The organism is Streptomyces sp. NRRL F-5126 (assembly GCF_000721265.1).
In the GTDB taxonomy this organism is placed as follows: Bacteria; Actinomycetota; Actinomycetes; order Streptomycetales; family Streptomycetaceae; genus Streptomyces.
Genome location: NZ_JOFZ01000006.1, coordinates 394297 through 509639, shown reverse-complemented (window position 1 = coordinate 509639; position 115343 = coordinate 394297). Strand labels below are relative to the sequence as shown.

Genomic DNA, 115343 nt, shown 5'->3' with positions numbered 1-115343 from the left:
GCCGGTATGCGCGTGACGCAGGGCGTTCGTCAGGGCGTTCGTTGTGGCACAAGGGACCTGGGCGTCGTTCGTGCCGCACGTCAGGAGCACCTTGGTGCCCGGCCGGAGCGCGGCGGCGGTGTCCGGCGGGTACACGGCGTCGTCGCTTTCCACGAACCTGGCGTTGGGGCCTTGGAACGCCTCGAAGAGCTGGGCGATCGCGGCGGGCAGGTCGGTGGTGTCGACCGGTCGGTGTTCGCGCAGGGAGGTGACGGCGGCATCGATGGCCGCGTCGATGGTGTGTTGCTGCTCCGGGGTGAACCGGCCCTGCCGGGTTGCTTCGTCGACTTGGGCCTGGAGTTGGAGTGTGACCAGGTCGAGCAAGCGGATCGCCTGGGGTTGCAGCAGCGCGAGACCGGCGGGGCGCGGTCGCACCGTGCCGCCGAGCACCAGGCCCGTCATCGCGCCCTCGCTGTGTCCGACGAGCAGCAACTCGTGCGGGTCGGTCTCCGGTTGGTCGCGCAACGACTCGTAGGCGGCCCGTGCCTGGCGGAGGAACGCCGGGTAGTCGAGTTCTTCCGGGTGGTCCCGGTATGCGCCGAGTCCGGTGCGGCCGGTGCCGTACTTGTCGAACCGCAGCGTGACGATCCCCTCCCCGTCGAGCGCGCCGGCCAGTTGCGCAAGGGTGTCAGGTGAGGAGGCGGGCGGTTGGTTGCCGTCGCGGTCGGTGGGTCCGCTGCCCGGCAGCAGCAGTGCCGCCCGCAGCCGTTGACCGGCGCGGTGTCGGGGAACGTGCAGGGTTCCGTACGCGGTCGTACCGTCGGCGGTGAAGGCGACCTCGCGGTCGGCGGCGGGCACGAGCCGGGTTGTCGCCTCGGCCGGGGAGGCCGGGGCGGCGGTGGCGGTGGTGACGGCGGCCAGCGCCATCACGGCCACTGCCAAGTGGCGAAACATCGGCTTACCTCTCCTTATGCGAGGGCGTTTTCGACCAGGGCGACAGCCGCACGGGGGTCGTCGACCTGGAGCACCAGGCGTGCGTACCGCTCGTCGGCGAGCTCGACCACGACGGCCTTTGATGGGTCCCTGACATCCCAGAAGACCTTCTCGCCGTCCTGATGGAATGTGCCGGCGGCGATCACGCCGGGTACGTGGGAGCCCGGCGCGCGGATTCCCTTGGGGTCCTTGGCGATACCGGGGTCGGCGGTCGCGCCGCGGACGTTGGCCAGCGGGATGGTCAGGCGGCCTTTGAACGACCAGAGCTTGTCGAGGCCCTCGATCACGACGACGAGATCGTCGCCGTCGATACGTATCAGTGCCATTTCGGTCTCCGTTTCAGGCGGAAGGGTCGAGGTGCCGGGCCAGCGCGACGGCGGCGTTGCCGGGGTTGCCGCGCAGGAGGATGCCCAGCGCGGAGGCGGTGAGAGCGGCGGCCAGGTCGGCGGGAACGCCGAGAGCGTCGGCGATGGCCTGGTCGACGGCGGCCAGTGCGGCCGCCACCTCGGAGGCGACCTCCTCGTCGACCGGTGCGCGTTCGATCGTCGCGAGCAGGAGCAGGCGGAGGTCGGCCGTGGTGACGAGCCGCAGCGCGGCCGCGGCATCCGATGCACCGCCGAGGGCGTCGACCAGAGGACGGACATCCTCGGCGAGGTGGCGGCGCAGCGCGATCAGGTAGAGGCCGCGCTTGCTGCCGAATGTCTTGTACAAGCTGTTGCGGTGCACGCCGAGGCTGCTGACGAGATCGTCGACGGACACGCCGTCATAGGCGCGTCCGCCGAACAGCTCCACGGCGGATCGCACCGCCTCGTCCTCGTCGAATGCCCTTGGCCTGCCCATGGGCATCAGGGTAGACAGTTAAGGAACGATCAGTCAAGAACGACCGTTCCTTAATTCCCCGCCCTCTTCGAGGCACGGTGGTACATCGCAGAACCGCTCGCAGCCCGGAGCCGAGCAACCGCGGCTCGCCCGCGCCGAGGATCCGCAGTGCCTCAGGTCGCCGTGGCGACGGTGGTTCGTGCGCCCGCTGCCGCGTGCCGGGCGAGTACTCCGCCCGACGGCGGGTCGCGCTTGAGCGGGTCGCGGTTCTCCGCGTGGCCCGTGCGCCTCGTCCACTGTGCGTACGTCTCCGTGCCCGGTCCGGGGATCGGGGCGGCGCGTCGCCCGTTGATTCCCTTGCCGCGCCCGCCCGACGAACCGTCGTACTCCTCGGCTGCCAGGCCGTCCTGCGGCGTCGTCCATTGCCGGAAGTGCGGCGGCAGCCACAGCTCGAAGGAGGGATGGGAGAGCGCGACCTCCCCACCGTGCCGGGCGGCCGCGCGCATCGCCTTCGGGATGTCGCGCTCCCGGTTGTCCGCCGCGCCACGGCCCGAGACCGGGCTGCCCTCGGACCGGACGCCGGTCTCGCGCGCCGTGCCGGTGTTGAGCTCCGTCGCCACGAGTGAGAGTTCGGTCTCCTCGTGGATCGACCTGTGGTTGGCCACCCGGAAACTGAGCAGCACGGCGGCCCTCCGGCATAAGCCTTTTTGTGCGGCAGGCCGGCGTTCCGGTGCGGCGGCGGAGGCGCGCGAGCGCGGGGGAGCTCGGCCGCGCAGGACCCGCGGGGCGTGCCCGGGCCGGGGCCGGGCAGAGGCGTTTTGACCCGTGCGGCTCAGCCCGAGTATCCTGCTGGTTCGTTGTGCGTATTGGCTTGTTCATTCTCACGTGATGGGCCCTTACGCCGGTCCACCGGGCCGATGACCAGCGGAGCACGAGCGGGTTGCGTCACCTGCTGTCTCCAGGCTGTCGTGATCGTCCGGGTGGCCTAGTCAGGACCCCATTCACGAAGAAGCGAAGGCTACGACCGTGCGTACGTACAGCCCCAAGCCCGGCGATGTCACGCGCCAGTGGCACATCATCGACGCGCAGGACATCGTCCTGGGCCGTCTGGCGACCACCGCCGCCACCCTTCTGCGGGGTAAGCACAAGCCCATCTACGCGCCCCACGTCGACACCGGTGACTTCGTCATCATCATCAACGCCGACAAGGTGCACCTGTCCGGCAACAAGGCCACCCAGAAGATGGCGTACCGCCACTCCGGGTACCCGGGTGGTCTGCGTTCCGTGCGGTACGACGAGCTGCTTGCCAAGAGCCCCGAGAAGGCCGTCGAGAAGGCCGTCAAGGGCATGCTCCCGAAGAACACCCTGGGCCGCCAGATGCTCAGCAAGCTCAAGGTCTACGCGGGTGACCACCACCCGCACGGGGCGCAGCAGCCCGTCCCGTACGAGATCAGCCAGGTCGCGCAGTAGTTCCGGCCACCACCTAAGACGAAAAGAAATCTGAGGAGAATCGTGGCCGAGACCACCGTTGAGCAGACCCCTGTCGAAGGTGAAGAGACCTTCGCCGAGGTGACGACCTTCGAGTCCGAGGTGCCCGTCGAGGGCGAGTACACCTCCGAGTCGATGGCGTCCCGTTTCGGGGACCCGCAGCCCGCCGCCGGCCTGGGCCGTCGCAAGAACGCGATCGCCCGCGTCCGGATCATCCCGGGCTCCGGCAAGTGGAAGATCAACGGTCGCACCCTTGAGGACTACTTCCCCAACAAGGTGCACCAGCAGGAAGTCAACGAGCCCTTCAAGGTGCTCGAGCTCGACAACCGCTACGACGTCGTCGCCCGCATCGCGGGTGGCGGTGTCTCCGGGCAGGCCGGCGCGCTGCGCCTCGGCGTCGCCCGTGCGCTGAACGAGGCGGACGTGGACAACAACCGCGGCCCGCTGAAGAAGGCCGGCTTCCTGAGCCGCGACGACCGCGCCGTCGAGCGCAAGAAGGCCGGTCTGAAGAAGGCCCGCAAGGCGCCGCAGTACAGCAAGCGCTAAAGCGTCCGCCGGGGGAGCCGGTCCGGGTATCGGGAGATATCGGGAAGATACCGGGACCGGCGGACCCCCGTACGACGTACTTCGTTCGCCCCGGTGGCAGTCAGTGCCGCCGGGGCGTTCGTTTTTATCCAGAGGTCCGGGCGTATAACAGCATCAAGCGCTCAGAGGACAAATTCGGAGGAGAGCTGTGGGACGACTCTTCGGTACGGACGGCGTGCGCGGCGTCGCCAACGCGGACCTGACGGCCGAGCTGGCGCTCGGCCTGTCGGTCGCGGCGGCGCACGTGCTGGCCGAGGTGGGGACGTTCGAGGGGCATCGGCCCACGGCCGTCGTCGGGCGCGATCCGCGCGCCTCGGGCGAGTTCCTTGAGGCCGCGGTCGTCGCGGGCCTCGCGAGCGCGGGCGTGGACGTCCTGCGCGTCGGTGTGCTGCCCACCCCCGCGGTGGCGTACCTCACCGGGGCGCTGGGCGCCGACTTCGGCGTGATGCTCTCCGCGAGCCACAACGCGATGCCGGACAACGGCGTCAAGTTCTTCGCGCGCGGCGGCCACAAGCTCGCCGACGATCTTGAGGACCGCATCGAGGCGCTGTACGACAAGCACCGCACGGGCGCGCCGTGGGACCGGCCGACCGGCGGCGGCGTGGGCCGCGTCCGCGTGTACGACGAGGGCTTCGACCGCTACGTCGCGCACCTGATCGGCGTGCTGCCCAACCGGCTCGACGGGCTGAAGGTCGTACTCGACGAGGCGCACGGCGCGGCCGCCCGGGTGTCTCCCGAGGCGTTCACGCGCGCGGGCGCCGAGGTGGTCACGATCGGCGCCGAGCCCGACGGGCTCAACATCAACGAGGACTGCGGCTCCACCCACCTCGACCAGCTCAAGGCCGCCGTCGTCGAGCACGGCGCCGACCTCGGCATCGCGCACGACGGCGACGCCGACCGCTGCCTCGCGGTGGACGGTTCCGGCGCGGAGGTCGACGGCGACCAGATCCTCGCGGTGCTCGCGCTCGCGCTGCGCGAGCAGGGCGGGCTGCGGCACAACACCGTCGTCGGGACGGTGATGTCCAACCTCGGCTTCAAGCAGGCGATGGAGCGCGAGGGGGTGGCGGTGGTGCAGACGGCGGTCGGCGACCGTTACATCCTGGGTTCCATGAGGGAGCACGGCTACGCGCTCGGCGGCGAGCAGTCGGGCCACGTGATCATCCTCGACCACGCGACGACGGGCGACGGCACGCTGACCGGCCTGATGCTCGCGGCGCGCGTCGCCGCGACGGGCCGCTCGCTGGCCGATCTGGCGGGCGTCATGCTGCGGCTGCCGCAGGTGCTGGTGAACGTGCCGGACGTCGACAAGTCCCGGGTCGCCACCTCGGCGGATGTCGCGTCCGCGGTCGCCGAGGCAGAGGCGGAGCTCGGCACCACGGGACGCGTCCTGCTGCGCCCCTCCGGCACGGAGCCGCTGGTACGGGTCATGGTCGAGGCGGCCGACATCGACCAGGCACGCTCGGTGGCGGCACGCCTCGCGGACGCGGTGAAGTCCGCGCTCGGCTGAGCCGGCGCGACGTACCCATGGGCAGGGGGCGTGGACCGTTCGGTCCGCGCCCCCTGCCGCGTATCAGAGCTTGCGCAGGGACAGGCGCTGGACCTTGTGGTCTGCCGCCTTGCGCAGGATCAGGGTGGCCCGGCCCCGCGTCGGGGCGACGTTCTGCTGCAGGTTGGGCTCGTTCACCGTGCGCCACGTCTCGCGCGCGTAGTCCAGCGCCTCGTCCTCCGAGACCTTCGTGTACTTCGTGAAGTACGAGGACGGGTCCTGGAAGGCGGTCTCGCGCAGCTTGCGGAAGCGGTTCAGGTACCAGGACTCGATGTCCTCGGCGCGCGCGTCCACGTACACGCTGAAGTCGAAGTAGTCGGCGAGCGCGACGCGCGTCCTGCCGTCCTGGCCGGGCAGGGCCGGCTGGAGGACGTTGATGCCCTCCACGATCAGGATGTCGGGGCGCCGCACGACGAGCCGCTCGCCCGGCACGATGTCGTAGATCAGGTGCGAGTAGACCGGCGCCGTCACCTCGTCCCTGCCGGCCTTGATGTCCGCGACGAAGCGGGTGAGCGCACGGCGGTCGTACGACTCGGGGAAGCCCTTCCTGTGCACGAGGCCGCGCGCCTTGAGCTCCCTCAGGGGGAGCAGGAAGCCGTCCGTGGTGACCCGCTCGACCCGCGGGTGCTGCGGCCAGCGCGCCAGCAGGGCCTGGAGGAGGCGGGCGACCGTCGACTTGCCCACGGCGACGGAACCGGCGACGCCTATCACGAAGGGCGTGCCGCGCTGGGCGCCCTGGCCGCCGCCCGCGTCGCCGAGGAACGTGTTGAGCGCGCCGCGCAGCTCGGCCGTGGCCTGCACGTACAGGTTGAGCAGGCGGGACAGCGGCAGGTAGACGTCGCGCACCTCGTCCAGGTCGATCACGTCGCCGAGGCCGCGCAGCCGCTCCACCTCGTCCGCGGTCAGCGGCAGCGGGGTCTTCTCGCGCAGCGCGCTCCACTGCGAGCGGGTCAGGTCGACGTACGGGGTCGGCCCGTGCTCCGTCCTGCGCCTGGGCTCATAGCGGGGGGCGGGCGACGACGGGGACGAGTGGGAGCTGATCACGGGATCCATTCTGGCGGCAGGCGCGCGGGGGCGGCGGGTCGCGTTCGTCACGTCCCGGAGACCTCCGGCACGGACCCGGCCCCGTGGCTCCCGGCATCAGCACTGCCGGGAGCCACTCGTGTCCGAGCGTTTCGGAGCGTGGTGGTGGTGTCAGTCGTCGTCCGGCCGCGACAGGTAGAGCTGTGCGTGCAGCCAGCCCTCGTCCTCAAGGCCGCCGGTACTCACCCCGGCCTCGGACATCGTGTGCAGCACCTGGGTCTGCTCCTCGGCCGAGGCGAACCGCCGCTGCCGGAACATCCCCTCGACCCGCCGGGTGCGGTAGCCGAGGGCGGCGAGCGCCCGCTTCATCGGGTCGAACGGGAACATGCGCAGGACGAAGTGGGCCATCCACGGGCGGCGGCCGTTCTGCGCGGCGATCACGCGGACGAGGGTCCGCTCGGTCACGTACCCGATACAGCCGCTGGAGATGATCAGGTCGGTGCCGGCCAGCCGGGCCCGCTGGTCGGGGGTGGGGTCGTTCGCCTCCAGGTCGGCGTGCACGGCGTCGTCGAGGTAGCCGGCCTCCACCGCGTACGACAGGGCGGGCAGCGAGGCGTCGAGGCCCACGAAGCGGGCGCGCGGTGCGGGGGGCCGCCTCTCGACGACGAACTTTCGGTCCTGGGCGAGCAGTTCGGCGCGGTCGAGGACATCGACCGGGGAGCCGGTCGAGTCGTACCGCTCGTACAGCTCCTCCATGCTTGCCCCGCACCTGAGCAGGGCGGAGTTGATGCCGTAGGAGCAGCCGACGTCCAGGATCTGCGGCGTGGCGGTGCGGCGTACCGTGCGGTACTCCTCGATCACCTTGGCGAAGTGGGGGGTGGCCTGCTGCGGGATGCAGTAGTCCAGTGAGCGCAGAGCGGTGAAGTACGGGCGTGGATCGAGTCCGCTGTATATGTGGCCGAGGGAGACTTTGCCGGTCGAGTCAAAACGCACGGGGCAGCTCCTGCGTCGATCGCGAACGGATCGCTCTCGATAGTCGGGCGTCGGCCATCCGGGTGGAGTGGCCAGGCTGTGCCTACCCGAGCGCGCGCGTGTCAGTCGGATCAAATCCTGTGAAAGGAGGGCGAGTTGGCGCCGACGGACCCTCGGATCTGAGCGCTCAGCGTCGGAACTGGTCCGGGAGGTTCCACCACCGCGTGATGTGCGTGCGGTCCTTCGGCGGGTTGCGCAGGTCGCGCGCCACGACGACGAGGCCCGCCGTCAGGACCCAGAACATCGCGGCGACCGTGTAGTGCGGGTGCGGGGCGCCGAGCTGCGCGAACGTCGTCCTGATGGCGAGCAGGGCAGCCCCCGCGACCGCCACGCACGCCGCGTACAGGCCGACGGTGCGCGCCCGGGAGCGTGCGGGCGGGGGAGCGGGCGTGCGGGTGCGGCTGCTGAGGCCGGGCCCGCCGTCGGCGCCCGCCTCGAGCGGCCTGGGAATCGCACCGGGGTCGCGGGGCCGCGTCGCCACGACGGCGGCGGGCGGGACCGCGGCGTCGATCGCCGCGACGCGCTCGGGCGAGAGCATGGCGTACAGGGTGGGCTCGACGGCGACACGCACCCCGTCGGGTCCGGTCAGGATCCGGCCGCCGTCGGGGTGTGCCAGGACCTCGGCCGCGTCCGCGAACCGCACGGTGGCGTAGCCCTCGGGCGCGGCGAGGGTGACGGCGTCGGCGGAGAGGAACAGCCGCTGGTCGACGTCGCGCAGCGACCGGTGGCGCGTGGCGCCCGGGGCGGCGGCTGCCCCGGGCTCGCCCGAGAAGGGCCCGTCCGGGAACGGCCCGTCCGGGAAGGGCCCGTCCACGGGCAGGCCGGTGGCCGGGCCGGTGCCCGCGCGCGGGGCGGCGTCGTGCTGCGACGGCATGGGTCACGCCTTCCGTGGTCCGGGGAAGCGGTGGCTGGGGCTCGGCGACGGCGGCCGCGTCCACGTGCCAGTCTCCCCCAACCGGGTCACGAACGGGTCGCGCGGCCGCTCGCAAGGGCGCCGGACGTGCGTCACGCGTCCGTCAGGTGGCGCGGGCGGTGGCGCCAGGCGCGGGTGAGGCGGGTGGTGAGGTACAGCGTGGCGAACGTGGCCAGGCAGGCACGGGCGCGGCCGACACCGGGGGCCCACCACGCGTACAGCGTCGTCGGGGCGCACACCAGGATCGCGGCGAGGCGGGTCGCCCACCAGCGGCCCGGGCGTCGCGTGCGGCGGGTGACGAGTTCGGCGCCCGGATCGTGGGCGAGCGTGAAGTCCGCGGGCACCGGGGGCAGCCCCAGCGCCGCCACGAGCGCCGCCAGGCGGGCCGCCGGGGCGTCGCAGGCGCGCAGCAGCGCGGTCAGCGGGCGGCTGTCCTCGATGCCGTACGCGGCGGCGAGGGCGCCGGCCGTCGCGGTGGCGCTCTCGTGGTCGGGGATCGGCGCCGTCGCGTCCCACTCGTGCTCGGCGAGGCGGCGGCCGCGGCGCAGCAGCGTGAAGCCGTAGCGGTCGCCCGTCCTGCGCAGCACCAGCGCCGGGCGGCGCACCGAGCGTGTCAGGCCCGCGGTGACCGCCGTGAGGGCGTCCTCGCCCATCAGCGTCGCCCGCCGCGCCGGAGCGCCGCGGCCCGGTGTGCCGGCGGGGACCTCCGCGTACGTCGCGTCGTCGCGTGCGGATATCCGCAGCTCCGCGCCCGTCTGCCTGGCGGCCTCCGCGACCCGGCCGGTGGACGCGCGCACCACGGCGACGCCCGCCTCGTCCGGGGGGCGCGTGCGCTGCGCGGGGATCGTCCGCCCGGTGAAGAACGGCACCTGCGCGGCCACATGCAGCCGTACACCCGCCCTGAACTCGAGGAACTGCTCACGCGCGGGACCGAAGTACGCCCACGGGTACTCCGTCGCGTGCGTGCCGATCGCGGCGAACTGCGCGAGCGCGGCCTCGGGACGCCGCCCGAGCAGCAGCATCAGCGCCAGGTGGTTGCGGACGTCGGCGACCTCCGGGTCGCCGTCCTCGTACGTCGCGACGAGGGCGAGCGCGCGCTCCACCGCCGCGCCCACGCGCACCCGGGAGATCCGCGAGCGGCGGACGCCGTCGCCGCGCGTCGCGTCGGCGAGCACGTCGTGCTCGAACGCCGCGAGCAGCGGCAGGGCGTGCAGCTTGGAGCCGGGCAGTGCGGCGCCCGCCGAGCGCTCCGCGAAGTCGAACATCTCCTCGTGCGAGCCGTGCCACTTCTCGCACAGGTACTGCAGGGCCGCGGTGTGGCAGCCGTAGTGGTGCGGGGCGCGCAGCGTGGCCTCGGCCCAGTACGCGTCGAACACCTCGCGCGGCGACTGGCTGCCCGTCGCGTGCTCAAGCGCGAACTGCCAGGGCACCGGGTCGTCGGAGCACGCCTCCGCGGCGTCGCTGATCAGCGGCGCGGCGTCGTCGAGCAGCGCGAAGAACGCCTCGAACTGGTCGGGCGGCACGTCCTTGGCGCGCGCCCCCGTGCGCACCGCCCACGCCTGCTTCAGGGACACGCCCGCACGCACCAGCGCCGCGTCCGGGTCGTCGGGCGACCCGGCGAGCCAGTCGTCGAGCCACCCGGGGCTCTGCAGCGCGCATGCCGCGAGCCGCGGGGTCCACGCCGCGCGGTTCTCCCACTCGCCGCCAAGGCGCGTCGCGGCGAGCAGGTCGCGGGCGGGTCGGTGGTCGCCGGCCGCCGCCGCGACCAGCGCGGGGCGCAGCCGCGCGGCGGGCGGGTCGAGCACGACGGCCGTGTCCGGCGGCAGGTCGGTTCCTGTCGTCGAGCCGTGGCGGAGCATGCGGGGGAGGCCGAGCAGGGCGTGAAGCGTCACGTACCCATTGAACGGTGTGGTGGGCGCTCGCGGCCAGAGTCATCCTGTGACGTCCTTCGCACTCCGGGCCCCGGGATACCCGGCGCGCGGCCGGCAGAGCACAACGCGTGGCCGTCGCGGGCCCCGACGCCGCGTCCGCGCGTTGTGCTGTGACCGCGCCGGACCCACCGTAGGCTGCACTTTATGTGCGGAATCGTGGGATATGCCGGTCCTCAGTCGGCGCTCGACGTGGTCATCGCCGGGCTGAGACGCCTCGAATACCGCGGCTACGACTCCGCGGGCGTCGCCGTGCTCGACGGCGGCGGCCTCCTCGCGGCGAAACGCGCCGGCAAGCTCGTCAACCTCGACAAGGCGCTCGCCGAGGCGCCGCTGCCCGCCGGGCCCGTCGGCATCGGGCACACCCGCTGGGCCACGCACGGCGCCCCCAACGACACCAACGCCCACCCGCACCTCGACAGCGCGGGCCGCGTCGCCGTCGTCCACAACGGGATCATCGAGAACTTCGCCGCGCTCCGTGCCGAGCTGGCGGGGCGCGGCCACGTCCTGGCCTCGGAAACCGACACCGAGGTCGTCTCGCACCTGCTCGCGGAGGCCTTCGCCGGATGCGGCGACCTCGCCGAGGCGATGCGCCGGGTGTGCCGGCGGCTGGAGGGCGCGTTCACGCTGGTGGCCGTGCACGCGGACGCGCCCGACGTGGTCGTCGGCGCACGCCGCAACTCGCCCCTCGTCGTCGGCGTCGGCGAGGGCGAGACGTTCCTCGCCTCCGACGTCGCCGCGTTCATCGCGCACACGCGCGACGCGATCGAGCTGGGCCAGGACCAGGTCGTCGAGGCGCGCCGCGACGGCGTCACCGTCACCGGCTTCGACGGCTCGCCCGCCGAGGTGCGCTCGTACCACGTCGACTGGGACGCGTCGGCCGCCGAGAAGGGCGGCTACGCGTCCTTCATGCTCAAGGAGATCGCCGAGCAGCCGAAGGCCGTCGCCGACACGCTGCTCGGCCGCGTCGACGGCGAGGGCACGCTCTCGCTCGACGAGGTGCGCATCCCGGCGGCCGTGCTGCGCGAGGTGGAGAAGGTCGTGGTCGTCGCGTGCGGCACCGCGTTCCACGCCGGGCTCATCGCCAAGTACGCCGTCGAGCACTGGACGCGCGTGCCGTGCGAGGTCGAGCTCGCCAGCGAGTTCCGCTACCGCGACCCGATCCTCGACGCCCGCACGCTCGTGATCGCCATCTCCCAGTCGGGCGAGACGATGGACACGCTGATGGCGCTGCGGCACGCGCGCGAGCAGGGCGCCAAGGTCCTCGCCATCTGCAACACCAACGGCTCCACGATCCCCCGCGAGTCGGACGCCGTGCTGTACACGCACGCGGGCCCCGAGGTCGCCGTCGCCTCCACGAAGGCGTTCCTGACGCAACTCGTCGCGTGCAACCTCGTCGCGCTCTACCTGGGGCAGGTGCGCGGCACCAAGCGGAGCGACGAGATCCGCGCCGTCGTGCGCGAACTGTCGCACGTCCCCGAGCAGGTGGCGCGCGTCCTGGAGACGATGGAGCCGGTACGTGAGCTGGCCAGGTCGCTCAGCGACAAGCCGACCGTGCTCTTCCTCGGCCGCCACGTCGGCCACCCGGTGGCGCTGGAAGGTGCGCTCAAGCTGAAGGAACTCGCGTACATGCACGCCGAAGGGTTCGCCGCGGGCGAGCTCAAGCACGGCCCGATCGCGCTGATCGAGCGGGACCTGCCGGTCGTCGTGGTCGTACCCTCGCCGCGTGGCCGCTCCGTGCTGCACGGCAAAATCGTCTCGAACATCCAGGAGATCAGGGCGCGCGGGGCCAGGACCGTGGTCATCGCCGAGGAGGGGGACGAGAGCGTGCTGCCGTACGCCGACCACCTCGTCCGGGTGCCCGCCACGCCCGCGCTGCTCCAGCCGCTGGTCGCCACGGTGCCGCTGCAGGTCTTCGCCTGCGAACTGGCGACGGCGCGCGGCAACGAGGTGGACCAGCCGCGCAACCTGGCGAAGTCCGTGACGGTGGAATGAGACGAGGGGAGTTGGCGTGGCGTGATCATCGGGGTGGGGATCGACGTGGCGGAGATCGACCGGTTCGGGCATTCGCTGATGCGCACCCCGCAGATGCGCGAACGCCTCTTCGTCGCGGCGGAGTTGCTCCTGCCCGACGGGGAGCGCAGGGGCATCGCGTCGCTCGCGGCCCGGTTCGCGGCCAAGGAGGCGCTGGCGAAGGCGCTCGGCGCGCCGGGCGGCCTGCGCTGGACCGACGCGGAGGTGTACGTGGAGGACAGCGGCAGGCCGCGGCTGCGCGTGAGCGGCACGGTCGCCGCGCGCGCGGCCGAACTCGGCGTGAGCGCCTGGCACGTCTCGCTCAGCCACGACGCGGGAGTGGCGTCCGCCGTCGTCATCGCGGAGGGTTGAGGACATGCGGACTGCTTACGACGTGGAGACGGTCAGGACAGCCGAGCGCGAGCTCATGGCGCGGCTGCCCGACGGCACGCTGATGGCGCGCGCGGCGGCCGGCCTCGCCGCCGTGTGCGCGGGGCTGCTCGGGCGGGTGTACGGGGCGCGCGCGGTGCTGCTCGTCGGCAGCGGCGACAACGGCGGCGACGCGCTGTACGCGGGCGCGCGCCTCGCACGGCGCGGCGCCCGCGTCAGCGCCGTGCTCCTCGCGCCAGGCCGCGCCCACGAGGGCGGCCTCGCGGCGCTGCGCCGCGCGGGCGGGCACGTGCTCGGCGCGCAGGACGACCCGTACGCGGCGATCGCCGGCGCCGACGTCGTACTCGACGGCATCACCGGCATCGGCGGGCACGGCGGGCTGCGCCCCGACGCGATCCCCCTGGCGCGCGCGGCGCGCGCGTCCGACGCGGTCGTGGTCGCGGTCGACCTGCCCAGCGGGGTGTCCGCGGACACCGGCGAGGTGGCGGGCGAGGCAATGTCCGCGGACGTGACGGTCACCTTCGGCGCCCACAAACCGGGCCAGTTGATCGACCCGGCGGCGGAACGCGCGGGCGTGGTACGGCTCGTGGACATCGGGCTCGCCCCGCACCTCCCCTCGTCGCCCGCCGTGGAGGCGCTGCAGCACGCGGACGTGGCACGGCTGCTGCCGGTCCCAGGCGCTGAGAGCGACAAGTACAGGCGCGGCGTCGTCGGCGTCGTGGCCGGGTCGGCGAAGTACCCGGGCGCGGCGGTGCTCGCGGTGGCGGGCGCGCTGCGCGGCGGCGCGGGCGCCGTGCGCTACGTGGGACCGGGCGGCGACGCGGTGCTCGCCCGCCACCCCGAGACGCTGGTCAGCGACGGGCCGCCCGCGAAGGCCGGCCGCGTGCAGGCGTGGGCGGTGGGCCCGGGCCTGAGCGGGGGACCAGGGCTCGACGACGCGCTCGCCTCGGACGTACCGGTCGTGATCGACGCGGACGCGCTGCACGCCCTGGACGCGGCCACCGTACGGGCGCGCACGGCGCCCACCCTGCTCACCCCGCACGCGGGCGAGGCGGCCGCGCTGCTCGGCGTGGAGCGCGCCGAGGTCGAGTCGGGCAGGCTGGCCGCCGTACGCGAACTCGCCGCGCGCTACGGCGCGACGGTGCTGCTGAAAGGCTCGACAACGCTGGTCGCCGACCCCGACCCGGCCACCCCGGTACGGGTCAACGCGACCGGCACCGGCCTGCTCGCGACCGCGGGCAGCGGCGACGTCCTGACCGGCCTGACGGGCTCGCTGCTCGCGGCCGGACTCGCACCGAGGGACGCCGGCTCGGTCGGCGCGTACCTGCACGGCCTGGCGGCCCGCCTCGCGGCGCGCGGCGCGCCCATCGCCGCGCACGACGTGGCCGACCACCTGCCGGCCGCGTGGCGCGACGTGTGCGACGTCAGCGCTTGAACGCGTAGTCCATGAGCCTCTTCGCGTCCGCCGAACGGTGCGCCACGGACGAGGAGGCCAGGACCGCGCCGACGACGGTCCTGCCGTGGCGCGTCGCCGCGAAGACGAGGCAGTACTTCGCCTCGGGGCCGGAGCCCGTCTTGACGCCGATGGCGCCCGGGTAACTGCCGAGCAGCTTGTTGGTGTTGGTCCACGCCATGTAGCGGTAGCCGCCGTTCCTCGTGGTGACCTTCTGCTTGGTCGACCTCGTCCGCACGACCGTGCGGAAGGTGCGGTACTCCAGGGTGCTGCTCGCGAGTTTCGCCAGGTCGCGCGGCGTCGAGTAGTTGTGCCCGTTGCCGATGCCGTCGAACGAGTCGAAGTGCGTGTTCTTCAACCCGAGGCTCTTGGCCGTCGCGTTCATCTGCCCGACGAACGACCTGACGCGCGCGGCGCGGGTGGAGCCCTTGCCGAACCTGTCCGCGAGCGCGTAGGCGGCGTCGCAGCCCGAGGGCAGCATGAGCCCGTACAGCAACTGCCCGACGGTCACCTTGTCGCCGACGATGAGATGGGCGGACGAGGCGTTCTTCGCGACGATGTAGTCGCTGTACGCCTTCTGGATCGTCACCTTGGACTTCAGGTTCAGGCCCTTGTGCGCGAGCACCACACGGGCGGTCATGATCTTGGTGGTTGAGCCGGTGGACCTGCGGGTGTCGGCCGCCTTGCCGAAGTAGCCCGCGTGCGTCGCGTCGTTCATCACGTACCCGCCCTTGGCGACGATCGACGGGGGCTTCGGCGCCGCCTGGGCCGGGGTCGCGATCGCGCCTGTGGCGAGGACCGTGCCGGCGGCGGCCGTCAGCGCGGACGCGCGGTGGACGGTACGGTTCCTGGTTTTCACGTCGGTTGCTCCCCAAAGCACTCGATGTGCCGTACGGCCGGCACCACTTGCCCGCGCGACGGCCGGGACACGGCCGGGGTCGCCTCGGCGGCCCGGACTCCTGCCGGGCCCGCCCGGCGCGCGTGCGCGTTGTGTCCCGGTCTCGAACGCCTCACCGTAGCCGCTTGGTCCGGGCCGGACGCGGCTCATGGGCGAGCGCCGGCGTGCGGGAGCGGGGTGCTGGGGCGTGCGCAGTGGCTTCGGCCACGAACGGGTGCTGATGCACGGGGCCTTGACCTCTCGATCGCACGGCCCTACGGTCGCGAATTGTTTGGAAAGTTTCCTTTCAATCATCCGGACTTCCCTCGCTTCCCTCGTCGTGGAGGATCCATGTCCGCTTCCCAACCCGCCGATCGCGACCGCGACCACGACTCCGACCTGCCCGACCACGACCGCACGCGGCGGCGGCTGCTGCTCGGCGGCACGGCGGCGCTCGGCGCCGGAGTCGCGGGCGGCCTGGTGCCCGCCGCCGCTCAAGCCGCCCCCGCGCACGCGCCCGCCTCCGGCTCGGCCACCGCCGAAACCGTCTCCAAGGGCGGCCCCGGCCGCGGCGCCCGCGTCCATGCGAACAACGTCGGCTACGAGGCCGCGGGCCCGAAGCGCGCCGTCATCGTGGCCCGCACCGACTCCCGCCGCCCCGTCAGGTACCGCGTCGTGGACGCCGGCACGGGCCGCACGGCGTACCGCGGCACCGCCCGTCGCGCGGGTGCGGTGCCCGACTGGCGCGACGACCACTGGCCCGCCACCCCGCAGTACCACTGGGTCGCCGACTTCTCCGCGCTCACGGCGCCGGGCCGGTACGTGCTCGTCCTGGACGGCGGCGCCGCGAGCGACGGGCCCGCGGCCGATTCCGCACCCTTCCGTGTCGAGGCGGGAGTGCTGGAGCGCAGGACGCTCTCCCACGTCGCGCACTACTTCAAGGACTCGCGTTCCAGCGGGCAGTACGACAAGACCGATCGCTCGCTGGTGCCGTCCGGCGGTACGCGCCCTGTCGATGTGCACGGCGGCTGGTACGACGCCGCCGCCGACTGGGGCAAGCACTTCACGCAACTCTCGGACACGACGTACTTCAACACCCTCTCCATCCCGCTGACCGCCTGGGCGATGCTCGCCACCCACGACGCCCTGGTCGCGCGGAAGAACTCCGACTTCACCGCTCTGGTGGGCTGGTTCCTCGAAGAGGGTCTGTTCGGCGCCGACTATCTGGTGCGTGTCCACAAGCCGGGGGCCACGTTCTACAGTTCCATCTCCCAGGACGAGGCGTCCGACCTCGGCGCGGACCCCGCGAAGCGGACGCTCGACGGCACCCAGGTCGCCTACCGGGAGGGCGCGGGGCTCGCGATCGCGGCGCTCGCGCGGGCGAGCACGTATCCCGTCTCGGGCGACTACGCGCCCGCCGACTACCTCGCCGCGGCCGAGGACGCGTTCGCCTACCTGGCGACGCACAACGCGGGGATGGTCAACGACGGCAAGGAGAACATCCTCGACGACGCCAACGGGCTGCTCGCGGCGGTCGAACTGGCCGGGGCCACCGCGGGGAGCGCGAAGGCGGACGGCTACCGGGAGGCCGCCGACGGCCGCGCCGCGCACCTCATGGCGCGCCTCGCCCAGTGGAGGACGTACCACGACTACTGGCGCGCGGACGACAAGGACCGGCCCTTCTTCCACCCCTCCGACGCCGGGCTGCCCGCCGTCGCGCTCCTGACGTACCTGGACATCGCCGACGATGCCACGGCGCGGCGGGTGCGGGAGACGGTCCGCCGTTCCATGGAGTTCGAGCTCGCCGTGACCGCGGAGGTCGCCAACCCCTACGGCTACGCACGCCAGTTGGTGCAGGACGCCGAGGGCAGGCGCTACAGCGGCTTCTTCTTCCCGCACAACGTCACCCCGCGCAGCCAGGACGCGTGGTGGCAGGGCGAGAACGCGCGCGTCGCCTCGCTCGCCGCCGCCGCGCGGCTCGCGGCGGCCAAGCTCGGCGACCGGGCGCTCGCGCGGCGTCTGCACGCGTACGCGACCGCGCAGCTCGACTGGGTCCTCGGCGCGAATCCGTTCAGCGTCTGCATGATGGAGGGCCACGGCAACGAGGTGCCGCTCTACCAGGAGTACCCGGACCCGGTGAGGCTCGGCCACGGCTCCTACCGGTGGTTCCGCTCGGCGGGCGGGATCGTCAACGGCATCACGGGCCGCGCCACCGACGGCTCGGGGCTCCAGTGGGACCCGGGTGAGGCCGAGACCGGGCCGAACACGGACTGGCGCTGGCTGGAGCAGTGGCTGCCGCACGCGACCTGGTACGGATACGCGGTGGCGCTCGGCGGCTGAGGACGACGCCCAGGCCGTGCGGCCCTGGTCTCCCGCCCCGAGCGGGGAACCAGGGCCGCGCGCGTACCGATCACCCTCAGACATGGGATGTTAGGCTGTCTGCCTAAACATGGGATGTTCGGCTGATTGCGACGACAGGGAGGTGCGGCGTGCCGATCCACGCGGCGGAGCGGTCGAACCTGGTCGACCGGGTGATCGAGCAGCTCCAGAGCCTGATCGAGTCGGGCGAGTGGGCGGTGGGGACGAAGATCCCCGCGGAACCCGTGCTCACGGAGATGCTCGGCGTGGGCCGCAACACCGTGCGCGAGGCCGTCAGGGCGCTCGGCCACAGCGGGATGCTGGAGGCCAGGCAGGGCGACGGTACGTATGTACGGGCCGCCGACGCGCTGGGCGCGGCCCTGCACAGGCGGTTGCGGCGCGCGGGCCACCTGGAGGCGTTCGAGGTCCGCTCTGGGCTCGAACGCGACGCGGCCAGGCTCGCGGCCGGCCGGCGCACGGAGGCCGACCTGGCGGCGCTGCGGTCCGCGCTCGCCGAGCGCGGCGCGGCCTGGCGGTCCTGCGACACCGACGCGTTCGTACGGGCCGACGTCGCCTTCCACCGCGCGGTGGTCGCGGCGGCGCACAACAGCATGCTCGCCGACCTCTACAGCCACCTGTCGGACGGACTGCGCGCGGCGATCGCCTCCATCGCCGACGCGCCGCTGCCCGCCCCCGAGCGCGCGCAGGCCGACTCGCACGCGGACCTGCTCGCGGCGATCGAGTCGAGCGACCCGGAGGGAGCGACGGCCGCCGTGGCGCGCTACATCGACGAGTCCGTCACGTCCCTGCGCAGGCTGCAGGATGCGGACCCGCTGCCGCGGGGTGCGGGGTACCCGGCCTCGGCGGCAGGCCGCGAGAACGGAGTCCCGAAGTGAGCTCCGCTTCCGGCGGCACGGACAGCGGCTCGGCCGCACGCACCGCCGAAGACGGGTCCATGACCGTGGCCGGGACCAGCGCCCCGGACGCCACGTGGGCCACCGGGGCGGGCGCGGCGACCGGGGCCGGCGAGCCCGCAGGGGGTGCGGCGAAGCGCGCCCGCGCCGGGCTCCTCCTCGGCGTCGGCGTCATCGTCCTCGCGCTGAACCTGCGGCCCGCGATCGTCGCCGCGTCGCCCATGCTCGACACGATCCGCGCGGGCACCGGCATGTCCACGGCCACCGCGGGGCTGTTGACGACGCTGCCGCTGCTCTGCTTCGGGCTGCTCGCGCCCTTCGCGCCGCGGCTCGGCCGCAGGCTCGGCATGGAGCCCGCGCTGCTGCTGACGATGGTGGCGATCTGCTGCGGGACCGCGCTGCGGCTCATACCCTCGATGGCCGCCCTGCTCGGCGGCACCGTCGTCGTCGGCGCGGGCATCGCCGTCGCGAACGTCCTGCTGCCAGGCGTCATCAAGCGCGACTTCGCCCACCGGGTGGGCCTGATGACGGGCCTCTACTCGATGTCGCTGTTCGGCGGCGCGGCCCTGGCCGCGGGCGTCACCGTGCCCGTCGGGCACGCCCTCTCCCTGGGCTGGCGGCCCACGCTCGCGCTGTGGGGGCTGCTCGCCGTGGTCGCGCTCCTCGTGTGGGCGCCGCAGGTACGCCGTCACACGCGCGCGTCCGCCGCGGGGGCGGGCGCGGCCGGGCACCCCGTACGGGGGCTGTGGAGCCACCCGGTGGCCTGGCTGGTCACCGGATACATGGGGTTGCAGTCGCTGTCGTACTACGCGGCCGCCGCCTACCTCCCGACGATGCTGACCAACGCGGGCATGGCGCAGTCGGCGGCAGGCTGGATGCTCTCCTTCTCCAGCCTCCTCGGCATCGCGGGCGCCTTCCTCAGCCCGGTGCTCGCCGCGCGCGGTGTGCGCCCCGGGCTGCTGGCGACGGTCGGTGCCGTACTCACGGCGGGAGGCTTCGCCGGCATGGCGGCGGCGCCGGTCGGCGGCGCGTACCTGTGGATGGTCCTGCTCGGCCTCGGCCAGGGCGCGGCCATCTCGCTGGCGATGCTGTTCATCGTGGACCGCTCGCCCGACACCCGGCACGCCGCGCAACTGTCCAGCATGGCGCAGTGCTTCGGCTACCTGCTGGCCGCTACGGGGCCGCTGGCGCTGGGCGCGGTGCACCAGGCGACCGGCGGCTGGACCGTGCCGCTGATCATCCTCATCGTGCTGCTCGTCCCCCAGACGGCCGTGGGCCTCGGCGCCTCGGTCGACCGGCACGCGGCGCCGGAGCGGCGTGACGCGGTCGGGTGACGTCCGGTGGGCGGAGCGACGGCGTCCGTTCTGAGACACTTGGCGCGATGACCGGAAACCACCAGAACTCACGTCACGTCAGGGCGCGGGCCGAGATCGACCTCGGCGCCCTGCGCGCCAACGTGCGCGCGCTGCGCGCCCGGGTCGCGCCCAGTGGCGCGCAGGTGATGGCCGTCGTGAAGTCCGACGGGTACGGGCACGGCATGGTGCCCGCCGCACGCGCCGCGCGTGCCGCCGGGGCGCGGTGGCTCGGGACCGCCACCCCGCACGAGGCGCTCGCGCTGCGTGCCGCCGGCGTCGACGGCCCTCTGATGTGCTGGTTGTGGACGCCTGGCGACCCGTGGGACGCGGGCGTCGAGGCGGACCTCGACATGTCGGTCAGTGCCCTGTGGGCGCTGCGCGAGGTCACCGGCGCGGCCCGTGCCGCCGGCCGGACCGCGCGCGTCCAGCTCAAGGCCGACACCGGCCTCGGGCGCAACGGCTGCCAGCCCGCCGACTGGCCGGAACTCGTCGGCGCCGCGCTCGCCGCGCAGGAGGCCGGCGAGGTACGGGTGACGGGCCTGTGGTCCCACTTCGCGTGCGCGGACGAGCCCGGCCACCCGTCCATCGCCGCACAGCTCGACGTGTTCCACGAGATGGTCGCCCACGCCGAGAAGGAGGGCGTCGACCCCGAGGTGCGGCACATCGCGAACTCCGCGGCCGCGCTCACCCTGCCCGACGCCCACTTCGACCTCGTGCGCCCCGGCATCGCCACGTACGGCATCTCGCCGAGCCCGGAGCTCGGCAGGCCCGCGGACTTCGGGCTGCGCCCGGTGATGACGCTGTCCGCGTCGCTCGCGCTGGTCAAGCAGGTGCCCGAGGGGCACGGCGTCAGCTACGGGCACACGTACCACACCTCACGCGAGACCACGCTCGGCCTCGTGCCGCTCGGCTACGCGGACGGCATCCCGCGCCACGCGTCGGGCCGCGGGCCCGTGCTGGTGGGGGAGGGCGGCGCCTGGCGGCGGGTGGCGGGGCGGGTCGCCATGGACCAGTTCGTGGTCGACCTCGGCGGCGAGCCCGTCGCCGAGGGCACGCGCGCCGTGCTTTTCGGCCCGGGAGACCGGGGCGAGCCGACCGCCGAGGACTGGGCGGAGGCGGCGGGCACCATCGCGTACGAGATCGTCACGCGCATCGGTGCGCGGGTCCCGCGCGTCTACCTGCACGAGGACGAGGACGAGGACGCGGGCGCGGGCCAGGAGTCGGCGTGACGCCACCGGGGAAGACAACAGCCGGACGGGCGGTGCGGAGGCGGAAGGACGGACGCGCGTGAGCGACGGCGGAGCGGCACGGGACGTGGCCCGGGCCACCAGCGCCACGGTCGGGGCGGGCGCGACGGCCGCCTCGGCGGTCACCGGCGCGTGGCGCCGCGCGGGCGTCGCGGGCGCGACGATAGGGGTGATCGCCGCGAGCGCCGCGGCGGGCGTCGCCATCGACCGGCTCACCGTCAGCCGGGGCATGCGTCGCAGGGCGCGCCTCGCGCTCGACGTGGCGGGCCCGTACGGTGCGCTGCGCGGCACCCCGGGCCGCGCGATCGCCGACGACGGCACGGAGCTGTACGTCGAGATCGACGAGGCCGAGGGGTCCGGGGAGGCCGGCAGGGCCGCCCACACCGCTGCGCACGCGGCACGCGCTGCCGGCGCGGGCAGGGCTGGCAGCGCGGCGCGGCACGGGCCCACAGCGCCCGGCGGGCCCGTCACCGTCGTGTTCAGCCATGGTTACTGCCTCAACCAGGACTCCTGGCACTTCCAGCGGGCCGCCCTGCGCGGCCGCGTCCGTACCGTCCACTGGGACCAGCGCAGCCACGGGCGCTCCGGGCGCGGCGTCGCCCAGGGCGGGCCGGGCCCCGAGCCCGTCACCATCGACCAGCTCGGCCGCGACCTGAAGGCCGTCATCGACGCGGCCGCGCCCGAGGGACCGCTCGTGCTCGTCGGCCACTCCATGGGCGGCATGACGATCATGGCGCTCGCCGAGCAGTACCCCGACCTCATAAGGGAGCGCGTGGCCGCCGTCGCACTCGTCGGCACGTCGAGCGGCAGGCTCGCCGAGATCACGTACGGCCTGCCCGCCTTCGGCGTCAACGCCGCGCGCCGGGTACTGCCCGGCGTGCTCAAGGCGCTCGGCTCGCAGGCAGGGCTCGTCGAGAAGGGCCGCAGGGTCACCGCGGACCTGTACGCGGGCGTGATCAAGCGCTACTCGTTCGGCTCCGAGGACGTGGACCCGGCGATCGCCAGGTTCGCCGAGCGGATGATCGAGCACACTCCGATCGACGTCGTCGCCGAGTTCTACCCGGCGTTCGCCGACCACGACAAGGTGCGGGCGCTCGCCGTCTTCCGGTCCACCCCGGCGCTGATCCTGGCCGGCGAGGGCGACCTCATCACGCCCAGTTCGCACAGCGAGGCCATCGCGGAGGTGCTGCCCGACGCGGAACTCGTCCTCGTGGAGCGCGCGGGCCACCTCGTGATGCTGGAGCACCCCGACGCCGTCACGGACCGGCTGACCGGCCTGCTGGCCCGCGCGGGCGTGCCCGGGTTCTCCCCCGGAGCTTGCCCGTAACGTTGGCCCGTATGGAAGCACCGCGCAACAGTCCAGCACCAGCCCAGGGCCACGCCCCCGTGCCCGGCCACGCCACGACGGCCGGAATCGCCGTCGACGCCCCCGAGCGCATGCGCGACCTCGGCAGGGAACTCGCCGCCCTGCTGCGCCCCGGCGACCTGGTGATGCTCACGGGCGAGCTGGGCGCGGGCAAGACGACCCTGACGCGCGGCATCGGCGAGGGCCTCGGCGTGCGCGGGGCCGTCACGTCGCCGACGTTCGTGATCGCGCGCGTCCACCCGTCGCTGTCCGGCGGCCCGGCGCTGGTGCACGTCGACGCGTACCGGCTGGACGGCGGCCTCGACGAGATGGAGGACCTGGACCTCGACGTGTCGCTGCCCGACTCCGTCGTCGTCGTGGAGTGGGGCGACGACAAGGTCGAGGAGCTGTCGGACACGCGCCTGCACGTCGTCATCGAGCGCGCCACCGGGGACGCGGGCGGCACCGCAGGCGCCGCAGGCGTCGCACCCGAGGAGGACGAGCGGCGGCGTGTCACCCTCACGGGGTATGGGCAGCGCTGGACGGACGGGGCGCTCACCGCGCTGGGCGCGGCCTTCGCGTGACGCGCGGGCCGTTGTGCCCGGGCCGCTGTGCCGGTTCCGCTGTGTCGGGGCCGTGCCCGTTTCGAACATCCCGACAAGATGTCGGCACGATGTTGCGCGGCCCGCCGCCCGCGTGGTCACATGGGAAAAGCACCAGGTGGTTAGGGCTACCTCACCACGCTTGCCCCCGGAGCCCAGGAGGCAGTCATGACGGCGTCCCAGCGCGAGCCACAACCACAGCAGCGGTCACAGTCCCGCACCCCGGCGGGTCCGCACGGCGCCGAGCCGTCCGGCGTGCCGATGAGCGACCTGCTGGCGTCGTGCGCCGCGGCGTCCGCCGTGTCGACGCCGCCGGCGGACGGCTCCGAGGAGGAGCCGGAGCCGCAGGCGCCCCCGGCGGACGCGACGGGCAGGCGCGGCCGGGCCGTCGCGACGCGCTGACCGGCCCCGACGCGCTGACCGGCCCCGACGCGCTGACCGGCCGCGGAGCGGGGTCCGGCGCTGAGGCGCGGCCCGCGGGACCCGGAGTGGTGGGCTACGGCCGACGGAGCCTCACGGCACCACGACGACCGTCGAGCCGAACGTCGCGAAGTTCCACAGCGCGTCCCCGTCGGCCGTCTTCATCCGCACGCCGCCCGTCTTCTTCGACGGGTCCGGGCTCGCCATCGAGCCGTTGCGCGCCGCGCTGAAGCCGATCACCGTGCCGTCCTCCTTCGCGAAGAGGACCACGTGCTCGATCGGCACGCCGTCGGACCCGGTGATCTGATCGGTCCTGCTGGTCACCGTGTAGGTGCCGGGCTTTGGATCGACCGTGCTCGGCTGCACCGTGAACGTACGCGTCGCCTTGCCGTCCCTGGCGACCAGCCACACCCGCTCCGCCTTGAGCGCGTACACCACCCGCGCGCCGTCGCCCGAGTCCGCCGGCAGCGCGCGCGGGTCCTTGCGCGGCCGCTGGGGCCCCGCGGCGCCGTGGGACGCGGAGGCGCCGGGCGACGCCGATGCGGCCGTGGCGGGGTGCGAGGGCGCGTGAGCGGATGCCTGGACCGCGAGGAAGCCGACGGCGGCCAGGGCCGCGGCCGTGAGCCCGGCGACCCATCCGGAGCTGCTCCGTGACACCTGTCCTCAGCCACCTCTCGCGCATTCGCACGGCCGTACGGCCGTCTGGGCCTGTATCCGTGTTGACGCGGCCGACGGTAGCAGCAGCGTACGAGCGGACCGGGACGCCGCGAGCCCTGCCCCCGTGGCCGTAGGCTGTTCGCGTGCTTCTGCTTGCCGTCGATACCGCCACCCCCGCCGTGACCGTCGCCCTGCACGACGGCACGCGCGTCGTCGCCGAGGAGAGCGACGTCGACGCGCGCCGCCACGGCGAACTGCTGCTGCCCGCCGTCGACCGCGTGCTCGCCGCCGCAGGAGCGTCGCCCGGCGACATCACGGACCTGGTCGCAGGAGTCGGGCCCGGCCCCTACACGGGGCTGCGCGTCGGCATCGCGACCGCCCTGACCTTCGGCTCCGTGCTCGGGGTGCCCGTGCGCGGGCTGTGCACGCTCGACGGGCTCGCGTACGCGGCCGGCCTCGACACCCCGTTCGCCGTCGCGACGGACGCGCGCCGCAAGGAGGTCTACTGGGCGCGGTACGCGGACGCCCGCCACCGCGTGGGCGAACCCGCGGTCGACCGGCCCGCGGACATCGCCGAGGCCCTCGCGGGACTGCCGATCGTGGGCGCGGGCGCGGCCCTGTACCCGGAGGCGTTCCCGGACGCCCGCGAGCCGCTGCACCAGTCGGCCGCCGCGCTCGCCGGGCTGGCCGCCGAGCTGCTCGCGACCGGCGCCGGCGAGCGCGGGGGCGCGTTCCTGCCGCCCCTGCCGCTGTACCTGCGCCGCCCGGACGCGCAGGTGCCGAAGAACTACAAGGTGGTCACCCCGACGTGAGCCACGCAGCGAGCGAGCACGCGGACGCCGTCCTGCGCGAGATGCGGTGGTGGGACATCGACGCCGTGCTCGAACTCGAGGACGAGCTGTTCCCCGAGGACGCCTGGTCGGTGGGCATGTTCTGGTCGGAGCTCGCGCACGCGCGCGGCCCGCACGCAACCCGCCGCTACGTCGTCGCCGACGAGGGCGGCAGGCTCGTCGGGTACGGGGGCCTCGCGGCGGTCGGCGGCGTGGCGGACGTGCAGACGATCGGCGTCACCCGCGACCACTGGGGCGGCGGCCTCGGCGCCCGGCTGCTCACCGAGCTGCTGCGGCACGCCACCGCGTTCGAGTCGAGCGAGGTGCTCCTTGAGGTGCGGGTGGACAACACGCGCGCCCAGAAGCTCTACGGGCGCTTCGGCTTCGAGCCGATCGGCTTCCGCAAGGGCTACTACCAGCCGGGGAACGTGGACGCGCTCGTGATGCGGCGCGACATGCGCGACATGAAGGAGGCCCCGCCGGGCGAGACCGGCCGGGGCCCGGGAGGAACGGACACTGATGGCTGACGAACCACTCGTCCTCGGCATCGAGACGTCCTGCGACGAGACGGGCGTCGGCATCGTGCGCGGCACGACACTGCTGGCCGACGCGATCGCGTCCAGCGTCGACGAGCACGCGCGCTTCGGCGGCGTGGTGCCCGAGGTGGCGTCGCGCGCCCACCTGGAGGCGATGGTCCCGACGATCGAGCGCGCCCTCGCCACCGCGGGGATCAGCGCACGCGACCTCGACGGCGTCGCCGTGACGGCGGGACCCGGCCTCGCCGGGGCGCTGCTCGTCGGGGTGTCGGCGGCGAAGGCGTACGCGTACGCGCTCGGCAAGCCGTTGTACGGGGTCAACCACCTGGCCTCGCACATCTGCGTCGACCAGCTGGAGCACGGCCCCCTGCCGGAGCCGACGATGGCGCTCCTCGTCAGCGGCGGCCACTCGTCGCTGCTGCTCGCCCCCGACATCACCTCGGACGTGCGGCCGCTCGGCGCGACGATCGACGACGCGGCGGGCGAGGCGTTCGACAAGATCGCGCGCGTGCTGCACCTCGGCTTCCCCGGCGGCCCCGTCATCGACCGGCTGGCGCGCGAGGGCGACCCGGCCGCGATCGCGTTCCCGCGCGGCCTCACGGGCCCGCGCGACGCGCCGTACGACTTCTCGTTCTCCGGCCTCAAGACGTCCGTGGCGCGCTGGATCGAGGCGAAGCGGAACGCGGGCGAGGACGTGCCGGTGCGCGACGTCGCCGCGTCGTTCCAGGAGGCCGTCGTGGACGTCCTGACGCGCAAGGCGGTACGCGCGTGCCGTGACGAGGGCGTGGACCACCTGATGATCGGCGGCGGCGTCGCGGCCAACTCGCGGCTGCGCGCCATGGCCGAGGAACGCTGCTCGCGCGCGGGCATCACCCTGCGGGTGCCGCGCCCCGGCCTGTGCACGGACAACGGCGCGATGGTCGCGGCGCTGGGCGCCGAGATGGTCGCGCGTGGCCGCTCCGCGTCGGCGTGGGAGCTGTCGGCCGACAGCTCGCTCCCGGTCACGGACCCGCACGTACCGGCGCACGACGCGGTCCACGCACACGCGCACGCCCACGCGGCGGCCCATGCGGCGGGGGCGGCGCGCCGGTGACCGTCACGCTGATGTGGGAGGCGCGCGCGGCTGAGGGCCGCGGCGAGGAGCTCCTGGCCTGGGCGAGGAGCCGGCGGCCGGCCGAGGAGCCGCTGCGCCGCGAGACGTTCCGCGCGCCGCAGGACAGGGTCCTCGTCCTGACGTGGTGGCCGGGCACGTACGCCACGCCGGTGCCCGAGCTCCCCGACCCGCCGGCGGACCTCGTCACGCGCCCGGTGCACCGCTGGCGCTTCGAACCGGTGGACGAGAACGGCTGACGGGGCAGGCGGGCCGGTCGTCCGGCTAGGCGCCCACCGTCCCGTCGATGGCCTCCCGCAGCAGGTCCGCGTGGCCGTTGTGGCGTGCGTACTCGTGCATCATGTGCAGCATCACCATGCGCAGCGACACCTCCTCGCCCCACTTCTTGCTGACGCCGGTGACGTCCAGCGAGGCGGCCTCTCGCTCGATCCTGCGTGAGTGCTCGACCTCGGCCTCCCAGGCGGCGAACGCCTCGGCGCGGGTGGCGCCCGTCGCGTCGTAGGCCACCTGGTAGTCACCGGTGTCCGACCAGACGAGCGGCAGGTCCTCGCCGCCGATCACCATCCGGAACCAGGTGCGCTCCACCTCGCACATGTGCCGCACGAGCCCGAGCAGCGAGAGTGTGGACGGCGGCATCGAGCGTCGTCGCAGCTCGTCGTCGTCCAGCCCCTCCGCCTTCATGGCCAGCGTGGCCCGGTGGAAGTCGAGGAAGGCGCGCAGCATCTCGCGCTCGCCTCCTGTGGACGGGGGCTCCGGTCGGTTGTCGACGGTCATGCCGGGCAGCGTATCCGGGGTCCGGCGCCGCGGCGGCGCGGTCAACGTCGTGACGGGATCGCCGCTGGTCAGTGGCGTACGCGGCGCTCTCGTCCGGCGAGTGACGCAGGAGGCGTCCCTTGTTGAAGCCGTTCCTACCCCGTACGTCCTATTCTGGAAGGGAACACGCATGCGCCATCGGGTGAAGGGGCGGCGGATGAACTGGTTTTGGTGGATATTCGTCTTCTTCATGGTGGGCGGGTTCAGCTGGCTCGCGGACACCGGCCGCTCGGCGCTCAAGACCAGGCACGAGAGAAGGATGGAGCGCCTGAAGCTCGCCGAGAACGGGCGTCTCGCGATCGAGGAGTCCCACAAGCCCCCGGAGGCCGTCTGCGGCTGCACCCATCACCTGGCGAAGCACGACAAGACAGGCAAGTGCCACGAGGACGTGCGGTCCCCGGTCGAGTGGGACGGCGAGAAGAAGCCGCTGCGGTTCGAGCTGCGGCAGTGCAACTGCCAGCAGTACGTCGGCCCGCAACCGCTCTCGAAGATCTACGCGGACGAGCTCACGGACCTCGACAACCTGGAGTGACCGGCGCCCCGCGCTCTCAGGCGGGGCGCTCGGCCATGACGACCACACCCGGCCCGCTGTACTGCTCCGGAGGGAGCCGGAGCTCGGCGACCGGGCCCAGCCCTGTCTGCTCGATCAGCCCCACGAACTGCTCGGGCGGCCACTTGTGCGTCGTCCAGCGGACGGCGACACCACCGTAGGCCTCGGTGCGCCGCAGGTCCTCGTCGCCGACGTGCGTCGCGGCGATGAAGCACCCGCCGGGCTTGAGGGCGCGTGCGAACGAGGCGAGGACCTGGGGCAGCACGTCGCGCGGCAGGTTGAACAGCGACCACCACCCGAGGATGCCGCCGTACGACGCCTCCGCGAGATCGAGCTCGGTGGCGGAGGCGACGCCGAAGCGGCACCGCGGATGGAGGCGGCGCGCGTTCTCGACCATGCGGGGCGAGAGATCGACGCCTGACACGTCGAGCCCGCGCTCGTCGAGGTACGCGGTCACGGTCCCGGGCCCGCACCCGACGTCGAGCACGGGCCCGAGCTTGCCCACGGAGTCGGCGAAGGCGTCGATGGCCGCCTTGTGCCACGGGTGGCCGCGGATGTCGCCGATCCCGGTCGTCAGCACCATGTCGGCGTAGTTGTCGGCGACGCGGTCATAGGACTCGCGCACGATGTCGAGGTCGGCCGGCCGGTCAATGGGGTGTCGTGCGCGCATCGCCCGACCATAGGCCCATAGAGGCCACTTGGGCGGGTGCCGGCCGACCGCTACCCGGCGGCCGGTTTTCCCAGCAGCATGCTCGGGGCGCCTGCCACGCGGGTGAGGAAGACCGTCGCCTCGTTCCTGCCCTTCAGCTTCAGCTTCCTGCGGAGCTCCTCCGGTTCCACCGCCGAGCCCCGCTTCTTCACCGTCAGGATCCCCACCTCGCGTTCCCGCAGCAGCGCCTTGAGGCGTTTGAGGTTGAAGGGGAGGACGTCGGTGATCTCGTACGCCGTCGCGAACGGCGTGCGGTGCAGGGTGTCGGACGTGACGTACGCGATCGTCCCGTCGAGCAGGCCCGCGTCCGGGAGGGCGGTCACCGCCTCGGCGATGAGGTGGGCGCGGATGACCGCGCCGTCCGGTTCGTACAGGTAGCCGCCCGGCGCGCGCACCGCTGGGTCGGGGAGGTCGTGGGAGGCGACCGTGGCGCCCTCGGGCAGGAGGGTCGCCGTGCGGGTGGGGGGCAGGCCGGGGGCGTGCCAGAGCACCGCCTCCTTCACGTCGCCGCCGTGGGAGACCCACTCCGCCGCGAAGTCGTCGGGCACCAGCTCGTGCGGGATGCCGGGCGCGATCTTGATCGCGCCGAGGCCCGTGCGCCGTACCGCGTCGATCGCCCAGGACAGCGGCGGCGCGTACGCCTCGGGGTCGAAGACCCTGCCCGAGCCGCGCCGTCGCGCCGGGTCGACGAAGAGGGCTTCCGCGCCCGCCAGGTCGTACGTCGTGGCGTCCGCGCACACCACCTCGGCCCGCGGCCCCGCGGGCGCGAGCGCGTGTACGTTCGCGGCCGCGATCTCGGCCGTCAGGGGGTCCTTGTCGACCGCCATGACGGAAATGCCGGCGCGCGCGAGTTCGACCGCGTCGCCGCCGATGCCGCAGCACAGGTCCGTCACCCGCCGCACGCCCAGCGCGCGCAGCCGCGCGGCGCGGTGGGCCGCGACGGCCGACCTGGTCGCCTGTTCGACGCCGTTCGGCGTGAAGTACATGCGGTGGGCGTCCTCGGCGCCGAACTTCGCCACCGCGCGCTGCCGCAGTCGCGCCTGGCCGAGCGCGGCCGACACCAGGCCGGCCGGGTGGTCGCGGCGCAGGCGGGTGGCGAGGGCCAACTCGTGCGCCGGGTCGTGATCGCGCACCTGGGCGAGCAGGGCCTGGCCCTCCGGGGTGAGCAGCGGCGCGAGGGTCGGTGGTTCTTCGGTCACCGGCCCATTGTCGGCCAGGCGGGCTGTCGGCCAGGCGGGGGACCGTGTGCGCGTGGCGGCGGCGCCTGCGCGGCGGCGGCCCCAGGCGCTGGGAGGATGCGGCGCCATGCGACTAGTACGACAAACAGAACAATTGATGAAGGATCGGGTGGGGGACCGGACCCGCCTGGGTCGGCGGGCGCGCGCCGTCGCCGCCGCGCTCCTCGTCGCCGCCGTCGGCTCGGGGTGCGCGGCGGGCCGGGCGGGGGACGCCGGAGACGCGGGCAAGGCCGGGTCCCCGGGGATCGCGGGCGCCGCCGGCGTCGCCGAATCCGTTGCCCCGGCGGCCGGCGCCACCGGCTCGACCCCGGCCGCCTCGGCGTCGCCCTCCGGGTCCGCGTCCGCCTCCGCCTCGGACTCCGTATCCCCCTCGCGCGGCCCTTCGCGGGCCGCGTCCGGCGCCTCGGGCCGTCCCACCCCGGCCCTGCGGCCCGCGTCGAATACCGCGTCGAAGGCCGCGACGAAGCCCGCGCGACCCGCCGCCGGCGCGGCAGCGGGCGCGCACGCGAAGCGGCCCGCCGGGGCGCTCGCCGACTACGCCTCGCGGCTCAAGGCCTCGGCCGCAGCCCGCCTCGCGACCGCCAAGAAGTGGGGACTGACCGCCGCACCGCTGGTCCCGCCGCCACCGCCCACCGTGAAGCCGCGGATCACGACCCGCAAGGGGTTCGGGGTCAAAGGCGGGGACGCGGGCCTGCCGCCCGTCTTCACCCGCGTCCCCACCAAGGACAAGGTCGTCTTCATCACCATCGACGACGGGTCGGAGAAGGAGCCGCAGTTCATCAAGATGATGTCCGAACTGCACGTCCCGTACAGCGCCTTCCTCACCGACTACCTGATCAGCGACGACTACGGGTACTTCACCAAGGTGCAGGCCTCGGGCGTCACCCTCAACAACCACACCCTCACCCACCCCTACCTCCCCGGCCTCAGCCACGCGAAGCAGGAGCACGAGATCTGCGGCCAGCAGGACAAGCTCGCCAAGGAGTACGGCAAGCGCCCCACGCTGTTCCGCCCGTCGTACGGCAACTACAACCGCGACACCCTGAGCATCGCCAAGTCCTGCGGCATCAAGGCCGTACCGCTGTGGGAGGCGGAGGCGTTCCCCACGCACATGGACTGGCGTGACGAGGCCCACTTCGAGCCGGGCGACATCATCCTCACGCACTTCCAGGGCCGTTCCGAGTGGGACGCCACCATGGTCGAGAACATCAGGAACCTGCTGCAGCGCATCACCGACCAGGGCTACGCCGTAGCCAGGCTGGAGGACTACGTCTGAGAGACGCGGACGTACCGTGGGGACGGCGAGCCCGCGAGGGGGACGGAAACGCGGCGCGTCCACGCCGATTGGCACTCCGCTTGACCGAGTGCTAATCGCAGTCATAGTCTCTGGTCTGGCACTCAGCAAGTGAGAGTGCCAATGCGCGACGGGCAGGTCCGGCACCCGCGACGACGGTCCGGCTGGTCGCCACCTCAGACAGTCAACCCCGTGAGATCTCCGAAGGGGGAGGTCGGATCGTGACGACCGCCAGCACCAAGGTTGCCATCAAGCCGCTTGAGGACCGCATCGTGGTCCAGCCGCTCGACGCCGAGCAGACCACGGCCTCTGGCCTGGTTATTCCGGACACCGCCAAGGAGAAGCCCCAGGAGGGCGCCGTCCTCGCCGTCGGTCCGGGCCGCTTCGAGAACGGCGAGCGCCTGCCGCTCGACGTCTCCGTCGGCGATGTCGTTCTGTACAGCAAGTACGGCGGCACCGAGGTGAAGTACAGCGGCGAGGATTACCTCGTCCTCTCGGCTCGCGACGTGCTCGCGATCATCGAGAAGTAACTCACCCAGTATTGCTTTTCCGACCTGCGCCCCTGGCCTCCCCGCGTACGCCGGGCGGACGGGGGCGCAGGTCGTCTGAGAGGACACGGAAGCTCCCATGGCGAAGATCCTGAAGTTCGACGAGGACGCCCGTCGCGCCCTCGAGCGCGGCGTCAACAAGCTTGCCGACACGGTCAAGGTGACGATCGGCCCCAAGGGCCGCAACGTCGTCATCGACAAGAAGTTCGGCGCCCCCACCATCACCAACGACGGCGTCACCATCGCGCGTGAGGTCGAGGTCGAGGACCCGTACGAGAACCTCGGCGCGCAGCTCGTGAAGGAGGTGGCGACCAAGACCAACGACATCGCGGGTGACGGCACCACCACCGCCACGGTGCTCGCCCAGGCGCTGGTCCGCGAGGGCCTGCGCAACGTGGCCGCGGGCGCGTCCCCGGCCGCCCTCAAGCGCGGCATCGACGCTGCCGTCGCCGCGATCTCCAAGGACCTCCTGGAGACCGCGCGCCCGATCGACGACAAGTCCGACATCGCCGCCGTGGCCGCGCTCTCCGCGCAGGACCAGCAGGTCGGCGAGCTCATCGCCGAGGCGATGGACAAGGTCGGCAAGGACGGTGTCATCACCGTCGAGGAGTCCAACACCTTCGGCCTCGAGCTGGACTTCACCGAGGGCATGGCCTTCGACAAGGGTTACCTGTCCCCGTACATGGTGACCGACCAGGAGCGTATGGAGGCCGTCCTCGAGGACCCGTACATCCTGATCAACCAGGGCAAGATCTCCTCGATCCAGGACCTGCTCCCGCTGCTGGAGAAGGTCATCCAGGCGGGTGGCTCCAAGCCGCTGCTGATCATCGCCGAGGACGTCGAGGGCGAGGCCCTGTCGACGCTGGTCGTCAACAAGATCCGCGGCACGTTCAACGCCGTCGCGGTCAAGGCGCCCGGCTTCGGCGACCGCCGCAAGGCCATGCTCGGCGACATCGCGACCCTCACGGGCGCGACCGTCATCGCCGAGGAGGTCGGCCTCAAGCTCGACCAGGCCGGTCTCGACGTGCTGGGCTCCGCCCGCCGCGTCACCGTCACCAAGGACGACACGACCATCGTCGACGGCGGCGGCAACTCCGCCGACGTGACGGGCCGCGTCAACCAGATCAAGGCCGAGATCGAGACCACGGACTCCGACTGGGACCGCGAGAAGCTCCAGGAGCGCCTCGCGAAGCTGGCCGGCGGCGTGTGCGTGATCCGGGTCGGCGCCGCCACCGAGGTGGAGCTCAAGGAGAAGAAGCACCGCCTTGAGGACGCCATCTCCGCGACGCGTGCCGCGGTCGAGGAGGGCATCGTCTCCGGCGGTGGCTCCGCGCTCGTCCACGCGGGCAAGGTACTCTCCGGCAGCCTCGGCAAGGAGGGCGACGAGGCCACGGGCGTCGCCGTCGTCCGCCGCGCCGTCGTCGAGCCGCTGCGCTGGATCGCGGAGAACGCGGGCCTTGAGGGCTACGTCATCACCTCGAAGGTGGCGGAGCTCGACAAGGGCAGCGGCTTCAACGCCGCGACCGGCGAGTACGTCGACCTCGTCAAGGCCGGCGTCATCGACCCGGTCAAGGTGACGCGCTCCGCGCTGGAGAACGCCGCGTCGATCGCCTCCCTGCTGCTGACGACCGAGACCCTGGTCGTCGAGAAGCCGGCGGAGGAAGAGGAGCCGGCGGCCGCGGGCCACGGCCACGCGCACTGACGCGGCTGCCGTAACGCCGAACCGCTGTACGGGCGAGGCCCGGCACTCCGCGAGGGGTGCCGGGCCTCGCCCGTTGCCGATGGGCCGCGTCACGCCGAGCGGTGCAGTGACGCAGGATGCACGGGCTCCGCGAACGGCTCGCCCTTCGTGAAGCGTTCGATCTCGTCCAGCGCGTGGTCCGCCATCCGGTGCAGCTCGTTGCCGAGCGAACCGGCCACGTGCGGCGTCAGCAGGACGTTGTCCAGGTCGTACAGCGGCGAGTGGGGCGCGGGCAGTTCGGGCTCCGTGACGTCGAGCACGGCGTTCAGGCGCCCCGAGACGAGCTCGGGCAGCAGCGCGTCCTCGTCGATCAGCGATCCGCGCGACGTGTTGACCAGCGTCGCCCCGTCCCGCATCGCGGCCAGCTGGGCCGCCCCGATCATGTGGCGCGTCGCGGGCACCTGCGGGGCATGGACGGAGACGACCGAGCTGCGCGCACACAGCTCGTCGAGCGGTGCGCGCGCCACGCCGAGCGCCGCGGCGCCCGCCGCGTCGACGTACGGGTCGTACAGCAGGACGCGCAGGTCGAACGGGCGCAGCAGCTCGATCACGCGGCGCCCGACCCGGGACGCGCCGACGATCCCCACCGTGCGGCGGTAGTTGCCCGCGTCCGCCAGCTCGCCGTGCCAGTCGTGGCCGGCGCGCAATGCGCGATAGCGCCGGGCGGAGGCGAGTACGCCCTTGCCGGCGAACAGGATCGCGGCGAGCGTGTACTCCGCGACCGGCAGCGCGTTGGCGCCGGCGGCCGAGCTGACCGCGATGCCGCGCTCCCAGCACGCGTCGGTGACGATCTGCTTGACGGTGCCCGCCGCGTGGACGACCGCGCGCAGCCGGGGCGCCGCGCGCAGCACGGGCGCGGTGAGCCGCGGCGCGCCCCAGCAGGTGAGCAGCACCTCGGCCTCGGCGAGCGCCGCCTCGACGGCCGGGTCGCGGCCCGTCAGATCGCCGGCGACCAGGCCGGGATCGACGCGCACGAGCCCGGTGAGCCGGTCCCGGTGGGCGTCGGTGAGCAGCCGGTCCGCGGTCCCTGGGCCCATCGCGAGCAGCGCGGCGGGGCGATTGTCAGTGGCGTGGTGCATGGTGGAACTCGTACTCCTCGTGCGGGTCGCGGAGGTCACTTGACGCCGCCTGCCGTCAGGCCGGCCTTCCAGTGCCGCTGGAGGGTCACGAAGGCGACGATCAGGGGGAGGACGGCGAGGAGCGAGCCCGAGACGACCATCGGGTAGAAGTCGGGGGAGGCGTTGGCGACACTGTGCCAGTTGTAGAGGCCGAGGCTCAGCGGGTACAGGTTCTTGTCCGAGAGCATCACGAGCGGGAGGAAGAAGTTGTTCCAGATCGCGGTGAACTGGAAGAGGAAGACGGTCACGAAGCCGGGCATGACCATGCGGAGCCCGATCGACCAGAAGACGCGCATCTCGCCCGCCCCGTCGATACGCGCGGCCTCCAGCGCCTCGTTCGGTATGTAGCCGGCGCTGAAGATGCGGGAGAGGTACACGCCGAACGGATTGACGAGCACGGGGATCAGCACCGACCAGTAGGTGTTGACGGTGTGTGTCGAGACCGCGAGCAGGTACAGCGGCAGGGACAGCGCCGTGGACGGCAGCAGCACGCCGAGCAGGACGACGGCGAACAGCTTTTCCTTGCCCCGGAAGTCGTACTTGTCGAAGGCGTAGCCCGCCGCGACGCTCACCAGCGAGCAGCCGAGAGCGCCCAGTCCCGCGTAGAGGAGCGAATTGCCGTACCAGCGGAAGTAGATGCCGCCCTGGTAGGTCGCGAGGGTCGACAGGTTGTGCCCGAAGTCGAAGCCCGCGAAGGAGAAGACGTTGCCGCCGAGGATGTTGCCCGCGTCCTTGGTGGCCGCCGTGACGAGCCAGACGAGGGGGAAGAGCGTGTAGGCGGCGGCGATGGCGAGCAGGCCGTTGACCGCGGTACGCGAGAGCCAGCGGCTGCCGGGCCTGCGGCCCGCGGTGACGGGCGCGCGGCCGTCGTGCCGGCCCGCGGCGGGGCCCGGCCCCTCGGCCGGGTCGGCGATGAGCGGAGTGGTCATGACCGCGCTCCCTTCCTGTTGGCGAGCTTGGTGACGGCGAAGGACAGCACGGCGGCGACGAGTGCGATGAGGACGGACGCGGCGGCGGCCCGCCCGTAGTCGCCCAGCTGGAACGCCTCGGCGTAGGCGTAGAGGTTGGGGGTCCAGGTGCTGGTGATGGCCGAGCCCGAGCCGGAGAGCAGCAGCGGCTCGGTGAACAGCTGGAGCGAGCCGATGACCGTGAAGAGCAGCACGAGGAAGACGGAGGAGCGGATGAGGGGGAGCTTGATGCTCCAGGCCTGTCGCCAGTTGCCCGCGCCGTCCACGGCCGCGGCCTCCAGGAGGGAGCGGTCGACGGCCTGGAGCGACGCGTAGAAGATGACGACGTTGTAGCCGAGCCACTCCCACAGCGCGATGTTCACCACGGAGGGGAGCGCGCCGTTGGAGGAGAAGAAGTCGAGGCCGATGCCGCCCGAGCGCATCGCGTCCACGACGGGGCTGAGTCCTGGCGTGTAGAGGTAGACCCAGATCAGTGCCGCGATCAGGCCGGGGATGGCGTGCGGGAGGAACAGCGCGAGCTGGAAGAAGCGCCGGGCGCGTGCGAGCGCGGTGTCCAGCAGCAACGCGATGACGAGCGCCCCGCCGACCATGATCGGGATGTAGCAGACCACGTAACCGGCGAGCACGCGGAAGCCGTCGCGGAACGCGGCGTCGCCCAAGGTGGCGACGTAGTTGCCGAGGCCGTCGAAGACGCTGTGCGGGCCGCTGAAGCCGAGCCCCGAAAGCTTCTGGGTGAACAGGCTCAGCCAGATCGCGTAGCCGACGGGGATCAGCATCGCGATCGTGAACAGGACGAAGAAGGGGGTGAGCAGGATCCCGGCCGCCATGCCGGTGCGGCCACCGCCACGACGGCGCCCGCCGGTGCGGCGCGCCCGGGTGCGCAGTGCCCCGGTGCCCGAGGTGGCGGCGTCCGGGGCCGACGGTGTCCGCGGCCGCGCGGTGCCGGCGCCTCCCGTGCTCGTTTCCGTGCTCATGAGGCGTCCTCCACTGTGAGACCGCTGCCGCGCAGGGCGGAGACGGTGGCGCGCTGGGTGGCCGCGATGGCGCGCGGCAGCGTGGTGCTGCCGCCGACGACCCCGTGCAGTTGGTCCTTGAGGGCGTTGTTGGCCGCGGCGGTCGGCCCCCACAGCCAGTGCGGGTCGATGGTGGCGCCGGCCTTCTCGTACAGGCTGTAGAGGTCCTGGCCGCCGTAGAAGCTGGTGTCGATGGCCTTGCGTGCGACGGGGACGAGCGACGGGTCGGCCGGCAGGGCGGTCGACGTGCTCGCGCTGACGCGTGCCCGCACGGAGTCCTTGGAGGTGGCCATCCAGAGGATGAACTTCATGGCCGCGGCGGTCTTCTTGCTGTTCTTGGAGATCGCGAAGGTGGAGCCCTGGCTCATGCCCACGGAGGGGTGTGCGGCGTCCCAGCTCGGCATGGGCATCGCGGCCCACTCGCCCTTCTCCTCGGGCACGATGCCGGCGAGCGTGCCCGCGCCCCAGGAGGCGCCGAGATAGCCGACGGTGGTGCCCGCCTTGAGCGACGCCGTCCACTCGGGGCTGTAGGAGGGCGCGGTGGAGACGAGGCGGTCGTCGATCATGTGCTGCCAGTACGCCGCGACCTTGCGCGTCGCGGGGTCCACGGTGTCGACGCGCCACGCCCCGTTCCTCGTGGTGAACCACCGTGCGCCGGCCTGCCAGGCCATCGTCTGGAAGAACGTCGGGTCGTCGGGGAAGAAGGTGGCGATCCGGGTGCCGGGCGCGGCCTTCTTCACCTGCTGCGCGGCCGTGCGGAACTCGGCCCAGGTTTTGGGCAGCGCGATGTGGTGGCGGGTGAAGAAGTCCTTGCGGTAGTAGAAGATCTGCGGCGACGCGTCGGAGGGCACCGCCCAGTTCTTGCCGCCCATCGTCGTCAGCTGGATGGTCTGCGGCAGGAACTGCTTCTTCACCGCGGGCGTCAGGTAGCCGCTGAGGTCCTTCAGCGACCCCTGGCTCACGAACTGCGCGAGCTCCGGGTACTCGATGGACAGCACGTCCGGCGCGATCCCGGCCTTGATCGCATTGGCGATCTTCGGGTAACCGCCGAGGCCGCCCGAGGGGATCTCCTCGAACTTGACCTTGATGGTGTCGTGCGTGGCGTTGAACTCGTCCGCCACCTCCTGCGACCCCTTGGTCCAGGCCCAGAAGGTGACGGTGACGGGGTGCGCCGCGGTCCCTTCCGCGGGCTGCACCGGGGCGCCGCCGCACCCCGCGAGCACGGTGAGGGAGAGAAGGACGGCGGCGGCTCCCACGGCTGTTCGTAGGGGCCGGGACCAGGTGCGGCTCACGGCGCTGCTCCTCTGCTTCGGGGACAGGCGGTCGCGGCGATACTTCGAGCCGTCGTGAGCGAAGTCAAGAGCGAAAGATTGATTGATCGAAAAATGATCGAAAGGTGGATGTGACGATCAGAGGGCAGCGATCAGGCCGGGTGTACCGGCGCGGGGGCGCGACCCGCACGCGCGGCCGCCGCGGCGCCGCACGACTGGCGCACCCGCAGCGCGGGCAGCAGCTCCAGGTGGCGGCGCGGCGCGTCCCGCTCGTCCTCGTCAGCGGTGAGCCGTTCGATCAGGAGTTCGGCCGCGCTGCGCCCCACGGCGCGCTTCGGCGGCGCGACCGCCGTCAGCGGGGTGTCGGCCAGCGCCGCGACCTCGTCGTCGTACGTGACGAGCGCCAGGTCGCCGGGGACGTGGCAGCCCAGCTCCGCGAGGCGCCGCACCATGCGCGTGGCGTCCTCGTCGTTGTGCATGAGCGCGGCCGTGGCCCGTCCCTCGCGCACCAGCCGGTGCAGGGTCAGCGCGGCCTCCTCGAAGCGGCCGGGGTCCCGCACGGCGGGCGTCGAGTCCAGCACGGGCGCGACGGCCCCGAGCCCCAGCGCGTCCAGCGCCTGCGCGTACCCGGAGCGCACGGCCTGGCCCGTCGGGCTGTCGGAGCGGGCGACGAGCACGGGCGTGCCGTGCCCGAGCCGTACGAGGTGGCGCACGGCGATGAGCACGCCGTGCGCGTGGTCGGAGCTGACCCGGTCGAGGCCGTCGAGCGGGCCGCCGGGCTCTCCCGTTCGCTCCACGAGCACGGTGTCCACGGGCAGCCGCGCGATCCACTCCGCGTACCGTGCGGGATGCTCGGGCCCGGTCCAGCTCGGGGCGACGAGCAGGCCCTGCGCGCCGGCCGCGAGCAGCCCGGCCGCGTGCGAGGCGTCGTCCTCGGGGCGGTAGTCGGACACGCGCAGGATCAGCCGGGCGCCGAGCCGTGCCGCCGCCTCGTGCGCCCCGCGGATGATGTCCTGGAAGTAGTAGCCGGCGGCGGGCGCGAGCATGCCGATCACCGGGCTGCCGCCGCCGGGAGCTGTGCCCGCGGGTCCGCGCCGCTCGGGCCACGAGACGGAGCCGTGCGCCCGGTCGAGCAGCCCGCGCGCGGCCAGTGCCTCGGCGTCGCGGCGCGCGGTGACGGGCGAGACCCCCAGGTGCGTGGCGAGGTCGGCGACCCGGACGGTGCCGCGTTCACGCACCAGGTTCAGCAGCCGGTCGTGGCGTTCCGCGGCCCCTTCGCGCACGACAGCCCCGTCCTTTCGCGTATCGCGATCGAACCGCGGCACGATTCGATCATTCGATCACTGTAGTCGAGGCCGGGGCGCCCCGGTACGTGAGGTCAGACGCCGTCCGGGTGGACAGGACCGTACTTGCGGCCGGCCTTCGACGTGATGCCGCCGAGCAGGCCGCGCGGTGCCAGCTTCGCCGCGCCCATCAGGGCCTTGTAGCGGGGGTCGGGGATCGAGATGGTCTTGCCGCGCGCCAGGTCGGCGAGGGCGGCGGTGACGACCTTGTCCGCGTCGAGCCACATCCAGCCGGGGATGTTGTCGGTGCCCATGCCCGCGCGTTCGTGGAACTCCGTGCGTACGAAGCCCGGGCACAGCGCCATCAGCCGCAGCCCGTACTGCCCCACGTCGCGCGCCACGCCCTGGGTGAACTGGACGACCCACGCCTTGGACGCGCCGTACGTCCCCCGGGGGACGAAGGCGGCGGTGGACGCGACGTTGACGACGCCGCCGCGCCCGCGCGTGCGCATGCCCGCGACGGCCGCCGTGGTCAGCCGGAGCACCGCCTCGCAGTGCACCTTCAGCATGACGAGTTCGTCCTCGACCGGGACGTCGAGGAACGCGCCCTTCTGCCCGAAGCCCGCGTTGTTGACGAGCAGGTCGACCGGTTGCCTCCGGTCGGAGAGGCGCTTCTCGACGGCCTCGATGCCGTGGTCGGACGCGAGGTCGGCCTGGAGCACCTCGGCCTCGACGCGGTGGCGGTCGTGCAGCTCGGTGGCGTGCTCGCGCAGTCGCTCGACATCGCGCGCCACCAGGACCAGGTTGTGCCCCTCGGTCGCCAGCCGCCGGGCGAACGCGGCACCGATTCCGGAGGTCGCGCCCGTAATCAAAGCAGTCGTCATACGCGGCACCGTAGTGCCTGCGTGCGGCATCCCCGGCAGAGGTGTCCGCCGTTGCGCGGCGCCGGAACGGTGCCACGTGGTCACAACCGGCCGGTGAGACGGTAGTACGCCTGGTTCCAGCGGATCTCCTTGGTGAACTGCCGTACTTCGGTGGCCTCGTCGATGAGGAGGAGTTCCGTGCGGAGCATGTCGGCGAGGTCGGCGAGTTCCTCGGCGCCGACCGCCGTCGACAGCACGGTGTGGTGCGGGCCGCCGGCGGTCAGCCATGCCTCGGCCGACGTGCGCAGGTCGGGTTCCGGCCGCCAGACGGCACGTGCCACCGGAAGCGCGGGCAGCGGCTCGGCCGGCGCCACCACCTCGATCTGGTTGGCCACCAGCCGGAAGCGGTCGCCGACGTCGGCGAGACCGACCACGACCGCCGGGCCCGGCCGGGTGTCGAAGACCAGGCGGACGGGGTCCTCACGGCCACCGATGGACAAGGGGTGGATCTCGCAGCTCGGCCGGCGGGCCGCGATGGTCGGACAGATTTCGAGCATATGGGCGCCGAGAATCACCTCCTGGCCAGGGACCAGGTGATAGGTGTAGTCCTCCATGAACGAGCTGCCGCCCGGCCGGCCGGTGCCCATCCTCTTCACCGCGTGGAGCAGGGCGGAGGTCTTCCAGTCGCCTTCGGCGCCGAATCCGTAACCGTCCGCCATCAGCCGCTGAACGGCGATGCCGGGCAGCTGCCGCAGCCCTCCCAGATCCTCGAAGTTGGTCGTGAACGCGCGAAAGCCGCCCGTGCCGAGGAAGGCGCGCAGCCCGAGCTCGACGCGGGCCGCGTAGCGCAGGGCGTCATGGCGCGCGCCGCCGACGGCCAGATCCCGGCCGGTCCGGTAGAGGCGGGTGTACTCGGCGGCCAGCTCGCTCGCGGCCGTCTCCTCGATCGCGTCGACGGCTTCCACGAGGTCGTTGACCGCGTAGGTGTTGACCGACACGCCGAACCGCAGCTGCGCCTCCACCTTGTCGCCCTCGGTGACGGCGACATCCCGCATATTGTCGCCGAAGCGGGCCACGCGCAGGGTGCGCAGGGCGTCGTGGCCGAGCGCGGCCCGCATCCAGGCGTGGATGCCGTGGATCACCGCCGGATCGGACACGTGTCCCGCGACGGTCTTGCGTGCCACGCCGATCCTCGACTGGATGTAGCCGAACTCCCGGTCGCCGTGTGCGGCCTGGTTCAGGTTCATGAAGTCCATGTCGATGGTGGACCACGGCAGTTCGCGGTGCGCCTGGGTGTGCAGGTGCAGAAGCGGTTTGCGCAGGAGGTCGAGCCCGGCGATCCACATCTTCGCGGGAGAGAATGTGTGCATCCACGTGATCAGGCCGACGCACCCCGGCGCGGAGTTGGCCGCGAGCATCACCTCCGTGATCGCCGATGCGTCGGTGACCACCGGTTTCCACACCACGCGAGCAGGGCTGTGGGCTGCCTTCGCCAGTTCTCCGCAGATCTCCCTCGACTGCTCGGCGACTTGGCGGAGTGTCTCCTCCCCGTACAGGCCCTGGCTGCCCGTGAGGAACCAGACCTCGCGTTCGGCGGTCGTCGGTGTTGTCATGGCCGGGCCCCTCGGTCAGTGGCGGGTACCGGCCGTGCGGGCTGGCCGTAGACGTTCTGGTAGCGCGCATGCAGCCGGTCGACGTCGCCGGGGTCTATGGGTATCGGCTCGCCGAGCTGACGGGAGATGTGCACGCTGCGGGCCACGTCCTCGCACATCACCGCGGCCTTGACGGCGGCGCGCGCGTCCCCGCCGATGGTGAACACGCCGTGGTTCTGCATCAGTACGGCGGGAGAGCGGTGCTCTCCCAGGGTGCCGACGATGCCCCTTCCGATGGAGTCGTCGCCGATCAGGGCGAACGGGCCGACCGGGATCTCGTCGCCGAACTCGTCGGCCATGGCGGTGAGCACGCACGGCACCGGCTCGCCGCGTGCCGCCCATGCGCACGCGTAGGTGGAATGGGTGTGCACCACCCCGCCGACGTCCGGCATGTGCCGGTAGACGTAGGCATGGGCGGCGGTGTCGGAGGAGGGGGACAACTCGCCCTCGACCACCTGGCCGTCCAGATCGCACACGATCATCGAGTCGGGCGAGAGCCGGTCGTAGCGCACGCCGCTCGGCTTGATCACGAACAGGTCGTGGCCGGGTACCCGCCCCGACACGTTCCCGGCAGTCCACACCACCAGGTCGTAGCGTACGAGTTCCTGATGCAGGTCACTGACCTGCTGCCGCAGCGACGACACCGCAGCGGCGAGTTCCGAGTACGGAGAACCGCTCATGACAGGACTGACCTCAGAGGGGAGAAGGAGTAGGAATGTTAGCGCTCACATCGTGCTCACGCGATCTGGTCGGCGGTGCCGACGGTGCCGGCGGCCTGGCCGCGCAGGTCGCGGAGGCGGTGCATGACATCGCTGCTGCCACGGCCGAAGTGGTCGTGCAGTGCCAGGTATTGGGTGTACATGCGGTCATAGGCGGTGGCCCGGCCGGGGTCCGGGGTGTGGACGCGCATGTCGCGGCGGCCCATCGCCCGCGAGGCAGTGCGGATGTCCGGGTAGGAACCGGCGGCGACGGCGGCGTGGATGGCCGAGCCGAGAGCGGGTCCCTGCTCGGACCTGAGCAGGTGGATCGGGCGGCCCAGCACATCGCTGTAGGTCTGCATGAGGAAGTCGTTCCTCAACAGGCCGCCGGCCGCGGTGAAGTCGGTCACCGGCACACCGGCCCGCTCGAAAGCCTCGACGATGGTGCGTGCCCCGAATGCGGTGGCCTCGATCAGCGAGCGGTAGATGTCCTCGGGACGGGTGTCGAGCGTCAGCCCCACGAGGAGTCCCGACAGGTGGTGGTCGACCAGGACCGAGCGGTTGCCGCTGTGCCAGTCCAGTGCCAGCAGGCCGTGGCCGCCGACCGGTTGAGCGGCGGCCTTCTCGGTCAGCAGGTCGTGCACGGACATCCCGCGGCGTCCCGCCTCGTCCGCGTATTCCTGGGGCGCGGCGGTGCGTACGGCCCAGGCGAGGATGTCGCCCACCCCGCTCTGCCCGGCCTCGTAGCCCCACAGCCCGGGCACCACCCCGTCCCGTACCACCCCGCACATGCCCGGGACCTCGGCCAGCACGTCCGAGTTCATCACGTGACAGGTGGAAGTCCCCATGATGGCAAGCATGTTGCCGGGTTCGAGGGACTGTGCGGCCGCGGACGTGACGTGCGCGTCGACGTTGCCGGCCGCCACCACGGTGCCGGGGCGCAGCCCGGTCCACTCGGCGGCCTTCGGTGTCAGCGCGCCGGCCGGAGAGCCGAGCGGGGTGAGGGGGTGTTCGAGTTTGGCGGTGAAGCCGGCGAATTGCGGATGCAGGGATGCCAGGAAGCCGGCGTCAGGGTACCGGCCGTCCTGGTGGATGCCTTTGTAGCCGGCGGTGCAGGGGTTGCGGCTCTCGGCGCCGGTGAGCTGCCAGACGATCCAGTCGGCGGCCTCGATCCAGCGGTCGGCGGCGGCGTAGGCGTCCGGGTCCTCGTGCAGCACCTGAAGCGCCTTGGCGTACTGCCACTCGCTGGAGATTCTCCCGCCGTAGCGCCCCAGCCACGCCTGGCCGCTCTCCCGGGCACGCTCGACTATCAGGTCGGCCTCGGGCTGTGCCGCGTGGTGCCGCCACAGCTTCGGGTAGGCGTGGGGGCGGTCGGCGAAGCCCGGCAGTTCACACAGGGGTGTGCCGTCCCGGGTCGTGGGCAGCACGGTGCAGGCAGTGAAGTCGGTGGCGATGCCGATGACCTGATCAGGCCGCACCCCAGCGGCTCGCAGCGCATCGGGCACGGCGTGACGCAGCACGTCCCTCCAGTCCTGCGGCATCTGGAGGGCCCAGTCGGGCGGGAGTTCCCGGCCGCCGGGCAGGGCGCGGTCCATCACGGCATGCGTGTACGTGTGGACCGCGCTGCCGAGTTCGGCGCCGTCCGCGACGTCGACGACCACGGCCCGTCCTGACAGGGTGCCGAAGTCGACCCCGACGGTCGCGGCGGTCGGATCGGTGCTCATCGTTGCCTCTCGGTCATGTGGAAGGGGCGGCGGCCGTCCCACGCGGGGCCCGGTCCGTGGGGGCCGGGGCGGAGTCAGGCCGTGTTGCTGCTGCCACGGACGATCAAGCGCGGCTCGATGACGATGTGCTCGTCGTCGGCGCCGTTCCCGCGGGACTCGATCCGGCTGAGCAGCAGCCTGATGCTGGCCTGGCCGACAGCGCCGAAATCCTGGCGGACACTGGTCAGCGGCGGGGCGAAGTACTCGGCCTCGGGAATGTCGTCGAACCCGGCGACCGCCACCTGCCCCGGTACCGAGACGCCCGCTTCACGCAGGGCACGCAGCACCCCGAGCGCCATCTGGTCGTTCGCCACGAACACGGCGGAGACGCCCGGAATCCCGGCCCGGGTGTCCGCGCCGGCGACCCGGCCCGCCAGCTCCTGCCCGGCACGGTAGCCCGACAGGGGAGTCCAATCGCCCTGCAGCGGTGGCGGCACGACCGCGCCGGCCTCTTCGAGTGCCGAGCGCCAGCCGCTGATCCTGGCCTCGGCCTCCAGCCAGTTGCTGGGGCCGGCGACATGCCACACGGTGGGATGTCCGGCGGCGAGCAGGTGCCGGGTCACCAGCCTGGCGCCCAGCTCCTGGTCCACCGAGACGCCCGGGATGGGGAGTGTGTGGCCGCCCTCGACGGTCACCACCGGGAAGGGCAGCCTGAATTCCGTCAGTGCGTTGACAGCCTCCCGGTACGGAACGATCACCACGATGCCTTCCACCCCCCAGTCGCTGAGGTGTTCGACGGCGCCCTTGAGCGCGGACGCGGAGTAGCGGCGCAAGGTCACCGTGGACACCAGATAGCCCTGCTCCCGCGCCGCCTCCTCCAGGCCGGCCAGTGTGCTGGAGGGGCCGAACAGCGTCGGATTGCACGCCACCACTCCCAGGGTGTGGGTGCGCCGGGTCACCAGTGCACGCGCCGAGGAGTTCCGCCGGTATCCCAGCTCCTCGATCGCTCGTTGCACGTCCGCGCGCGTCGAGTCGCGAACGTTCGGGTGGTCACTCAGTACCCGTGACACCGTCTGGTGCGAGACTCCCGCCACCTGGGCGACGTCCGCCATGGTGGGAGCGCGGCGCGGCGGGGTGCTCCCGTCGGTCTGCGGCACGGTTCTCCCTTCGCTTGACGTGCTCATAGTTAGCGCTCACAGTGACGGGCGTCAAGCGGGTGCGGACGGCCGTCCAGCCGTGGCGGGGCGGCGACTTCAGAAAGTACGGCCCCGGCCCTTGAGGTCGCGCATCTCATGTGCCAGCCTCATTTTCGGCTCTCCGGCAGTCGCCCGAATGCGCTGCGCGGGCCATACCTGGGGTGCTCGCAGTGAAATGTGAGCGCTCACTTTCCTTTGCAATGCCATCCTCGGGAGGTCTTCGTGGGGCCGCGCACACTCTGAACGGTGTCGCGGCGTGACGGTTTCCGCCGATACGAGTCGTGGTCGGACCACGTGGGCCTGGCGCTGATCGATGATCGACGAGGTGACACTGATTGTTAGCGCTATCAATGCTGCGGCGGGCAAGGGGCCGGCTGCGACCCACCTCGGTACAACTCCATTGTGGCCAGGCGGTGTTGACTCAGGCATCACCCGAGGTTGTGCGCTGTCGCGCCCGGCGCACACCGGGGCGGACGACCGGCCGCCCGGGCTCGCGATCTTCTTTCCATCGCTGCCGTTCGATGGCATCGGCTCATCTGTGAACGAAGGGATCAGCAGTGCATCAAGAACCGGAGTCCCTGCCTTCTCGCCGTCTCATGCTCCGAGGCGCAGGCCTGGCGGGCGCCGCGGCCGGCATGGTCGCGCTGGCGGGTTGCAGCAGCGACACGAAGAGCGGCGGCGGCAACCAGGCGGGCAGCTTCCCGACCACTCCGAAGTGGAAGTTCGTCTTCGTCAATCACGTGACGACGAACCCGTTCTTCCAGGCCACGCAGTACGGCATCCAAGACGCTTGTGACCTGCTGAACGTCACCTACCAGTGGACCGGTTCCGAGACCTCGAACGTCTCCGAGATGGTCAGTGCGATGAACACGGCCATCACTTCCGGTGCCGACGGCATCGCGGTGTCCCTCGTTGACAAGAAGGCCTTCAACGCGCCGACGACCCAGGCGCTCGCCAAGAAGATCCCGGTGGTGTCGTACAACGCCGACGTCCCGTCCAACGCGCGGCTCGCCTACGTGGGTCAGGACCTCTTCGCCGCAGGCCAGGCGATGGGCAAGCGCATCGCGTCGGCCTTCCCCGACGGTGGCAGCATCGCCGTCTTCATCGCCACCCCCGGCTCACTGAACATCCAGCCGCGCGCCGACGGTGCTGTCGCCGCACTCAAGGCGGCGGGCAAGAACTTCACCGTCAAGCAGGTGGCCACGGGCGCGGACGTGAATCCCGAACAGGCCGCCATCGACGCTTTCACCCAGGGCAACAAGGGTTTCAAGGGCCTGTTCGCGGTGGATGCCGGCAGCACCCAGGGCATCGCGAACGTCATGCGCAAATACAACCTCAAGGACAAGGGGTACCACGGCGGCGGCTTCGATCTGCTGACCCCCACGGAGCAGGCGATCTCCGACGGCATCCTCGACTTCACCATCGACCAGTCCGCCTACATGCAGGGGTTCCTCTCGGTCCTCTACCTCTACCTCTACAAGCTCTCCGGCACGCTGGTGAGCCCGGCCACCACCGACACCGGCCTCAAGTTCGTCACGAAGGACCTGGTCGCGCCCTACTTGAAGGAGAAGAACCGGTTCGAGGGCAGCTCGCCGAAGCAGCTGTACATCCACTGAAGCCGGGAGCGATCCTCACATGACCCAGCATCACGACCCCTCCGTGGGCGAGACGGACGCAGATCCTGCGGAACGGGCCCCGTCAGTGCCTTCGCCCCGGCAATCAGCCCCGGTCGGCGGCCTGGACAGCGTACGAAGGCTGCCCGGCCTCGCTGCCCTGCCGGGATCACTGCTCAGACTGCGCGAACTCAGCGTGGTCGCTGTGGTGATCGCGCTCATCCTCTACTTCGGCTTCGCGAACTCGGCGTTCTACTCCTCGTCGAACCTCGGCAACATCGCCAACTTCGGCGCCGCCGCGGCGATCCTGGCCGCCGGCGAGGTCTTCCTGCTGATCTGCGGGGAGATAGACCTGTCGACAGGGATGACTTTCGCGCTCATCCCCTTCGTGATGACGGCGGTCAACGACGCCGGCGTGCCGATGCTGCTCGCAGTGATCGTGGGCCTGTTGGTGGCCGCCGCGGTCGGGCTGTTCAACGGACTGGTCAACCAGCTCCTGCGGCTGCCCTCGTTCATCACCACGCTCGGCATGCTCTACCTGCTGCACGGCATCACCCTGAAGGTCTCGAACAACTTCCCCCGCCCCGCTCCCCAGCAAGGCCTGCTGATGCACATCCTGGGCGGCTACAAGTGGTCCGAACTCACCTGGGCCGTGCTCCTCGCCATCCTGATGCAGGTAGTGCTCACACAGACGAGATGGGGCGCGCACACGATCGCCACGGGGGCCAACAGCCTCGGTGCGGCGGAAGCGGGCATCAGGACCCGCTGGGTGAAGATACGGGCCTTCATGATCGCTTCGACCTTCGCCGGACTCGGCGGCATCCTGGACGGCGTCCACATCTCCCACTCCTTCGACCCCAACGCCGGCGGCAACAACCTGATGTTCGAGGCGATCGCGGCCTGCGTCATCGGAGGGACGGCACTCCTCGGCGGTGCGGGCACGGTCATCGGCGCCTTCTTCGGCGCCCTGCTCCTCGCCGTACTGCAGGACGGCTTCAACATCCAGGGCATCGACGCGACCACCTTCATCGTGATCGAGGGTGTCGCCATCCTCATCGCCATGGTGCTGAACACCCAACTGGCGCGCCTGCGCCGAGGAGTGAAGGCAGGCTGAGCATGACAGACGACAAGACCGCACTCCCGGCCCCCGCGGCCATCTCCGCCGAGCACATCGGCAAGCGCTACGGGCAGGTGGAGGCTCTGCGTGACGTCAACCTCAGTGTGGCGCGCGGCGAGGTGCTCGGCCTGATCGGAGACAACGGCGCCGGCAAGTCGACCCTGGTGAAGATACTCACCGGATTCACCCAGCCGACCTCGGGCCGGATCAGCGTCGACGGCAGCCCCGTGAACCTGCACTCGGTGAGCCAGGCCAGGGAGCTGGGCATCGAGACGGTGTTCCAGGACCTCGCGCTGATCAACACACTCCCGGTCTACCTCAACCTCCACCTGAACAAGGAGCTGCGCCGAGGCCCCTTCCTGCGCAAGTCCGCGATGCGCCGCGACGCCCGCCGCTACCTCAACGACATCGGGATCAACATCCCCTCCGTGAACGCGGAGGTGGCGAACCTCTCGGGTGGGCAGCGGCAGGCGATCGCGGTGGCCAGATCGGTCTATTCGCAGGCGAACATCCTGCTGCTCGACGAACCGCTGGCCGCGATGGGCGCGAAGGAGGGCGGCATCATCCTGGACCTGATCACCCTGCTGCGCGCCCGGGGAGACCTGTCGATCATCCTTATCGCGCACAACTACACGCAGGTGCTGGACGTCTGCGACCGGGTCTGCCTGCTGCAGCACGGCGAGATCACCTTCGACAAGCGGACGGCCGACACGTCGGCCGAGGAACTCCTCGACCTGGTCGCGAACGAGTACCGGCTCGGCGGGTCCAAGGGGCAGGGGAGAGGCAGTTACCTCTCCCGGGTCCGGGACGCTCGGTAGCGGCGGATCCCGCTTCGCTCAGGGGCACCGCGCCGGGACGGCGGGACCGGCTCGCCGCAGCTGCGCCGTGCCCCTGAACGCGCGGCACGGGCCCGCGGGGTCGTGGCCCGACGCGGCTCGGTCAGAGCGCCGCAGGGGCGGCGCCGTACTTCTCCACGTACGCGCGCGCCTCCCTGAGCTCCTCCCTGTGCAGCGCCTCGGACGCCGCCAGGACCTGGGGCAGCAGGTGGCGCTCCAGCGTGATCGCGCGGAAGGCGAGCTGCACCGTCACCTCGTGCTCCGGGCGGTGGATCACCTCGATGCCGTCGCCCGACCTGATCTCGCCCGGCTCGATCACCCGAAGGTACGCGCCCGTGGCGGCCCGCCGGGTGAAGCGCTTGACCCAGCCCTTCTCCTCGACCCAGCCCTGGAACGTGCGGCACGGGATGCGCCCGCTGGAGATCTCCAGCACGAGCTCCTCGCCCACGCGCCACCGCTCGCCGATCTTCGCCTGTGTGAGGTCGAGCCCGTACGTCGTCAGGTTCTCGCCGAACGCGCCGTTTGCCAGGGGGCGTCCGAGCTCCGCCTCCCACCGGTCGAGGTCCTCGCGCGCGTACGCGTACACCGCCTGGTCGCTGCCGCCGTGGTGGCGCGTGTCGCACACCGCGTCGCCGCCGAGCCCGCTGCCGCCCTCGCCCTTGGGGCCCGGGTCACGGACCTGGACGGGCCCGTCCACCGGCCGCTTGTCGATGCCCGTGACGCCGCCCGCCGCGTCCGTGTAGGCCACGGCCTTCGGCCGCCCCACGTTCACTGTCAGCACTCTCATGGCGGTCACGGTAGCGGCGGGGCTGTCAAAGCCGCCACCCGATTACGGGCGAGAGATAAAAGAGTGTCTTATGCCTCACGTACACTTGCCGGTGTGATCGAAGCACGCCACCTCCGCGTCCTGCGCGCCGTCGCCGCCACCGGGTCCTTCTCCGGCGCGGCGCGCGAGCTCGGCTGCACGCAGCCCGCCGTCAGCCAGCAGATGAAGTCCCTTGAGGCCTCCGCGGGCACGCGCCTCGTCGTGCGCACCGGGAGGGAGACGCGCCTCACGCAGGCCGGTGAAGTCCTGGTGCGGCATGCGACGGGCATCCTCGCGGGCCTCACCGCGGCCGAGGAGGAGATCGCCGCGATCGTCGGGCTGCGCGCGGGCCGCGTGCGTCTCGTGTCGTTCCCGAGCGGCAGTTCCACGCTCGTGCCCGCCGCGCTCGCCGCGCTGCGCGCCGCCCATCCGGGCACGCGCGTCTCGCTCGTCGAGGCCGAACCGCCGCGCTCGGTCTCCATGCTGCGCGACGGGGACTGCGACATCGCCCTGGCGTTCCGCTACGAGGGCGGCGAGGGCGAGTGGCAGGACCTGACCGTGCGGCCGCTGCTCGTGGACCGGCTCGTCGGCCTCGTGCCCGAGGGGCACCCTCTGGCCGACGCGGGCAAGGTGGCCATGGCGGACCTCGCCGACGAATCCTGGATCGCCGGCTGCCCGCGCTGCCGTACGCAGCTGGTCGGCGCGTGCGAGGCCGCCGGCTTCACGCCCCGCATCGACTTCGCGACGGACGACTACCCGGCGGTGATCGGCCTGGTGGCGGCGGGGCTCGGGGTGGCCACGCTGCCGGATCTCGCCCTCACCTCCGTGCGTACGGAGGGGGTCAGGAAGCTGACGGTCGAGCCGTCGGTTTCGCGCGAGGTGGTCGCGCTCACGCTGCCCGACCTGGCGCGCGTGCCCGCCGTCGCCGCCACGCTCGACGAGCTGGCGACGGCCGCGGAGACCGCTGCCTGACCGCCGCCCGATCGCCGCTCCGACCGCTGCTCCCACGGGCGCGGGCACACGAGTGCCCCCGTCGCCGCGGGGCTGCCGTCCGACCGCGGTGAGGGTGATCGTTATGCAGGAACGTTTCTTCGTTCGGTCGCCTCGCGGAGGGTCAGTCCTCCGCCTGCCCGGCCGTGCCGTGGCCGCCGGGGGACGGCGCTGACGCGGACACGAGGCGCGTGCGCGCCCTGCCCATCAGCTCCTCGCGCTCGTCCTCCGTCAGGCCGCCCCACACGCCGTACGGCTCCCGTACCGCCAGCGCGTGTGCCGCGCACTCCGCGCGGACCGGGCACCTCATGCACACCTCTTTCGCCGAGTTCTCGCGCGCGCTCCGTGCCGCACCCCTCTCTCCCTCCGGGTGGAAGAACAGCGAGCTGTCCACACCCCGGCAGGCCGCGAGGAGCTGCCAATCCCACAGATCTGCGTTGGGTCCTGGAAGGCGGGAGAAATCTGCCATTGCTCATGTCCCCTTGAATCCTGGACGGCACCGGATGGTCATGACGGTACATCTCTTGTGTAAGTAGATGTAAATATGACTCTTTGCGAATCTAGCCTCAGACACCACTGAAAGTGAAGAAAAGCCTCTAAATGGGGCATAGCTCTGCGTGAGGGACCCGTAACTCTTTCGGGTGACCATCGTTGATGAGGTCAGGCGGTTGAGAGAACGAGCGATCGGGCACATGTCCGAGAGTGTCAACCGCGCAGGTGACGACATGTACAGCCTGGAGGCTCAAGGTGACGCGCATCAGCTGCGGAGGCCGGTCATGACATCCGTGCTCGTCTGCGACGACTCCCCGCTTGCCCGAGAGGCGCTCCGCCGCGCGGTCGCGACCGTGCCCGGCGTCGAGCGCGTGACGACCGCGGCCAACGGTGAGGAAGTGCTCCGCCGCTGGGGCGCCGACCGCTCCGACCTGATCCTGATGGACGTCCGCATGCCGGGCCTCGGCGGTGTGGAGACGGTGCGCCGCCTGCTGTCGGCCGACCCGGGCGCGCGGATCATCATGCTGACCGTCGCGGAGGACCTGGACGGCGTCGCGCTCGCGGTCGCCGCGGGTGCGCGCGGCTACCTGCACAAGGACGCGTCACGCGCCGAGCTGCGCGCGACGGTCACGCAGGCCCTCGCCGACCCGACCTGGCGGCTCGCCCCCCGGCGGCTGCGCTCCGCGGAGATGGGCGCGGCGCCCACGCTCACCGCGCGTGAGATCCAGGTGCTCGAAGGCATGAGCCACGGCAGGTCCAACGCCGAGATCGGCCGCGAGCTGTTCCTGTCGGAGGACACGGTCAAGACGCACGCGAGGCGCCTGTTCAAGAAGCTCGGGGCCTCGGACCGCGCGCACGCGGTGGCGCTCGGCTTCCGCTGGGGGCTCGTGCGCTGACGCGCGGCCCTCGCACCGCCCGCCGTGCGAGCGCGCGCCCGCGACCCATGCCGAACGAGCGCGCGCACGGGCTCACGTGGCGTGCGGTCGTTCGCGGGTTTCCGCAGCCCGGAGCGGCGGCGGGCCGTCGCGGACGGGGGTGCGCCGGTGCGCGTCGTCCGGTCGTGAGCGCGGCCGTGAGCGGCTTCCCGACGACGGCTGTGAGAACGGCCGCAAGGACCCCTGCGCCCGTTTCCCGCGCGATGCCGCATCCTTGACTGTGTGGAGTTCCTCGGGGACGAGCCGGACGAGCGCGAGGGGAGGGCGCAGGGATGAGTTCTGCCGCACCTGCTCATAACGCTTCGGTGCACAACGACAGACGCGGCGCCGCGGACGACGGGACGCCGGTGCACCATGGTCCGATGCGCGACGACGAGACGACGGTGATCGGTGCCCTCGCCCATCGCGCAGTCGACGGCGACGAGCAGGCCACCCACGAGCTCCTGGCGCACGTCCACCCGCTCGCGCTCCGGTACTGCCGCACGCGCCTGAGCCGGCTGCCCGGTGACGCGCGCCACTTCGTCGAGGACCTCGCGCAGGACGTCTGCGTCGCGGTGCTGATGGCGCTGCCCCGCTACCGCGACACCGGCAAGCCGTTCGAGGCGTTCGTGTTCGCCATCGCCGGGCACAAGGTCGCCGACCTCCAGCGGGCCGCCATGCGCCACCCCGGCTCGACGGTCGTGCCCTCGGACCAGATGCCCGAGCGGCCCGACGACTCGCTGGGCCCCGAGGAGCGCGCCCTGCTCAGCAGCGACGCGGAGTGGGCGAAGCGGCTACTCGCCAGCCTCCCCGACACGCAGCGGGAACTGCTCGTGCTGCGCGTGGCCGTCGGGCTGACCGCGGAGGAGACGGGCCAGATGCTCGGCATGTCCCCGGGGGCCGTACGGGTGGCGCAGCACCGCGCGCTGAGCAGGCTGCGGACACTCGCCGGGCAGTGAGACGGCGGTCGGTGGGAAACCGCCAACTGCTCAACGTAGCCGCTCACCGGCTCTCCGTGGGCGGCTTCGGTGCTGTTTCCACAGGCGGAATCAGGCACCCCCGCGAGCCCGTTAGCATGGACATCCGCACCGATCAAGGCCATATGGGGAAGGTGTCATGACTGCGAACGTCGACGGAGTGCCTGGGAAATTCGCGACACTCGGGCTGACATACGACGACGTCCTGCTGCTGCCCGGGGCCTCGGAGGTGCTACCGAACGAGGTGGACACGTCGTCCCTCGTCTCGCGCAACGTCAGGGTGAACATCCCGCTGCTGTCCGCCGCGATGGACAAGGTCACCGAGGCACGCATGGCCATCGCGATGGCCCGCCAGGGCGGCGTGGGCGTGCTGCACCGCAACCTCTCCGTCGCCGACCAGGCCAACCAGGTCGACCTGGTCAAGCGGTCCGAGTCCGGCATGGTCACCGACCCGATCACGGTCAGGCCCGACGCGACGCTCGGCGAGGCCGACGAGCTGTGCGCGAAGTTCCGCATCAGCGGCGTGCCGGTGACGGACGCGGGCGGCAGGCTGCTCGGCATCGTCACCAACCGCGACATGGCCTTCGAGTCGGACCGCCGCCGCGAGGTGCGCGAGGTCATGACGCCGATGCCACTGGTCACGGGCAAGGTCGGCATCTCGGGTGTGGACGCGATGGCGCTGCTGCACCGGCACAAGATCGAGAAGCTCCCCCTCGTCGATGACGCGGGCGTGCTCAAGGGCCTCATCACCGTCAAGGACTTCGTGAAGGCCGAGCAGTACCCGAACGCGGCGAAGGACTCCGAGGGCAGGCTGCTCGTCGGCGCTGCCGTCGGCGCCAGCCCCGAGGCGCTCGACCGTTCGCAGGCACTCGTCGAGGCGGGCGTCGACTTCCTGGTCGTGGACACCTCGCACGGCCACAACAGCAACGCGCTCGGCTGGATGTCGAAGATCAAGTCGAGCGTCTCCGTCGACGTCGTCGGCGGCAACGTCGCCACGGCCGACGGCGCCAAGGCGCTGCTCGACGCGGGCGTGGACGGCGTCAAGGTGGGTGTGGGCCCGGGCTCCATCTGCACCACGCGCGTCGTCGCCGGCATCGGCGTCCCGCAGGTCACGGCCATCTACGAGGCGGCGACGGCGTGTCTGGACGCGGGCGTGCCGGTCATCGGCGACGGCGGCCTGCAGTACTCGGGCGACATCGGCAAGGCGCTCGCCGCAGGCGCCCGTACGGTGATGCTCGGCAGCCTGCTCGCGGGATGCGAGGAGTCGCCGGGTGAGCTGCAGTTCATCAACGGCAAGCAGTTCAAGTCGTACCGGGGCATGGGCTCGCTCGGCGCGATGCAGTCGCGCGGCCAGGCGCGCTCCTACTCGAAGGACCGCTACTTCCAGGCCGAGGTGGCATCCGACGACAAGCTCGTGCCCGAGGGCATCGAGGGCCAGGTGCCCTACCGCGGCCCGCTCTCCGCGGTGCTGCACCAGCTCATCGGCGGGCTGCGCCAGACGATGGGCTACGTGGGCGCCGCGTCGATCGACGAGATGGAGCGCAAGGGCAGGTTCGTCCGCATCACGGCGGCCGGCCTCAAGGAGAGCCACCCGCACGACATCCAGATGACGGTGGAGGCGCCGAACTACAGCTCCCGCTGAGTTCGAGGGCCGGCGCACAGGCAAGGGGCGGTCCCGCGCGCGGGCCGCCCCTGAGCCGTGCGAGGACCCGTCGGTGATACTTGACGGCGGCAGACGTAGAGGGAAAGGCCACATCGTGACTGAGATCGAGATCGGGCGCGGCAAGCGCGGGCGCAGGGCGTACGCGTTCGACGACATCGCCGTCGTCCCCAGCCGGCGCACGCGCGACCCCAAGGAGGTCTCGATCGCGTGGCAGATCGACGCCTACCGGTTCGACCTGCCGTTCCTCGCCGCCCCCATGGACTCGGTGGTCTCGCCCCGCACGGCGATCCGCATCGGCGAGTCGGGCGGTCTCGGGGTGCTCAACCTCGAAGGCCTGTGGACACGCTACGAGGACCCGCAGCCGCTGCTCGACGAGATCGCCGGCCTCGACGAGTCGACCGCCAACCGGCGCCTCCAGGAGATCTACGCGGCTCCCATCAAGGAGGAGCTGATCGGGCAGCGCATCAAGGAGGTGCGCGACTCGGGCGTCGTCACGGCCGCCGCGCTCTCGCCGCAGCGCACCGCGCAGTTCTCGAAGGCCGTCGTCGACGCGGGCGTGGACATCTTCGTCATCCGCGGCACGACGGTCTCCGCCGAGCACGTGTCGGGCGCGGCCGAGCCGCTCAACCTCAAGCAGTTCATCTACGAGCTCGACGTGCCGGTCATCGTCGGCGGCTGCGCCACGTACACGGCGGCGCTGCACCTGATGCGCACCGGCGCGGCCGGCGTCCTCGTCGGCTTCGGCGGCGGCGCCGCGCACACCACGCGCAACGTGCTGGGGATCCAGGTGCCGATGGCCACCGCCGTCGCGGACGTGGCGGCGGCACGCCGCGACTACATGGACGAGTCCGGCGGCCGCTACGTGCACGTGATCGCGGACGGCGGCGTCGGCTGGTCGGGCGACCTGCCCAAGGCGATCGCCTGCGGCGCCGACTCGGTGATGATCGGCTCCCCGCTCGCGCGCGCCTCCGACGCGCCGGGCAAGGGCCGCCACTGGGGCATGGAGGCCGTCCACGAGGACGTGCCGCGCGGCAAGCTGGTCGACCTGGGCATGGTCGGCACGCTCGACGAGGTCCTCACGGGCCCGTCCCACTTCCCCGACGGCTCCATGAACTTCTTCGGCGCCCTGCGCCGCGCGATGGCCACCACCGGTTACAGCGAGCTCAAGGAGTTCCAGCGCGTCGAGGTCACCGTCGCGGACGCGCAGCACAAGCGCTGAAGCGGGTGCCGCGGTGCCGCGCCGTGGGGAACCGGTTCTCAGAGCCGGTACGCGGCGCCCGCGGGGCTCGCGCCCCTGGTGTCGAGCAGCAACTGGGCCTTGACCGCGAGCCCTTGCAGGTCGTACGTGCGGTGGTGCTGGAGCAGCACCGTCAGGTCCGCGTCGGCCGCGGCCTCGTACAGCGAATCGGCGCGCGGCACGGCCAGGCCGCGCACGCGCCACTCGGGGACGTACGGGTCGTGGTAGCTGACGGCGGCCCCCAGGTCCGCCAGGCGGCCCGCGATCTCGGTCGCGGGCGACGCCTCCTGGTCGGCGAGGTCCTGCTTGTACGTGACGCCGAGGAGCAGCACGCGCGCGCCGCGCGCGGACTTGCCGTGCTCGTTGAGCAGGGCCGCACAGCGCTGGATCACGTACTGCGGCATGCGGCCGTTGATCTCCTGCGCGAGTCCGACCATGCGCAGCGGGTGCGGGTGGCCGGGCGCGCGCCCCGTGTGCGGCAGGTAGCCGGGGTCGATCGGCACGCCGTGGCCGCCGACGCCGGGCCCTGGGCGGAACGCCTGGAAGCCGAACGGCTTGGTCTCCGCGCAGCGGATGACGTCCCACAGGTCGACGCCCATGTCGTGGCAGAGGATCGCCATCTCGTTGACGAGCGCGATGTTGACGTGCCGGAAGTTGGTCTCCAGCAGCTTGACCATCTCGGCCTCGCGCGTCCCGCGCGCGCGGACCACCTTCTCCGAAAGGCGCCCGTAGAACGCGGCGGCCGACTCCGTGCAGGCGGGGGTGAGGCCGCCGATCACCTTCGGCGTGCTGGCGAGCGCGTGCGTGCGGCTGCCGGGGTCGAGCCGGCCGGGGGAGTAGGCGAGGTGGAAGTCGCGTCCGGCCCGCAGCCCCGAGCCGTCCTCAAGGACGTCGCGCAGGAAGCCCTCCGTGGTGCCGGGCGCCACGGGGGATTCGAGCACCACCGTGGTGTGCGGGCGCAGCCGCGCCGCGAGGGCGCGTGCCATCTCGCCGACGGCCGTCAGGTCGGGGGTGCGGTCGGGTCCGAGCGGGGCGGGAGCGCAGATGACGGCGGTGCGCACCCGGCCGAGCTCCGCGGGGTCGGTGGTGGGCCGGAAGCCGCCGGACAGCATGCGGCGGGCCTCGGCCGCCGTCAGCGCGCCCTCGGCGGGCGTGTGGCCGGCGGCGATCTTGGCGACCGTGCGCGGGTCGGCGTCGAAGCCGACGGTGGCGATCCCGGCGGACACGGCGGCCCGTGCGAGCGGCAGGCCGAGGTGGCCGAGTCCGACGACGGCGAGGTCTGCGGGCATGGCGGCGGCCGTCCTTCCTTGGTCGGAGGGGACTGGGGACGCCTGCCGTGGACGCGCAGCGGTCGGGCGCACTGTCAGACTAGGCGTAAATATGACCGTTATGTCGGATTGAGAGATCTTGCAACTCGGCGTGTTGTCGCAGGTGGCGGCAGGTACGGCCGGGTGGGTGGTCGCGGTTGTCCACAGGCGGTGGCCGAAGCGGGCGAAGCCGGACAGAATCGATGGGGAAGGCGGCTTGATCCGGACGGGGGCGACGGGAGGCAGCGGTGAGGACAGCGACACTGGGGCCCGCGCAGCGCGAGCAGGCGCTGGCCGCGATGGCCGAGCGTGAACTGGACGTGCTGGTGGTCGGCGCGGGCGTGGTCGGCGCCGGCACCGCGCTCGACGCGGTGACGCGCGGCCTCGCCACGGGGCTCGTCGAGGCGCGCGACTGGGCGTCCGGCACGTCGAGCCGGTCGAGCAAGCTCATCCACGGCGGTCTTCGCTACCTGGAGATGCTGGACTTCGCGCTGGTGCGCGAGGCGCTCAAGGAGCGCGGCCTGCTGCTGGAGAAGCTGGCGCCGCACCTGGTCAAGCCGGTCCCGTTCCTCTACCCGCTGCGGCACAAGGGCTGGGAGCGCCTCTACGCGGGCTCCGGGGTGGCGATGTACGACGCGATGTCGGTGTCGTCGGGCCACGGCAGGGGCCTGCCGGCGCACCGTCACCTGACGCGCCGCCACGCGCTGCGGGTGGCCCCGTGCCTCAGGAAGGACGCGCTGGTGGGCGCCCTCCAGTACTACGACGCGCAGATGGACGACGCCCGTTACGTGGCCACGCTGGTGCGCACGGCGGCCGCGTACGGCGCGCATGCCGCGAGCGGGGCGCGCGTCGTGGGCTTCCTGCGCGAGGGCGAGCGGGTCGTCGGCGCCCGCGTGCAGGACGTCGAGGGCGGCGGCGAGTACGAGATCAGGGCGAAGCAGGTGGTCAACGCGACGGGGGTGTGGACGGACGACACGCAGGGGCTGATCGGGGAGCGCGGGCAGTTCCACGTGCGCGCGTCGAAGGGCATCCACCTGGTGGTGCCGAAGGACCGCATCCACTCCTCGACGGGGCTGATCCTACGCACGGAGAAGTCGGTGCTGTTCGTCATCCCGTGGGGCCGGCACTGGATCGTGGGCACCACGGACACCGACTGGAACCTCGACAAGGCGCACCCCGCGGCGTCCAGCGCGGACATCGACTACCTGCTGGAGCACGTCAACAGCGTGCTGGCGGTGCCGCTCACGCGCGACGACGTCGAGGGCGTGTATGCGGGTCTTCGCCCGCTGCTCGCCGGGGAGTCCGACGCGACGAGCAAGCTGTCGCGCGAGCACACGGTCGCGCACCCGGTGCCGGGGATGGTGGTGGTCGCGGGCGGCAAGTACACGACGTACCGGGTGATGGCGAAGGACGCGGTGGACGAGGCGGTGCACGGCCTCGACCAGCGCGTGGCAGCGTGCGTCACGGAGGATGTGCCGCTGCTGGGCGCCGAGGGCTACCACGCGCTGTGGAACGGCAGGGCGCGCATGGCGGCCCGCGCGGGACTGCATGTCGCGCGGGTGGAGCACCTGCTGAACCGGTACGGGACGCTCGCCGATGAGGTACTCGAACTCATCGAGTCGGAGCCCGCGCTCGGCGCCCCGCTCGCCGCCGCGGACGACTACCTGCGCGCCGAGATCGCCTACGCGGCGTCGCACGAGGGCGCGCGCCACCTCGACGACGTCCTGACGCGGCGTACGCGCATCGCGATCGAGACCTTCGACCGCGGCACGCGCAGCGCGCGGGAGTGCGCCGAGTTGATGGCGCCCGTACTCGGCTGGGACGCGGGACAGGTGGACCGCGAGGTGGAGCACTATGAGAAGCGGGTGGAGGCCGAGCGCGAGTCGCAGCGCCAGCCCGACGACCTGACGGCGGACGCCGCCCGCCTCGGGGCGCCGGACATCGTGCCTCTCTGACCGGCCCGGCCTTATCCACCGCGCCCGGGGGCGGGGGCCGGGCGCACCGGCGCTGCGCTACCGTCTGACCCGGGGGGAGCCGGGTCGCCGCGTGGGGGACAATGGAGGCTCCGCCAGGGCGGGTTACGGGAATCGCAGAGGGGACGCATGTCGGAGGCTGAGCAGCCGCGGAACGCGGCGCAGGACCCCCAACGGGACGAACCCCAGCGGGAAGTGGCCGAACGCCCGGAAGCCGACGGCGAAGCGGCCGGCTCGCAGCAGTCGGAGAAGCCGGGCAAGCCGGGCAAGCCGCAGAAGCCGGAAGAGGCCGCCAAGGAGGAAGCAGAGCCCGAAGCGGCCGCGCGCGACGGCGCGGCGGAGGGCGGCCGCGCGTCGCGGCTGCTCGCCGGGCGCTACCGGCTCCAGGACGTGCTCGGGCGCGGCGGCATGGGCACCGTCTGGCGCGCCCTGGACGAGATGCTCGGCCGCACCGTCGCCGTCAAGGAACTGCGCTTCCCCGGCGCCATCGACGACGACGAGAAGCGCAGGCTGATCACCCGTACCCTCCGCGAGGCGAAGGCGATCGCGCGGATCCGCAACAACGGCGCGGTCACCGTCTTCGACGTCGTCGACGAGGACGACAGGCCCTGGATCGTGATGGAGCTCATCGAGGGCAAGTCCCTCGCCGAGGTCATCCGCGAGGACGGCACGCTCACCCCGCGGCGGGCCGCCGAGGTCGGGCTCGCCGTGCTCGACGTGCTGCGCCAGGCACACCGGCAGGGCATCCTGCACCGCGACGTGAAGCCGTCCAACGTCCTGATAGCGGAGGAAGGGCGCGTCGTCCTCACCGACTTCGGTATCGCCCAGGTCGAGGGCGACCCGTCCGTCACATCCACCGGCATGCTCGTCGGCGCGCCCTCGTACATCTCGCCCGAGCGCGCCCGCGGCCACAAGCCGGGGCCCGCCGCCGACCTGTGGTCGCTCGGCGGGCTGCTGTATGCGGCGGTCGAGGGCACCCCGCCCTACGACAAGGGCTCCGCGATCGCGACGCTGACCGCCGTGATGACGGAGGCGGTCGACCGGCCCGTCCACGCGGGCCCGCTGGAGGAGGTCATCTACGGGCTCCTCGCCAAGGACCCGGACAAGCGCCTCGATGACGCGCGTACCCGCGCCATGCTCATGAGAGTCGTCAACGCGCCCGACGCGCCGGAGAAGCGCCAGGAGCCGGCGGACCTCGACGCCACCCGCGCCGTTCCGCTCGCCGCCCTGCCCGAGGCGCCCGCCGCGCCCACGGACGGGTCGCGCGCGTCCGGGCCCGCCCGGCGGCCGGCCGCCGGACCGTCAGCGAAGCCCTTCGCGAAGCCTTTCGCCGGCCGGTTCACCAAGCCGGCCGGCACCGGCCGCCGGGCCGCGGAGCCGGCGCGTCCCGCCGCCACGGCGGCCATGGCCTCGCTCGCCGCGGCGCCGGGCAGGGCCGCGCCGCGCGCCGGTGCGGCCGGCAGACCCGCCGCGCCGCGCGCGCCGCTGACGGATGTGGTGTCCCGCAAGACGCTCGTGATCATCGCCGTTGTCGTGGCGCTCGCCGTGCTCGGTGTCGTCCTCGCCCTCTCGCTGGGCGGCGGGAACGGCGACACATCGGCCAAGGGCCGGGACGGCGCGAAGCCCGCCCCCTCCAGCAGCGCGTCCGCCACCGCGGGTTCGACGGGCGCGGCCCCGCAGGGCCATCGGACGAGGTCCTCGGCGCCGTCGGGGTCGTCGTCGGCCTCCGGCGCCTCCCACGACGCTGCCCGCCACTCCGGCGGCTCGGGGCTGCCGGCCGGGTACGCGGCCGTGTCGGACAAGCAGTTCAAGTTCTCGATGGCCATGCCCAAGGGCTTCCACAGGACGGGCACGGCGGGGCAGAGCTCGGGCGGGATATTCAGCGCGAGCGGCGGATTCCCGCGCATACAGGTCGACTTCACCGACAGCCCCACGAAGGACGCGGTGCTCGCCTGGACCCAGCTGGAGCCCGCGGTGAGCGGCAGCAGCAGCGGCTACAAGCTCATCGGCATCAAGAAGGCCGACTACAAGGGCTATCCGACCGTCGCCGACTGGCAGTTCGAGCGCAAGCAGAGCGGACAGCGCGTCAAGGTACTCGACCGCGGCTTCCGCATCGACTCCCGTCACGGCTACTCGATCATGATCAGCTGCAAGGCGGACGCGTGGGACGGCAAGGAGTGCTCGACGCTGCGCCAGACCGCCTTCGACACGTTCAAGCCGTCGAAGTAGAGGGTTTCAGCCATACGATCTTCGCCGGATGTGACGGAACGTAATCCTCCATATCCCGTTGCCTTGACAGGCGGCGCGTACGGGCGCGGACACGTATGGTGAGAAGTCGCGGACCGTACGCAGTCGAACAGGACTGGAAAACGACCGGATTTGACGGGCGGACCCGCGATCCGGTCCGACGACTGGGCGTGACGACCCGAATCGGCGGCTATCCGGATCGGGCGGCCGTCCGACGGGTAGTCAGACTGCGTCGGGTAGTCGGGTAGTCGGGTGGCCGGCCGACAGGGTGTGGGGAGGCACGGTGGAGGACTACGCGGGGCGCGTGCTGGCCGACCGCTATCGCCTGCCCATGCCGCCCGCCGACGCGTACGACGTCACCGAGACGCGCGCGTTCGACACGTACAGCGGGCAGGAGGTCCTGGTCCGGCAGGTGCCGCTGCCCGAGGTGGTGGAGGCCGAGGTCGTCGGCCCCGACGGCGCCGCGGTGGAGCAGGCGGCAGCCGGCGGCAGGACACCGGCGGCTGCCCTCGCCGACCCCGGCGTCCGCAGGGCGGTCGAGGCCGCGCAGAGCGCCGCCCAGGTACCCGACCACCCGCGCCTCGACCAGGTCTTCGACGTGTTCGCCGAGGCCGGCTCGCTCTGGATAGTCAGCGAGCTCGTGGCCGCGAGGCCGCTCGCCGAGCTGATCGCGGAGCGGCCGCTGACCCCCTACCGCGCCGCCGAGATCGCCTCCGACCTGCTGACCGCGGTGCGCGTGCTGCACGGGCACGGCTGGGTGCACCGCAACATCACCGTCCGCACGGTGCTCGTGTGCGACGACGGCCGCGTCGTCCTCACGGGCCTGGCGGCGGGGGCGGCCGAAGAGGCACTGTGCGGCTACGCGCCCGTGCCGCGGCAGCACGGCGCCCCGGAGGCGGCGCAGGCCACGGGCGTCGCGGACGGCACGTCCCCGCGCCTCCCGGCGGGGCAGGAGCCCGCCGCCGGGATCGCCCCGCCGGCCGCGCCCGGGTTCGCGCTCCCGCAGGGCGCGCGGCCGTACGGGTACGAGCAGTACGCGCGCCCCGCGGAGCCCGTGCCCGCCGAGGGCCCGTACACGGCCGGGGTGCCCGCGCCGGGAACGCACGCGGCGTTCGGCGGCGCGGGCGCGGGGCGCGAGGACAGCGGCAGCGGCGCGGGCGCAGAGAGCCCCTACGGTGTCTCCACGGGCACGTCGGGCGCGCTGCCGAGGCCGCCGCGCCAGCAGTCCACGCCAGGCGTTCCGGCGCCCTACGGCGGCCCCAACGCGCAGCCCGCGCTGCCGACGGCGCCCACGGGCAACAGCGCCTCGGAGGCGGTGCGGGCCGCGCGAGCGGGCGCCATCGCCGCGTACCGCGCGGGCGCGCGCGCCGCCGCCCGCGCCCCGGAGGAGCCCGGCGAGGGGCGCCAGGGGCGCCCTGAGTACCAGCAGCAGGCGCCGGAGCCTCAGGCGCCGGAAGGGCAAGCGCCCGGACCGCAGACGCCGGACGGCCGGGATGCGCGGTCCCCGCTCCCGCCGCCGGGGCAGGAGCCGCACCGGCCGCAGGGGTACGGCTCGGAGGCGGAGCCGCAGGCCGGGCAGCGTACGGACGGGTCTGTCCCACCGGACGCGCCGCCTGAGCGGGGCGAGCGTCCTGACGCGGCCGGCGAGGAGAGCACGCCGCCGGGGCCCGACTGGTGGAGCCTGCCGCCCAGCGGGTTCCCCGACCCCGAGGGTGACGCCGACGGGGACGACGATCCGCCCTCGCCGTACCGTCCGCGCCTCAACGGCATCTGGCGCGACGGCCCCGGCCCCTTCGACGACTCCGCCGGCCACGTGCCCGCGGGCGGCGGCCGGCCCGGCGGCGGCAGCGGGCGCGGCGGCCAGGACCGCCCACGGAGCACGACGCCCGCCCTGCCCGCCGGGTTCACCCCCGCCGACGGCGGAGGCGGCGACGCCCCCCGCGCCGGCGCGGCGGGCCACTGGGACGGGCCCGTGCCGGCCGGTGCCGTGGCGGCCGGCCACGGCGGCCCCGCGGGCCCGCTCGCTGCCGAGCGCGCCCGCCAGGCCCGTATCGCCGTCGTCGGAGCCGTCACCGAGCGCTGGGCCCCCGAGCAGGCGGGGCCCGTCCACGAGAACTGGCAGCTCGCACCGCCCATCGGGCCCGCCACCGACCTGTGGGCGCTCGGCGCGCTGCTCTACCGCGTGGTGCAGGGCCACGCCCCCTACCCGGAGGAGAACGCGGCCGAGCTCGTCCAGCTCGTCTGCTCGGAGCCGCCCGCCTACGCCGAGGACTGCGGTCCGCTGCGGCCCGTCGTCGAGTCGCTGCTGCGTCAGGACCCCACGGAGCGGCCCGACTTCGAGGAGCTGCGCGGCTGGCTGCGGTCCCTCGTGCGCTCCGCGCCTGAGCCCGACGCGGGCCAGGACCTGGTCTCCGTGCCCACCGTGGACGGCAGGCTGCCCATAAAGCGCCGCAAGGGCGAGCTGGTGCGGCGGCGCCGCCGCTGGGGCCGCGGCAGGGCCGCGGCCGAGCGCGACAGCGCGGCCAGGCACCGCCACAAGCGCGGCGGCCGTCCCGTGGCGGAACGGCCGCCCGCCGCGCCCGCCACGTACGGGCTCGAACCGTCCTGGGCCGAGCGCGACGCCCGCGAGGGCAGGGGCCTCGCCGCCGACCTCTTCGAGCACGCGAGCCCCGAGCCGCACGGGGGCACGGGCCGCGCCAACGGAGCCGGCCGCACCAACCGCACCGGCGACACCGGCCGCCGCGCGCCGCGCGCCCTCGGCCGCACGCTGCTGATCCTGATCCTCCTCGGCCTGGTGGCCGCGGTCGTCTACGCGATGGCCTTCATGCCCAAGTCGGGTGACGCGCACGGGCAGAGCGTCAAGGAGGCGCCCTCGGGAGCGGCCGCCGCGCCCGCGGCCTCCGGCGGCTCCGCATCCACCTCCACCTCCTCCGCGTCGGCGAAGCCGCGCGGCGCGCCGACCGTCGCGGCCGGTTCCGGGACACGGCTCGCCAAGGGCTACGTCATACGCAAGGACCCGGAGGGCTTCCAGGTGGCCGTCCGGCGGGGATGGAAGCGCAGCCCGATCAACGACAGCGGCCAGGTCCGCTACGCGAGCGGGAACTTCACCCTGATCGTCGTGCCCGGCAGGGACACGGTGCAGGCCGACGGCTCCGACCCGCTCGCGTACCAGAGCGACAAGGAGCCGGAGTTGCGCCCGTTCCGCTCGTCGACGTGGGCAAGCGCGTCGGGGCTGCGCAGGATCGACGTCGGCAACCAGGCCATGGCCGAGGGGCAGTACACGTGGCAGGACAGCAACGGCGCGACCGTGTACGTCCGCAACCTCGCCATGATCGTGAAAGGCCGCTACCACGTCATCCAGGTCATCGGCCCCGACAGCCAGCGCGACGAGGTGAGCGAGATCTACCAGCAGGCGACCGCCTCCTACAAGGCCGACGGATGAGAAGGCAACCCACGGTTCTCACAAGGTGATTGACTGCCCGTAGGCGGGGGCCCACAGGCCGGGTGACAGTGCTGTCTCATCCACCCCCGGCACTCGGAGTTCCCAGGTTCGCTCCGTAACCTGTTGTGGCGCGCGCTACGAACAGGGCGGGGTACGTGAACGATTCACACAGCGACGGATCACAGAGCACGGGTGCGGGGATGCTCCTGGCCGGACGCTACCGGCTGGGCGAGACCATCGGCAGGGGCGGCATGGGCCGCGTGTGGCGGGCGGTCGACGAGACGCTGCACCGCACGGTCGCCGTCAAGGAATTGACGGCCGGGCTGTACGCGGCCGAGGCCGACCGCGAGGTGCTGCACCGGCGGACGCAGACCGAGGCGCGCGCCGCGGCGCGCATCACCCATCCCAACGTCGTCACGGTCCACGACGTGCTGGAGTACGACGGCAGGCCCTGGATCGTCATGCAGTACGTGGACGGCCGTTCGCTGTCCGACGCCGTCAAGGACTCCGGCACACTCGACGCGCGCGAGGCGGCCAGGATCGGCGGTGCCGTGCTCTCCGCGCTGCGCGCCGCGCACGCGGCGGGTGTGCTGCACCGCGACGTCAAGCCGGCCAACGTGATGCTGGCGCGCGACGGGCAGGTCCTGCTCGCGGACTTCGGCATAGCCGCCGTGGAGGGCGACGCCTCCATCACCAGGACCGGTGAACTCATAGGCTCCGTCGAGTACCTGGCGCCCGAGCGGGTGCAGGGTGGCGCCCCCGGCCCCGCGTCCGACCTGTGGTCACTGGGGGCGACGCTGTACGCCGCGGTGGAGGGCTCCTCCCCGTACCACCGCGAGAGCGCGCTCTCCACCCTCCAGGCCGTGATGGAGGAGGAGGCGCCCCACCCGCGGTCGGCGGGCGCGCTGGCCCCCGTGATCGTCGCCATGCTGCACAGGGACCCGGCTGGGCGGCCGGACGCGGCCGCCAGCGCGAAGCTGCTGGCCGACGTGGCCGAGGGCCGGACCGAGACGGTGGCGTACCCGGCCGAGACCCGGGGCGCTCCGGTGACCTCGTTCGTCACGAGGGCGCAGCCCGCGCCCGCCACGCACCACGGCCCGATGGCCCAGCAGCGCCTCCACGCGGGCCAGGACCTGACGCCCCCTCAAGGCCCGCCTGACCCGTACGGCACCCACGCTCCCGGGCACGCCGGCTTTCACGGCGGTTCGGCAACGCACCAGGTCGCGCACGCGCGCCAGGAGAACGCGGCGCCCGGTCATGGGGCCGGGGGCGGCCCGGTCGCGCGGCGCGGGGGCGCCGGGGGAGGGTCCCGTCGGCGCTCCATCGCCCTCGCCGCCGTCGCCGCGCTCGTCATCGGCGGGGGGATCGGCTTCGCCGTCACGCAGTTCGGCGGCGGCGGGCAGGCGCAGGCGAAGGGCCGGGACGGGGCGACGGCGCGACCCGGCGGCGGGGACGCGACGGACGCCGCGGGCGACTCGGGCGGCGCGGGCGACTCAGGCGGCTCAGGCGGCTCCGGTTCCTCCACGGGCGGCGGCACGGGGACGGACAGTGGCACGGGGACGGGCAGCGGCAACGTGCCCGCCGGATGGCGGCGGGTCACGGCGCCCGAGGGGTTCAGCCTCTGGCTGCCCAAGGGGTGGAAGCGTGTCCAGGGCGTGAACACCATCGACTACAGCCCCGACGGAGACGTGCACTTCGTCCGCATCAGCGTCGACACCCGGCGCGACTTCCCGACCCCGCTCGATCACCTCAAGAACCTGGAGGGCACCGGCGGCCATGTCGGACACCTGCCCGGCTACCGGCGGCTCCAGCTCAACACCGACACCTACCGCGACCAGAAGCTGGCGGCGCGCTGGAAGTTCACCTGGAACCAGGACGCCTCGCAGGGCGTGCCGGGGCCGCGCACGGCCGCCGACCTGATGTACGTGGACGAAGCCACCGACGCCGAGTGCGCCATCTACATGTCGGGGCCGACGCAGGACTGGAGCGACGCGAAGTTCTCCACGGTCCTGCGCGGCTGGCAGCCGCCCGCGCACCCGGCCGGCTGAGCGGGCTCGCACCGCGCCAGACGGCAATGCTGCCACCGATTACTGGCGGCATTGTGCGTGCGCGGTGAAGAAGGTTACCGCCGGGTACCCAAAGCCGGTGATGCGGAATACGCTCGCGCCATGACGGACTCAAAGTCGACGAAGCCGACGGCGGCCGAGCCCCCGGAGGCGGCTGCCGCGGCCCGTACGGACGGCGGCGGCCCCACCAACCCGGTGGCCCAGGCGCCCGCCGGCACCCGCACCGCGTCCGACGTCGTCACCCCCGAGCTGGTGGCGCGGCTCGCCCGCGGTGTGACCGGCTCCGGCCGCACCGCGAGCCACACCCCGTACACCGGCGAGGTGCTGGCCGAACTGCCGGAGTCCTCCGCCTCCGACGTCGAGAAGGCCTATGCGCTCGCCCGTGCGGCGCAGACGCGGTGGGCCGCGCTGCCCGTGCGCCGCCGCGCGGCCGTCCTGCTGCGCTTCCACGACCTGCTGCTCGACCGGCAGAGCGAGGTGCTCGACCTGATCCAGCTGGAGACGGGCAAGGCCAGGGCGCACGCGCACGAGGAGGTCCAGGGCCTCGCCGTCGAGGCCAGGCACTACGGGCGCGCCGCCCACACGTACCTCGGGCCGCGCCGCCACGTCGGTGTCCTGCCCGCGCTGACCAGGGTCACCGAGGCGCGCAGGCCGAAGGGCGTCGTCGGGCAGATCGTGCCGTGGAACTACCCGCTCGAACTCTCCGTCGGCGACGCGCTGCCCGCCTTCGTCGCGGGCAACGCCGTCGTCATGAAGCCGGACACCGAGACGGCGCTGACCGCGCTGTGGGCGCGCGAGCTGCTGATCGAGGCCGGCATGGACCCCGGCGTGTTCCAGGTGGTCATCGGCGAGGGCCCGGTCGTCGGACCCGAGGTGGTGCGCCACGCCGACTACGTGTCGTTCACCGGCTCCACCCGCACAGGACGCGAGGTCGCGCGCGGCGCCGCCGACCGTCTCGTCGGCGTCTCGCTCGAACTCGGCGGCAAGAACGCGATGCTCGTGCTGGACGACGCCGACGTGGAGAAGGCGGCCGCGTGCGCGGTACGCGCCTGCTTCTCCTCCGCGGGCCAGCTGTGCGTGTCCATGGAGCGGCTGTACGTCCACGAGTCGGTCGCCGACGCCTTCGTGTCGCGCTTCGCCGCCCGTACGCGGGCGATGCGGCTCGGCGCCTGCCTCGCGTACGGCGCGGACATGGGCTCGCTCGCCGGGGAACGCCAGCTCAAGGCGGTCAGCGCGCACGTCGAGGACGCCGTCGCCAAGGGCGCCACCGTCCTCGCGGGCGGCGTCGCCCGGCCGGAGATAGGCCCGTACTTCTACGAGCCGACGATCCTCGACGGCGTCACGGCCCCGATGGCCGTCTGCGCCGACGAGACGTTCGGGCCCGTCGTCTCCGTCTACCGCTTCCGCGACGAGGACGAGGCGATCGCGCGCGCCAACGAGGGCGCGTACGGGCTGAACGCGAGCGTGTGGTCGAAGAGCGCACGGCACGGCGAGGCCGTCGCGGAGCGGCTGCTGACCGGCACGGTCAACGTCAACGAGGGGTACGCGGCCGCCTATGCCAGCGTCAGGTCGCCCATGGGCGGCATGAAGGACTCCGGCCTCGGCCGCCGCCACGGCGCCGAGGGGATCCTCAAGTTCACCGAGGCCCAGACGGTGGCACGCCAGCGCCTGGTGCCGCTGGCCCCCTCGTTCGGCATGGACGACGAGGCGTACGCGCGGTTGATGAGCCGCGGCCTGCGGGCGATGAAGGCACTGCGGCTGCGCTGACCAGGGAGGCTGACGGTTTGCCCACGGACCGGCACGACCACGAGGACGACGAGAGGGACGACCGGAAGGCAGGCAGCGGCACCGACCCGTTCGACTACGACGTCGTCGTGGTCGGTTCCGGGTTCGGCGGCGCGGTGGCCGCGCTGCGGCTGACGGAGAAGGGCTACCGGGTCGGCGTCGTCGAGGCCGGGCGCCGCTTCACCCGCGACACGCTGCCCAGGAACTCCTGGGACGTGAAGAACTACCTGTGGGCGCCCGCGCTCGGCCTCTACGGCATCCAGCGCGTGCACCTGCTGGGCAACGTGATGGTCCTCGCGGGCGCGGGCGTCGGCGGCGGTTCACTCAACTACGCCAACACGCTGTACGTGCCGCCGGCCGCGTTCTTCGCCGACCCGCAGTGGGCGTCGATCACCGACTGGCGCGAGGAGCTCGCGCCCTACTACGACCAGGCGCGCAGGATGCTCGGCGTGCGCACCAACCCGACGATGACGCCGTCCGACGTGCACCTGAAGGCGGCGGCCGAGGCGATGGGGGTCGGCGACACGTTCACCCTCGCGCCGGTGGGCGTCTTCTTCGGCGACGGCAGGGACGCGGGCCCGGATGAGGGCACCGGCACCGGCGCCGAGCAGCCCGAAGCCGCGGCGGCTGTCGCGCCCGGAACGCCGGTCGCCGACCCCTACTTCGGCGGCGCGGGCCCGGAACGCGCCGCCTGCACCGAGTGCGGCGAGTGCATGACCGGCTGCCGCCACGGCGCCAAGAACATGGTCACCGAGAACTACCTCTACCTGGCGGAGCGCGCCGGCGCGGTCATCCACCCCATGACGACCGTCGCCGCCGTGACGGAGGCCGAGAACGGCGGCCACCGCGTCGTCACCGTGCCGACGGGGACCCGCCGCAAGCGGGGCGCGTACCGGACGCTCAGGGCCAGGTACGTGGTGATCGCGGCGGGCACGTACGGCACCCAGACCCTGCTGCACACGATGCGCGACAGGTCGCTGCTGCCGCGCCTCTCGCCCCGGCTCGGCGAGCTCACCCGCACGAACTCCGAGGCGCTGGTCGGCGCGCAGACCGACGACCGCCGCTACCGCGAGCGCCACGGCGCCGAACGCGCCGACTTCACACAGGGCGTGGCGATCACGTCGTCCATGTATCCGGACCGCCACACGCACGTCGAGCCGGTGCGCTACGGCAAGGGGTCCAACGCCATGGGCGCGCTGTCGATCCTCCAGGTGCCGCACAGCGACCACCGCGTGCGCGCCTGGCTCGGCAGCGCGCTGCGCCACCCCGCGCTTGTGGCGCGGTCGCTGTCGAACCGGCACTGGTCGGAGAGGACGATCATCGGCCTCGTCATGCAGTCGCTGGACAACTCCCTGACCACCTACCTCAAGCCGAGCGGACCGGGAAAGGGCCTGCTGACCGCGCGCCAGGGGCGCGGTGAGCCGAACCCGAAGCAGATCCCGGAGGCGTCGCGCGCCGCGTCCCTCATCGCCGAGGAGATAGGCGGCTTCCCCGGCAGCAACGTCGGCGAGCTGATGGGCACGCCGCTGACCGCGCACTTCCTCGGCGGCTGCCCGATCGGCGCGTCGGCGGACGAGGGCGTCATCGACCCCTACCACCGCCTGTACGGGCATCCGGGGATCTCGGTGGTGGACGGCTCGGCCGTCTCCGCGAACCTCGGGGTCAACCCGGCGCTGACGATCACGGCGCAGGCCGAGCGCGCGATGTCGCTGTGGCCGAACAACGGCGACGAGGACACGCGTCCCGCGCAGGGCGCGGCGTACGTGCGGCTGGGAGCGGTGGAGCCGCAGAAGCCGGCGGTGCCGGCCGGCGCGTTCGGGGCGCTGCGGCTGCCGTTCGTGGAGGTACCGAAGGTGCCGGCGCGAAAGAAGGCGTGAGACCCGCCGCCGAGAGAGACCACCGCAAGGGACGCTGCACCCCCCTCCGAGTGCAGCGTCCCGTTGCCGGGTCAACGCATGCAAGACCCGCGACACGCGTAGATGGTTGCCATCGAACTCACAGGAACAGCATGTGAACTGCGTCACGTTCCTGTGGGGCGGCTGTGCACGCGAGTGCGGAAGAGAGGGAGGAGGGGCGCGGGGGATGCGGGTGCGACCGGGCCCGGGCGTCCCCGGGACCGGTCGACCTGAGTGACCGGGCTGCTGTCCCCTGCTGTCCGGTCACCGGCACCGGGGCGCGGTCCCACGGCGTACCGCAGGCACGCCACACGCCCCGGCAGAGCCACGCGTGGGTGCGGCTGGTTACTGCCGGGTGCCGTACCTGGCCGGCACGGACGCATGGACCAACGAGGGCGCGGGAGGCCCGGTCACGCGCCGTACGGGTGAGTGGTGCGCACACGCCTTGCTCGAACTCAGATACGGCCCCGGGACAGTTCGAGGAGCGTGAGCGCCAGGGGCGCGCCGGGCTTGCCGAGGGCCGTGCTGTAGCGGGCCAGGATCTCGTTCTCGCGCGCGATGTTGACGCGGCGGCCGCCCGACGACATGCGCGCCTGCTGGATGGCGGCCGACACCGCCATCCGCTCCTGGATGAGGCCGATGATGCGGTCGTCCAGGCTGTCGATGCGTCCGCGTGCCCCCTCGATCACGGAGGTGGCCTCGTGGCTGTGCGCGCCGGTGGCATTGCTCGCGGCCACAGGTGCGGCCTGGGCGGCAGGGGCGGCAGGTGCGCCAGGGGTGGCAGGGGTACTGGAGGCGGTCATGGCGGGTGCTCCTCGGGTGGGCGGGGTGCCCCGGAGGCGGGTACGGGCCGGAATGCGGAAGCGCCCCGGACCTTGCCGGTCCGGGGCGCTTTCGGAAGTCGCTTGTCAGCGCAAGCAGCACGACCCCTGGCACCCGGACTGGCCGGTGCCATAGGTAAAGACGAAGGTCGAGTGCTCGCGCATGGCAGCAGTATGGCCCCCTCGGGCGCCGAGGGCCAACAACGCGCCCGGATGATGAGACGCCCGGACGGTCGGCGGGGCGGAGGGCCGGGGGCCGGCGGGACGGACGGCCCGCCGCCGCGCGCCGGTAGAATCGGGGGTACCGACCGACCACCCCGCCATACCGCCGGAAGGCCGCCCCGTGCCAGCAGCACCACCCACCGCCGCCGACAACATCCACGAGGACACGGTCCTGGTCGTGGACTTCGGGGCGCAGTACGCCCAGCTCATCGCCCGCCGCGTCCGCGAGGCCCGGGTCTACAGCGAGATCGTGCCGTCGACGATGCCGGTGGCCGAGATGCTGGCGAAGAAGCCGAGGGCGGTCATCCTCTCCGGCGGCCCGTCGTCCGTGTACGCGCAGGGCGCGCCGCGCCTGGACAAGGCGCTGTTCGAGGCGGGTGTGCCGGTCTTCGGCATGTGCTACGGCTTCCAGTTGATGGCGACGGCACTCGGCGGCACGGTCGAGGCCACCGGCGCGCGTGAGTACGGCGGCACCCCCCTGCACGTGTCCAAGCCGGGATCCACGCTCTTCGAGGGCACGCCGGACGAGCAGTCCGTGTGGATGTCCCACGGCGACACGTGCTCGGCCGCGCCCGCCGGCTTCACCGTCACGGCGTCCACGGACGTGGTGCCGGTCGCCGCGTTCGAGAACGACGAGAAGAAGCTCTACGGCGTCCAGCACCACCCCGAGGTCATGCACTCGACCTACGGGCAGCAGGTGCTTGAGCACTTCCTCTACCGCGGCGCCGGCATCGAGCCCACCTGGACCACGTCGAACGTCGTGGACGAGCAGGTCGCGCTGATCCGCGCCCAGGTCGGCTCCAAGCGCGCCATCTGCGGGCTGTCGGGCGGCGTGGACTCCGCGGTCGCGGCCGCGCTCGTGCAGAAGGCCATCGGCACGCAGCTGACCTGCGTGTACGTGGACCACGGCCTGATGCGCAAGGGCGAGACCGAGCAGGTCGAGAAGGACTTCGTCGCGGCGACGGGCGTGCAGCTCAAGGTGGTCGACGCGTCCGAGCGGTTCCTCGGCGCGCTCGCCGGGATCTCCGACCCGGAGCAGAAGCGGAAGATCATCGGCCGCGAGTTCATCCGCGTCTTCGAGCAGGCGCAGGCCGAGATCGTCGCGGAGGCGGGCGCCGAGGGCGAGGACGTCGCCTTCCTCGTCCAGGGCACGCTCTACCCCGACGTCGTCGAGTCCGGCGGCGGCACGGGCGCCGCGAACATCAAGTCCCACCACAACGTGGGCGGCCTGCCCGACGACATCGAGTTCGAGCTGATCGAGCCCTTGCGCAAGCTGTTCAAGGACGAGGTGCGGATGGTCGGCCAGGAACTCGGCCTGCCGGACGAGATCGTCCAGCGCCAGCCGTTCCCCGGCCCCGGGCTCGGCATCCGGATCGTCGGCGAGGTCACGCGCGCGCGTCTCGACCTGCTGCGCGAGGCGGACGCGATCGCCCGCGAGGAGCTGACGGCCGCCGGGCTCGACCGCGAGATCTGGCAGTGCCCCGTCGTGCTGCTCGCGGACGTGCGCTCGGTCGGCGTCCAGGGCGACGGCCGCACGTACGGCCACCCGATCGTGCTGCGCCCGGTGTCGTCGGAGGACGCGATGACGGCCGACTGGTCCAGGCTGCCGTACGACGTGCTCGCGAAGATCTCCACGCGCATCACCAACGAGGTGGCGGAGGTCAACCGGGTGGTCGTCGACGTGACGAGCAAGCCGCCCGGCACGATCGAGTGGGAGTGACGCGGGAAGCTCTCGCTCGGGTGACCCGGCTGTCACGCCGTTGACGCGACGTGTGCCCTGCCCGTCGGCCGGTGCGTGATCCTGACCGGCCGTTTCCCCCGTCTTCCCGTGTCCAGCGGCCGATCGTGACGATGTCGTCACCATGCGCAGCCGTCCGTTGGCGGGTACCGCCCGGTAGGTGCGGCAGAATTCGCAGTCATACCAACGGAGTTGCGCGGCGGGGCCCGGAGAGTGGCCCCGCGGGAGAGGTGGCGTTCGGCGTGGCGGTGCAGCAGGCTGCGGGGCGTGCGGAGGCGCACGAGGGCGGGTGCACCTGCGGCGACTGCCCGCACGGGGCGCGTGAGGGACACCGGAGGGCCGTCGCCGCGTTCCTCGCCAAGCGCGACGAACTGGCCGCGGGCCAGGGCTTGCCCGCCGCCGTCGAGTACTCCGCGAGCGCCTCGCGGCAGTGGGTGTCGGACGAGCTGACGCAGTCCGCCCGTACGGTCGCCGAACGCGGACGCGAGGCCGGCGAGGCGTGGCTGTCCGCCGTGTGGCGGTGGACCCTGTTCGCCGTGTGGGGCGGCGTGGTCGTGCTCGTACTCGTCCAGGCGCTCACCGCGGTCGGCGCGGGATGGACCGCGGCCCGCACGGCCGGGCTGATCGCGGGCGTACTCGTCGGCGCGCTGCTCACCGCGGCCGCCACCCTGCACCGCGGCCGCGGCGGCCTGCTCGCGCCGCTCATCGGCGACGACAACCGCCTCTCCACCTCGCGCACGGTCGCCTCCGCATGGCTGCTGCTCGCCGTGTTCTCGGTGCTCGTGCTGGCGCTCCGGCTCGCGGGCGCCTCCCACCACGCCGACCGGGCCCAGATCCTCTCCGGCCTGCGACTCGCCGACGGCGGCGGGCTGTTGACGGCGCTCGCCGTGGTGTGCGCGGTCGCCGTGGCCGTCCGCGTGATCGTGGCCGCGCGCGTCGCCACCCGGCACGTGCAGAAGGTGCGCGCCGACCGGCCGCGCCTGTCCGACCTGCTGTGCGACGACGACCGGCGCGGCAGCCTCACCGACGTGAGCTACGTCTTCGTCGGCGCGGCCACCGTCGTCCTGTGCGCCGTACGCCTCGCACGCCGCCCCGACCAGCTGCCCGACCTGCCCTGGGCGGCCGCCCTGCTGCTCGCGGTGTCCGCCGCCACCTACCTCGCGGGCAAGTTCGCCGAGGGCGGCCGCCCCGTGGTGATGTCGGTCGTCCGCGCCCGCGAGGCCGGCGACCTCGACGCGCCGATCAGGACCGGCGACGACATCGAGATCCGCGGCTCGGGCTTCGTGCCGCCGGGCGCCGCCACCCCCGACCGCCTCGCGCGCATGGTCGTCCGGATCGGCGCTGTCCACGTCCACGTGCCGCTGGTGCCGGTACCCGGCGGGTTCGCGAACCCGTCGGACGCCCTGCTGACCGTCCCGGTACCGGCCGAGGTGGAGCCGGGCCCGGTCGGCGTGCGAGTCGTCACGGCGGGCGGCGTCGAGACGAACGAGGTCATGATCCAGGTCTGCGAGTAGCCCCGCGCAGCGGCGCCTGCGCCGCCGGGCTTTCCTGAGAGTCGGCTGAGAATCCGGCCGTATCCGTGGTTCGCCGCCCTGGGGGGTGAGTGCTCGGGCCCTCGCACGCGTATGCACTATGGAAGCTCGCGGGCGGGACCGGCCTCGCGGCACCGGTGCGGACAGGAAGGCGGGCCACGATGGCACAGGGCTTTCGTACGGACAGTTTGGGACGGGTCGGCGGCGGGGAGCGCCGCGCTCGCGGGCTGCGGGGGATACCCCCGGTGTACGCGCTGCTCCCGCTCCGGGTCTTCCTCGGGATCACCTTCCTCTACGCGGGCATCGACAAGCTCACCACCAGCGGGTTCTTCGCCTCCAGCGGGGCCGGCTCGGTCGGGGACATGATGCGGGGCGTGCACGACAGCGCCGCGATCCCCGCGCTCGTCGACCTCGCGCTCAAGAGCCCCGCCGGGTTCGGCTACGCCATCGCGTTCGGCGAGCTGGCCGTCGGCATCGGCACCCTGCTCGGCGTCCTCGGCCGCGTCGCGGCGGCCGGCGGCGCCCTGATCTCGCTCAGCCTCTGGCTGACCGTGAGCTGGCAGTCCACCCCGTACTACTACGGCAACGACCTCGCCTACCTGATGGCCTGGCTGCCGCTCGTGCTCGTCGGCGCGCCCGTGTTCTCGCTCGACGCGTTGTGGGCGCGCCGCCGCCGCGCGCTCTGAACCGTCGCACCCACGACCGCGGCCACCAGCAGCCCGCCGCACAGCAGCGGCAGCGCCGTGAACCACGCCGTGTGCCACGCGCCCGCCGCGTCGCCCGCGTAGAGCACCGCCGTCGCCATGGCGACGAGCCCCGCGATCAGCCGTCCCGGCCTCGCCTCATGACGCAGCACGGGTCACCTCCACCTCTCCAAGCCCGACGTCGAGCGTCAGGGCGAGCCTGCCCGGCGCCGGCGCCTTCCGCGCCGCCGGGCGCGCGGGGAACGTCCGGTGCACCGAGTGGTTCGGCGACAGGTCCACCGCGCCGCCGCGCGATCCGGTGTCGCCGGGCAGGCGGATCTCGCCCACCCCGGTCTTCGCCCGTATGTCCAGTGCCACGCCGTCCGGCACCCGTACCTCCAGCCGGCCGCCGCCCACCCTGGCCGACGTACGCACCGTCTCGCCCGCCGGGACCCGCAGCCCGGTCAGGTCGAGCGTCCCGACTCCGGAACCCAGGTGGTACGAGCCGTCCACGGCGGCCGCCGTCGTGGGACGCCACGTGTGCTCCGTCCACCGCGTGGTCATGTCGCCCGGCAGCACCGTCGCCCCGGCGAGCAGCAGCGTCGTGACCACCGTCAGGAAGATCGTGCCGAACCCCGTACGGCCGAGGAAGGCACTCACCGCGAGGCCGAGCCCCAGCACCGCGAGCGCGGCGGCGAACCCGATCTGGAGGCTGAGCCCGAGCGGATGCGTGTGCCACGACAGGCCCGCCCCGAGACCGCCCGCGACGAGCGCGAGGACGAAGACGAGACCGCCGACGTCGACCGCTCCGCGCGGCGCGTCGGACAGGCCCGGCACGTCCGACAGGTCGGGCAGGCCCGCCACGCCCGACACCCCGCGCGCCGCCTCCTCCGCCCCGTACCCGTACGCCGGCGCCCATCGGACGGCGCGGCGCCGCGCGCCCTTCGACCGCGTGGCGCCGCGGCGCGAGGAACGCAGCGCCTCCTCCGGGCCCCAGAGGTACGTGGTGCCGTAATGCCCCGTGTTGCCGTCCTTGACCATCGGGTCCCGCCACCACGAGGGGCTGCCCGGCACGGGCGGCGCCTTCGTCTCCGGCGGGGCGTCGGGCGCGGCCTGCGCCGCGCGTGCGTCGAGGGGACGGCCCGTGCCCGGCCTCGTGCGCCGGTGCTTCGACCAGACGGCGGACGCGACGACCGCGCACGTCAGCATCGTGGCGAAGCTGAGCGTGCCGCCGTTGCCGAGCATGGAGAGGAAGAGGCCGCATCCGACGAGGGCGAGCAGCACCGCGATGAGCCCGGCGCCGTCCACCCGGCCGGAGAGCATCTTCCTGCCCTCGTTCTCCTCCTCACCCTCCAGGGGAATGAGCAGCCAGGCGAACCCGTAGAAGATCATCCCCAACCCGCCCGCGACGCTGAGGACGCCGATGACGATGCGGAAGATGACCGGATCCACGTCGGCATACCGGCCGAGCCCGCCGCACACCCCCGCGACGACCTTCTGCCGGGGGCTGCGGCTGAGCGGGCCGCGCCCCTCGGCGTCCCCCTCCTTGCCCAGGTGAGCACCGGAGCCGCCGCCGGAGCCGGCGGAGGAGGAGAGACCGGGGGAGAGGCCGGGCCCGCTGCCGGGGGAGCGGCCGGGTCCTGACGGCTCCTGGCCGCGCGGCTCCCGGCCGGGGGGCGGGCCCCCGGCCGGCCCCCCGTGCCCACTGTGCTCTGGCGGCGATGTCATGAGTCCATGGTGGCGGCCCCGCAACCTTCGCTCCACCGGCATCGACCCTGGGCCGTCCCTGATATTGACCCCCGACGTCCCTGATATCGGCCGCCAACCCGTGCCCGGGGCCGCCCACCCGTGTGACCATCGGAGCATGCCAGCCGCCGCCACGCCCCGAGCCGCAGGAACCGAGGAGCAGCCACCGCGCAAGCTGTACCGCAGCGCGGACGGCCGCTTTTTCGGCGGTGTGGCGCGCGGCCTCGCGGGCCACCTCGGGCTCCCCGTCGTATGGGTGCGGCTCGCGTTCCTCGCGCTGTTCTTCGCGCAGGGGCTCGGCGCGCTGCTGTACGCCGTGTTCTGGATCGTCGTGCCGCTCGGTGTCGGCGGCACGTCCGCCGCCGAGCCGCGGTCGCTGTTCGAGACCACGAGCGACGGCAGGCGCAGGCTGCGCAAGCCCGACAAGGGCCAGGTCTTCGCGCTGGTCGCGCTGGCCGTCGGCGCGGCGATCTTCGTCGGCAATGTGAACATGGGGCGGGCGGGCGCCGGGCGCTACATCTGGCCGATGCTGCTGATCGGCGTCGGGCTCGTGCTGGTCTGGCGCCAGGCGGACAACGCGCGCAGGGCCAGGTGGACGGAGATCGGGCGGCGCCGCCGGGTCCTCCAGGCCGCGCGCGGCGTCGCGGGCGTCGCGCTGGTGGGGCTCGGGCTGACGGTGTTCGTGGCGGTGCGCGGCTCGGCGGCCCAGTTCGGCAATGTGCTGACGGCGTCGATCGCGGTCGTCGCCGGCGTCGGCCTGCTCGTCGGCCCCTGGCTCGTCCGCATGACGCAGGACCTGTCGGAGGAGCGGCTGATGCGGATCAGGGCGCAGGAGCGCGCGGAGGTCGCCGCCCATGTGCACGACTCCGTGCTGCACACCCTGACGCTGATCCAGCGCAACGCCGACGACGGCGGCGAGGTGCGGCGCCTCGCGCGCGCCCAGGAGCGGGAACTGCGCGCGTGGCTCTACAAACCGGAAGGCACGGGCAAGGACGAGTCGCAGGAGCCCGACACGCTCGCCGAGGCCGTGAAGAAGACGGCGGCGGAGGTCGAGGACCACCACGGCGTGCCCATCGAGGTCGTCGTCGTCGGCGACTGCCCGCTGGACGAGAAGCTCGGCGCACAGCTCCAGGCCGCGCGCGAGGCCATGGTCAACGCGGCGAAGTACGGTGGCGAGGGCGGCGCCGTCCAGGTGTACGCGGAGGTCGAGGGCAGGACCGTGTTCATCTCCGTACGGGACAGGGGCCCCGGCTTCGACCTCGACGCCGTGCCGGACGACCGGATGGGCGTGCGGGGTTCGATCATCGGCAGAATGAAGCGCAACGGCGGCACTGCGGTGCTGCGGACGGCGCCCGAGGGCGGCACGGTGGTCGAGCTGGAGATGGAACGGGCCGCCGAGACGGGCGCGGGCCCCGCGGCGGGCGGCGCCTCGGCGCCGGCAGGACACGAATCGACACGAACGAGGGGCGACAAGGCATGAGCAGCGACGACGCACCGGAAGCGCGCCGCGTGCGCGTCGTCCTGGTGGACGACCACCGCATGTTCCGCACGGGCGTGCAGGCCGAGATCGGCCGCACGGAGGAGACAGGCGTCGAGGTCGTGGGCGAGGCGGCCGACGTCGACCAGGCGGTCACGGTCATCACGGCGACGCGCCCCGAGGTGGTCCTGCTCGACGTGCACCTGCCGGGCGGCGGCGGAGTGGAGGTGCTGCGCCGCTGCGCGTCCCTGATGTCCGCGCCCGAGGATCCGGTGCGCTTCCTCGCGCTGTCGGTGTCGGACGCGGCGGAGGACGTCATCGGCGTCATCAGGGGCGGCGCGCGCGGCTACGTGACGAAGACGATCACGGGCACGGACCTGGTGAACTCGATCTTCCGGGTGCAGGAGGGCGACGCGGTCTTCTCGCCCCGTCTCGCGGGCTTCGTCCTCGACGCCTTCGCCTCGACGGACGCACCCCCGGTGGACGAGGACCTGGACCGCCTCACCCAGCGCGAGCGCGAGGTCCTGCGGCTGATCGCGCGCGGCTACGCGTACAAGGAGATCGCGAAGCAGCTGTTCATCTCCGTCAAGACGGTGGAGTCCCATGTCTCGGCGGTGCTGCGCAAGCTCCAGCTCTCCAACCGCCACGAGCTGACCCGCTGGGCGACGGCCCGCCGCCTGGTCTGAGCGCCCACCGGCCCCCGGCCGATGAGATCGCGGCAGGTGCGCGGTCTACCCCTCGACGAGACGAAGGGAGCGCTACCATGCGCGAGATCATCGTTTGCACGTTCCTGACGCTGGACGGCGTCATGCAGGCGCCGGGCGGTCCTGACGAGGACGCCGAGAACGGCTTCGGGCAGGGCGGCTGGCAGAAGCCGGTGACCGACGAGGGGGTCGGCGAGGCCATCGCCGGCTGGTACGAGCGCTCCGACGCGATGCTGCTGGGCCGCAAGACGTACGACATCTTCGCGTCGTACTGGCCGACCGCCGATCCCGGCGACCCGTTCACCGAACGGATGAACGGCATGCACAAGTACGTGGCGTCCCGGACCCTGACGTCCGTCGAGTGGCAGAACTCCACGCTGCTTGAGGGCGACACCGCCGAAGCCGTGCGCAGGCTGAAGGAGTCCGACGGCGGCAGCATCCAGGTCGTCGGCAGCGGCGACCTCGCCCAGACCCTCATGCGGCACGGCCTCGTCGACGAGTACCGGCTGACCATCCACCCGGTGATCGTCGGCAGCGGCAAGCGGCTGTTCGCCGACGGGGCGATCCCGACCGCGCTTGAGCCGGTCAGCGTCTCGACGACGAAGAGCGGCACGATCGTCGGCGTCTACCGGACGAACGGCGAGCCCGGCCACGGCAGCTTCTAGAGCTGCGAGGCCCCTCCGTCGACGGGGAATTCCGTTCCCGTCGAGAACGTCGCGCCGAACGCCAGGTACGCCACCGCGGCCGCCACCTCCTCGGATACACCCACCCGCCGCATCGGGTTGGTGCTCCGGTAGGTCTCCTTCATCGTCTCCGCGACGTCGGCGGGGAACGAGCGGTCCAGGATGCCCGTGTCGATCGGTCCCGGGCTCACGGCGTTGACGCGCACCTTGCGGGGCAGCAACTCGCGGGCCAGGGAGCGCGTCATCGACCGCAGGGCCGCCTTGCTCGCCGAGTAGACGCTGAGCGCGTCGACGCCCAGGACGTTCACCACCGACGTGGTGAGCACCACGCCCCCTCCCTCGCGCATCAGCGGCGCCAGCGCCTGCACCGTGAAGTACGCGCCCTTCGTGTTGATGTCGAACAGCGCGTCGTACATCTCCTCCGTCGTCGCGTCGAACGGCGCGGACGCGGTGGCACCGGCGTTGACGAACAACGCGTCCACCTCGCCGAACCGCTCACGGACCGTGCCGGCCAGCGCTTTGGTGTCCGGCAGGGACGCCGCGTCGCTGCGGACGGCGACGGCCCTGTCGCCCAGCTGCTCCAGGGCCGCGTCCAGGCCGGCCTGTGTGCGCCCGGTGATCAGTACGTGCGCACCGCCGTCCGCGAACAACCGGGCAGCCGCCAGGCCGATACCGCTGCTTCCGCCCGTGATCACGATCTTCTTGCCCTCATAAGTGGTCATGCCCTCAAGCGAACTGCCCACCCGCACGCCCCGTCCAAGACCTGTTCCGCATGCCGCCATGTCCCCGGCGTATGACGGCAGGCGACGCCCCCTGGGCGACGCGACGTACTCTGGGTCGGGTGGACGTTGATCTGCGGCTCGTGCGCTACTTCACGGTCGTGGCGGAGCACGGCAACTTCGGCCGGGCCGCCACCCGGCTGCACCTGGCGCAGCCGTCGCTGAGCCGCCAGATCCAGCGCCTTGAGGCCGAGCTCGGCGTCAGGCTCTTCGACCGCACGCCGCAGGGCACCACCCTCACCGACGCCGGCCAGGCATTCCTCCCCAGGGCCCGAGCACTGCTCGACGACGCGGAGCAGGCCGCCCGCGCCGCCAGAGCCGCCGTCCAGCCCCATGCCGTCACCGTCGGCTGCGCGGAAGGCCTCGTCATCACCGCCTGCGTGCAGGAGCTGCGCCGCCGCCACCCCGACAGCCAGGTCCGCACCCGGCACCTCGATTGGCGCGACACGCGCCCCCTCGCCGAGGGGCGGGTCGACGCCGTCGTCGGCTACAGGCCGCTGCCCTTCCCCACGGACGGCTTGCGGGTGACGGATCTTGACGAGGTATCGCGGGTACTCGTCACGTCGGCCGGCCACCGCCTGGCGAACGAGAAGGCCGTCAGCCTGTCGGCGCTGTCGGACGAGGGACTGGTGGCTTGTGAGAGCACTCCGGTCGTCTGGAGCACGCCCAAGCCGGTCGGCGACCGCCCGGCTCCACCCCCGCCCACGGGCGACGACAGCTACGAGGACAAGCTCGAACTCATCGCCACCGGCCACTGCGTCGCGATCTTCCCCGCCGGTGACCGGCGCGCCGCGGTACGCGAGGACATCGCCGTGGTGCCCGTGGTCGACATCGACCCCTGCGAGCTCGTGCTCGTCACGCGTGCCGACGACCCCAACCCGCTCCTCGGTTCCCTGGCGGGCGTCGCACGAGCCTTCTTCGGCGCGGCGTCCCGGCGGGGGAAGAGCGAACTGCCCGTCAGCTGACCGACGGCCGGCCGCCTGGTCCGAGGGCCGGGTCCGGGGCCCGTCGCCCGGGTGGGCTCACCGGCTCCCGCCGGGCTTCTTCCAGAGCGTCACGGAGAGGGTGAACGTGGGGTTCTTGACAGTGGTGTTCAACCCCCCCTTCCCGTACGGCCCGCCGATGCCCTTGAACGTCATCTTCGCGACAGCGCCGCCGGTCGTGGTGACGCACCACGATGTCCCCCGCTTCACGTCCCGGGCGAGCACCAGTGCCCCGAGAGGCCTGGTGCGCGCCGCGTCCTCACACTGTGCCGCGGTGCGCACCTCGGGCCCCGCGGTGCCGTAGTGCACCTGGGGATCGCTGTCGGTGTTGGGCTCCAGGGCGCCGGCGCTTTTGTCGTCCTCGTCGGCGCACCCGTGGTAGTCGAGTTCACCGTCGGAGCCCGGCTCGCCGGCGAGGTTGAGATAGCCGAGCACGACCGAGGGCTTGTCCAGGTCCAGTACCTGGTACCCGTTGTCGCTGCAGTTCGCCGCCGGCCAGGTGATCTTCTTGTCCCGGTAGACAACCGTGTCCACAGGCGACGGGCTGTGGGACACCGGCGGGCTCGGGGACTTCGAACCGGTGGGCGAGGGGTGCCCGGTGTCGGTGATGGTGGGCGAGGGGTCGGGATGCTTTCCACCGTTGTCGAACGCGTCGACCACACCCCAACCCGCCGCGGCGAGTGCCAATACCGAAGTGGCCGCCAGGAGGGCCCCGCGCCGACGCGCGGCGAGGGCCCTCTCCGGCTGCGGTATGTCCGGGCCGCCGTGGTGCGGGCCGCCGTGGAAGGAGTCGCCCCATGGGCGTGAGGCGTGGTCAGGCCCCGTACCGTTCCCGGCGAACGCGCCGGAGGACGTCGCCCCCTCGCTCCTGGCCCTGTCCCCGGCCCCGGCCCCGTCCCCGGCCCCGGCCCCGGCCCCGGCAGGGCCGTACCCGCGGTTCAGGGCGAGCAGGCCGGTGTCGCCGGCCGCCATGCGCTGGGGCCTGGGCAGGCCACGGCCGGCCAGGTTCCGGTCCACCTCGCGGTGGAGTTCGTCGAGGCTGCGCGGCGCGGGATGGTCGAGCGCCGACAGCAGCGCCCCCGTGTACGCCGTGTACCTGTCCCCGGCCGGGGCGAGGGCGGGTGCGGTCTCGGGCGTCGAGGTCAGCGTGTACGTACCGGTCAGATCGAGCTGGCCGAGCACCAGGCTGCTCGTTCCCGACATGGCCGTCAGCGCCTGACCGGAGAAGCAGCAGTCCACGATCAGCACCCGGTTGGCGGCCCGGGCGCCGGTGACGGTCCGCTTGAAGAGACCCACCGGCACGGCGGAGTAGCCGACGTGGTCGGTGTCGGTGCTGCCGACGGCGAGGTGCAGCCTGCCGTCGTCGTCCAGCACCCCGTGCCCCGCGTAGTAGACGAGCAGCAGGTCGTCGGCCTCGCGTGCCGCCCACGACAGCGCTTCGCCCACAGCGCGCGGGTCGGTGGGGTCGGCGACCGTGCGGCAGTGGGCGGGCGGCAGCACACCCCTCGTCGGGTGGGTCAGCGCGGCCCAGAGACCGGTCAGGTTCTCCCGGACCGAGAGCAGCGGCGGCAGCCGGGCGTCGGCGAACCGGCTGACGCCCAGCAGCACGGCCCGGCTCCGCAGGCCGTCCGCCGTCCGGACCTCATTCACGCCCCGGCTCCCGGGCGGCGGCCAGCAGTTCGCGGGCGGCGGCCACGGGATCGGCGGCCCGCTTGACGTCGATCTCGATCCGGCGCCCGTCGTGCTCCACGACCACCCGGGCGCTGCCGCGCCGCGACGCCACCCAGTTGCACAGCGGCGTCAGCAGGGCCGTGAGCCCGCCGCCGCCCACCACCACGCTGAGCACGTCGAGCACGCCGCCCATCTGACCGGGCTCCGGCGGACGCCGCTCCCAGTCCACCCGGCCGCGCAACGCGCTGTCGGCCACCAACCACTGGCGCAGCGCCGTCAGTTGTGCCGGACCACCCTCTCCGGGCACCTCCAGCCTCACCTTTCCCGCTTCCGAACCCGCGTCCGAACCGGCCCCCGTTGTCACTGCGTTGTCCCCTTCCCCAGAACGATCGTCCGGCCATCCTGGCACGCGGGGCCAGGAGCGGAAACCGGCTTCGGCCGAGAGCTGTCGATCTCTGGCGTCGGAACCGGCCGGCAGATCCGCCGGCCCGAGTAGGGGCGCAGGCGGGGGCTATGTCGCCTCGCCCGGGAGGAGCTCGAACCAGACCGTCTTGCCGATCCCGCACGCCCTTGGCGCCGCGCCCCACCGCGCGGCGAGCGCGGCCACAAGGGCGAGGCCGCGGCCCGTCTCGTCGTCCGAAGCGGCGTGCCGCACGCGCGGCAGCGCGGCGCAGGCGTCGGACACCTCGACGCGCAGGGATCCGCCGTCGCTGTCGAGCAGCACGCGCGCCCGGATCTCCCGCCCCCGCGCGCAGTCGGCGTGCCGCAGGGCATTGGTGACGAGTTCGCTCAGCAGCAGGACGGACGTGTCCGTCACCTCGTCGGGCACCTTCCACTCGGCTGCCTGCACGGAGAGCAACGACCGGGCACGCGCGACGCTGCGGGGATGGCGGCTGAAGTGCCACTCGACCTCGTGATTCATGGGACGCAGAGTGCCGGGATGCGCCATGCTTGAGCAGTCACGAGGCGTGTACGGAGGGTGGCTGTACCCATGGAGAACACCCCGCCACCGATGGCCTGGCGCTACTGCGGCAACCAGATCAAGCGCTGGCGCGAGCGATCGGGCGTCACCCGGGAGAAGCTGGCGACCGAGGCCAGTTGCTCGTACGAGTACGTCAAATCCATGGAGACGGGACGGCGCCGTCCGACGCTGCACTTGCTGCGCGTGGCGGACGAGTTGTTCGAGGCGGGCGGGTTACTGGTGGCTGCGCAGGAGTACTTGCAGCCGGAGCGGTTCGCCTCGTTCTCGCAGGACTTCATCCGCTATGAGGCGGAGGCGATCGCCGTCTCGTCGTACCAACCACTGCTGGTGCCAGGCCTCTTGCAGACGAGGGAGATGGTGCTAGCCCTGCTCACCGCGCACTGGCCGCCGTTGGACGACGAGACAATCGAGGTGCGGGCCGAAGCTCGGTTGGAACGGCAGGGCCTGCTGGCCAAGCCGACCAGATCGTTCAGCTTCGTCATCGGGGAGTCAGTATTGCACCATGCCTTTGTTCCTCCGGACGCGCACCAGCGGCAGTTGTGCCACCTCTTGGCCGTTGGGGAGCGGCGTAACGTGGCGATCCAAGTGCTCCCCTCCGGAGGCGCGCACCCGGGGCTCAACGGCCCCTTGGTGCTGCTGGAAACACCTGACCACGACCATCTCGCCTACGAAGAAGGCCAGCTCTCGGGTCTGCTATACGCCGACGCGGACAAGGTCTCCCTCGTCACGCAACGCCATGCCATGATCCTCCGGCAGGCGCTGAGTCCGGAGGAGTCGGCGCGCTTCATCAGCAAGTTGGCGGAGGAGCTATGAACACCGACCTGACGTGGTTCAAGTCCACCTACAGCAACACCTCGGGTGGCGAGTGTGTCGAGGTCGCCCTGGACTGGCGGAAGTCGACGTACAGCGGCACGGAAGGGGGCGACTGCATAGAGGTCGCCACCTGCCCGGGCCTGGTGCACGTCCGTGACTCGAAGCTCAGGGACGGCGGCCAGTTGGCTGTCCCCGCCGATTCGTGGGCGGAGTTCGTCGCGTTCGCGCGGCGCGGCTGAGACTCGGGATTCGAGAAGCGGGATCCGAGCGTCTTCCCCAAGGAAGGGGAGGTTGGTTACTACCCACCCACCCTCCCAACCCCGCACATACCCGGAAGGGTTACATTTCGTGAGCGGCTTGCCACTCGGTGTGGCCACCGTCTAGCTTTCGTCGTGACAGTGAACGACCCCGGCAGGTGTTAGAGCACCGCACCGGGGCCTGACCTCCAAGATCGAAGGAACCGATCTCGTGGCTGACACGAACCTTAATCCTGCCCCTCGCCCGCACGCACATCCCCAGGCCACCCCCGGCTACGGGAAGCGTGACGCCTCAGGCCAAGGCCCACTCCGCAAGCGCGACTTCGACGGCCTGCCGGTCCGCGAGGCGTACCTCGCCGCGTTCATCGACGCCTTGCCGGAAGGCTCCGCGATCGACGTGAAGTCCCTGGCCAGGGCCCAGCCCCTGTACGGCCAGCAGGCCGTCGGGTCCGCCCTGCGTGCGCTGTCCGTCGCCGGATTCCTGCATCGCTTCAAGGAGAACGTCGGCGCCGGCGGCCGTATGCGCTGGGTGTGGCGCACGTACTTCTCACGCACCGCCCGCGACGGCGCCTGGTGGACGCGGTTCCTGGCGGGCGACGCAGCGCCGGACGACCCCGAGCCACGGCCGCCGCAGCAGCCGCAGCCGGACCCCGCACCCGCGCGGTCCGAGGCGTACGACGTGCTTGCGACCCTCGGCCGCGTCGACCACCGCCTCGTGCTGTCCGCCCGCGAATGCGCGGCGCTTGAGCCTGACGCTGCTGAGTGGCTGGCGCGCGGGGTGGATCGGGCCGGAATCGTCCAGGCGCTGACGTCGGGGCTGCCGCAGACGGTGATGTCGCCGGGCGGTCTGGTCCGCTGCCGTCTGCGGGACAAGCTTCCGCCCGAGCCGGAGGAGGCCACCGCCGCCCCTGCGAACGCAGGCACGCGGCACATGGTGTGCACGGACTGCGGGGCCCCCGGCGGGCCCCTGTCGCTGGTCGACGGGCGCTGCCGCGCCTGCCGCAGCCTGCCGCCGGAGGACGTGCACCGCTACGTGCGGCTGCTGCGCGCGCCGCTCACCGGGTGCTCGGGTGCGGCCCCCTCTCACGGGTGACGCCCGCCTGGAGCGGCCGACTCGTACGCCTTGTCTGTGAGCCGTGTGGCTCTGTACGTGAGAACGGACAGCACGTCGTGGACCACAGTCGTCCCGGGCTGCGGTCCGCGCTTCGGCCGCAGGGACGGAGCGGTTACTGGGCGGAGCCGCCGCAGCAGCAGGCGTCGGCCGTGGTGCGGCCGCTGTCCGGGGCGGTGTCGGCGCTCTTGCCGAGGGTGTCGGCGTCGGCCTTGACGACGTAGACCTCCCAGGGTTCCTGGCCGGGGCCGTGCACCCAGACCTTGTCCTGGAGGGCGTAGCAGCAGGAGGTGTCGTCCTCCTCGAACGTGGCCAGGCCGGCGTCCTTCAGCCGATCGGTGGCCGCGTTGACCTGGTCGGTGGATTCGACCTCGACGCCGAGGTGGTCGAGGCGGGTGTCCTGTCCGGGCTTGCCCTCGATGAGGACGAGCTTGAGCGGGGGCTCGGTGATGGCGAAATTGGCGTAGCCCTCCCGCCGCTTGGCCGGTTCGGTGCCGAACAGCTTCGAGTAGAAGGTGATCGACGCTTCGAGGTCGCTGACGCGCAGGGCGAGCTGGGCGCGAGACATGGCGTGCTCCCATCGGGTTGCATTGATGTCTTTCGATGCAACCTTGCGCGTTGAATCGAAGAATGTCAACATAGAGGAATGTCGAAGCAAGAGCTTGTGGTGCTGGGTCAGACCGACGGAGTCGCCGTCTGCTGCCCCGGGTTGCTGACCGCGCCCCTGAACGAGGACCAGGCGGGAGAGCTGGCCAAGGTCTTCAAAGCACTGGGGGACCCGGTCCGGCTTCGGCTGCTGTCGATGATCGCCTCGCGTGCAGGCGGTGAGATCTGCGTGTGCGACCTGACCCCTGCCTTCGACCTGTCGCAGCCGACGATCTCCCACCACCTCAAGCTGCTGAAGCAAGCGGGTCTCATCGACAGCGAGCGGCGCGGCACCTGGGTCTACTACCGGCCCGTCCCGGAGATGACCGATCGGCTCGCCGGCGTCCTCACCCGTCCTACGGGCGAGCCCCTGCCCCAGTCGGCCGGGGCCGCCTCGTGAGCGCTCCCGCACCCGGGGGGCCGGCGGGGCGGCTGTCGTTCCTCGACCGCTACCTCGCCGCCTGGATCCTCGCTGCGATGGCCGTCGGGCTCGGCCTGGGCCGCGTGGTCCCAGCGCTGGGGGATGCGCTGGCCGAGGTCACCGTGACGGGGGTGTCCCTGCCGATCGCGCTGGGGCTACTGGTGATGATGTACCCGGTGCTGGCCAAGGTCCGCTACGACCGCCTCGACACCGTCACCCGGGACCGGCGCCTACTGCTGCCGTCCCTGCTGCTGAACTGGATCGTCGGCCCGGCCCTCATGTTCGCCCTCGCGTGGCTGTTCCTGCCGGACCTGCCTGCCTACCGCACCGGCTTGATCATCGTCGGCCTGGCACGCTGCATCGCCATGGTCATCATCTGGAACGACCTGGCCTGCGGCCACCGCGAGGCCGCTGCCGTCCTGGTCGCCCTCAACTCGGTCTTCCAGGTGATCGCGTTCTCCCTGCTGGGCTGGTTCTACCTCTCCGTGCTGCCCGGCTGGCTCGGCCTCCAACAGACTGCGCTGGACGTGCCGGTGTGGACGATCACCCGCAGTGTGCTGATCTTTCTGGGCATCCCGCTCATGGTCGGCTACCTCACTCGCCGCATCGGCGAGAAGACCAAGGGCCGCACCTGGTACGAGGCCACCCTGGTCCCACGCATCGGACCGTTCGCCCTGTACGGGCTGCTGTTCACCGTGGTCATCCTCTTCGCCCTCCAGGGCCACGCCATCACCTCGCAACCCCTCGACGTCGCCCGCATCGCCCTGCCACTGCTCGTTTACTTCGCCCTCATGTGGGCCGGATCCATGGCCCTGGGCCGCACCGTCGGACTCGACTACCCCCGCGCCGCCACGCTGGCCTTCACCGCCGCCGGCAACAATTTCGAACTGGCCATCGCCGTGGCCATCGCCACTTTCGGAGCCACCTCAGGACAGGCTCTCGCGGGCGTCGTCGGACCCCTCATCGAGGTCCCCGCCCTCATCGGACTCGTCCATGTCGCCCTCTACGCCCGCCGCTACTTCACGTCCGCTTCGGCCCCGCAGGAAGATCCTGCCCATGCCTGACAGCCCCTCGCCCTCCGTACTTTTCGCCTGCGTGCACAACGCCGGCCGCTCGCAGATGGCCGCCGCCTTCCTCGCCCACCTCGCAGGTGACCGCGTACAGGTACGCTCGGCCGGCTCCGCGCCCGCCGACGCGGTCAATCCCGCCGTGGTCGCGGCCATGGCCGAGGCCGGCATCGACATCGCGGCCGAGGTGCCCAAGGTCCTCACCACGTACGCGGTGCAAGCCTCGGACGTCGTGATCACCATGGGCTGCGGCGACACCTGCCCCGTCTTTCCGGGCAAGCGTTACCTCGACTGGGACCTCCCCGACCCCGCCGGGCAGGACCTCGCCGCGGTACGCCCCATCCGCGACGAGATCGAGAAGCGGGTTCGCAGCCTCGTCGAAGAGATCGCCTCGGAAGCAAAGCGGTGAGCGTGTGCTGTCGGTTCTCGTGAACCTACCGCGACAGGGCGAGGACGACCGCGAGCGGGATGCAGGCGATCGCCGTAGGGCGCCGGACCGGCGCGGTCGCCGGGTCAGCGTGCGCACGTCCACTGCGTGGCGTACGCCTTGCCCTTCGCGTCGATCATGATGCCCCTGATGCACTCGTCCGGCGCCGTCGTCAGGCTGCCGGAGAGCTGTGCGGCGCCGTGCAGCGTCCTGCTCGTGCCGAACCAGTCCGCGAACGCCGTCAGCCGCGCGTCCCTGCGCTGGTAGCCCAGGCGTACGCGCGTCTCGTGGCGTCCGTCGTTGCGGATGTAGCGCGTGGTGAATGTGCCCGCGGCGCCGATCGGGCCCTCGATGCACAGGCGGCCGGACGCAAGGTCGCCGCAGCCGTCGGGCGGGACCCGCATCGGGGCGAGCACGAGGAGGGAGCCCGCGGCGAGGCACATTCCGGTCGCTCTGACGGCGATGGCTCGTCTCACGGCAGGTCCGTCCCTTCCTCGCGGCCTCCGCGACCCGTCCCGCGGTCGCGTCGCCGGCTCGGCTGCGCCCATCGTGACCCGCCCGCGGGCGGGCGACACCCGCTGTTACGCCGGTCGGGTGGCGCCCGCGAACGGCATCTCGTCGATCGGGGCCACCCGCACAGGCGCGCCCGGGTGCGGGGCGTGGATCATCTCGCCGTGGCCGATGTACAGGCCGACATGGCTGACACCGGAGTAGAAGAACACCAGGTCACCTGGTTCCAGCTGGGACTTCGGCACGCGTCGGCCCGCGCCGATCTGCGTGTACGTCGTGCGCGGCAGCGACACGCCCGCCGCCTTCCACGCGGCCTGCGTGAGCCCCGAGCAGTCGAAGGAGTCCGGGCCCGTCGCGCCCCACACGTACGGCTTGCCGAGCGCCCCGCGCGCGTACGCGACGGCTGCGGCCGCGCGCGCGTTCGGCGCCGGCGTCGTGACGCTGCCCTGGGCGCCATCCGCCGACCCGCCCGCCTCGTACCGGGCGCGCTGCTGCGCGCTGAGCCGCGCGAGCAGCCTCTTCGCGTCGGCGAGCTTGCCGTTGACCTCGGACTTCTGCCGCGCCAGCCGGTCCTGCTGTGCGGTGAGCGCGGCGAGCTTGGCGCCCGACTCGGTACGCAGCCGGTCCAGGTGCGTCAGCGCCGCGCGTACCCGGTGGACCGCCTGCGCGTTCCTCGACCCCGCGCGCTCCGCGATGGACGCGTCCTCCAGGAACGTCTCCGGGTCGCCGGACAGTGCGAGCCGCATGGCGGGGGCGAGACCTCCCGAGCGGTACTGGGCCGACGCGATGGCGCCGAGCGCGCCGCGCGCGGTGTTCAGCCGGTCCGTCGTCCTCGCGGCCTCGTCGCGCAGGGAGTTCAGCGAGGAACGGGTCGACTCCGCGTCGGCCTTCGTGCCGTTGTACTTCTGCGTCGCCGCCTCCGCCTGCCGGTACAGCGCGTCCACCTCGCCCTTGACCTGGGCGGGCGTCTGCCGCGGCTCGGCCTGAGCGGCGCCGCCGGAGGCGGTGGCCGCGGTCGCGGCGGTGGTGGCGCCCGCGAGTACCAGGGTGGCGAGGGACGGTCGCGGGCGCTTCTTGGGTTTTCGGTGCGCTGGCATGGGAGGACGCTAAGGGTCCAGGTCACGAACAGGGCACGGAAAGCGTGGAATTGACGCGACCTGAGGGGACCTGTCGCTTCCGTGGCGGGTTCTGTTCGGCGTGCGACTGACGGTGGCCGTGTGGGCCCTGTGCACGCAGTCGGCTCGTGTGCTTGTCAGCCTGGGCGCACCGCGCCGTAGATCGGCATGACGTAGATCGACTCCTTGCGGACGTCGGCGCCCGGGTGCGGGGCGTGGATCATCATGCCGCCGCCTATGTACATCCCGACGTGGCTGATGTCCGAGTAGAAGAACACCAGGTCGCCGGGTTGAAGATCGTCGGTCGAGACGCGAGTGCCCGCGTTGACCTGGTCGTACGTGGTGCGCGGCAGGTCCACACCGGCCGCCCGCCAGGCCGCCTGCGTCAGTCCGGAGCAGTCGTACGAGCTGGGGCCCGTGGCGCCCCACACGTACGGCTTGCCCAGCTGCGCGCGTGCGAACGCCAGCGCCTTGTCGGCCTTCGCCGAGCTCCCGGCGGTGGTACCCGTGCCGGAGCCGGAGGACGACGTCCCCTTCGTGGACTGGCCGCTCGCCTGCTGCTTCTTCGCCTCCGCCGCCTTGGCCTGCGCCTCGCGCGCCTCCTTGGCCGCCTGGGCCCGGGCCTTCTTGCGGGCCTCGGCCTCCTTCTTCTTCTCCAGGGCCGCGAGGCGCGCCTTCTCCTGCGCCGTGAGCTTCGACAGCAGCGCACGCGCGTCCGACAGTTTCCGCTGCACGTCGCGCTTGCTCGTGCGCAGCTTCTCCTGCGACGCCGTCAGCGCCGACAGTTGCCTCGTCGCCTCCGTGCGCTTCTTCGCCGCGGCCGCCTGCGCGTGCTGGAAGTCGGCCAACGCCGCGTTCTGCCGGGCGCTCAGGCGGCCCATCAGCTGTGTCTGCTCGAAGTAGGCCTGCGGGCTGTTGGAGAACATCAGCGCCTCGGTGGGCGTGACCGCGCCCTGCCGGTACTGCTGCGCCGCGAACATCCCCAGTCTTCGCCGCGCGTCGTTCATGCCCTCCGCGCGCTGCGCGATGTCGTCGAGCATGGCGTCCAGGGCCTTGCGCTGCTTGGCCGTGGTCTCCTTCGCGCGGTCGTAGTCCTCGGTCGCCCTGCCCGCCTGCCTGTACAGGTCGTCGACCTGTCCCCGTACCTCCTCGATCGACGGGCGCGGCTTCGTGGGCGCCGCGGTGGCCGTCTGCGCAGAGAGCAACGTGACGGAGGCGAGCGCGGCCGTCGTGATCCCCACGGCGGGGGAGCCGGCCCGGACGATGCTGCGGTTGCGCGACTTGCGGTGCGATGCCACGGCGGCATCTCCTTCCAGGCGCTCCGAGGGGTCGGGTGCGCCGGTGTGGTCAGAGTGACGTGACGCGGGCAGAGGGACGTAGGGGACGACCGTTGACGGTGGGGCGAGCACTTGACGGAGCACGCTAGCGGCAGCGGATGCCCCTGGGAAGGTCGATGGTCGATTGGTCCGATACATTCCCGAGACTTTTTCGTGACCTCGTGGAGGGGCGGGGCCAGGCCTGGGCGGGGCGTCTCGGCCGGACCCCCAGCGGGCTGTCGGAGGGACGCCCTAGACTCGGAGAGCGATGAGCAGCCTCTTTGACGACAATTTCCTTGCGGACCTCCAGCCCCCGGGCGAGGAGCCCCCGCCGCCCGAGGACACCGCTTCCGAGCAGGTGCCCGACGACCTCTTCGAGGGAGCGTTCCACGTGCCCGCGGCCAGGGATCCCTACCACCGCGACGGCGCCCCGCGCACCGTCGTGGACCCCGCCGCGCTGCTCGAAGGGCTCAACGAGGAGCAGCGCGCCGCCGTCGTGCATACGGGCTCGCCGCTGCTCATCGTCGCGGGCGCGGGATCCGGCAAGACGCGCGTCCTCACGCACCGGATCGCCCACCTGCTGGCCACGCGCAACGTGCACCCCGGCCAGATACTGGCCATCACGTTCACCAACAAGGCCGCCGGCGAGATGAAGGAGCGCGTCGAGCAGCTCGTCGGCCCGCGCGCCGGGGCCATGTGGGTGATGACGTTCCACAGCGCGTGCGTGCGGATCCTGCGGCGTGAGTCGAAGAGGCTCGGCTTCACGTCGTCGTTCTCGATCTACGACGCCGCCGACTCCAAGCGGCTCATGGCGCTCGTCTGCCGCGACCTGGAGCTGGACCCGAAGCGGTACCCGCCGAAGTCGTTCTCGGCCAAGGTCTCCAACCTCAAGAACGAGCTCATCGACGAGGAGACCTTCGCGGGCCAGGCCGCTGGGGGCACCTCCCAGACGGAGTCTGGGGGAGGTTTTGAGAAGACGCTCGCCGAGGCGTACCGGATGTACCAGGCGCGGCTGCGCGAGGCCAACGCGCTGGACTTCGACGACATCATCATGACGGCCGTGCACCTGCTGCAGGCGTTCCCCGATGTCGCCGAGCACTACAGGCGCCGGTTCCGGCACGTCCTGGTCGATGAGTACCAGGACACCAACATCGCCCAGTACACGCTCGTGCGGGAGCTTGTCGGCCCGTCCGGCGTCGACGCGTCCACGGGCGAGGCGCACGACCCGGCCGAGCTGTGCGTCGTCGGTGACGCGGACCAGTCGATCTACGCGTTCCGCGGCGCCACGATCCGCAACATCCTCCAGTTCGAGGAGGACTACCCGGACGCGACGACGATCCTGCTCGAACAGAACTACCGCTCCACGCAGACGATCCTCAGCGCGGCCAACGCCGTCATCGAGCGCAACGCGGGCCGCATGCCCAAGAACCTGTGGACGAAGGCGGGCACGGGCGCGCAGATCACCGGCTACGTCGCGGACACCGAGCACGACGAGGCCCAGTTCGTCGCGGACGAGGTCGACCGCCTGATCGACGCGGGCGACGCCAAGGCGGGCGACGTCGCGATCTTCTACCGGACCAACGCGCAGTCGCGTGTCTTCGAGGAGATCTTCATCCGGGTGGGCCTGCCCTACCGGGTGGTCGGCGGCGTGCGCTTCTACGAGCGCAAAGAGGTACGCGACGTGCTGGCGTACCTGCGCGTCCTCGCGAACCCCGAGGACAGCGTCCCACTGCGCCGGATCCTCAACGTGCCGAAGCGCGGCATCGGCGACCGCGCCGAGGCGATGATCGACGCGCTGGCGCAGCGCGAGCGCATCACGTTCGCGCAGGCGCTCGCGCGGGTGGACGAGGCGTACGGCATGGCGGCACGCTCGGCGAACGCGGTCCGGCGGTTCAACGCGCTGATGGACGACCTGCGGACGGTCGTCGAGGGCGGCGCGGGGCCCGCGACGGTGCTGGAGGCGATCCTCGAACGTACGGGGTACCTGGCCGAGTTGCAGTCGTCGACGGACCCGCAGGACGAGACGCGCATCGAGAACCTGCAAGAACTCGCGTCGGTCGCGCTGGAGTTCGAGCAGGCGCGCGAGCAGGCGGCTCAGGCCGCGCCGGCCGGCGACGCGGCTGCCGCGGGTGCGGGTGGCGAGGCGGCCGCAGGTGCGCCCGTCGCGGCGGAGGGTGAGGCTCCTGCGCCGGAGGGCGGCGAGGGCCCCGCGGCCGGCGGCGAGGCCCCCGCGGCCGGGGGCAGCGGCAAGCTGGCGGAGTTCCTCGAACAGGTCGCGCTGGTCGCCGACTCCGACCAGATCCCCGACGAGGACGAGGAGGGCTCCGGCGTCATCACGCTGATGACGCTGCACACGGCCAAGGGCCTCGAGTTCCCCGTCGTCTTCCTGACGGGCATGGAAGACGGCGTCTTCCCGCACATGCGGGCCCTAGGCGAGACGAAGGAACTGGAGGAGGAGCGCCGCCTCGCCTACGTGGGCATCACGCGCGCCCGCGAGCGGCTGTACCTCACGCGGTCCTCCATGCGCAGCGCCTGGGGCCAGCCGTCCTACAACCCGCCGTCGCGGTTCCTTGAGGAGATCCCGGTACAGCACCTCGACTGGAAGCGGACGGGCGCCCAGGCCCCGGCCGGTCCGGTATCGGCCTCGTCCGGAGGCGGGAGCTCGTTCTCGCCGCTGTCCGGCGGCGGCGGTCGCGGGCTGAGGTCGCGGCCCAAGGGGCAGATCACCGACCGACCGGTGATCAAGCTCGAAGTCGGCGACCGCGTCACGCACGACAAGTTCGGCCTCGGCACCGTCGTCGCGGTGTCGGGCTCCGGCTCGGAGGCGCAGGCGGAGATCGACTTCGGCGACCCGAAGCCGAAGCGGCTGCTGCTGCGGTACGCGCCGGTCGAGAAGCTGTAAACGGCTGCCCTACCCGAAGGAACATGAGGAACATGAGGGGGACACGATGGCCACGCATGCCCAGTCCGTCGACCAGGAGCTGATCGAGGCGGCGGCGCACGTCGCCCGTACGCGGTGCCGGGGTGACAACCACACCATGGCGGCAGCGGCACGTGCCGCCGACGGCCGGATCGTCACCGCCGTGAACGCTTACCACTTCACGGGAGGGCCGTGCGCCGAGCTGGTTCTCATCGGTGCGGCAGCCGGGCAGGGCGTGTACGAGCTGGACACGATCGTCGCCGTGGGCGACCGTGAACGCGGGGTCGTCCCGCCGTGCGGGCGTTGCCGACAGGTACTCCTCGACTACTTCCCGGCGCTCAAGGTCATCGTCGGCGCGGGTGACCGCCTGCGCGCCGTCCCCGTCGCCGAACTGCTGCCGGAGAGCTACGTCTGGGCGGACCACCAGCTCGACGCGGAGTGAGTGAGCGGCAGGCCGGAGGCGACGTTACGTCGGGTCGAGGCCGTGGCCGCGCAGCCACGGCAGCGGGTCGACGGCGGCGCCGCCGTGCGGGCGTACCTCGAAGTGGAGGTGCGGTCCCGTGGTGTTGCCCGTGTTTCCCGAGTACGCGATGACGTCGCCGGCCTTCACCGAACCGGAGCGCACCCGTGTGGAACTGAGGTGGCAGTACCACGTCTGCGTGCCGTCGGGCGCGGTGACGATGGCCATGTTGCCGTAGCTGCTGTTCCACTGCGTGCGGACGGTGCCGTCCGTGGCGGCCATCACCGGGGTGCCGGTCATGACGGGGAAGTCGATGCCCGTGTGCACGGACATCCAGTTGACGCCGGCCTGGCCGAAGTAGGCGCTCAACCCGCGCCGCTTGACGGGCAGCACGTACTTGGGCCTGGCGGCCTCCTTGCGGGCCGCCTCCTCTTCGCGCTTCTTCTTCGCCGCCGCCTGACGCGCCTTGAGGTCGATGCGCTCCTGGGTGCGGCCGGCCCGGTCGCCGAAGTCCCTCGCGTCCGCGTTCAGCGCCGCCAATTGCGTGTCCAGCTTGTTGTTCGCGGCGATCGGCTTGACGTCGGCCGGGTCGGCGGCCGTGCCGGCCGTGTCGTCCTGCTTGCCGTCGCCGCCGCCGATGGCCGTGACGGACGCGGCGGCGATCCCGGCGACGCCCATCACGCAGGCGGACGGCACGGCGATCGTGAACAGCGTGGAGCGCTTGGCGGGCGCGCGGCGGCGGCTGCGGGGGCGGGGCGGGGCCGCGCGGCGGGCGGCGGCGCGCGGCGCGGGTTCCGGTGCGGGCACCTCGGGCGACGCCGCCGGGTACCGCGCCTCCCGCACGCCTGGCTCCTCCTGCACGTCCGGCATGTTCGGCGTGTTCGGCACGTCCGGCTCCGGAGGAGGCGCCATCTCGGCGACGAGGGTCTCCTGGGAGGCATACCAGGCGGCGTCCTGGGGCGGGACGGCCCACTGCATCGTGGGCTCGTAGCCGGGGGTCGCGATCGGCGGCTGGTAGGCGGTCGGCGCCTCGTGGTAGCCCCAGGCGTCCTGGGCGTCGTAGCCGCCGCCGACGGGGCCCGCCTGGTCGTGGCCGTACGCGTACGGGTAGTCGGCGTACTGGCCGGCCCAGGGGGCCGCGTAGGCGTGCTGCTGGTCCGCGTACCGCGCGTCGCCGTACTCGCCGGCGCCGTACTGCTGGGACTGGTCGGTGTACGTGTGCGCGTCGTAGCCGTCGGGGAGAGCGCCGAAGAGGGGATCCGTCTCGTAAGCGGCGTAGCCGGCTTGGGCGTGCTGGTCGTTCACCAACTTCTCTCTCGCCTCGACAGCAGTGGCGGCGACTGTACCCGGCGGTAGGTGACGGCGACAATCTTCCGCGGGGTTCGGCGATTGCGAAAACGGGCAATCACCTGACTTTTGCCAGGTGCCGGGCGATCGGTCGAGGTGATGTTCGAAATGGGCCATGTGATTTGGCCCATGCATGGCGCCGCGAAATGGCGACCTGAGAGATGCTGTGGATAACGTTCGTTCACTTGGTCCGTTGGACCGTGGTGGTGTCGTGAGTGGAGGCAGTGATGGGTGTGACCGGTCCGATCCGCGTGGTGGTCGCGAAGCCGGGCCTCGACGGCCACGACCGTGGCGCGAAGGTCATCGCACGCGCCCTGCGTGACGCGGGCATGGAGGTCATCTACACGGGGCTGCACCAGACGCCGGAGCAGATCGTCGACACGGCGATCCAGGAGGACGCGGACGCCATCGGGCTCTCGATCCTTTCCGGGGCGCACAACACCCTGTTCGCGAAGGTCATCGAGCTGCTGCGGGACCGGGGCCGCGGGGGGAGCCGCGCCGCCGGGGGAGCCGCGCCGCCGGGGGAGCCGCGCCGCCGGGGGAGCCGCGCCGCCGGGGGAGCCGCGCCGCCGGGGGAGCCGCGCCGCCGGGCGTGCCGCGCCGCCGGGGGAGCCGCGCCGCCGGGCGTGCCGCGCCGCCGGGCGTGCCGCGCCGCCGGGCGTGCCGCGCCGCCGGGCGTGCCGCGCCGCCGGGCGTGCCGTCCGTCGGCGCTTGGCCCACGCCGGGCCGAGGCCGCGCCCGGCCGGCCACACGGCTGCACCCGACGGCCCTGCGGCCGGGGGCCTGGTGCCCCCGCGTTCGGCGGCCCGGTCAGCGTGAAGACCCGGTTCCGGTAGCCGCTGTGCCGCCCGGTCAGCGGGCCGCGCGCCGGTGGCCGATTCCCTCACCCCGGTGGGCGCTCTGCGCCCGCCGCCTGCGGCCCAGTGCCGCTCGTGCCGGGCGAAAGCAACGCCCGCGCACCGTCGCCGCGCCGCGCTGCGGCGGCTGGGTTCCCGCCTGCCGGACGGCGTACCCGATGGCCCTGCGGGCAGGGCGGGCCCCGGGCTGGGACGACCGCTTGCGCGGTGCCCGCGCCGTGGCGGGAACGCCACGGGCCGCGCGCTGGGGCGGCTGGGTTGCGGCCGCCCAGGACGGCGGTACCCGGCGGCCTGCCGCCTCGGCGCGGGGCCTTGGCCCCGGTGGGGGTTGTGCCGCGCGATTTCCGCGCCGCGCTCCGGCGGCAGGCTTGCGGCCGCCCGGACGGCAGCGGCCGGTGGCCGTGCGGGAGTCGCGCGATCGCGCGCGCATTCCCGCATGAGGGCCCGCACGCGCGGGCGTCGCCCGCCGTCGGGCGTGGGCTCCTGCGCCCGTGGCGGCGCAGTGCTGTGACGGGGCCGCAACCCGGGCCGGACGGGCTATCCCGCAAGCTCTTCGTGTATCAGCGCGCGGAGCCGTAGCGTCGCCACGAGTCTTCTGAACGCTTCCGACCAGTAGCCGCCCGCCCCCGGCGACGCGTCCTCGCCCTCCGCCGGCGTTGCCGTCAGGAGGTCGAGGCGGTCCGCCGCCTCGGGGGCCAGGCAGCGTTCCGCCAGGCCCATCACGCCGCTGAAGCTCCAGGGGTAGCTGCCCGCGTCCCGCGCGATGTCCAGCGCGTCGACCACTGCGCCCCCCAGCGGCTCCGCCCACGGCACCGCGCACACCGCCAGCAGCTGGAACGCCTCCGACAGGCCGTCCGAGGCCACGAACGACGCGACCCGGGCCGCCCGTTCGTCGCCCGGCAGGACCGCGAGCAGGCGCGCGCGGTCGGACAGCGTCGCGCCGTCCGACAGGGCACGCGCCCAGTCCGCGTCCCGCTGGGTGATCGCGGCCCTGCACCACGCCGCGTGCAGGTCGTCGCGCCAGTCGTCGCCCACGGGCAGGGCGACGATCTCGGCGGGTGTGCGTCCCCCGAGGCGCGCCGGCCACACGCCGAGCGGCGCCGCCTCCACCAGCTGGCTCAGCCACCACGACCGCTCGCCCCTGCCCGTGGGCGGTGTCGCCGTCACGCCGTCCCTGCGCATGTCCGCGTCGCACGCGTACGGGGCCTCCACCGCGATCGACGGCCGCGCCGCCAGCCGGTCGAGCGCGACGCAGGTCGTGGCCCGGTCCGCCATCCGGGCCGCGAGAGCCGAGCGCGGCAGCCCGGACAGCAGCTCGGCCGCCGTGGAGCGGACGTTGCGGCTGCGGTCGGACAGCGACGCCTCCAGGAGCGGCTCGTCCTCGTCGTGCAGGCCGGTGCGCAGCGTGTCGAGGAACATCAGCCTGTCCTCCGCACGCTCCGTCGCCCAGGTCGACTCCAGCAGGGCGCGCCCCCGGGCACCGTCCCGTGCGCGGAGCGCCGACAGCAGTGCCACCCGCTCGGCGAACAGACCTTCGTCCCACAGGCGCCCCACCGCGGACTCGTCGGCCAGGTCGGGCAGGGCCGCGCTGCCCGCGCCGCCCCGCAGCGCGAACTTCCAGTCCGCGTTCCACCGCGCGAGCCACAGCCCGCGTGCCCCCGCGAACGCCAGCGCCTGCGGTCGCAGATCGGTACGCGCCCGCGCCGCGTCGAGCAGTGCGGGCAGCGCGGCGGCGGGCGCCGCGTAGCCACGCGCGTTCGCCGCGGCCAGCCACTGCGGCAGCAGTTCCGCCAGATCCGGCGCCGTACCGCGCCGGTTCGGACCCGCGGACGGCGCCGCCCTGTCCGCGAGCAGCAGGGTGAGCCTGTGCGCGGCCGCCTCGGGCAGCGCGGGACGCCCGTCGAGCGGGGCGGGCTCCGGCAACTCTCCCTCCACGGGCCCCGGCACGAGCCCCGCCCTGCGCCGGACGGTGTGCAGGGCCGCCGCGTCGAGCAGGGCCGTCGGTTCGTCCACGCCCGGGGAGAGAGCCCCGACGGGTGGCATCCGCCGGTCGGTGCCCAGCAGCGCCGACGTGACCAGGTCCTTCCAGCGTGCCGCCGCCTGTTCGCCGCCTTCCGCCCGGGTCGTTGTGGCGGCCTCCGACACCGCTGCGGCGGGCGCGCTCGTGCTCTGCGTCATCGTCGTCATCTTCTTCGTTCCCCCAGCCGTTTCTGCTCTGCCGTCACATGCCCGGACCCCCTGCCCGCGGGCGCCCGTCAGACCAGCGCCACCATCGCCGCCGCCTCCGGCGACCAGGCGGCCAGCGGCTCGAAGCCGCGGTGCCCGCACTCGCCGAACACCGTCACCGGCCGCCCACCCGCCAGTGCGACCAGCTTCCACAGCCCCGGCCGCTCCACCGCCCCTTCCGTCAGCGGCAGCGCCGTCCCCTCCGACGCGTCCACCAGCCGCCAGCCCGCCCCCTCGGACCCGCGCACGGGCACGACGCCGCTCAGCACCGCCGGCCACGCGTCGAGCCACGGATCGTCCCGAAGGGCCGACCCGTACGCCGCCACCGCCGACGCCACACCGGCGCCCCGCGGTGGGGCGCCCATCGGCTCCGGGGTGCCGAACTGCTCGCCCCAGGAGGCCCGCAGCTGCGCCGCCCCCGCATGCGGCGATATCCGGGCGTCCACCGCGAGGCCAAGCGGCAGCGCCAGTTCGGGGGAGCGGCCCGCGGCGCCGAAGGCCAGCAGGAGCGCGAACCTGCCGGTCGCACGGCCATGCAGCCAGATACGGCGGGTCGTCAGCTTGCCGTCGGACGTGTCGTACTGGGCGAGAACCGACCAGGTGTCCCTGATCTGCTCCCCGGCGGGTGCCGACGGCAGGCCGACGCGCGTGCGTACCGTCGCCGCCAACGCCTCAGGCAGCGCCTCCACGCCGAGCCAGGCGCGGTCCAGCAGATGCAGCAGCGCCGCCTCTTCGAGCAGCCTGCCGGGCCAGCCGGGGCCCGACCTCGGTATCGCGCCCAACTCCCGCGCGCGTGACGCCAGGCCGGGCGCCTGCGCGTCGACCATGCGGGCCGCCGTCTCCTCCCACAGGCCGTAGCCCTGCTGCTCCGCGCCCGCGGTGCCGCCCCGCAGCAGGTCGGCGAGGCGCTGCTCCAACTCGCCCACGCCCGCCGATATCCGCACCGCCCGGCGCTCCGCCCTGCGCCGGGCCGCCTCAGGGTCCGCGGCCTTCGCCGATCCCGCGGCCGCACCCGCTGCTCCCGCGCCGGCTGCGGCCGACTTCTCGCGGGCCGCCCGCTTTTCCCGCGCGGCCAGCCACTCACCGGCCCAGCCGGGCGGCTCACCGCCGGCGGGGAGCGCGGCCCCGCCGGACGCCCACAGGAGCAGCAGCCCCAGCGCGTGCTTGCACGGGAACTTCCGGCTCGGGCAACTGCACTTGTAGGCCGGGCCCGCCGTGTCGACCACCGTCCGGTACGGCTTGCCGCCGCTCCCCTTGCACAACCCCCACACGGCACCCGCCGCGCCCGCGCCCGTATCCGACCACGGTCCCGCAAGGCCGAGCTTGCCGCCGGCCTTGCGTGACGCATCGTCAGGAGCCAGCGCGAGCACCTGCTCCGCCGTCCAGCGCACCTCCGGATCAATCATGCCCACGACGGTAGGCCGGGCCACTGACAATCACCCTTGCGACTGCTCTGACCTGCACAGACGCCTGATTGTCAGTGGCATGGTGCACCGTGGTCACCACATCCGGTCGACCGATCTGGAGGGGGAGTCATGACCGTGTCCCACACCCTGCCCGAAGCCGCGGCGAAGCCCGCCGAGGCTGTCCTGCGGCCCCACGCCGAGGACGCGTTCGCGGCCGAACTCGCGGCGCTCGCCGCGCAGGACGACCGGCCGAGGCCCGAGCGCTGGCGGCTCTCACCCTGGGCAGTCTCCCTCTATCTGCTCGGCGGCACGCTCCCCGACGGCACGGTGATCTCGCCGAAGTACGTGGGCCCGCGCCGTATCGTCGAGGTCGCCGTCACGACGCTCGCGACCGACCGGGCGCTGCTGCTCCTCGGAGTGCCGGGCACGGCCAAGACCTGGGTGTCCGAGCATCTCGCCGCCGCCGTCAGCGGTGACTCCACCCTGCTCGTGCAGGGCACTGCGGGCACGCCCGAGGAGGCCATCCGCTACGGGTGGAACTACGCGCAGCTGCTCGCGCACGGCCCGACCCGCGCGGCGCTCGTGCCGAGCCCCGTCATGCGGGCCATGTCGGAGGGGCTCACGGCCAGGGTGGAGGAGCTCACGCGCATCCCGGCCGACGTGCAGGACTCGCTCATCACGACGCTGTCCGAGAAGACCCTGCCCATCCCCGAGCTGGGCGAGGAGGTCCAGGCCGTGCGGGGGTTCAACCTCATCGCGACGGCCAACGACCGCGACCGCGGGGTCAACGAGCTGTCCAGCGCGCTGCGCAGGCGGTTCAACACCGTGGTGCTTCCGCTGCCCGCGACACCGGAGGCCGAGGTCGACATCGTCTCCCGCCGCGTCGACCAGATCGGCCGTTCGCTGGGACTGCCCGTGGAGAGCGGCGGCATGTCGGAGATACGGCGCGTGGTCACCGTCTTCCGCGAGCTGCGCGGCGGCAGCACGGCCGACGGGCGCACCAAGCTCAAGTCGCCGTCCGCCACGCTGTCCACGGCCGAGGCCATCTCCGTCGTCACCAACGGACTCGCGCTGGCCGCGCACTTCGGCGACGGCGTGCTGCGGCCCGCCGATGTCGCCGCGGGCGTGCTCGGCGCCGTGGTCCGCGATCCCGCCGCCGACCGGGTCGTGTGGCAGGAGTACGTGGAGACCGTGGTCCGTGAGCGCGACGGGTGGAAGGACTTCTACCGTGCCTGCCGCGAGGTGAGCGCGTGACCACGTCCCCCGCCGTGGCGGAACGCGACGCGACGGCGGCTGCCGTACGCGGGCCGCTGCTCCTCGGCGTGCGGCACCACGGCCCCGGGTCCGCACGCGGGGTACGCGCGGCGCTGGACGCGGCGGGCCCGGGCGCGGTGCTCATCGAGGGCCCGCCCGAGGGCGACGCACTGGTGGCGCTCGCCGCCCAGGAGTCGATGAGGCCGCCCGTCGCCCTCCTCGCGCACGCGGTGGACGACCCGGGGCAGGCCGCCTTCTGGCCGCTCGCCGCGTTCTCGCCCGAGTGGGTGGCCATCCGCTGGGCGCTCGGACACGGCGTCCCCGTCCGCTTCATCGACCTGCCCGCCGCGCACTCCCTGGCGATGGCGGCGCAGGAGGAGAAGAAGGACGGGACGTCGGACGGGGCAGCGGCCGAAGGGCTTCGTGTCGACCCCATCGCCGTACTCGCTCAGGCCGCCGGTTACGACGACCCCGAGCGCTGGTGGGAGGACGCGGTCGAGCACCGCGGCCGCGCGGAGGACCCGCTGGCGCCGTTCGCCGAGGTGGCCGAGGCCATGACGGCGCTGCGCGAGCGCTACGGGGACGGCGGGCACCGGCGCGATCTCGTACGCGAGGCCCATATGCGGCTGCGGCTGCGCGCCGCGTGCAAGGAGTTCGGCGAATTCGCGGACGGCGGCGGTGTCGCCGTGGTCTGCGGCGCCTGGCACGTGCCCGCTCTGGCGCGCAAGGCGACGGTGGCCGCCGACAAGGCGCTGCTCAAGGGAGTGCCCAAGGCCAAGGTCGAGATGACATGGGTGCCCTGGACGCACCGGCGGCTGGCCCGCGGCAGCGGCTACGGCGCGGGGATCGACTCCCCGGGCTGGTACGGGCACCTCTTCGAGGCACCCGACCGCCCCGTGGAGCGATGGCTGACGAAGGTCGCGGGCCTGCTCAGGCAGGAGGACAGGACCGTCTCGTCCGCTCACGTCATCGAGGCGGTGCGGCTCGCCGAGTCGCTCGCCGCGATGCGCGGCCGCCCGCTGGCCGGCCTCACGGAGACGGTCGACGCGGTCAGGGCCGTGATGTGCGAGGGGTCCGACGTCCCCCTCGCGCTGATCACCGACCGGCTGATCGTCGGGGACGCGCTCGGCGAGGTGCCGCAGGACGCCCCGGCCGTGCCGCTCCAGCGCGACCTGGCGCGCCGGCAGCGCTCCCTGCGGCTCAAGCCCGAGGCACTGGAGCGCGACCTCGACCTGGACCTGCGCAAGGAGAACGACGCGGCGCGCTCCACGCTGCTGCACCGGCTCGCGCTGCTGGGCATCGGCTGGGGCGAGCCGACGGCCGGGCGGAACAGCACCGGGACGTTCCGCGAGAGCTGGCGGCTGTGCTGGGAGCCCGAGCTGCACGTCCGCGTCGCCGAGGCCGGCATCTGGGGGACGACGGTCCTCGCGGCCGCCACCGCGCGCGCCGAGTCGGCGGCCGTCTCCGCCACCGCGCTCGCGGAAGTCACCGGGCTGGCGGAGAAGTGCCTGCTCGCCGCCCTGCCCGATGCGCTGCCCGTCGTCATGCGTGCCCTCGCGGACCGGGCCGCGCTCGACGCGGACGTCGGCCATCTCGCCGCGGCACTCCCCGCGCTGGCCCGTTCACTGCGGTACGGGGACGTGCGCGGCACGGACACGGCGGCCCTCGGCGAGGTGGCGCGTGCGCTCGCCGAGCGTGTCTGCGTCGGGCTCCCGCCGGCCTGCGCCGGGCTCGACGCCGACGGCGCCGAGGCCATGCGCGGGCACGTCGACGCGGTGCACACCGCGATCGGCCTGCTCCCGCCCGCCGGGGACGGCGAAGACGGTCTGCCCGGCCGCTGGGCCGCCGTACTGGCCAAGCTCGCCCGGCGCGAGGGCGTGCCGGGCGTCGTACGGGGCCGCGCCGCCCGCCTCCTGCTGGACGGCGGCCGCCTCGCGGACGGCGAGGCCGCACGCCTGATGGGCCTCGCGCTCTCGCCCGGCACGCCTCCGGCGGACGCGGCGGCGTGGATCGAGGGCTTCGTCGGCGGCACGTCCGGCGGCGGCATGCTGCTCGTCCACGACGAGCACCTGCTGTCGCTGGTCGACGCCTGGCTGACGGACATACCCGCCGCCGCGTTCGGGGACGTACTGCCGCTGCTGCGCCGCACGTTCTCCGCGTACGAGCCGGGCGTGCGCCGCACGCTCGGCGAGCTGGCACGGCGCGGCCCCGGCGGGGGAGCGCGCCCGGCGGTGGAGACCACCGTGCCCGGCTTCGCGCCCCTCATGGACGAGGGGCGCGCGGACGCGGTCGTCCCGCTGCTCACCCTCCTGCTCGGAGGCGAGGCTCCCGTGGCCGCGCAGCCCCGGGTGTCCGCGCCCCTGTCCCGCAACCGCCTCACCGGGGAGACCTCATGACCGATCGCAGCGACAGCGCAGTCCCGCACGAGGAGGCGTCCGGAGCGGCGCCAGCACAGGAGCGGCTGCGGCGGTGGCGGATGGTGCTCGGCGGCGAGGCCGACGGCACCGGCTGCGGGCTCAGCGGCAGGGACGCCGCCATGGACGGTGCGCTCGCCGCCCTCTACGGGGGTGGAGGCGGCGGCGCACGCCCCGCGCGCGGCGGGCGGTCAGCGGGGCTCGGGGCCTCCGCGCCGTCCGTCGCCCGCTGGCTCGGCGACATCCGCACGTACTTCCCGAGCACCGTCGTCCAGCTCATGCAGCGCGACGCCATCGACCGGCTCGGCCTTTCCGCGCTGCTGCTCGAACCCGAGATGCTGGAGGCCGTCGAGGCCGACGTCCACCTCGTCGGCACGCTGCTCTCGCTGACCAAGGCCATGCCGGAGACCACGAGGGAGACGGCGCGCGCCGTCGTGCGCAAGGTGGTCGAGGACATCGAGAAGCGCCTCGCCACCCGCACCCGCGCCACGGTCGGCGGCGCCCTCGACCGCTCGGCGCGCGTCAGCCGCCCCCGCCACCGCGACATCGACTGGGACCGCACGATCCGGGCCAACCTCAAGAACTACCTGCCCGAGTTCGGGACGGTCGTGCCCGAGCGGCTCGTCGGATACGGCAGGGCGGGCCAGTCCGTGAAGAAGGAGGTCGTCCTCTGCATCGACCAGTCCGGGTCCATGGCGGCGTCCGTCGTCTACGCGTCCGTCTTCGGGGCCGTCCTGGCCTCGATGCGGTCCCTGTCCACCCGTCTCGTCGTCTTCGACACCGCAGTCGTCGACCTCACCGAGCAGCTGGACGACCCGGTCGACGTCCTGTTCGGCACCCAGCTCGGCGGCGGCACGGACATCAACCGCGCGCTCGCCTACTGCCAGTCGCGCATCACCCGCCCCGCGGACACCGTCGTCGTCCTCATCAGCGACCTGTACGAGGGAGGCATACGGGACGGGATGCTGAAGCGGGTCGCGGCGATGAAGGCGTCCGGGGTCCAGTTCGTGGCGCTGCTCGCGCTGTCCGACGAGGGCGCTCCCGCCTACGACCGCGAGCACGCGGCGGCGCTCGCCGCGCTGGGTGCCCCGGCGTTCGCCTGCACGCCCGACCTGTTCCCCGAGGTGATGGCCGCGGCCGTGGAGAAACGTCCGATACCGGTGCCCGACGACGTGCGGCCGGCGGTGCCGGGCCGGTGAGACGAGGTGACGCGGCGCGCGGCCCGCAGGAGCGCTCTGTGACAGGTATCACCGCTCATCTGTGACCCGCGATTTAGGGAGCGCCCGTTCACGGCGATAACCTGCCAGGCGGACATGCCGCGTTCCGGACCCCGTGTACGCCTCCCTCAGTGACAGCGCAGTCACGTTGCCCTTCGCGGCACGCCCACGCAGATCACTAGCAGATCATCGCAACCCGCGATCACAGGCTGCGGTTTCGAGAAGAGACAAGGGACGGACACGCGTGGACCTGTTCGAGTACCAGGCGAGGGACCTCTTCGCCAAGCACGGTGTACCGGTGCTGGCCGGTGAAGTCATCGACACGCCTGAGGCGGCCCGCGATGTGACCGAGCGCCTCGGCGGCAAGGCCGTCGTCAAGGCCCAGGTCAAGGTCGGCGGCCGCGGCAAGGCCGGTGGCGTCAAGCTGGCCTCCGACCCGGCGGACGCCGTGGCGAAGGCCGGCCAGATTCTGGGCATGGACATCAAGGGCCACACGGTCCACAAGGTGATGCTGGCGCAGACCGCCGACATCGCCGAGGAGTACTACGTCTCCTTCCTGCTCGACCGCACCAACCGCACCTTCCTCGCCATGGCGTCCGTCCAGGGCGGCATGGAGATCGAGGTCGTCGCCGAGGAGCACCCCGAGGCCCTGGCCCGCATCCCCGTCGACGCCAACGAGGGCTGCACGCCCGAGAAGGCGCGGGAGATCGTGGAGGCCGCGAAGTTCCCGGCCGACGTCGCCGACCAGATCGCCGAGGCCCTGCAGAAGCTGTGGACCGTCTTCATCAAGGAAGACGCCCTGCTCGTCGAGGTGAACCCGCTGGTCAAGTCCGGTGACGGCAAGATCATCGCGCTGGACGGCAAGGTCTCCCTCGACGCGAACGCGGACTTCCGCCAGCCCGAGCACGAGGCCCTTGAGGACAAGGCCGCCGCGAATCCCCTTGAGGCCGCGGCCAAGGCCAAGAACCTCAACTACGTCAAGCTCGACGGCCAGGTCGGCATCATCGGCAACGGCGCGGGCCTGGTCATGTCGACGCTCGACGTCGTCGCGTACGCCGGCGAGAAGCACGGCGGCGTGAAGCCGGCCAACTTCCTCGACATCGGCGGCGGCGCCTCCGCCCAGGTGATGGCGAACGGCCTGGAGATCATCCTCGGCGACCCGGACGTCCGCTCCGTGTTCGTCAACGTCTTCGGCGGCATCACCGCCTGCGACGAGGTCGCCAACGGCATCGTGCAGGCCCTTGAGCTGCTGAAGTCCAAGGGTGAGAACGTGACGAAGCCGCTGGTCGTGCGCCTCGACGGCAACAACGCGGAGCTGGGTCGCAAGATCCTCTCCGACGCCAACCACCCGCTCGTGCAGCGTGTGGACACCATGGACGGCGCGGCCGACAAGGCCGCCGAGCTGGCCGCGGCCAAGTAAGAAAAGGACGAGGGAAAACCACACCATGGCTATCTTCCTGAACAAGGAAAGCAAGGTCATCGTCCAGGGCATGACCGGCTCGACCGGCATGAAGCACACCAAGCTCATGCTCGCCGACGGCACCAACATCGTCGGCGGCGTGAACCCGCGCAAGGCCGGCACGTCCGTGGACTTCGACGGAACGTCCGTACCGGTCTTCGGCACGGTCGCCGACGCGATGAAGGAGACGGGCGCCGACGTCAGCGTCGTCTTCGTGCCGCCGGCCTTCGCGAAGGCCGCCGTCGTCGAGGCGATCGACGCGGAGATCGGTCTCGCCATCGTCATCACCGAGGGCATCGCCGTGCACGACTCGGCCGCCTTCTGGGCGTACGCGTCGAGCAAGGGCAACAAGACCCGCATCATCGGCCCGAACTGCCCCGGCCTGATCACGCCCGGCCAGTCCAACGCGGGCATCATCCCCGGCGACATCACCAAGCCGGGCCGCATCGGCCTCGTCTCGAAGTCCGGCACGCTGACGTACCAGATGATGTACGAGCTGCGCGACATCGGCTTCTCGTCCGCCGTCGGCATCGGTGGCGACCCGGTCATCGGCACCACGCACATCGACGCCCTCAAGGCGTTCGAGGCCGACCCCGAGACCGACCTGATCGTCATGATCGGCGAGATCGGTGGCGACGCCGAGGAGCGCGCGGCCGACTACATCAAGGCCCACGTCTCCAAGCCGGTCGTCGGCTACGTGGCGGGCTTCACCGCGCCCGAGGGCAAGACCATGGGCCACGCGGGCGCCATCGTCTCCGGCTCCTCCGGCACGGCCGCCGCGAAGAAGGAGGCCCTGGAGGCCGCGGGCGTCAAGGTCGGCAAGACGCCGACCGAGACCGCACAGCTGGCCCGCGAGATCCTCGCCGGCTGAGCCCGAGGGTGAACGCGGTGGGCCCGCTCCCTGCCCGGGAGCGGGCCCACCGCGCTGTTCAATCGAGGACGAAGGTGCCGCCGGCCGCCACCGCGAGGTCCGCGCCGAGCGCCGCCGCCGGTGTGTGGACACCCGGCCTGCCCTCGCCACGCGCGAGCCGCGCGGCGGTCTCGGTCGCGACGTCCGCGGTGTAGTCCATGCCGTCGCCCGCGCGCAGCCAGCCCTCGCGGCCGGTGCCGTCGGGCCATTCGACGACCGCGTGCCCCCAGGAGTGCGCCCGCGGGCGCGGCGAGCTCTTGACCTTGATGCCGGCGAGCCGAGCGGCAGCGAGACGCCGGATCGCCGGGACGGACAGCAGCACCCCGGCGAGCGGGAGCACGGCCCGCACGGCGGCACCGGTCGGCGCGAGCGCGGAGGTTGCCGCCACCGACGGTGCCCCGGAGGCGGCACGGGCGGCCCGCAGCTCACCCGAGGGCGTCTCCGCCGAACCGGCGCTCTCGCCGTCGGGCAGGGTCAGCTGCCGCGGGTTCGCCGCGAGCCGGGTCCGCACGAGCCGGCCGCCCTCGTAGCGGCGGCCGCCGGTGGTGAACACGTCGACGACGGACGCGGCGAGCGCGGCGCCCATCGTGCCGCCCTCGTTGGCCACCGAGGCGACGGCGTCCACGCGCACGCGGCGCGGCGCCGGGCGGCCCTCGCACAGCTTCGCCACGACCGCCTCCGTCGCCAGCACGCCGAAACCGGCGCCCGTGACGAGCGTGCTTCCCGCGTCGGCGGCCTCCTGGTGCAACGCGAAGAGCCCGTCCATGGCGGCCAGATCGTTGGCCAGGTCGACGTAGTGGCCGCCCGGCATGCAGGCGCGGGCGACGAGCGGCGCCGTCGCGGCGTAATCGCCGATCGTGTTGACGACGACGCCCGGCCGCTGCCGCGCGATCTCGGCGGCGATCCGTTCGGCCGTGCCGGCCACGACCATCCGCGTGTCCGCGACCGGGACGAGGTCCGCGGCGGCCTCGGCGAGACGGTCGTGATCGCGTCCGACGAGCACCGGCGCCACCCCGCGCGCTGCCAGGCGCCCGGCCACGGCGCGCCCGACGCGCCCAGTGGCGCCGAGGATCCAGACCTCGCCGGTCCGCCCGTTCTCCGTCATGAGTCCTCCGCTCCGCCGTCCCTCGCGAGGGCGGCCGCCCCAGTGATGGCACTGTGTGTCATAAGGAGAGGCTAGCACTGACGGCACAGTGAGACATCGCTTGTTATCGTCGGACCATGGCGAGATGGGATCCCGGCGCGGAAGAGCGCCTCAAGAAGGCCGCCCTCGAGCTGTTCACGGAGCACGGGTACGACAACGTCACCGTGACGCGGATCGCCGAGCGCGCGGGCCTCACCCGCCGCTCGTTCTTCCGCTACTTCCCCGACAAGCGCGAAGTGCTGTTCGCCGGCTCCGAGCAGCTGCCGCCGGCGGTGGCCAGTGCCGTCCTCGCCGTCGACCCCGGCGTTCCGCCGCTGGACGCGGTGCTCGACGCCGTCACGAGTGTCGGCACGCGACTGGCCGAGCGCGTCGACGGCGGGCGGACGCGCCGTGCCGTGATCGCCGCCAGCGCCGAGCTGCGGGAGCGCGAGCGGACGAAGTTCGCCGCGGTCACTGCGGCGATCCGCGACGCACTCGTGCGGCGCGGGAGCGACCCCGACACGGCGGGGCTGCTGGCGGGGACCGCCACGGTCGCCTTCCGGCACGCCTTCGAACGGTGGACGGAGTCGGACGGCCGCACGAGTTTCGCCGCGTGCGTCGACGCCGTCGTCGCGACCCTCCGGGACGCCTTCACCGAGCACGCCCGCGCCGACTGACACGCGCCGCGCCGGGCCCGCGTGCCGCCGGCCCCGCGGTCACGGCAGCCGTGGCGCCAGCCGCTCCGGGCCGTTCAGCGGCGCGGTGCCGAGGGCGTCGTGCAGCTTCTTGTCCTTGGGCGTCAACGCGTGCGGGGCGCCCGGCACCGGAACGCCCGTCACTCGTTGCGGTGGTGCTTCGGGCGATTCGTACTTCCTCGGCGCGGTGTGGAACGTGTACGCCGTCGCGCCCACGATGAGCGCGGTGCAGACGATGGCGGCGCGCGTCCACAGCCTCACCCGCCGCTCGCCGCCCTTGCGCACCACGGGCGCGGGCGCCATCGGGGGCACGGGCACCGAACGGGTCAGCGCGTCGAGCCTGTCGTGCAGCAGGCCGGGATCCGCCAGCTCGGGCAGGTGCTGGACGATGGCCTCGCGTGCGTGCAGCACCCGGTTGCCGGTCGCCGGCGTGCTGGCCTGCGACTCCGCGGCCGCGTCGGGCAGGTCGAGCCCCAGGCCGTCGTAGAGGAGCGCCGCGCGCCGGTAGGCGGGCGGGAGGTCGAGCAGCGTCTCGCGCAGCGTGCGCCCGCCGGGCACCGGAACGGGCGCGATGGCGGGCACGGGCTGCGCGACGCCCGCGGAGCGCAGGGGCCGCATGCGGTGCCACGGCGAGAGCGCGTACTCGTGCACGGCCGCACGCACCCAGCTCGCCGGGTCGCGGTCCACGGCCACCTCGGGCCAGTGCCGCCACGCACGCTGGAACGCGCGTTCGACTGACTCGCGCGCCAGTGCGCGCCGGCCGGTGAGCAGGTAGGCCTGCCGGACGAGGGCGGGCGAGGCGTACTCGTACAGGGCGTCGAACGCCTGCTCGGGGGTGAGGGGGTCCGGCGCATCGCTGCCCTCCGGCGCCTCGGCGGGAGCCTGCTCGCCGCCCCGGGGTCCGTCTCCGCTGCCGCCGATTCCGCCGTCCGGGTGCGCGCCGGCCGGCCGTCCGGCCTCGCCCACCTTCCCCGCAGCGCCGTCCGCTGCCTCTTCGGCCGCCTTCTCCGCCGCCTCCACGGCGGCGTCCTCCTCGGCGAAGACGGCGAGCATCCTGAGGTACTGGTCGCCCTTGCGCCCACGCGGCTGCGCGCGGCCGGTCTCCCACCCCCGCACCGTCGCCTGGGTGACGCGCACGGCTCCCGCCAGCTGCTTCACGGTCATCGGCTTCGCCTCGCGCAGCCGCCTGCGCTCATCGGGCGGGGGCGTCGGCGGCAGCGCCGGCATGGGGGGCGTGGGAGGCGTGTCGGGGCTCGGGGTGCTTCGGGTGGTGCTCTGCGTCATCGGGGAGTCTCCGCAGCACTGGACCGGTCGGAAAAGCACATAACCGAATAATGATCGACATGTCGAGCATTCGCCCGTTACGTGACCTGAGTGCGTGTCGCGGGCAGCATGGCGGGCGTGACCCAAGTGACCGAACGCGGAGAGTCGTTGTCGTCCGCGTCTGCCCTGGAGCGCGGCAGGGCCGCCGCGCTCACCGCCTCCTTCCTCCGTGGCTCCATCGCCGCATGCCTCGGACTCGGCACGGTCTCCGTGCTGGTCATGGCCTTGTGGATCAGCTCGCCCTACCCGGACAGCAGCGCGAGCGGCGCCCTCCACGTGGCCTTCGCGCTGTGGCTGCTCGCCCACGGAGTCGACCTCGTGAGGCCGGGCACGCTCGGCGGCGCTCCCGCCCCGGTCGGTACCGTCCCGCTGCTGCTCACGGCCGTCCCCTGCTACCTCGCCCACCGCGCCGCGCGCGAGGCGCTCGAACCGCAGCGGGGCAGGCCGCAGCTGACGGCGATCGGCGCCGTCGCGACCGTGAGCGGCGGCTACCTGCTCGTCGGTGCGTGCGCCACCTGGTACGCGCAGGGCGGGGCGCTCACCGCGTCCCCCCTGCGCGCCGCGGCCTTCCTGCCGCTCGTCGTGATCGCCGCGACGAGCGTGGGCGCCTGGACGGCCACGGGCAGGCCCCCGCTGCCGCTGCCGCGGTGGCTGCCCGTCGCCGCGCGTGCCTGGTGCGGGCGCACGCTCTGGTCGGTGGGCGCGCGCCGGCTCACCGGCCTCGCGCTGCGGGCGGGCGCGGCGTCCGTCGCCGTGCTGCTGGGTGGCGGGGCGGTGCTGGTCGCGGTCTCGCTGATCTGGCACGTCCAGGAGGCCGAGGCGTCCTTCCTGCGACTGTCCGTCGTGTGGTCCGGGCGGTTCGCGGTCATGCTGCTCGGCCTCGTGCTCGTGCCGAACGCGGCGGTGTGGGGCGCGTCGTACGGCCTCGGGCCCGGCTTCGCGCTGAGCACGACGGCGACGGTGGGGCCGCTGAGCGGTGCGGGCACGGGCGCGACGGGCCTGCCGTCGTTCCCGCTGCTGGCCGCCGTGCCGCAGTCGGCGGGCGGCTGGCCGCACTGGTCGGCGGCCGCGGTGCCGGTGGCGGCGGCGCTGACGGGCGGCTGGTTCACCGTACGCAAGGCCGCCCCCGCGTACGTGGACCGCTCGCAGGCGTGGAGCGCGGGCGGCACGGCGCTGGCGGCGGCCCTGAGCGCGGTGGTGGCCGGCGGGCTCACAGCGCTGCTCGCGGCGGCCGCGGGCGGGCCGCTCGGCACGGGCAGCCTGGCCGCGTTCGGACCGGTGTGGTGGACGGCGGGCGCCGCCGCGCTCCTGTGGACCGCCGCGCTCGCCGTCCCGTCCGCGCTGGCGGTGCGCGTCTGGCGGCTGCGCGGCAGCGAGCAGGCGGCGTACGCCGAGGACGTGCCGGAGCCGCGGTCGTCCGCCGCGCCGGACCGGGCGGCGCCCGAGGAGGGGTCCCAGGAGACGCCGGGCCGGTGGGCGCGGCTGACGGCGTGGTGGGCCAGGCACGCGGGGACGGCCGAGACGGACGGGACGGACGAGGCGGACGAGGCGACCGCACCCGACGGCGCGACCACGCCGGCGGGGTCCGAGCCGGCCGGGCCCGCGATGCCCACGCCCGGCGTTCCCGGAGCGGCGAAGCCGGTGCCCGTCGCATCCGTCCCGCAGGGCGCGCAGCCGCCGGACGCGGAGGCCGGGGCCGAGGCTCCGGCACGGCGCTGGACGCGCCCCGCCACCTGGTGGCGCCGTAAGGCACGTCCGGAGCAGGACACCGCGGCCGGGGCCTGGGCAGGCGGTGAGGCCTACGACTTCCTGTCCGCGGACTCCTGGCACGAACGCGGCGCCCGCGAGGCGCGTCTGGCCGGCCTCAAGCAGGTCTCCGAGGACACGATGGCCGACTTCTCCACGACGTACACATCCTGGCAGCCCCCCGTGTCACGCCCGCCGGACCCACCGGCCCCCGATCTCGATGCCTCGGGCCCTGACGCTTCCGGCGGCGATGAGGGGGACGGCGAGGGGGACGACGAGCGCTGAGTCAGTTGCTGATGCCGAGGAAGGGCACGAGCGACTTCGGCAGGTGGCTGTTGCACGCCACCTGGCCCTCGTGGGTCAGGGCGTCGTGCACGCACGTGTAGTAGTCGGAGTAGACGAACTGCATCGAGTACGTCGACGCCACGATCAGCAGCGCGAGGCCCGCCGCGACCAGGCCGGCCACGGCCACCGTGTGCTGCGGCCTCGCCTGCTCCTCGGGCGACGGCGGCGGGTGGTGGACGCCGGCGGACGCGTAGGCGCGGTCCGACGTCGACGGGTACGCCTCCTGCTGCGGCGGCGGGGCGAACGGGTCGGGTCTGCGTGCCGCGGTGGAGCCCGCCCCCGCCGGGCGGCCGTCCCCGCCCGCCGCGCCGTCCTTGCGGTTCTTCGCGCGCAGGCTGCTGACCGCCCAGTAGATGGCGAGCGCGCCGAGCAGCAGCGCCACCTCGGGGATGCTGAACAGCGAGAAGAAGAAGGCCCACATGCCGGCGAGCAGCGCGTAGCGCGCGCGGCGCTGGTACACGTCCGTCGGGTCCCAGCGCATGCCGCCGCGGCCGCCGGGACCGCCAGGGCCGCCGGGACCGCCGCCCTGGCCCTGGCGGGGGTCGGGGCCGTACGGGCCCTGGCCGCCCGTGCGGCCGCCGAAGCCGTCGCCCGACCTGCCGGGCTGCCGGCCGCTCCACTGGCCGCCCCACACGGGACGCTCGTCGCCCGCCGGGCCGCCGCCGTGCTCCTCGCCGCCCTCGGAGCCGCCCTGCGGCCGGTGGCGCGGGCTCCACGGCTGGTCGGGGCTGCCCTCGGGCGGCGGCGCGAACGGGTTGTCGTCGGAGCCGGAACCCGAGCCCGAGCCCGAACCTGAGCCGCCCGGTGTGCCGGAGCCCGAGCCCGAGGAGCCGGAGGTGTCCGAGGGGCCCGTGGAAGACGAGGACTGGCGCTCCCGCAACAGCACAGGACCTGTGTGCTGCGGGAGGCGGAGTACCGTGCGGCGTCGGTCCTGCATCTGGTGAACGTCTTCCCCTCGGACCCGCAGCCCGGGGTCCCGTCGTCGTCATGGCCCGTCACGGGGACAGGTCTGTCCCTTGACGCTACCTCCCGGCCACGCCCCCGTCCCGCGGGGGCCGATGGAGATGCCGGTATCGTTGCTGACGGTCGGCTCCTTCGTAGAGTTCCCCAGATCCGGGGGCACGACGCGTTCGTACGACCGCACAAAGCCCGCATTCGTCCCAGCCGGGTCGTGCACGCTCCGAGAAAGGCGCCCGTGTCGTGGCTCTCCCGCCCCCACCGCCCCCCTCAGACCGCCAGGACCGCCGGGACCGCCCCGCACGCCTCGTCGTCCTCGTCTCCGGCTCCGGCACCAACCTTCAGGCGCTGATCGACCGGATCGCCGCCGAGGGCGGCGCGTACGGGGCGCGGATCGTCGCCGTCGGCGCGGACCGTGACGGCATCGAGGGCCTGGCACGAGCGGAGCGCGCCGGCATCCCCACATTCGTCTGCCGGGTGCGCGACCACGCGACGCGCGACGCGTGGGACGCCGCGCTCGCCGGGGCCACCGCCGCGTACGAGCCCGACC

The 115343-nt window shown here is 72.9% G+C and carries 100 protein-coding genes and 2 pseudogenes (2 of these 102 only partly in view); 59 read left to right on the top strand and 43 right to left on the bottom strand.

What is annotated here, in order from left to right; translation table 11 throughout:
* From IH48_RS0115195 to IH48_RS0115180, 4 genes are all read right to left on the bottom strand, one after another.
* On the bottom strand, positions 1–933 hold the 5' portion of the coding sequence (locus tag IH48_RS0115195; RefSeq protein ID WP_030903782.1) for an alpha/beta hydrolase family protein. Its footprint begins 114 nt before the window's first position; the window shows 933 of its 1047 coding nt (coding positions 1–933); the start codon lies at positions 931–933; the stop codon falls past the left edge of the window.
* 14 nt (positions 934–947) lie between these two features.
* A complete protein-coding gene (locus tag IH48_RS0115190) occupies positions 948–1298 on the bottom strand; it encodes a hypothetical protein (RefSeq protein ID WP_030903779.1) in 351 nt (116 codons plus the stop codon).
* Positions 1299–1311: 13 nt separating this feature from the next.
* Positions 1312–1812, bottom strand: a complete 501-nt coding sequence (locus IH48_RS0115185; RefSeq protein WP_030903776.1) for a TetR/AcrR family transcriptional regulator — start codon at positions 1810–1812, stop codon at positions 1312–1314.
* A 152-nt stretch (positions 1813–1964) separates the two neighbouring features.
* Entirely contained in the window at positions 1965–2474 is a 510-nt protein-coding gene (locus IH48_RS0115180; RefSeq protein ID WP_030903773.1) for a hypothetical protein, read from the bottom strand.
* 343 nt (positions 2475–2817) lie between these two features.
* On the opposite strand from IH48_RS0115180, the gene rplM reads away from it, so the two are divergent.
* From rplM to glmM, 3 genes are all read left to right on the top strand, one after another.
* The gene (gene rplM, locus IH48_RS0115175) at positions 2818–3261 is read left to right on the top strand and encodes a 50S ribosomal protein L13 (protein ID WP_030903771.1); all 444 of its coding nucleotides are present in this window, start codon (positions 2818–2820) and stop codon (positions 3259–3261) included.
* A 42-nt stretch (positions 3262–3303) separates the two neighbouring features.
* Complete coding sequence (gene rpsI / locus IH48_RS0115170) at positions 3304–3825, top strand: 30S ribosomal protein S9 (protein WP_030903768.1); 522 nt, start codon at positions 3304–3306, stop codon at positions 3823–3825.
* 187 nt (positions 3826–4012) lie between these two features.
* A complete protein-coding gene (gene glmM / locus IH48_RS0115165; protein ID WP_030903766.1) occupies positions 4013–5371 on the top strand; it encodes a phosphoglucosamine mutase in 1359 nt (452 codons plus the stop codon).
* A gap of 63 nt (positions 5372–5434) precedes the next feature.
* On the opposite strand, the gene coaA is transcribed toward glmM, so the two are convergent.
* From coaA to IH48_RS33335, 4 genes are all read right to left on the bottom strand, one after another.
* Complete coding sequence (gene coaA, locus IH48_RS0115160; protein ID WP_051839801.1) at positions 5435–6463, bottom strand: type I pantothenate kinase; 1029 nt, start codon at positions 6461–6463, stop codon at positions 5435–5437.
* Between the two features lie 141 nt (positions 6464–6604).
* On the bottom strand, positions 6605–7426 hold the full coding sequence (locus IH48_RS0115155) for a class I SAM-dependent methyltransferase (protein ID WP_030903761.1): 822 nt from the start codon (positions 7424–7426) through the stop codon (positions 6605–6607).
* Between the two features lie 166 nt (positions 7427–7592).
* Positions 7593–8339, bottom strand: a complete 747-nt coding sequence (locus IH48_RS0115150; protein WP_030903759.1) for a hypothetical protein — start codon at positions 8337–8339, stop codon at positions 7593–7595.
* Between the two features lie 131 nt (positions 8340–8470).
* On the bottom strand, positions 8471–10270 hold the full coding sequence (locus tag IH48_RS33335; protein WP_051839799.1) for a hypothetical protein: 1800 nt from the start codon (positions 10268–10270) through the stop codon (positions 8471–8473).
* Between the two features lie 183 nt (positions 10271–10453).
* On the opposite strand from IH48_RS33335, the gene glmS reads away from it, so the two are divergent.
* The 3 genes from glmS to IH48_RS34390 are packed head-to-tail and all read left to right on the top strand — an operon-like array spanning position 10454 to position 14144.
* On the top strand, positions 10454–12301 hold the full coding sequence (gene glmS / locus IH48_RS0115140) for a glutamine--fructose-6-phosphate transaminase (isomerizing) (protein ID WP_030903756.1): 1848 nt from the start codon (positions 10454–10456) through the stop codon (positions 12299–12301).
* A gap of 21 nt (positions 12302–12322) precedes the next feature.
* Positions 12323–12691: a holo-ACP synthase gene (locus tag IH48_RS0115135; protein WP_030903754.1), complete on the top strand. Its 369-nt coding sequence runs from the start codon at positions 12323–12325 to the stop codon at positions 12689–12691.
* A 4-nt stretch (positions 12692–12695) separates the two neighbouring features.
* The gene (locus tag IH48_RS34390) at positions 12696–14144 is read left to right on the top strand and encodes an NAD(P)H-hydrate dehydratase (RefSeq protein ID WP_030903751.1); all 1449 of its coding nucleotides are present in this window, start codon (positions 12696–12698) and stop codon (positions 14142–14144) included.
* Here the strand turns inward: IH48_RS34390 and IH48_RS0115125 are convergent.
* Entirely contained in the window at positions 14134–14982 is an 849-nt protein-coding gene (locus tag IH48_RS0115125) for a D-alanyl-D-alanine carboxypeptidase family protein (protein WP_037842147.1), read from the bottom strand. The genes IH48_RS34390 and IH48_RS0115125 overlap by 11 nt on opposite strands.
* A 408-nt stretch (positions 14983–15390) precedes the next feature.
* Between IH48_RS0115125 and IH48_RS0115120 the strand changes: the two genes are divergently transcribed.
* From IH48_RS0115120 to IH48_RS0115090, 7 genes are all read left to right on the top strand, one after another.
* Entirely contained in the window at positions 15391–17379 is a 1989-nt protein-coding gene (locus IH48_RS0115120; RefSeq protein ID WP_051839797.1) for a glycoside hydrolase family 9 protein, read from the top strand.
* Positions 17380–17528: 149 nt separating this feature from the next.
* Entirely contained in the window at positions 17529–18293 is a 765-nt protein-coding gene (locus IH48_RS0115115; protein WP_078849739.1) for a FadR/GntR family transcriptional regulator, read from the top strand.
* The gene (locus IH48_RS0115110) at positions 18290–19645 is read left to right on the top strand and encodes a CynX/NimT family MFS transporter (RefSeq protein ID WP_234434254.1); all 1356 of its coding nucleotides are present in this window, start codon (positions 18290–18292) and stop codon (positions 19643–19645) included. The genes IH48_RS0115115 and IH48_RS0115110 overlap by 4 nt, the downstream gene beginning before the upstream one ends.
* 47 nt (positions 19646–19692) lie before the next feature.
* Entirely contained in the window at positions 19693–20895 is a 1203-nt protein-coding gene (gene alr, locus IH48_RS0115105; RefSeq protein WP_030903742.1) for an alanine racemase, read from the top strand.
* A 58-nt stretch (positions 20896–20953) separates the two neighbouring features.
* Positions 20954–22240 (top strand): alpha/beta fold hydrolase, encoded by a 1287-nt coding sequence (locus IH48_RS0115100; protein WP_420705487.1) that lies wholly within the window; start codon positions 20954–20956, stop codon positions 22238–22240.
* An 11-nt stretch (positions 22241–22251) separates the two neighbouring features.
* Entirely contained in the window at positions 22252–22842 is a 591-nt protein-coding gene (tsaE, locus tag IH48_RS0115095; RefSeq protein WP_030903739.1) for a tRNA (adenosine(37)-N6)-threonylcarbamoyltransferase complex ATPase subunit type 1 TsaE, read from the top strand.
* A 186-nt stretch (positions 22843–23028) separates the two neighbouring features.
* Positions 23029–23262 carry a hypothetical protein gene (locus tag IH48_RS0115090; RefSeq protein WP_030903738.1) on the top strand — a complete coding sequence of 78 codons (234 nt, stop codon included), beginning with the start codon at positions 23029–23031 and terminating at the stop codon, positions 23260–23262.
* A gap of 111 nt (positions 23263–23373) precedes the next feature.
* Here IH48_RS0115090 and IH48_RS0115085 read toward each other — a convergent pair whose 3' ends face one another.
* Positions 23374–23937, bottom strand: a complete 564-nt coding sequence (locus tag IH48_RS0115085) for a L,D-transpeptidase (RefSeq protein ID WP_030903736.1) — start codon at positions 23935–23937, stop codon at positions 23374–23376.
* Between the two features lie 143 nt (positions 23938–24080).
* Here IH48_RS0115085 and tsaB point away from each other — a divergent pair, with 143 nt between their 5' ends.
* From tsaB to IH48_RS0115065, 4 genes are read left to right on the top strand one after another with little or no spacing between them, the layout of a single operon-like run.
* On the top strand, positions 24081–24749 hold the full coding sequence (gene tsaB / locus IH48_RS0115080) for a tRNA (adenosine(37)-N6)-threonylcarbamoyltransferase complex dimerization subunit type 1 TsaB (protein ID WP_030903734.1): 669 nt from the start codon (positions 24081–24083) through the stop codon (positions 24747–24749).
* A gap of 41 nt (positions 24750–24790) precedes the next feature.
* A complete protein-coding gene (gene rimI / locus IH48_RS0115075) occupies positions 24791–25294 on the top strand; it encodes a ribosomal protein S18-alanine N-acetyltransferase (protein WP_030903732.1) in 504 nt (167 codons plus the stop codon).
* A complete protein-coding gene (gene tsaD, locus IH48_RS0115070; protein ID WP_051839795.1) occupies positions 25287–26396 on the top strand; it encodes a tRNA (adenosine(37)-N6)-threonylcarbamoyltransferase complex transferase subunit TsaD in 1110 nt (369 codons plus the stop codon). The genes rimI and tsaD overlap by 8 nt, the downstream gene beginning before the upstream one ends.
* Complete coding sequence (locus tag IH48_RS0115065; RefSeq protein WP_030903729.1) at positions 26393–26653, top strand: hypothetical protein; 261 nt, start codon at positions 26393–26395, stop codon at positions 26651–26653. Before tsaD ends, IH48_RS0115065 begins: the two co-directional genes overlap by 4 nt.
* A gap of 25 nt (positions 26654–26678) precedes the next feature.
* Here IH48_RS0115065 and IH48_RS0115060 read toward each other — a convergent pair whose 3' ends face one another.
* Positions 26679–27188 carry a DinB family protein gene (locus IH48_RS0115060; RefSeq protein WP_030903728.1) on the bottom strand — a complete coding sequence of 170 codons (510 nt, stop codon included), beginning with the start codon at positions 27186–27188 and terminating at the stop codon, positions 26679–26681.
* 196 nt (positions 27189–27384) lie between these two features.
* On the opposite strand from IH48_RS0115060, the gene IH48_RS0115055 reads away from it, so the two are divergent.
* A complete protein-coding gene (locus IH48_RS0115055) occupies positions 27385–27759 on the top strand; it encodes a hypothetical protein (protein ID WP_030903727.1) in 375 nt (124 codons plus the stop codon).
* A 16-nt stretch (positions 27760–27775) separates the two neighbouring features.
* Here IH48_RS0115055 and IH48_RS0115050 read toward each other — a convergent pair whose 3' ends face one another.
* Complete coding sequence (locus tag IH48_RS0115050; protein WP_030903725.1) at positions 27776–28447, bottom strand: class I SAM-dependent DNA methyltransferase; 672 nt, start codon at positions 28445–28447, stop codon at positions 27776–27778.
* A 50-nt stretch (positions 28448–28497) separates the two neighbouring features.
* Positions 28498–29685, bottom strand: a complete 1188-nt coding sequence (locus tag IH48_RS0115045; RefSeq protein ID WP_030903724.1) for a THUMP-like domain-containing protein — start codon at positions 29683–29685, stop codon at positions 28498–28500.
* A 463-nt stretch (positions 29686–30148) separates the two neighbouring features.
* Between IH48_RS0115045 and IH48_RS0115040 the strand changes: the two genes are divergently transcribed.
* From IH48_RS0115040 to groL, 3 genes are all read left to right on the top strand, one after another.
* Complete coding sequence (locus IH48_RS0115040) at positions 30149–31000, top strand: polysaccharide deacetylase family protein (RefSeq protein ID WP_234434275.1); 852 nt, start codon at positions 30149–30151, stop codon at positions 30998–31000.
* A gap of 239 nt (positions 31001–31239) precedes the next feature.
* The gene (gene groES / locus IH48_RS0115035) at positions 31240–31548 is read left to right on the top strand and encodes a co-chaperone GroES (protein ID WP_030903722.1); all 309 of its coding nucleotides are present in this window, start codon (positions 31240–31242) and stop codon (positions 31546–31548) included.
* A 97-nt stretch (positions 31549–31645) separates the two neighbouring features.
* Positions 31646–33268 (top strand): chaperonin GroEL, encoded by a 1623-nt coding sequence (gene groL, locus IH48_RS0115030; protein WP_030903721.1) that lies wholly within the window; start codon positions 31646–31648, stop codon positions 33266–33268.
* An 89-nt stretch (positions 33269–33357) separates the two neighbouring features.
* On the opposite strand, the gene IH48_RS0115025 is transcribed toward groL, so the two are convergent.
* From IH48_RS0115025 to IH48_RS0114980, 10 genes are all read right to left on the bottom strand, one after another.
* Entirely contained in the window at positions 33358–34386 is a 1029-nt protein-coding gene (locus IH48_RS0115025) for a hydroxyacid dehydrogenase (protein WP_030903720.1), read from the bottom strand.
* 35 nt (positions 34387–34421) lie between these two features.
* A complete protein-coding gene (locus tag IH48_RS0115020; protein WP_030903719.1) occupies positions 34422–35354 on the bottom strand; it encodes a carbohydrate ABC transporter permease in 933 nt (310 codons plus the stop codon).
* Positions 35351–36220 (bottom strand): carbohydrate ABC transporter permease, encoded by an 870-nt coding sequence (locus IH48_RS0115015; protein ID WP_030903718.1) that lies wholly within the window; start codon positions 36218–36220, stop codon positions 35351–35353. Before IH48_RS0115015 ends, IH48_RS0115020 begins: the two co-directional genes overlap by 4 nt.
* A 143-nt stretch (positions 36221–36363) precedes the next feature.
* Positions 36364–37698 (bottom strand): ABC transporter substrate-binding protein, encoded by a 1335-nt coding sequence (locus IH48_RS0115010; RefSeq protein WP_030903717.1) that lies wholly within the window; start codon positions 37696–37698, stop codon positions 36364–36366.
* Between the two features lie 131 nt (positions 37699–37829).
* Positions 37830–38960, bottom strand: coding sequence for a substrate-binding domain-containing protein (locus IH48_RS0115005; RefSeq protein ID WP_030903715.1), 1131 nt, complete (start codon positions 38958–38960; stop codon positions 37830–37832).
* A gap of 95 nt (positions 38961–39055) precedes the next feature.
* Complete coding sequence (locus IH48_RS0115000; RefSeq protein WP_030903714.1) at positions 39056–39844, bottom strand: SDR family NAD(P)-dependent oxidoreductase; 789 nt, start codon at positions 39842–39844, stop codon at positions 39056–39058.
* A gap of 80 nt (positions 39845–39924) precedes the next feature.
* Entirely contained in the window at positions 39925–41436 is a 1512-nt protein-coding gene (gene araA, locus IH48_RS0114995) for an L-arabinose isomerase (RefSeq protein WP_030903713.1), read from the bottom strand.
* Positions 41433–42155 carry an L-ribulose-5-phosphate 4-epimerase gene (locus IH48_RS0114990; RefSeq protein WP_037841943.1) on the bottom strand — a complete coding sequence of 241 codons (723 nt, stop codon included), beginning with the start codon at positions 42153–42155 and terminating at the stop codon, positions 41433–41435. Before IH48_RS0114990 ends, araA begins: the two co-directional genes overlap by 4 nt.
* A 56-nt stretch (positions 42156–42211) precedes the next feature.
* Complete coding sequence (gene araB / locus IH48_RS0114985) at positions 42212–43897, bottom strand: ribulokinase (protein ID WP_037841940.1); 1686 nt, start codon at positions 43895–43897, stop codon at positions 42212–42214.
* A gap of 74 nt (positions 43898–43971) precedes the next feature.
* Positions 43972–44988, bottom strand: a complete 1017-nt coding sequence (locus tag IH48_RS0114980) for a LacI family DNA-binding transcriptional regulator (RefSeq protein ID WP_234434274.1) — start codon at positions 44986–44988, stop codon at positions 43972–43974.
* A gap of 680 nt (positions 44989–45668) precedes the next feature.
* Here IH48_RS0114980 and IH48_RS0114975 point away from each other — a divergent pair.
* From IH48_RS0114975 to IH48_RS0114965, 3 genes are read left to right on the top strand one after another with little or no spacing between them, the layout of a single operon-like run.
* The gene (locus tag IH48_RS0114975) at positions 45669–46688 is read left to right on the top strand and encodes a sugar ABC transporter substrate-binding protein (protein WP_078849736.1); all 1020 of its coding nucleotides are present in this window, start codon (positions 45669–45671) and stop codon (positions 46686–46688) included.
* A gap of 19 nt (positions 46689–46707) precedes the next feature.
* Positions 46708–47799: an ABC transporter permease gene (locus IH48_RS0114970; protein WP_078849735.1), complete on the top strand. Its 1092-nt coding sequence runs from the start codon at positions 46708–46710 to the stop codon at positions 47797–47799.
* A 2-nt stretch (positions 47800–47801) separates the two neighbouring features.
* Complete coding sequence (locus IH48_RS0114965) at positions 47802–48620, top strand: ATP-binding cassette domain-containing protein (protein ID WP_051839792.1); 819 nt, start codon at positions 47802–47804, stop codon at positions 48618–48620.
* A gap of 121 nt (positions 48621–48741) precedes the next feature.
* Here the strand turns inward: IH48_RS0114965 and IH48_RS0114960 are convergent, their stop codons facing one another.
* Positions 48742–49425, bottom strand: coding sequence for an MOSC domain-containing protein (locus IH48_RS0114960; protein WP_030903705.1), 684 nt, complete (start codon positions 49423–49425; stop codon positions 48742–48744).
* Positions 49426–49518: 93 nt separating this feature from the next.
* Here IH48_RS0114960 and IH48_RS0114955 point away from each other — a divergent pair, with 93 nt between their 5' ends.
* Positions 49519–50415: a LysR family transcriptional regulator gene (locus IH48_RS0114955; protein ID WP_030903704.1), complete on the top strand. Its 897-nt coding sequence runs from the start codon at positions 49519–49521 to the stop codon at positions 50413–50415.
* A 142-nt stretch (positions 50416–50557) separates the two neighbouring features.
* Here IH48_RS0114955 and IH48_RS0114950 read toward each other — a convergent pair whose 3' ends face one another.
* On the bottom strand, positions 50558–50902 hold the full coding sequence (locus IH48_RS0114950; RefSeq protein WP_030903703.1) for a WhiB family transcriptional regulator: 345 nt from the start codon (positions 50900–50902) through the stop codon (positions 50558–50560).
* 307 nt (positions 50903–51209) lie between these two features.
* Here IH48_RS0114950 and IH48_RS0114945 point away from each other — a divergent pair, with 307 nt between their 5' ends.
* The 4 genes from IH48_RS0114945 (at position 51210) to IH48_RS0114930 (ending at position 55698) form a co-directional block, all read left to right on the top strand.
* Entirely contained in the window at positions 51210–51821 is a 612-nt protein-coding gene (locus IH48_RS0114945) for a response regulator transcription factor (protein ID WP_003948568.1), read from the top strand.
* 401 nt (positions 51822–52222) lie between these two features.
* Positions 52223–52798, top strand: coding sequence for a sigma-70 family RNA polymerase sigma factor (locus tag IH48_RS0114940; RefSeq protein WP_030903701.1), 576 nt, complete (start codon positions 52223–52225; stop codon positions 52796–52798).
* A gap of 157 nt (positions 52799–52955) precedes the next feature.
* Positions 52956–54458 (top strand): IMP dehydrogenase, encoded by a 1503-nt coding sequence (guaB, locus tag IH48_RS0114935; protein WP_030903699.1) that lies wholly within the window; start codon positions 52956–52958, stop codon positions 54456–54458.
* A gap of 115 nt (positions 54459–54573) precedes the next feature.
* A complete protein-coding gene (locus IH48_RS0114930; RefSeq protein ID WP_030903697.1) occupies positions 54574–55698 on the top strand; it encodes a GuaB3 family IMP dehydrogenase-related protein in 1125 nt (374 codons plus the stop codon).
* A 38-nt stretch (positions 55699–55736) separates the two neighbouring features.
* Here the strand turns inward: IH48_RS0114930 and IH48_RS0114925 are convergent, their stop codons facing one another.
* On the bottom strand, positions 55737–57005 hold the full coding sequence (locus tag IH48_RS0114925) for a nucleotide sugar dehydrogenase (protein WP_030903696.1): 1269 nt from the start codon (positions 57003–57005) through the stop codon (positions 55737–55739).
* A gap of 266 nt (positions 57006–57271) precedes the next feature.
* Between IH48_RS0114925 and IH48_RS0114920 the strand changes: the two genes are divergently transcribed.
* The 6 genes from IH48_RS0114920 to IH48_RS0114890 all read left to right on the top strand — a co-directional run bounded on the left by IH48_RS0114920 (position 57272) and on the right by IH48_RS0114890 (position 70413).
* Positions 57272–58978, top strand: a complete 1707-nt coding sequence (locus IH48_RS0114920) for a glycerol-3-phosphate dehydrogenase/oxidase (RefSeq protein WP_030903695.1) — start codon at positions 57272–57274, stop codon at positions 58976–58978.
* Between the two features lie 147 nt (positions 58979–59125).
* Positions 59126–61225 (top strand): serine/threonine-protein kinase, encoded by a 2100-nt coding sequence (locus IH48_RS0114915; RefSeq protein ID WP_051839782.1) that lies wholly within the window; start codon positions 59126–59128, stop codon positions 61223–61225.
* 301 nt (positions 61226–61526) lie between these two features.
* Positions 61527–64685, top strand: coding sequence for a protein kinase (locus tag IH48_RS0114910; RefSeq protein ID WP_030903693.1), 3159 nt, complete (start codon positions 61527–61529; stop codon positions 64683–64685).
* Between the two features lie 200 nt (positions 64686–64885).
* Positions 64886–66733 (top strand): serine/threonine-protein kinase, encoded by a 1848-nt coding sequence (locus IH48_RS33330; protein WP_037841936.1) that lies wholly within the window; start codon positions 64886–64888, stop codon positions 66731–66733.
* A 120-nt stretch (positions 66734–66853) separates the two neighbouring features.
* The gene (locus tag IH48_RS0114895; protein ID WP_030903691.1) at positions 66854–68518 is read left to right on the top strand and encodes a succinic semialdehyde dehydrogenase; all 1665 of its coding nucleotides are present in this window, start codon (positions 66854–66856) and stop codon (positions 68516–68518) included.
* Positions 68519–68625: 107 nt separating this feature from the next.
* A complete protein-coding gene (locus tag IH48_RS0114890) occupies positions 68626–70413 on the top strand; it encodes a GMC oxidoreductase (protein WP_234434273.1) in 1788 nt (595 codons plus the stop codon).
* Positions 70414–70886: 473 nt separating this feature from the next.
* Here IH48_RS0114890 and IH48_RS0114885 read toward each other — a convergent pair whose 3' ends face one another.
* Positions 70887–71234: a chorismate mutase gene (locus tag IH48_RS0114885; protein ID WP_078849734.1), complete on the bottom strand. Its 348-nt coding sequence runs from the start codon at positions 71232–71234 to the stop codon at positions 70887–70889.
* A gap of 361 nt (positions 71235–71595) precedes the next feature.
* On the opposite strand from IH48_RS0114885, the gene guaA reads away from it, so the two are divergent.
* The 3 genes from guaA to IH48_RS0114870 all read left to right on the top strand — a co-directional run bounded on the left by guaA (position 71596) and on the right by IH48_RS0114870 (position 75430).
* Entirely contained in the window at positions 71596–73194 is a 1599-nt protein-coding gene (guaA, locus tag IH48_RS0114880) for a glutamine-hydrolyzing GMP synthase (RefSeq protein ID WP_030903686.1), read from the top strand.
* A gap of 260 nt (positions 73195–73454) precedes the next feature.
* A complete protein-coding gene (locus tag IH48_RS0114875) occupies positions 73455–74726 on the top strand; it encodes a hypothetical protein (RefSeq protein WP_030903685.1) in 1272 nt (423 codons plus the stop codon).
* Between the two features lie 179 nt (positions 74727–74905).
* Positions 74906–75430: a DoxX family protein gene (locus IH48_RS0114870; RefSeq protein WP_030903684.1), complete on the top strand. Its 525-nt coding sequence runs from the start codon at positions 74906–74908 to the stop codon at positions 75428–75430.
* On the opposite strand, the gene IH48_RS0114865 is transcribed toward IH48_RS0114870, so the two are convergent.
* Entirely contained in the window at positions 75340–75600 is a 261-nt protein-coding gene (locus IH48_RS0114865; protein WP_030903683.1) for a hypothetical protein, read from the bottom strand. The two genes, IH48_RS0114870 and IH48_RS0114865, sit on opposite strands and share 91 nt — an antisense overlap.
* Positions 75587–77155, bottom strand: a complete 1569-nt coding sequence (locus IH48_RS0114860; protein WP_078849733.1) for a PspC domain-containing protein — start codon at positions 77153–77155, stop codon at positions 75587–75589. The genes IH48_RS0114865 and IH48_RS0114860 overlap by 14 nt, the downstream gene beginning before the upstream one ends.
* Positions 77156–77291: 136 nt before the next feature.
* Between IH48_RS0114860 and IH48_RS0114855 the strand changes: the two are divergent.
* The 3 genes and pseudogenes from IH48_RS0114855 to IH48_RS0114845 all read left to right on the top strand — a co-directional run.
* Positions 77292–78572: pseudogene (locus IH48_RS0114855) on the top strand (PspC domain-containing protein); the annotation flags it as partial.
* Between the two features lie 77 nt (positions 78573–78649).
* Positions 78650–79336: a LuxR C-terminal-related transcriptional regulator gene (locus tag IH48_RS0114850; protein WP_030903680.1), complete on the top strand. Its 687-nt coding sequence runs from the start codon at positions 78650–78652 to the stop codon at positions 79334–79336.
* A 77-nt stretch (positions 79337–79413) separates the two neighbouring features.
* Positions 79414–80019, top strand: a complete 606-nt coding sequence (locus IH48_RS0114845) for a dihydrofolate reductase family protein (protein WP_030903679.1) — start codon at positions 79414–79416, stop codon at positions 80017–80019.
* Here the strand turns inward: IH48_RS0114845 and IH48_RS0114840 are convergent.
* Positions 80016–80759 (bottom strand): SDR family oxidoreductase, encoded by a 744-nt coding sequence (locus IH48_RS0114840; protein WP_030903677.1) that lies wholly within the window; start codon positions 80757–80759, stop codon positions 80016–80018. The two genes, IH48_RS0114845 and IH48_RS0114840, sit on opposite strands and share 4 nt — an antisense overlap.
* Before the next feature lie 119 nt (positions 80760–80878).
* Between IH48_RS0114840 and IH48_RS0114835 the strand changes: the two genes are divergently transcribed.
* Positions 80879–81781, top strand: coding sequence for a LysR family transcriptional regulator (locus tag IH48_RS0114835; RefSeq protein WP_030903676.1), 903 nt, complete (start codon positions 80879–80881; stop codon positions 81779–81781).
* A gap of 57 nt (positions 81782–81838) precedes the next feature.
* Here the strand turns inward: IH48_RS0114835 and IH48_RS37385 are convergent, their stop codons facing one another.
* From IH48_RS37385 to IH48_RS0114820, 3 genes are all read right to left on the bottom strand, one after another.
* On the bottom strand, positions 81839–83449 hold the full coding sequence (locus tag IH48_RS37385; RefSeq protein WP_051839776.1) for a caspase family protein: 1611 nt from the start codon (positions 83447–83449) through the stop codon (positions 81839–81841).
* Positions 83442–83777 carry an effector-associated constant component EACC1 gene (locus tag IH48_RS0114825; protein WP_158710296.1) on the bottom strand — a complete coding sequence of 112 codons (336 nt, stop codon included), beginning with the start codon at positions 83775–83777 and terminating at the stop codon, positions 83442–83444. Before IH48_RS0114825 ends, IH48_RS37385 begins: the two co-directional genes overlap by 8 nt.
* A gap of 204 nt (positions 83778–83981) precedes the next feature.
* A complete protein-coding gene (locus IH48_RS0114820) occupies positions 83982–84392 on the bottom strand; it encodes an ATP-binding protein (RefSeq protein WP_030903673.1) in 411 nt (136 codons plus the stop codon).
* A 69-nt stretch (positions 84393–84461) separates the two neighbouring features.
* Between IH48_RS0114820 and IH48_RS0114815 the strand changes: the two genes are divergently transcribed.
* The 3 genes from IH48_RS0114815 (at position 84462) to IH48_RS0114805 (ending at position 86615) form a co-directional block, all read left to right on the top strand.
* Positions 84462–85265, top strand: coding sequence for a helix-turn-helix domain-containing protein (locus IH48_RS0114815; protein WP_037841932.1), 804 nt, complete (start codon positions 84462–84464; stop codon positions 85263–85265).
* Positions 85262–85504 carry a DUF397 domain-containing protein gene (locus IH48_RS0114810; RefSeq protein ID WP_030903670.1) on the top strand — a complete coding sequence of 81 codons (243 nt, stop codon included), beginning with the start codon at positions 85262–85264 and terminating at the stop codon, positions 85502–85504. Before IH48_RS0114815 ends, IH48_RS0114810 begins: the two co-directional genes overlap by 4 nt.
* A gap of 229 nt (positions 85505–85733) precedes the next feature.
* The gene (locus IH48_RS0114805) at positions 85734–86615 is read left to right on the top strand and encodes a hypothetical protein (RefSeq protein WP_051839775.1); all 882 of its coding nucleotides are present in this window, start codon (positions 85734–85736) and stop codon (positions 86613–86615) included.
* A 133-nt stretch (positions 86616–86748) separates the two neighbouring features.
* On the opposite strand, the gene IH48_RS0114800 is transcribed toward IH48_RS0114805, so the two are convergent.
* Positions 86749–87201: an ArsI/CadI family heavy metal resistance metalloenzyme gene (locus tag IH48_RS0114800; protein ID WP_030903667.1), complete on the bottom strand. Its 453-nt coding sequence runs from the start codon at positions 87199–87201 to the stop codon at positions 86749–86751.
* A 78-nt stretch (positions 87202–87279) separates the two neighbouring features.
* Between IH48_RS0114800 and IH48_RS0114795 the strand changes: the two genes are divergently transcribed.
* The 3 genes from IH48_RS0114795 to IH48_RS0114785 are packed head-to-tail and all read left to right on the top strand — an operon-like array spanning position 87280 to position 89175.
* The gene (locus IH48_RS0114795; protein ID WP_030903666.1) at positions 87280–87678 is read left to right on the top strand and encodes an ArsR/SmtB family transcription factor; all 399 of its coding nucleotides are present in this window, start codon (positions 87280–87282) and stop codon (positions 87676–87678) included.
* Positions 87675–88763, top strand: a complete 1089-nt coding sequence (gene arsB, locus IH48_RS0114790; protein WP_030903665.1) for an ACR3 family arsenite efflux transporter — start codon at positions 87675–87677, stop codon at positions 88761–88763. The genes IH48_RS0114795 and arsB overlap by 4 nt, the downstream gene beginning before the upstream one ends.
* Complete coding sequence (locus IH48_RS0114785; RefSeq protein WP_030903664.1) at positions 88756–89175, top strand: arsenate reductase ArsC; 420 nt, start codon at positions 88756–88758, stop codon at positions 89173–89175. The genes arsB and IH48_RS0114785 overlap by 8 nt, the downstream gene beginning before the upstream one ends.
* A 104-nt stretch (positions 89176–89279) precedes the next feature.
* Here IH48_RS0114785 and IH48_RS0114780 read toward each other — a convergent pair whose 3' ends face one another.
* From IH48_RS0114780 to IH48_RS0114770, 3 genes are all read right to left on the bottom strand, one after another.
* Positions 89280–89669: a hypothetical protein gene (locus IH48_RS0114780; RefSeq protein ID WP_158710295.1), complete on the bottom strand. Its 390-nt coding sequence runs from the start codon at positions 89667–89669 to the stop codon at positions 89280–89282.
* Positions 89670–89774: 105 nt separating this feature from the next.
* Entirely contained in the window at positions 89775–90800 is a 1026-nt protein-coding gene (locus IH48_RS0114775) for a C40 family peptidase (RefSeq protein WP_030903661.1), read from the bottom strand.
* A gap of 155 nt (positions 90801–90955) precedes the next feature.
* Positions 90956–92116 (bottom strand): C40 family peptidase, encoded by a 1161-nt coding sequence (locus tag IH48_RS0114770; protein WP_030903659.1) that lies wholly within the window; start codon positions 92114–92116, stop codon positions 90956–90958.
* Between the two features lie 286 nt (positions 92117–92402).
* Here IH48_RS0114770 and IH48_RS0114765 point away from each other — a divergent pair, with 286 nt between their 5' ends.
* The gene (locus IH48_RS0114765; protein ID WP_030903657.1) at positions 92403–95036 is read left to right on the top strand and encodes an ATP-dependent DNA helicase; all 2634 of its coding nucleotides are present in this window, start codon (positions 92403–92405) and stop codon (positions 95034–95036) included.
* A gap of 46 nt (positions 95037–95082) precedes the next feature.
* Positions 95083–95496 carry a cytidine deaminase gene (locus IH48_RS0114760; protein ID WP_030903656.1) on the top strand — a complete coding sequence of 138 codons (414 nt, stop codon included), beginning with the start codon at positions 95083–95085 and terminating at the stop codon, positions 95494–95496.
* 24 nt (positions 95497–95520) lie between these two features.
* On the opposite strand, the gene IH48_RS0114755 is transcribed toward IH48_RS0114760, so the two are convergent.
* On the bottom strand, positions 95521–96819 hold the full coding sequence (locus tag IH48_RS0114755) for a M23 family metallopeptidase (RefSeq protein ID WP_030903655.1): 1299 nt from the start codon (positions 96817–96819) through the stop codon (positions 95521–95523).
* Between the two features lie 269 nt (positions 96820–97088).
* Here IH48_RS0114755 and IH48_RS0114750 point away from each other — a divergent pair.
* Positions 97089–97382: pseudogene (locus IH48_RS0114750) on the top strand (cobalamin-dependent protein); the annotation flags it as partial.
* 873 nt (positions 97383–98255) lie between these two features.
* Here IH48_RS0114750 and IH48_RS0114745 read toward each other — a convergent pair.
* Together IH48_RS0114745 and IH48_RS0114740 are read right to left on the bottom strand one after the other, a co-directional pair.
* Complete coding sequence (locus IH48_RS0114745; RefSeq protein ID WP_030903653.1) at positions 98256–99896, bottom strand: DUF5691 domain-containing protein; 1641 nt, start codon at positions 99894–99896, stop codon at positions 98256–98258.
* Between the two features lie 77 nt (positions 99897–99973).
* A complete protein-coding gene (locus tag IH48_RS0114740; RefSeq protein WP_199809948.1) occupies positions 99974–101350 on the bottom strand; it encodes an SWIM zinc finger family protein in 1377 nt (458 codons plus the stop codon).
* A 129-nt stretch (positions 101351–101479) separates the two neighbouring features.
* On the opposite strand from IH48_RS0114740, the gene IH48_RS0114735 reads away from it, so the two are divergent.
* The 5 genes from IH48_RS0114735 (at position 101480) to sucD (ending at position 108565) form a co-directional block, all read left to right on the top strand.
* On the top strand, positions 101480–102604 hold the full coding sequence (locus tag IH48_RS0114735; RefSeq protein WP_030903649.1) for an ATP-binding protein: 1125 nt from the start codon (positions 101480–101482) through the stop codon (positions 102602–102604).
* Positions 102601–105000 (top strand): DUF5682 family protein, encoded by a 2400-nt coding sequence (locus IH48_RS0114730; RefSeq protein ID WP_234434253.1) that lies wholly within the window; start codon positions 102601–102603, stop codon positions 104998–105000. Before IH48_RS0114735 ends, IH48_RS0114730 begins: the two co-directional genes overlap by 4 nt.
* A complete protein-coding gene (locus IH48_RS0114725) occupies positions 104997–106217 on the top strand; it encodes a VWA domain-containing protein (protein WP_051839773.1) in 1221 nt (406 codons plus the stop codon). The genes IH48_RS0114730 and IH48_RS0114725 overlap by 4 nt, the downstream gene beginning before the upstream one ends.
* 262 nt (positions 106218–106479) lie before the next feature.
* Entirely contained in the window at positions 106480–107655 is a 1176-nt protein-coding gene (gene sucC, locus IH48_RS0114720) for an ADP-forming succinate--CoA ligase subunit beta (RefSeq protein ID WP_030903646.1), read from the top strand.
* A 25-nt stretch (positions 107656–107680) separates the two neighbouring features.
* Positions 107681–108565 (top strand): succinate--CoA ligase subunit alpha, encoded by an 885-nt coding sequence (gene sucD / locus IH48_RS0114715; protein ID WP_030903645.1) that lies wholly within the window; start codon positions 107681–107683, stop codon positions 108563–108565.
* Between the two features lie 58 nt (positions 108566–108623).
* Here sucD and IH48_RS0114710 read toward each other — a convergent pair whose 3' ends face one another.
* Positions 108624–109709, bottom strand: a complete 1086-nt coding sequence (locus tag IH48_RS0114710) for a saccharopine dehydrogenase NADP-binding domain-containing protein (protein ID WP_030903644.1) — start codon at positions 109707–109709, stop codon at positions 108624–108626.
* A 116-nt stretch (positions 109710–109825) separates the two neighbouring features.
* Between IH48_RS0114710 and IH48_RS0114705 the strand changes: the two genes are divergently transcribed.
* Positions 109826–110404 (top strand): TetR family transcriptional regulator, encoded by a 579-nt coding sequence (locus IH48_RS0114705; RefSeq protein ID WP_030903643.1) that lies wholly within the window; start codon positions 109826–109828, stop codon positions 110402–110404.
* 39 nt (positions 110405–110443) lie between these two features.
* Here the strand turns inward: IH48_RS0114705 and IH48_RS0114700 are convergent, their stop codons facing one another.
* A complete protein-coding gene (locus tag IH48_RS0114700) occupies positions 110444–111706 on the bottom strand; it encodes a transcriptional regulator (protein WP_234434252.1) in 1263 nt (420 codons plus the stop codon).
* A gap of 117 nt (positions 111707–111823) precedes the next feature.
* Here IH48_RS0114700 and IH48_RS35800 point away from each other — a divergent pair, with 117 nt between their 5' ends.
* A complete protein-coding gene (locus IH48_RS35800) occupies positions 111824–113776 on the top strand; it encodes a DUF6350 family protein (RefSeq protein WP_158710294.1) in 1953 nt (650 codons plus the stop codon).
* A gap of 1 nt (position 113777) precedes the next feature.
* Here the strand turns inward: IH48_RS35800 and IH48_RS0114690 are convergent, their stop codons facing one another.
* Positions 113778–114773, bottom strand: a complete 996-nt coding sequence (locus IH48_RS0114690) for a hypothetical protein (RefSeq protein ID WP_030903640.1) — start codon at positions 114771–114773, stop codon at positions 113778–113780.
* Between the two features lie 263 nt (positions 114774–115036).
* Between IH48_RS0114690 and purN the strand changes: the two genes are divergently transcribed.
* Positions 115037–115343, top strand: partial view of a phosphoribosylglycinamide formyltransferase gene (gene purN, locus IH48_RS0114685; protein WP_037841929.1) — the 5' portion only. The gene runs 365 nt beyond the window's last position; 307 of the gene's 672 nt are visible here — the first part of the coding sequence; its start codon is at positions 115037–115039; its stop codon lies off the right edge, out of view.

Coding starts and splice junctions, on each gene's coding strand:
- IH48_RS0115190 (WP_030903779.1), bottom strand. CDS start 1,298: ATGGCACTGATACGTATCGACGGCGACGATCTCGTCGTCGTGATCGAG.
- IH48_RS0115185 (WP_030903776.1), bottom strand. CDS start 1,812: ATGGGCAGGCCAAGGGCATTCGACGAGGACGAGGCGGTGCGATCCGCC.
- coaA (WP_051839801.1), bottom strand. CDS start 6,463: ATGGATCCCGTGATCAGCTCCCACTCGTCCCCGTCGTCGCCCGCCCCC.
- IH48_RS0115150 (WP_030903759.1), bottom strand. CDS start 8,339: ATGCCGTCGCAGCACGACGCCGCCCCGCGCGCGGGCACCGGCCCGGCC.
- glmS (WP_030903756.1), top strand. CDS start 10,454: ATGTGCGGAATCGTGGGATATGCCGGTCCTCAGTCGGCGCTCGACGTG.
- IH48_RS34390 (WP_030903751.1), top strand. CDS start 12,696: ATGCGGACTGCTTACGACGTGGAGACGGTCAGGACAGCCGAGCGCGAG.
- IH48_RS0115120 (WP_051839797.1), top strand. CDS start 15,391: ATGTCCGCTTCCCAACCCGCCGATCGCGACCGCGACCACGACTCCGAC.
- alr (WP_030903742.1), top strand. CDS start 19,693: ATGACCGGAAACCACCAGAACTCACGTCACGTCAGGGCGCGGGCCGAG.
- tsaE (WP_030903739.1), top strand. CDS start 22,252: ATGGAAGCACCGCGCAACAGTCCAGCACCAGCCCAGGGCCACGCCCCC.
- IH48_RS0115090 (WP_030903738.1), top strand. CDS start 23,029: ATGACGGCGTCCCAGCGCGAGCCACAACCACAGCAGCGGTCACAGTCC.
- rimI (WP_030903732.1), top strand. CDS start 24,791: ATGCGGTGGTGGGACATCGACGCCGTGCTCGAACTCGAGGACGAGCTG.
- tsaD (WP_051839795.1), top strand. CDS start 25,287: ATGGCTGACGAACCACTCGTCCTCGGCATCGAGACGTCCTGCGACGAG.
- IH48_RS0115060 (WP_030903728.1), bottom strand. CDS start 27,188: ATGACCGTCGACAACCGACCGGAGCCCCCGTCCACAGGAGGCGAGCGC.
- IH48_RS0115055 (WP_030903727.1), top strand. CDS start 27,385: ATGAACTGGTTTTGGTGGATATTCGTCTTCTTCATGGTGGGCGGGTTC.
- IH48_RS0115050 (WP_030903725.1), bottom strand. CDS start 28,447: ATGCGCGCACGACACCCCATTGACCGGCCGGCCGACCTCGACATCGTG.
- groL (WP_030903721.1), top strand. CDS start 31,646: ATGGCGAAGATCCTGAAGTTCGACGAGGACGCCCGTCGCGCCCTCGAG.
- IH48_RS0115025 (WP_030903720.1), bottom strand. CDS start 34,386: ATGCACCACGCCACTGACAATCGCCCCGCCGCGCTGCTCGCGATGGGC.
- IH48_RS0115020 (WP_030903719.1), bottom strand. CDS start 35,354: ATGACCACTCCGCTCATCGCCGACCCGGCCGAGGGGCCGGGCCCCGCC.
- IH48_RS0115015 (WP_030903718.1), bottom strand. CDS start 36,220: ATGGCGGCCGGGATCCTGCTCACCCCCTTCTTCGTCCTGTTCACGATC.
- IH48_RS0115000 (WP_030903714.1), bottom strand. CDS start 39,844: ATGACGACTGCTTTGATTACGGGCGCGACCTCCGGAATCGGTGCCGCG.
- araA (WP_030903713.1), bottom strand. CDS start 41,436: ATGACAACACCGACGACCGCCGAACGCGAGGTCTGGTTCCTCACGGGC.
- IH48_RS0114990 (WP_037841943.1), bottom strand. CDS start 42,155: ATGAGCGGTTCTCCGTACTCGGAACTCGCCGCTGCGGTGTCGTCGCTG.
- araB (WP_037841940.1), bottom strand. CDS start 43,897: ATGAGCACCGATCCGACCGCCGCGACCGTCGGGGTCGACTTCGGCACC.
- IH48_RS0114980 (WP_234434274.1), bottom strand. CDS start 44,988: ATGGCGGACGTCGCCCAGGTGGCGGGAGTCTCGCACCAGACGGTGTCA.
- IH48_RS0114975 (WP_078849736.1), top strand. CDS start 45,669: ATGCTCCGAGGCGCAGGCCTGGCGGGCGCCGCGGCCGGCATGGTCGCG.
- IH48_RS0114970 (WP_078849735.1), top strand. CDS start 46,708: ATGACCCAGCATCACGACCCCTCCGTGGGCGAGACGGACGCAGATCCT.
- IH48_RS0114965 (WP_051839792.1), top strand. CDS start 47,802: ATGACAGACGACAAGACCGCACTCCCGGCCCCCGCGGCCATCTCCGCC.
- IH48_RS0114960 (WP_030903705.1), bottom strand. CDS start 49,425: ATGAGAGTGCTGACAGTGAACGTGGGGCGGCCGAAGGCCGTGGCCTAC.
- IH48_RS0114950 (WP_030903703.1), bottom strand. CDS start 50,902: ATGGCAGATTTCTCCCGCCTTCCAGGACCCAACGCAGATCTGTGGGAT.
- IH48_RS0114945 (WP_003948568.1), top strand. CDS start 51,210: ATGACATCCGTGCTCGTCTGCGACGACTCCCCGCTTGCCCGAGAGGCG.
- IH48_RS0114940 (WP_030903701.1), top strand. CDS start 52,223: ATGCGCGACGACGAGACGACGGTGATCGGTGCCCTCGCCCATCGCGCA.
- guaB (WP_030903699.1), top strand. CDS start 52,956: ATGACTGCGAACGTCGACGGAGTGCCTGGGAAATTCGCGACACTCGGG.
- IH48_RS0114925 (WP_030903696.1), bottom strand. CDS start 57,005: ATGCCCGCAGACCTCGCCGTCGTCGGACTCGGCCACCTCGGCCTGCCG.
- IH48_RS0114915 (WP_051839782.1), top strand. CDS start 59,126: ATGTCGGAGGCTGAGCAGCCGCGGAACGCGGCGCAGGACCCCCAACGG.
- IH48_RS33330 (WP_037841936.1), top strand. CDS start 64,886: ATGCTCCTGGCCGGACGCTACCGGCTGGGCGAGACCATCGGCAGGGGC.
- IH48_RS0114895 (WP_030903691.1), top strand. CDS start 66,854: ATGACGGACTCAAAGTCGACGAAGCCGACGGCGGCCGAGCCCCCGGAG.
- IH48_RS0114885 (WP_078849734.1), bottom strand. CDS start 71,234: ATGACCGCCTCCAGTACCCCTGCCACCCCTGGCGCACCTGCCGCCCCT.
- IH48_RS0114870 (WP_030903684.1), top strand. CDS start 74,906: ATGGCACAGGGCTTTCGTACGGACAGTTTGGGACGGGTCGGCGGCGGG.
- IH48_RS0114860 (WP_078849733.1), bottom strand. CDS start 77,155: ATGACATCGCCGCCAGAGCACAGTGGGCACGGGGGGCCGGCCGGGGGC.
- IH48_RS0114850 (WP_030903680.1), top strand. CDS start 78,650: ATGAGCAGCGACGACGCACCGGAAGCGCGCCGCGTGCGCGTCGTCCTG.
- IH48_RS0114845 (WP_030903679.1), top strand. CDS start 79,414: ATGCGCGAGATCATCGTTTGCACGTTCCTGACGCTGGACGGCGTCATG.
- IH48_RS0114840 (WP_030903677.1), bottom strand. CDS start 80,759: ATGACCACTTATGAGGGCAAGAAGATCGTGATCACGGGCGGAAGCAGC.
- IH48_RS0114820 (WP_030903673.1), bottom strand. CDS start 84,392: ATGAATCACGAGGTCGAGTGGCACTTCAGCCGCCATCCCCGCAGCGTC.
- IH48_RS0114815 (WP_037841932.1), top strand. CDS start 84,462: ATGGAGAACACCCCGCCACCGATGGCCTGGCGCTACTGCGGCAACCAG.
- IH48_RS0114810 (WP_030903670.1), top strand. CDS start 85,262: ATGAACACCGACCTGACGTGGTTCAAGTCCACCTACAGCAACACCTCG.
- IH48_RS0114800 (WP_030903667.1), bottom strand. CDS start 87,201: ATGTCTCGCGCCCAGCTCGCCCTGCGCGTCAGCGACCTCGAAGCGTCG.
- IH48_RS0114795 (WP_030903666.1), top strand. CDS start 87,280: ATGTCGAAGCAAGAGCTTGTGGTGCTGGGTCAGACCGACGGAGTCGCC.
- IH48_RS0114785 (WP_030903664.1), top strand. CDS start 88,756: ATGCCTGACAGCCCCTCGCCCTCCGTACTTTTCGCCTGCGTGCACAAC.
- IH48_RS0114775 (WP_030903661.1), bottom strand. CDS start 90,800: ATGCCAGCGCACCGAAAACCCAAGAAGCGCCCGCGACCGTCCCTCGCC.
- IH48_RS0114765 (WP_030903657.1), top strand. CDS start 92,403: ATGAGCAGCCTCTTTGACGACAATTTCCTTGCGGACCTCCAGCCCCCG.
- IH48_RS0114760 (WP_030903656.1), top strand. CDS start 95,083: ATGGCCACGCATGCCCAGTCCGTCGACCAGGAGCTGATCGAGGCGGCG.
- IH48_RS0114745 (WP_030903653.1), bottom strand. CDS start 99,896: ATGACGCAGAGCACGAGCGCGCCCGCCGCAGCGGTGTCGGAGGCCGCC.
- IH48_RS0114740 (WP_199809948.1), bottom strand. CDS start 101,350: ATGATTGATCCGGAGGTGCGCTGGACGGCGGAGCAGGTGCTCGCGCTG.
- IH48_RS0114735 (WP_030903649.1), top strand. CDS start 101,480: ATGACCGTGTCCCACACCCTGCCCGAAGCCGCGGCGAAGCCCGCCGAG.
- IH48_RS0114725 (WP_051839773.1), top strand. CDS start 104,997: ATGACCGATCGCAGCGACAGCGCAGTCCCGCACGAGGAGGCGTCCGGA.
- sucD (WP_030903645.1), top strand. CDS start 107,681: ATGGCTATCTTCCTGAACAAGGAAAGCAAGGTCATCGTCCAGGGCATG.
- IH48_RS0114710 (WP_030903644.1), bottom strand. CDS start 109,709: ATGACGGAGAACGGGCGGACCGGCGAGGTCTGGATCCTCGGCGCCACT.
- IH48_RS0114705 (WP_030903643.1), top strand. CDS start 109,826: ATGGCGAGATGGGATCCCGGCGCGGAAGAGCGCCTCAAGAAGGCCGCC.
- IH48_RS0114700 (WP_234434252.1), bottom strand. CDS start 111,706: ATGACGCAGAGCACCACCCGAAGCACCCCGAGCCCCGACACGCCTCCC.
- IH48_RS0114690 (WP_030903640.1), bottom strand. CDS start 114,773: ATGCAGGACCGACGCCGCACGGTACTCCGCCTCCCGCAGCACACAGGT.